General features: G+C 69.9%; 108 protein-coding genes and 1 pseudogene (1 of these 109 running past the window's edge). 59 read left to right on the forward strand and 50 right to left on the reverse strand.

Going from position 1 to position 110,982, the window contains the following annotated elements:
• Positions 1-92: 92 nt before the first annotated feature.
• The gene (locus ABGB01_RS03685) at positions 93-869 is read right to left on the reverse strand and encodes a MerR family transcriptional regulator (RefSeq protein WP_347770274.1); all 777 of its coding nucleotides are present in this window, start codon (positions 867-869) and stop codon (positions 93-95) included.
• 381 nt (positions 870-1,250) lie between these two features.
• Between ABGB01_RS03685 and ABGB01_RS03690 the strand changes: the two genes are divergently transcribed.
• Positions 1,251-2,474 (forward strand): serine hydrolase domain-containing protein, encoded by a 1,224-nt coding sequence (locus tag ABGB01_RS03690; RefSeq protein WP_347770276.1) that lies wholly within the window; start codon positions 1,251-1,253, stop codon positions 2,472-2,474.
• A gap of 153 nt (positions 2,475-2,627) precedes the next feature.
• Here the strand turns inward: ABGB01_RS03690 and lexA are convergent, their stop codons facing one another.
• Positions 2,628-3,296 carry a transcriptional repressor LexA gene (lexA, locus tag ABGB01_RS03695; protein WP_347770278.1) on the reverse strand — a complete coding sequence of 223 codons (669 nt, stop codon included), beginning with the start codon at positions 3,294-3,296 and terminating at the stop codon, positions 2,628-2,630.
• Between the two features lie 291 nt (positions 3,297-3,587).
• On the opposite strand from lexA, the gene rph reads away from it, so the two are divergent.
• The 4 genes from rph to ABGB01_RS03715 all read left to right on the forward strand — a co-directional run bounded on the left by rph (position 3,588) and on the right by ABGB01_RS03715 (position 9,114).
• A complete protein-coding gene (rph, locus tag ABGB01_RS03700; RefSeq protein ID WP_347770280.1) occupies positions 3,588-6,182 on the forward strand; it encodes a rifamycin-inactivating phosphotransferase in 2,595 nt (864 codons plus the stop codon).
• A gap of 581 nt (positions 6,183-6,763) precedes the next feature.
• Positions 6,764-7,708 carry an LLM class flavin-dependent oxidoreductase gene (locus tag ABGB01_RS03705; RefSeq protein ID WP_347770282.1) on the forward strand — a complete coding sequence of 315 codons (945 nt, stop codon included), beginning with the start codon at positions 6,764-6,766 and terminating at the stop codon, positions 7,706-7,708.
• The gene (locus ABGB01_RS03710) at positions 7,705-8,415 is read left to right on the forward strand and encodes an alpha/beta hydrolase (protein ID WP_347770284.1); all 711 of its coding nucleotides are present in this window, start codon (positions 7,705-7,707) and stop codon (positions 8,413-8,415) included. The genes ABGB01_RS03705 and ABGB01_RS03710 overlap by 4 nt, the downstream gene beginning before the upstream one ends.
• A gap of 9 nt (positions 8,416-8,424) precedes the next feature.
• Positions 8,425-9,114 carry a winged helix-turn-helix transcriptional regulator gene (locus ABGB01_RS03715; protein WP_347770286.1) on the forward strand — a complete coding sequence of 230 codons (690 nt, stop codon included), beginning with the start codon at positions 8,425-8,427 and terminating at the stop codon, positions 9,112-9,114.
• Here ABGB01_RS03715 and ABGB01_RS03720 read toward each other — a convergent pair.
• Complete coding sequence (locus tag ABGB01_RS03720; protein WP_347770288.1) at positions 9,030-9,539, reverse strand: TetR family transcriptional regulator; 510 nt, start codon at positions 9,537-9,539, stop codon at positions 9,030-9,032. The two genes, ABGB01_RS03715 and ABGB01_RS03720, sit on opposite strands and share 85 nt — an antisense overlap.
• Here ABGB01_RS03720 and ABGB01_RS03725 point away from each other — a divergent pair.
• Together ABGB01_RS03725 and ABGB01_RS03730 are read left to right on the forward strand one after the other, a co-directional pair.
• Positions 9,526-9,891 carry an SgcJ/EcaC family oxidoreductase gene (locus tag ABGB01_RS03725; protein WP_347770290.1) on the forward strand — a complete coding sequence of 122 codons (366 nt, stop codon included), beginning with the start codon at positions 9,526-9,528 and terminating at the stop codon, positions 9,889-9,891. The two genes, ABGB01_RS03720 and ABGB01_RS03725, sit on opposite strands and share 14 nt — an antisense overlap.
• A complete protein-coding gene (locus ABGB01_RS03730) occupies positions 9,888-10,019 on the forward strand; it encodes an NmrA family NAD(P)-binding protein (RefSeq protein WP_347770292.1) in 132 nt (43 codons plus the stop codon). The genes ABGB01_RS03725 and ABGB01_RS03730 overlap by 4 nt, the downstream gene beginning before the upstream one ends.
• Before the next feature lie 11 nt (positions 10,020-10,030).
• Here ABGB01_RS03730 and ABGB01_RS03735 read toward each other — a convergent pair whose 3' ends face one another.
• From ABGB01_RS03735 to ABGB01_RS03760, 6 genes are all read right to left on the reverse strand, one after another.
• Positions 10,031-10,420 (reverse strand): hypothetical protein, encoded by a 390-nt coding sequence (locus ABGB01_RS03735; RefSeq protein ID WP_347770294.1) that lies wholly within the window; start codon positions 10,418-10,420, stop codon positions 10,031-10,033.
• Positions 10,420-11,703, reverse strand: coding sequence for a hypothetical protein (locus ABGB01_RS03740; RefSeq protein WP_347770296.1), 1,284 nt, complete (start codon positions 11,701-11,703; stop codon positions 10,420-10,422). Before ABGB01_RS03740 ends, ABGB01_RS03735 begins: the two co-directional genes overlap by 1 nt.
• On the reverse strand, positions 11,700-12,839 hold the full coding sequence (locus tag ABGB01_RS03745; RefSeq protein WP_347770298.1) for a hypothetical protein: 1,140 nt from the start codon (positions 12,837-12,839) through the stop codon (positions 11,700-11,702). Before ABGB01_RS03745 ends, ABGB01_RS03740 begins: the two co-directional genes overlap by 4 nt.
• A gap of 67 nt (positions 12,840-12,906) precedes the next feature.
• Complete coding sequence (locus tag ABGB01_RS03750) at positions 12,907-14,697, reverse strand: FtsX-like permease family protein (RefSeq protein ID WP_347770300.1); 1,791 nt, start codon at positions 14,695-14,697, stop codon at positions 12,907-12,909.
• Between the two features lie 5 nt (positions 14,698-14,702).
• Positions 14,703-15,443, reverse strand: coding sequence for an ABC transporter ATP-binding protein (locus ABGB01_RS03755; RefSeq protein ID WP_347770302.1), 741 nt, complete (start codon positions 15,441-15,443; stop codon positions 14,703-14,705).
• Positions 15,440-15,973, reverse strand: coding sequence for a PadR family transcriptional regulator (locus ABGB01_RS03760; protein ID WP_347770304.1), 534 nt, complete (start codon positions 15,971-15,973; stop codon positions 15,440-15,442). Before ABGB01_RS03760 ends, ABGB01_RS03755 begins: the two co-directional genes overlap by 4 nt.
• An 89-nt stretch (positions 15,974-16,062) precedes the next feature.
• Between ABGB01_RS03760 and ABGB01_RS03765 the strand changes: the two genes are divergently transcribed.
• Together ABGB01_RS03765 and ABGB01_RS03770 are read left to right on the forward strand one after the other, a co-directional pair.
• On the forward strand, positions 16,063-16,797 hold the full coding sequence (locus tag ABGB01_RS03765) for a VOC family protein (protein ID WP_347770306.1): 735 nt from the start codon (positions 16,063-16,065) through the stop codon (positions 16,795-16,797).
• 104 nt (positions 16,798-16,901) lie between these two features.
• Positions 16,902-17,774, forward strand: coding sequence for a GNAT family N-acetyltransferase (locus ABGB01_RS03770; RefSeq protein WP_347770308.1), 873 nt, complete (start codon positions 16,902-16,904; stop codon positions 17,772-17,774).
• Here ABGB01_RS03770 and ABGB01_RS03775 read toward each other — a convergent pair.
• Positions 17,766-18,842, reverse strand: coding sequence for a protein kinase family protein (locus ABGB01_RS03775; protein ID WP_347770310.1), 1,077 nt, complete (start codon positions 18,840-18,842; stop codon positions 17,766-17,768). The genes ABGB01_RS03770 and ABGB01_RS03775 overlap by 9 nt on opposite strands.
• Before the next feature lie 456 nt (positions 18,843-19,298).
• Between ABGB01_RS03775 and ABGB01_RS03780 the strand changes: the two genes are divergently transcribed.
• The 4 genes from ABGB01_RS03780 (at position 19,299) to ABGB01_RS03795 (ending at position 23,844) form a co-directional block, all read left to right on the forward strand.
• Positions 19,299-20,438 carry a hypothetical protein gene (locus ABGB01_RS03780; protein WP_347770312.1) on the forward strand — a complete coding sequence of 380 codons (1,140 nt, stop codon included), beginning with the start codon at positions 19,299-19,301 and terminating at the stop codon, positions 20,436-20,438.
• A 203-nt stretch (positions 20,439-20,641) separates the two neighbouring features.
• A complete protein-coding gene (locus ABGB01_RS03785) occupies positions 20,642-21,598 on the forward strand; it encodes a D-alanine--D-alanine ligase family protein (RefSeq protein ID WP_347770314.1) in 957 nt (318 codons plus the stop codon).
• Between the two features lie 5 nt (positions 21,599-21,603).
• Positions 21,604-22,974 (forward strand): UDP-N-acetylmuramoyl-tripeptide--D-alanyl-D-alanine ligase, encoded by a 1,371-nt coding sequence (gene murF, locus ABGB01_RS03790; RefSeq protein WP_347771230.1) that lies wholly within the window; start codon positions 21,604-21,606, stop codon positions 22,972-22,974.
• A gap of 177 nt (positions 22,975-23,151) precedes the next feature.
• A complete protein-coding gene (locus ABGB01_RS03795; RefSeq protein WP_347770316.1) occupies positions 23,152-23,844 on the forward strand; it encodes an aspartate/glutamate racemase family protein in 693 nt (230 codons plus the stop codon).
• A gap of 30 nt (positions 23,845-23,874) precedes the next feature.
• Here the strand turns inward: ABGB01_RS03795 and ABGB01_RS03800 are convergent, their stop codons facing one another.
• Positions 23,875-25,908, reverse strand: a complete 2,034-nt coding sequence (locus tag ABGB01_RS03800; protein ID WP_347770318.1) for an ATP-binding protein — start codon at positions 25,906-25,908, stop codon at positions 23,875-23,877.
• Between the two features lie 73 nt (positions 25,909-25,981).
• On the reverse strand, positions 25,982-26,527 hold the full coding sequence (gene vanY-N / locus ABGB01_RS03805) for a D,D-peptidase/D,D-carboxypeptidase VanY-N (RefSeq protein ID WP_347770320.1): 546 nt from the start codon (positions 26,525-26,527) through the stop codon (positions 25,982-25,984).
• Between the two features lie 190 nt (positions 26,528-26,717).
• Here vanY-N and ABGB01_RS03810 point away from each other — a divergent pair, with 190 nt between their 5' ends.
• The 3 genes from ABGB01_RS03810 to ABGB01_RS03820 are packed head-to-tail and all read left to right on the forward strand — an operon-like array spanning position 26,718 to position 29,374.
• Positions 26,718-27,392 carry a response regulator transcription factor gene (locus ABGB01_RS03810; protein WP_347770322.1) on the forward strand — a complete coding sequence of 225 codons (675 nt, stop codon included), beginning with the start codon at positions 26,718-26,720 and terminating at the stop codon, positions 27,390-27,392.
• Between the two features lie 9 nt (positions 27,393-27,401).
• Positions 27,402-28,898 carry a HAMP domain-containing sensor histidine kinase gene (locus ABGB01_RS03815; protein WP_347770324.1) on the forward strand — a complete coding sequence of 499 codons (1,497 nt, stop codon included), beginning with the start codon at positions 27,402-27,404 and terminating at the stop codon, positions 28,896-28,898.
• Positions 28,895-29,374: a hypothetical protein gene (locus ABGB01_RS03820; protein WP_347770326.1), complete on the forward strand. Its 480-nt coding sequence runs from the start codon at positions 28,895-28,897 to the stop codon at positions 29,372-29,374. Before ABGB01_RS03815 ends, ABGB01_RS03820 begins: the two co-directional genes overlap by 4 nt.
• Before the next feature lie 55 nt (positions 29,375-29,429).
• Here the strand turns inward: ABGB01_RS03820 and ABGB01_RS03825 are convergent, their stop codons facing one another.
• The gene (locus ABGB01_RS03825; protein WP_347770328.1) at positions 29,430-30,128 is read right to left on the reverse strand and encodes a response regulator transcription factor; all 699 of its coding nucleotides are present in this window, start codon (positions 30,126-30,128) and stop codon (positions 29,430-29,432) included.
• Positions 30,125-31,375 (reverse strand): sensor histidine kinase, encoded by a 1,251-nt coding sequence (locus ABGB01_RS03830; RefSeq protein ID WP_347770330.1) that lies wholly within the window; start codon positions 31,373-31,375, stop codon positions 30,125-30,127. The genes ABGB01_RS03825 and ABGB01_RS03830 overlap by 4 nt, the downstream gene beginning before the upstream one ends.
• Before the next feature lie 275 nt (positions 31,376-31,650).
• Between ABGB01_RS03830 and ABGB01_RS03835 the strand changes: the two genes are divergently transcribed.
• Positions 31,651-32,049: a DUF6223 family protein gene (locus tag ABGB01_RS03835; RefSeq protein WP_347770332.1), complete on the forward strand. Its 399-nt coding sequence runs from the start codon at positions 31,651-31,653 to the stop codon at positions 32,047-32,049.
• A 156-nt stretch (positions 32,050-32,205) separates the two neighbouring features.
• On the forward strand, positions 32,206-32,580 hold the full coding sequence (locus tag ABGB01_RS03840) for a DUF6223 family protein (RefSeq protein ID WP_347770334.1): 375 nt from the start codon (positions 32,206-32,208) through the stop codon (positions 32,578-32,580).
• A gap of 47 nt (positions 32,581-32,627) precedes the next feature.
• Here ABGB01_RS03840 and ABGB01_RS03845 read toward each other — a convergent pair whose 3' ends face one another.
• Both ABGB01_RS03845 and ABGB01_RS03850 read right to left on the reverse strand, forming a co-directional pair.
• Complete coding sequence (locus tag ABGB01_RS03845; protein WP_347770336.1) at positions 32,628-33,131, reverse strand: universal stress protein; 504 nt, start codon at positions 33,129-33,131, stop codon at positions 32,628-32,630.
• Positions 33,132-33,651: 520 nt separating this feature from the next.
• Positions 33,652-34,047, reverse strand: coding sequence for a recombinase family protein (locus ABGB01_RS03850; RefSeq protein WP_347770338.1), 396 nt, complete (start codon positions 34,045-34,047; stop codon positions 33,652-33,654).
• A gap of 92 nt (positions 34,048-34,139) precedes the next feature.
• Here ABGB01_RS03850 and ABGB01_RS03855 point away from each other — a divergent pair, with 92 nt between their 5' ends.
• Positions 34,140-35,711 (forward strand): DUF4158 domain-containing protein, encoded by a 1,572-nt coding sequence (locus tag ABGB01_RS03855; protein ID WP_347770340.1) that lies wholly within the window; start codon positions 34,140-34,142, stop codon positions 35,709-35,711.
• 279 nt (positions 35,712-35,990) lie between these two features.
• On the opposite strand, the gene ABGB01_RS03860 is transcribed toward ABGB01_RS03855, so the two are convergent.
• The gene (locus ABGB01_RS03860; RefSeq protein WP_347770342.1) at positions 35,991-36,593 is read right to left on the reverse strand and encodes a hypothetical protein; all 603 of its coding nucleotides are present in this window, start codon (positions 36,591-36,593) and stop codon (positions 35,991-35,993) included.
• A 245-nt stretch (positions 36,594-36,838) separates the two neighbouring features.
• Here ABGB01_RS03860 and ABGB01_RS03865 point away from each other — a divergent pair, with 245 nt between their 5' ends.
• From ABGB01_RS03865 to ABGB01_RS03880, 4 genes and pseudogenes are all read left to right on the forward strand, one after another.
• Positions 36,839-37,372, forward strand: a complete 534-nt coding sequence (locus ABGB01_RS03865) for a hypothetical protein (RefSeq protein WP_327581613.1) — start codon at positions 36,839-36,841, stop codon at positions 37,370-37,372.
• A 27-nt stretch (positions 37,373-37,399) separates the two neighbouring features.
• A complete protein-coding gene (locus ABGB01_RS03870) occupies positions 37,400-38,419 on the forward strand; it encodes a hypothetical protein (protein ID WP_347770344.1) in 1,020 nt (339 codons plus the stop codon).
• A 22-nt stretch (positions 38,420-38,441) separates the two neighbouring features.
• Positions 38,442-39,773 carry a Dyp-type peroxidase gene (locus ABGB01_RS03875; protein ID WP_347770346.1) on the forward strand — a complete coding sequence of 444 codons (1,332 nt, stop codon included), beginning with the start codon at positions 38,442-38,444 and terminating at the stop codon, positions 39,771-39,773.
• A 40-nt stretch (positions 39,774-39,813) separates the two neighbouring features.
• Positions 39,814-40,275, forward strand: a pseudogene (locus tag ABGB01_RS03880) (bile acid:sodium symporter); the annotation flags it as partial.
• Between the two features lie 22 nt (positions 40,276-40,297).
• On the opposite strand, the gene rox reads toward ABGB01_RS03880, so the two are convergent.
• Together rox and ABGB01_RS03890 are read right to left on the reverse strand one after the other, a co-directional pair.
• Positions 40,298-41,722: a rifampin monooxygenase gene (gene rox, locus ABGB01_RS03885; RefSeq protein ID WP_347770348.1), complete on the reverse strand. Its 1,425-nt coding sequence runs from the start codon at positions 41,720-41,722 to the stop codon at positions 40,298-40,300.
• A 190-nt stretch (positions 41,723-41,912) separates the two neighbouring features.
• The gene (locus tag ABGB01_RS03890) at positions 41,913-42,953 is read right to left on the reverse strand and encodes a LacI family DNA-binding transcriptional regulator (protein ID WP_347770350.1); all 1,041 of its coding nucleotides are present in this window, start codon (positions 42,951-42,953) and stop codon (positions 41,913-41,915) included.
• Positions 42,954-43,185: 232 nt separating this feature from the next.
• Here ABGB01_RS03890 and ABGB01_RS03895 point away from each other — a divergent pair, with 232 nt between their 5' ends.
• Genes ABGB01_RS03895 through ABGB01_RS03910 form a run of 4 tightly spaced genes read left to right on the forward strand, consistent with a single transcriptional unit; the run spans position 43,186 to position 48,836 of the window.
• Positions 43,186-44,493, forward strand: a complete 1,308-nt coding sequence (locus ABGB01_RS03895) for an extracellular solute-binding protein (RefSeq protein WP_347770352.1) — start codon at positions 43,186-43,188, stop codon at positions 44,491-44,493.
• The gene (locus ABGB01_RS03900; RefSeq protein WP_347770354.1) at positions 44,487-45,425 is read left to right on the forward strand and encodes a sugar ABC transporter permease; all 939 of its coding nucleotides are present in this window, start codon (positions 44,487-44,489) and stop codon (positions 45,423-45,425) included. Before ABGB01_RS03895 ends, ABGB01_RS03900 begins: the two co-directional genes overlap by 7 nt.
• Positions 45,422-46,249, forward strand: coding sequence for a carbohydrate ABC transporter permease (locus ABGB01_RS03905; RefSeq protein WP_347770356.1), 828 nt, complete (start codon positions 45,422-45,424; stop codon positions 46,247-46,249). Before ABGB01_RS03900 ends, ABGB01_RS03905 begins: the two co-directional genes overlap by 4 nt.
• A 1-nt stretch (position 46,250) precedes the next feature.
• Positions 46,251-48,836, forward strand: a complete 2,586-nt coding sequence (locus ABGB01_RS03910; protein WP_347770358.1) for a glycoside hydrolase family 78 protein — start codon at positions 46,251-46,253, stop codon at positions 48,834-48,836.
• An 85-nt stretch (positions 48,837-48,921) separates the two neighbouring features.
• Here ABGB01_RS03910 and ABGB01_RS03915 read toward each other — a convergent pair whose 3' ends face one another.
• Positions 48,922-49,656, reverse strand: coding sequence for an NIPSNAP family protein (locus tag ABGB01_RS03915; RefSeq protein WP_347770360.1), 735 nt, complete (start codon positions 49,654-49,656; stop codon positions 48,922-48,924).
• 81 nt (positions 49,657-49,737) lie between these two features.
• Complete coding sequence (locus ABGB01_RS03920; RefSeq protein ID WP_347770362.1) at positions 49,738-50,166, reverse strand: Rrf2 family transcriptional regulator; 429 nt, start codon at positions 50,164-50,166, stop codon at positions 49,738-49,740.
• Positions 50,167-50,434: 268 nt separating this feature from the next.
• On the opposite strand from ABGB01_RS03920, the gene ABGB01_RS03925 reads away from it, so the two are divergent.
• Positions 50,435-51,028, forward strand: a complete 594-nt coding sequence (locus tag ABGB01_RS03925; RefSeq protein WP_347770364.1) for a DUF1707 domain-containing protein — start codon at positions 50,435-50,437, stop codon at positions 51,026-51,028.
• 117 nt (positions 51,029-51,145) lie between these two features.
• Complete coding sequence (locus tag ABGB01_RS03930; RefSeq protein ID WP_347770366.1) at positions 51,146-52,381, forward strand: epoxide hydrolase; 1,236 nt, start codon at positions 51,146-51,148, stop codon at positions 52,379-52,381.
• 114 nt (positions 52,382-52,495) lie between these two features.
• Here the strand turns inward: ABGB01_RS03930 and ABGB01_RS03935 are convergent, their stop codons facing one another.
• The 3 genes from ABGB01_RS03935 to ABGB01_RS03945 all read right to left on the reverse strand — a co-directional run bounded on the left by ABGB01_RS03935 (position 52,496) and on the right by ABGB01_RS03945 (position 54,109).
• Positions 52,496-52,681 (reverse strand): hypothetical protein, encoded by a 186-nt coding sequence (locus tag ABGB01_RS03935; RefSeq protein WP_347770368.1) that lies wholly within the window; start codon positions 52,679-52,681, stop codon positions 52,496-52,498.
• Position 52,682: 1 nt separating this feature from the next.
• Entirely contained in the window at positions 52,683-53,309 is a 627-nt protein-coding gene (locus ABGB01_RS03940; RefSeq protein WP_347770370.1) for a hypothetical protein, read from the reverse strand.
• Between the two features lie 176 nt (positions 53,310-53,485).
• Entirely contained in the window at positions 53,486-54,109 is a 624-nt protein-coding gene (locus ABGB01_RS03945; protein WP_347770372.1) for a TetR/AcrR family transcriptional regulator, read from the reverse strand.
• A gap of 244 nt (positions 54,110-54,353) precedes the next feature.
• On the opposite strand from ABGB01_RS03945, the gene ABGB01_RS03950 reads away from it, so the two are divergent.
• From ABGB01_RS03950 to ABGB01_RS03960, 3 genes are read left to right on the forward strand one after another with little or no spacing between them, the layout of a single operon-like run.
• Positions 54,354-55,448 carry a cytochrome P450 gene (locus ABGB01_RS03950; protein WP_347770374.1) on the forward strand — a complete coding sequence of 365 codons (1,095 nt, stop codon included), beginning with the start codon at positions 54,354-54,356 and terminating at the stop codon, positions 55,446-55,448.
• Between the two features lie 17 nt (positions 55,449-55,465).
• Positions 55,466-55,666, forward strand: a complete 201-nt coding sequence (locus ABGB01_RS03955) for a ferredoxin (protein ID WP_347771232.1) — start codon at positions 55,466-55,468, stop codon at positions 55,664-55,666.
• Positions 55,666-56,859, forward strand: coding sequence for an FAD-dependent oxidoreductase (locus tag ABGB01_RS03960; protein WP_347770376.1), 1,194 nt, complete (start codon positions 55,666-55,668; stop codon positions 56,857-56,859). Before ABGB01_RS03955 ends, ABGB01_RS03960 begins: the two co-directional genes overlap by 1 nt.
• Before the next feature lie 11 nt (positions 56,860-56,870).
• On the opposite strand, the gene ABGB01_RS03965 is transcribed toward ABGB01_RS03960, so the two are convergent.
• Together ABGB01_RS03965 and ABGB01_RS03970 are read right to left on the reverse strand one after the other, a co-directional pair.
• The gene (locus ABGB01_RS03965) at positions 56,871-57,218 is read right to left on the reverse strand and encodes a hypothetical protein (RefSeq protein WP_347770378.1); all 348 of its coding nucleotides are present in this window, start codon (positions 57,216-57,218) and stop codon (positions 56,871-56,873) included.
• A gap of 130 nt (positions 57,219-57,348) precedes the next feature.
• Complete coding sequence (locus ABGB01_RS03970; protein ID WP_347770380.1) at positions 57,349-58,290, reverse strand: RNA polymerase sigma-70 factor; 942 nt, start codon at positions 58,288-58,290, stop codon at positions 57,349-57,351.
• Between the two features lie 577 nt (positions 58,291-58,867).
• Between ABGB01_RS03970 and ABGB01_RS03975 the strand changes: the two genes are divergently transcribed.
• Genes ABGB01_RS03975 through ABGB01_RS04000 form a run of 6 tightly spaced genes read left to right on the forward strand, consistent with a single transcriptional unit; the run spans position 58,868 to position 65,428 of the window.
• Positions 58,868-60,208 (forward strand): extracellular solute-binding protein, encoded by a 1,341-nt coding sequence (locus ABGB01_RS03975; RefSeq protein WP_347770382.1) that lies wholly within the window; start codon positions 58,868-58,870, stop codon positions 60,206-60,208.
• Positions 60,209-60,265: 57 nt separating this feature from the next.
• Positions 60,266-61,222 (forward strand): sugar ABC transporter permease, encoded by a 957-nt coding sequence (locus tag ABGB01_RS03980; protein ID WP_347770384.1) that lies wholly within the window; start codon positions 60,266-60,268, stop codon positions 61,220-61,222.
• Complete coding sequence (locus tag ABGB01_RS03985) at positions 61,219-62,049, forward strand: carbohydrate ABC transporter permease (protein WP_347770386.1); 831 nt, start codon at positions 61,219-61,221, stop codon at positions 62,047-62,049. Before ABGB01_RS03980 ends, ABGB01_RS03985 begins: the two co-directional genes overlap by 4 nt.
• A complete protein-coding gene (locus ABGB01_RS03990) occupies positions 62,046-63,455 on the forward strand; it encodes a GH1 family beta-glucosidase (protein ID WP_347770388.1) in 1,410 nt (469 codons plus the stop codon). The genes ABGB01_RS03985 and ABGB01_RS03990 overlap by 4 nt, the downstream gene beginning before the upstream one ends.
• Complete coding sequence (locus ABGB01_RS03995; protein ID WP_347770390.1) at positions 63,436-64,434, forward strand: LacI family DNA-binding transcriptional regulator; 999 nt, start codon at positions 63,436-63,438, stop codon at positions 64,432-64,434. The genes ABGB01_RS03990 and ABGB01_RS03995 overlap by 20 nt, the downstream gene beginning before the upstream one ends.
• Positions 64,435-64,450: 16 nt before the next feature.
• Entirely contained in the window at positions 64,451-65,428 is a 978-nt protein-coding gene (locus tag ABGB01_RS04000; RefSeq protein ID WP_347770392.1) for an aminoglycoside phosphotransferase family protein, read from the forward strand.
• 150 nt (positions 65,429-65,578) lie between these two features.
• Here ABGB01_RS04000 and ABGB01_RS04005 read toward each other — a convergent pair whose 3' ends face one another.
• The gene (locus ABGB01_RS04005; RefSeq protein ID WP_347770394.1) at positions 65,579-66,373 is read right to left on the reverse strand and encodes an anti-sigma factor; all 795 of its coding nucleotides are present in this window, start codon (positions 66,371-66,373) and stop codon (positions 65,579-65,581) included.
• 171 nt (positions 66,374-66,544) lie between these two features.
• On the opposite strand from ABGB01_RS04005, the gene ABGB01_RS04010 reads away from it, so the two are divergent.
• From ABGB01_RS04010 to ABGB01_RS04020, 3 genes are all read left to right on the forward strand, one after another.
• A complete protein-coding gene (locus tag ABGB01_RS04010) occupies positions 66,545-67,750 on the forward strand; it encodes an FAD-dependent oxidoreductase (RefSeq protein ID WP_347770396.1) in 1,206 nt (401 codons plus the stop codon).
• A gap of 81 nt (positions 67,751-67,831) precedes the next feature.
• Positions 67,832-69,169: a 3-deoxy-7-phosphoheptulonate synthase class II gene (locus ABGB01_RS04015; protein WP_347770398.1), complete on the forward strand. Its 1,338-nt coding sequence runs from the start codon at positions 67,832-67,834 to the stop codon at positions 69,167-69,169.
• Between the two features lie 186 nt (positions 69,170-69,355).
• Positions 69,356-70,162: an SAM-dependent methyltransferase gene (locus ABGB01_RS04020; protein WP_347770400.1), complete on the forward strand. Its 807-nt coding sequence runs from the start codon at positions 69,356-69,358 to the stop codon at positions 70,160-70,162.
• Positions 70,163-70,210: 48 nt separating this feature from the next.
• Here ABGB01_RS04020 and ABGB01_RS04025 read toward each other — a convergent pair whose 3' ends face one another.
• Together ABGB01_RS04025 and ABGB01_RS04030 are read right to left on the reverse strand one after the other, a co-directional pair.
• Complete coding sequence (locus ABGB01_RS04025; protein WP_347618937.1) at positions 70,211-70,585, reverse strand: thioredoxin family protein; 375 nt, start codon at positions 70,583-70,585, stop codon at positions 70,211-70,213.
• A gap of 69 nt (positions 70,586-70,654) precedes the next feature.
• Positions 70,655-70,945 (reverse strand): hypothetical protein, encoded by a 291-nt coding sequence (locus ABGB01_RS04030; protein WP_347770402.1) that lies wholly within the window; start codon positions 70,943-70,945, stop codon positions 70,655-70,657.
• A 51-nt stretch (positions 70,946-70,996) separates the two neighbouring features.
• Between ABGB01_RS04030 and ABGB01_RS04035 the strand changes: the two genes are divergently transcribed.
• The 4 genes from ABGB01_RS04035 (at position 70,997) to ABGB01_RS04050 (ending at position 74,895) form a co-directional block, all read left to right on the forward strand.
• The gene (locus ABGB01_RS04035; protein WP_347770404.1) at positions 70,997-71,467 is read left to right on the forward strand and encodes a hypothetical protein; all 471 of its coding nucleotides are present in this window, start codon (positions 70,997-70,999) and stop codon (positions 71,465-71,467) included.
• 32 nt (positions 71,468-71,499) lie between these two features.
• Entirely contained in the window at positions 71,500-73,155 is a 1,656-nt protein-coding gene (locus ABGB01_RS04040) for a CocE/NonD family hydrolase (RefSeq protein ID WP_347770406.1), read from the forward strand.
• Positions 73,156-73,322: 167 nt separating this feature from the next.
• Complete coding sequence (locus tag ABGB01_RS04045; protein WP_347770408.1) at positions 73,323-73,511, forward strand: hypothetical protein; 189 nt, start codon at positions 73,323-73,325, stop codon at positions 73,509-73,511.
• A gap of 181 nt (positions 73,512-73,692) precedes the next feature.
• Positions 73,693-74,895: a pentapeptide repeat-containing protein gene (locus ABGB01_RS04050; RefSeq protein WP_347770410.1), complete on the forward strand. Its 1,203-nt coding sequence runs from the start codon at positions 73,693-73,695 to the stop codon at positions 74,893-74,895.
• An 11-nt stretch (positions 74,896-74,906) separates the two neighbouring features.
• Here the strand turns inward: ABGB01_RS04050 and ABGB01_RS04055 are convergent, their stop codons facing one another.
• Positions 74,907-75,356: an SRPBCC domain-containing protein gene (locus ABGB01_RS04055; RefSeq protein WP_347770412.1), complete on the reverse strand. Its 450-nt coding sequence runs from the start codon at positions 75,354-75,356 to the stop codon at positions 74,907-74,909.
• A complete protein-coding gene (locus tag ABGB01_RS04060) occupies positions 75,334-75,675 on the reverse strand; it encodes a metalloregulator ArsR/SmtB family transcription factor (RefSeq protein WP_347770414.1) in 342 nt (113 codons plus the stop codon). Before ABGB01_RS04060 ends, ABGB01_RS04055 begins: the two co-directional genes overlap by 23 nt.
• 182 nt (positions 75,676-75,857) lie before the next feature.
• On the opposite strand from ABGB01_RS04060, the gene ABGB01_RS04065 reads away from it, so the two are divergent.
• Positions 75,858-76,526, forward strand: coding sequence for a permease prefix domain 1-containing protein (locus ABGB01_RS04065; RefSeq protein ID WP_347770416.1), 669 nt, complete (start codon positions 75,858-75,860; stop codon positions 76,524-76,526).
• 13 nt (positions 76,527-76,539) lie between these two features.
• On the opposite strand, the gene ABGB01_RS04070 is transcribed toward ABGB01_RS04065, so the two are convergent.
• Entirely contained in the window at positions 76,540-76,875 is a 336-nt protein-coding gene (locus tag ABGB01_RS04070) for a helix-turn-helix transcriptional regulator (RefSeq protein ID WP_347770418.1), read from the reverse strand.
• A 100-nt stretch (positions 76,876-76,975) separates the two neighbouring features.
• Here ABGB01_RS04070 and ABGB01_RS04075 point away from each other — a divergent pair, with 100 nt between their 5' ends.
• From ABGB01_RS04075 to ABGB01_RS04090, 4 genes are read left to right on the forward strand one after another with little or no spacing between them, the layout of a single operon-like run.
• Positions 76,976-78,145: a cytochrome ubiquinol oxidase subunit I gene (locus ABGB01_RS04075; RefSeq protein ID WP_347770420.1), complete on the forward strand. Its 1,170-nt coding sequence runs from the start codon at positions 76,976-76,978 to the stop codon at positions 78,143-78,145.
• Between the two features lie 14 nt (positions 78,146-78,159).
• Entirely contained in the window at positions 78,160-78,924 is a 765-nt protein-coding gene (locus tag ABGB01_RS04080; RefSeq protein WP_347770422.1) for a cytochrome d ubiquinol oxidase subunit II, read from the forward strand.
• A gap of 6 nt (positions 78,925-78,930) precedes the next feature.
• A complete protein-coding gene (cydD, locus tag ABGB01_RS04085; RefSeq protein WP_347770424.1) occupies positions 78,931-80,733 on the forward strand; it encodes a thiol reductant ABC exporter subunit CydD in 1,803 nt (600 codons plus the stop codon).
• Positions 80,730-82,523, forward strand: a complete 1,794-nt coding sequence (locus ABGB01_RS04090; protein ID WP_347770426.1) for an ATP-binding cassette domain-containing protein — start codon at positions 80,730-80,732, stop codon at positions 82,521-82,523. The genes cydD and ABGB01_RS04090 overlap by 4 nt, the downstream gene beginning before the upstream one ends.
• Here ABGB01_RS04090 and ABGB01_RS04095 read toward each other — a convergent pair.
• The 7 genes from ABGB01_RS04095 to ABGB01_RS04125 all read right to left on the reverse strand — a co-directional run bounded on the left by ABGB01_RS04095 (position 82,520) and on the right by ABGB01_RS04125 (position 89,076).
• Positions 82,520-82,654 (reverse strand): hypothetical protein, encoded by a 135-nt coding sequence (locus tag ABGB01_RS04095; RefSeq protein ID WP_347770428.1) that lies wholly within the window; start codon positions 82,652-82,654, stop codon positions 82,520-82,522. The two genes, ABGB01_RS04090 and ABGB01_RS04095, sit on opposite strands and share 4 nt — an antisense overlap.
• Positions 82,655-82,801: 147 nt before the next feature.
• Positions 82,802-84,022 carry a trypsin-like peptidase domain-containing protein gene (locus ABGB01_RS04100; protein WP_347770430.1) on the reverse strand — a complete coding sequence of 407 codons (1,221 nt, stop codon included), beginning with the start codon at positions 84,020-84,022 and terminating at the stop codon, positions 82,802-82,804.
• Between the two features lie 222 nt (positions 84,023-84,244).
• Positions 84,245-85,780 carry an AMP-binding protein gene (locus ABGB01_RS04105; protein WP_347770432.1) on the reverse strand — a complete coding sequence of 512 codons (1,536 nt, stop codon included), beginning with the start codon at positions 85,778-85,780 and terminating at the stop codon, positions 84,245-84,247.
• Between the two features lie 123 nt (positions 85,781-85,903).
• A complete protein-coding gene (locus ABGB01_RS04110) occupies positions 85,904-86,488 on the reverse strand; it encodes a hypothetical protein (protein WP_347770434.1) in 585 nt (194 codons plus the stop codon).
• 125 nt (positions 86,489-86,613) lie between these two features.
• Positions 86,614-87,435 (reverse strand): MetQ/NlpA family ABC transporter substrate-binding protein, encoded by an 822-nt coding sequence (locus tag ABGB01_RS04115; protein ID WP_347770436.1) that lies wholly within the window; start codon positions 87,433-87,435, stop codon positions 86,614-86,616.
• A 10-nt stretch (positions 87,436-87,445) separates the two neighbouring features.
• Positions 87,446-88,102 carry a methionine ABC transporter permease gene (locus tag ABGB01_RS04120; protein ID WP_347770438.1) on the reverse strand — a complete coding sequence of 219 codons (657 nt, stop codon included), beginning with the start codon at positions 88,100-88,102 and terminating at the stop codon, positions 87,446-87,448.
• A complete protein-coding gene (locus ABGB01_RS04125; RefSeq protein ID WP_347770440.1) occupies positions 88,099-89,076 on the reverse strand; it encodes an ATP-binding cassette domain-containing protein in 978 nt (325 codons plus the stop codon). The genes ABGB01_RS04120 and ABGB01_RS04125 overlap by 4 nt, the downstream gene beginning before the upstream one ends.
• Before the next feature lie 376 nt (positions 89,077-89,452).
• On the opposite strand from ABGB01_RS04125, the gene ABGB01_RS04130 reads away from it, so the two are divergent.
• Positions 89,453-89,890, forward strand: coding sequence for a helix-turn-helix domain-containing protein (locus ABGB01_RS04130; RefSeq protein ID WP_347770442.1), 438 nt, complete (start codon positions 89,453-89,455; stop codon positions 89,888-89,890).
• Positions 89,891-89,973: 83 nt separating this feature from the next.
• On the opposite strand, the gene lon is transcribed toward ABGB01_RS04130, so the two are convergent.
• Positions 89,974-92,331, reverse strand: a complete 2,358-nt coding sequence (gene lon, locus ABGB01_RS04135; RefSeq protein WP_347770444.1) for an endopeptidase La — start codon at positions 92,329-92,331, stop codon at positions 89,974-89,976.
• Positions 92,332-92,746: 415 nt separating this feature from the next.
• Between lon and ABGB01_RS04140 the strand changes: the two genes are divergently transcribed.
• Complete coding sequence (locus ABGB01_RS04140; RefSeq protein ID WP_347770446.1) at positions 92,747-94,324, forward strand: histidine kinase; 1,578 nt, start codon at positions 92,747-92,749, stop codon at positions 94,322-94,324.
• Complete coding sequence (locus ABGB01_RS04145; protein WP_347770448.1) at positions 94,321-94,980, forward strand: response regulator transcription factor; 660 nt, start codon at positions 94,321-94,323, stop codon at positions 94,978-94,980. The genes ABGB01_RS04140 and ABGB01_RS04145 overlap by 4 nt, the downstream gene beginning before the upstream one ends.
• A 327-nt stretch (positions 94,981-95,307) precedes the next feature.
• Here the strand turns inward: ABGB01_RS04145 and ABGB01_RS04150 are convergent, their stop codons facing one another.
• The gene (locus ABGB01_RS04150; protein WP_347770450.1) at positions 95,308-95,874 is read right to left on the reverse strand and encodes an NUDIX domain-containing protein; all 567 of its coding nucleotides are present in this window, start codon (positions 95,872-95,874) and stop codon (positions 95,308-95,310) included.
• Positions 95,871-97,001 (reverse strand): adenosylhomocysteinase, encoded by a 1,131-nt coding sequence (locus ABGB01_RS04155; protein WP_347618908.1) that lies wholly within the window; start codon positions 96,999-97,001, stop codon positions 95,871-95,873. Before ABGB01_RS04155 ends, ABGB01_RS04150 begins: the two co-directional genes overlap by 4 nt.
• Before the next feature lie 208 nt (positions 97,002-97,209).
• On the opposite strand from ABGB01_RS04155, the gene ABGB01_RS04160 reads away from it, so the two are divergent.
• Entirely contained in the window at positions 97,210-97,968 is a 759-nt protein-coding gene (locus tag ABGB01_RS04160) for a GntR family transcriptional regulator (protein ID WP_347770452.1), read from the forward strand.
• Positions 97,969-98,221: 253 nt separating this feature from the next.
• Here the strand turns inward: ABGB01_RS04160 and ABGB01_RS04165 are convergent, their stop codons facing one another.
• Complete coding sequence (locus ABGB01_RS04165) at positions 98,222-99,082, reverse strand: alpha/beta fold hydrolase (RefSeq protein ID WP_347618906.1); 861 nt, start codon at positions 99,080-99,082, stop codon at positions 98,222-98,224.
• Between the two features lie 134 nt (positions 99,083-99,216).
• Here ABGB01_RS04165 and ABGB01_RS04170 point away from each other — a divergent pair, with 134 nt between their 5' ends.
• The 4 genes from ABGB01_RS04170 (at position 99,217) to ABGB01_RS04185 (ending at position 102,273) form a co-directional block, all read left to right on the forward strand.
• Positions 99,217-99,744 carry a winged helix-turn-helix domain-containing protein gene (locus ABGB01_RS04170; RefSeq protein WP_347618905.1) on the forward strand — a complete coding sequence of 176 codons (528 nt, stop codon included), beginning with the start codon at positions 99,217-99,219 and terminating at the stop codon, positions 99,742-99,744.
• A 163-nt stretch (positions 99,745-99,907) separates the two neighbouring features.
• Entirely contained in the window at positions 99,908-101,341 is a 1,434-nt protein-coding gene (locus ABGB01_RS04175) for a phenylacetate--CoA ligase family protein (protein ID WP_347770455.1), read from the forward strand.
• Positions 101,342-101,389: 48 nt separating this feature from the next.
• Entirely contained in the window at positions 101,390-101,755 is a 366-nt protein-coding gene (locus ABGB01_RS04180; protein WP_347770457.1) for a hypothetical protein, read from the forward strand.
• Complete coding sequence (locus tag ABGB01_RS04185) at positions 101,752-102,273, forward strand: DUF6036 family nucleotidyltransferase (RefSeq protein WP_347770459.1); 522 nt, start codon at positions 101,752-101,754, stop codon at positions 102,271-102,273. Before ABGB01_RS04180 ends, ABGB01_RS04185 begins: the two co-directional genes overlap by 4 nt.
• Positions 102,274-102,286: 13 nt before the next feature.
• Here the strand turns inward: ABGB01_RS04185 and ABGB01_RS04190 are convergent, their stop codons facing one another.
• The 7 genes from ABGB01_RS04190 to ABGB01_RS04220 are packed head-to-tail and all read right to left on the reverse strand — an operon-like array spanning position 102,287 to position 109,909.
• Positions 102,287-103,279, reverse strand: coding sequence for an Lrp/AsnC family transcriptional regulator (locus ABGB01_RS04190; RefSeq protein WP_347770461.1), 993 nt, complete (start codon positions 103,277-103,279; stop codon positions 102,287-102,289).
• Positions 103,280-103,298: 19 nt separating this feature from the next.
• The gene (locus ABGB01_RS04195; RefSeq protein ID WP_347770463.1) at positions 103,299-104,138 is read right to left on the reverse strand and encodes an alpha/beta hydrolase; all 840 of its coding nucleotides are present in this window, start codon (positions 104,136-104,138) and stop codon (positions 103,299-103,301) included.
• A gap of 10 nt (positions 104,139-104,148) precedes the next feature.
• Entirely contained in the window at positions 104,149-105,318 is a 1,170-nt protein-coding gene (locus tag ABGB01_RS04200; RefSeq protein WP_347770465.1) for a Xaa-Pro peptidase family protein, read from the reverse strand.
• Positions 105,315-106,163 carry an ABC transporter permease gene (locus ABGB01_RS04205; protein ID WP_347770467.1) on the reverse strand — a complete coding sequence of 283 codons (849 nt, stop codon included), beginning with the start codon at positions 106,161-106,163 and terminating at the stop codon, positions 105,315-105,317. Before ABGB01_RS04205 ends, ABGB01_RS04200 begins: the two co-directional genes overlap by 4 nt.
• The gene (locus ABGB01_RS04210; RefSeq protein WP_347770469.1) at positions 106,160-107,113 is read right to left on the reverse strand and encodes an ABC transporter permease; all 954 of its coding nucleotides are present in this window, start codon (positions 107,111-107,113) and stop codon (positions 106,160-106,162) included. The genes ABGB01_RS04205 and ABGB01_RS04210 overlap by 4 nt, the downstream gene beginning before the upstream one ends.
• A gap of 4 nt (positions 107,114-107,117) precedes the next feature.
• A complete protein-coding gene (locus ABGB01_RS04215) occupies positions 107,118-108,701 on the reverse strand; it encodes an ABC transporter substrate-binding protein (RefSeq protein ID WP_347770471.1) in 1,584 nt (527 codons plus the stop codon).
• Positions 108,701-109,909, reverse strand: a complete 1,209-nt coding sequence (locus tag ABGB01_RS04220; RefSeq protein ID WP_347770473.1) for a membrane dipeptidase — start codon at positions 109,907-109,909, stop codon at positions 108,701-108,703. Before ABGB01_RS04220 ends, ABGB01_RS04215 begins: the two co-directional genes overlap by 1 nt.
• A gap of 128 nt (positions 109,910-110,037) precedes the next feature.
• On the opposite strand from ABGB01_RS04220, the gene ABGB01_RS04225 reads away from it, so the two are divergent.
• Positions 110,038-110,982 carry the 5' portion of an ABC transporter ATP-binding protein gene (locus tag ABGB01_RS04225; protein WP_347770475.1) on the forward strand. 57 nt of this gene lie beyond the right edge of the window, so only the first 945 of its 1,002 coding nucleotides appear in the window; its start codon is at positions 110,038-110,040; the stop codon falls past the right edge of the window.

Genomic DNA, 110,982 nt, shown 5'->3' on the forward strand with positions numbered 1-110,982 from the left:
CACGTGGCCGAGCGTTCGTTCACGAGCGGTTCGTCGGACGCTTGGACCGCGCCTTGGGGCTGGCCGCAGTGGCGATCGTGGCCGGGTGTCGGTCATTGACGCGGGATGTCGATCCCAGCCGCGCGCAGCTTCGCCTCGACCAGCGCGTTCAACCGGGCGATGGCCGGCGCTTGGTCTTCCCGGTGGTGGTCGATCAACCCGTACCGGGCGGCGGCGTCGGCCCGGCTCTGAGACCCGGTCGGCGGTGCCGGCAGCGCGCGGTCGGCCAGTAGCTTGTCGGCCAGCGCGGACGCCAGTTCCTCGATCCGCGGGTCGTCGGGATCCCAGGACATCGCATCGGCGCCGCGCTTGGTCAGCTCGACGAGTTCGGGATCGTCGAGCGAGTTTTCGAGCCGGGTCAGGAAGCTGTCGAAGATCTCCGGAACCAGTGCCTGGGCCAGCACCAGAGCCTCCCGTTGGGCGGCCACGTAGTCGGGGCTGAAGCCACGTTCGGCGAGTCGGTCCAAGACCGCGCGGGCCCGGTCGGGTAGCAGGGTCCGGTCACCGTGGGCGAGCCGGTGCAGCGTGTCGCGGCGCGCGATCAGGTCCTCGATCCGTTCGGTGAGCCGCCGCTCGACGTCGTCCAGGGAGGCGGCGAATTCCTCGGGGTCGGAGTCGAACAGGTCACCGATCTCGGCCAGCGGCACGCCGGCCTCGGCCAGCGTCCGGACCTGGACCAGCCGCAGCAGGTCGGCCGACCGGTAACGCCGGTAGCCCGACCCGTCCCGTTCCGGCTCGGCGACCAGGCCGAGCCGGTGATAGTGCCGCACGGTCTTGATCGTGACGCCGACGAACGCCGCCGCCTGACCGATCGTGAGCCCGTCTGCCATCGGCTTGGCGCACCTCCAGGTCGCGGGTGGCTGCGGTCTCGCACACCGCGTCGGCGACGGCCCAAAAGTCCGTGCACGGGATCGAGCCGTGGTCGCCGGCGACCGTCGCATTCACCTTGGGGTACGGGTGGCGGGCGATCATAGGGCGAGGGTAGCGCGTAGCTGTTCCAGTCCATCACCGCGCCGGACCGCGCGGACCGCGGCCCAACCGCTGGCCCAGGCCCCGGGGACACCTGAGATCGGCGCAGATCAGCTCGTGATCGCGACAGTGTTGACCTTGACCTTAGGACAGGGTGCACGCTCATCGCATGGCCGCCTGGATGGGGCCGGTAACAACCAAGGCCGCCGTGAGATCGAACGCTGGAGACAAGAAGATTCATGATGAGGCAGAGCAACAGCGGCTTCTCCGATGCGGGGCTGCGCAGACTGCGCGAGGTGATGGCACGCCATGTCCAGTCCGGAAAGATTCCCGGGCTGGTCGCCCTGGTCAGCCGGGGAGGCCAGACGCACGTCGAAGCGCTCGGGACGATGCGGCATGACGGTGGCGCGCCGATGCGCCGATGCACGATCTTTCGGATGGCCTCGGTGTCCAAGCCGGTCACGATGGCCGCGGCGATGGTCCTGCTCGACGAATGCCGGATACGGCCGGACGACCCGGTCGATGAGTGGCTGCCCGAACTGGCCAACCGGAAGGTGCTGAAACGGCCCGGCGGCCCGCTGGAGGACACCGTGCCGGCCCACCGGCCGATCACCGTACGAGACCTGCTCACCTCAACGTTCGGGCTCGGAATGGATTTCGACCTACTGGACTCTCCGATCAGCGCCGCGACGTTTGAGGCGACCGACTACGGCGTGGCGTCCGGACCGGCGCCTGAGCCGGACGAATGGATGCGTCGCCTCGGCGAGCTCCCGCTGTCGTACCAGCCCGGACAGCGGTGGCAGTACGACCTCAGCCACGAAGTGCTCTGCGTGCTCGTTGCCAGGGTCACCGGTCAGCCGTTCGGGACGTTCCTGCGCGAACGCATCCTCGATCCGCTGGGCATGACCGACACCGGTTACCATGTGCCCGCCGACAAGATCGACCGGCTACCACCCCTGTACGGGCCCGACCCGCAGACCGGAGAGTTCCTGGTGTGGGACGAGGCCGCAGACGGACGGGTCAGCCGGCCTCCGGTGTTCCAGGGGTGCGCACTGGTCTCCACTGCCGACGACTACCACGCCTTCTTCCGGATGCTGCTGAACAGGGGCATGCACCAGGATCAGCGGATCCTGTCCCGGCCCGCCGTCGAGTTGATGACCATCAACTGCCTCACGCCCGCGCAACAGGCCGCCCGCGACACGATGTACAGGAACATCGCCCATCTGTCGTCCGGGCTGGGGTTGCACGGCGGCTGGGGCTTCGGAATGGCGGTGCGCACCTACTGCCGCGACTACGCGCCCATCGGCCAGTTCGGCTGGGACGGCGGAACCGGCACCACCGTCTACGCCGACCCGACCAACCAGCTCACCGGAATCCTGCTCACCCAGGTCGGGATGTCCACCCCGGATCCGGCGCGGCTGTTCCACGACTTCTGGACCACCCTCTACCAGGCCATCGACGACTGACACCGAGCGCGGACGCCAGCAGGGTGGGGAATCCATCCGCACCATCGCCGTCGGGCGTCAAGGTCTCCATCGGCGTCGTCCACAGTCCGCTGACCGGGGGACCCGGCCGTGCGGGCTACGGGCGCGGCGGCCGTGGGGATCGTGTACGGATGCTCAGACGCTGCGGACGACCGAGACGACGATGCCCAGTACCACGGCATCGTCGCCGTCGATGATGTCGTAGGCGGGATTGCGTGGTTCGAGATGGACGTGGCCGTTGCGCCGGCGAAACACCTTGACGGTGGCCTCACCGTCGATCATCGCGGCGACGATCTGGCCCGAGTGCGCCTCGGGCTGTTGCCGTACGACGACGATGTCGCCGTCGCAGATCGCCGCGTCGATCATCGAGTCGCCCCGCACCCGGAGGGCGAACACGTCACCGCGTCCGGTGAGGTCGCGGGAGAGCAGCAGCGTGCCGTCCACGTGCTCGTCGGCCGGGATGGGAACGCCCGCGGCGATGTCTCCGACCACGGGCACGGTCACCGCGTCGCCGGCCGGTTCCGGCGACGCGGCTCGCAGGAACGGACGCACATCGATCGGCCGGGTCATCGACGTGCCCCTGCGGAGGAAACCCTTCTCCTCCAGGCTCCTGAGGTGTTTCGCCACCGACGAGGGCGACCGGAGCCCGACCGCACGGCCGATCTCGCGTGTGCTCGGTGGATAACCGTACCTGACCACCCAGTCCCGGATCGTGGCCAGGACGCGCTGCTGGCGCTGCGGCAGAACGGAGAAGTCGAGATATTCGAACGCGTCGGTATCGGCGTAGGTGGTCACCTGCGACATGTTAAAGGTGAGCCGCTGCTCCGGGTTGTACGGATCGAAGCGCCATGACCTTGACGGATGCTCTGGATGCGCGATTCCCCCTGACCGATTCCGCTGTCCGTGCGGGACATCGTGTCCTGAGGGGAAGGGCCGAGCCTGAGTGTCAAGGCTTTGGCGGGGGCTGCGATCCTCCTCCCGCCACTTTCACTTTATAGCAGATCCTGGCGCCTCATGAGACCTCAGAAAGTGCTCCATACTTGCCCACTGCGAACCACCCGACGAACGATGGAGCACGGAAAATTGGGCTACGTGATGGGCTTCGAGCATATCGATGCGACGAATATCGCAGAGGTCGGCGGGAAGGGGGCGCACCTCGGCGAGCTCTCGCGCATCGAGGGCGTCCGCGTGCCGGACGGCTTCTGCGTCACGACAGACGCCTTCGAGCGGGTCGTTGCCGAGGCCTCCTCGATTGACGCTCAGCTCGACCTGCTGGCGCGAGTGAACCCCGACGATCGCGAGGCGATCCGCACCCTGAGCGCCGACATCCGGCGCGTCGTCGAAGGCGTCGCGGTCCCGGATGATCTCGTGGCGGCGATCAGTGAGGCGCTTGCCCGGCTCGGGGAGCAGAGCGCCTACGCGGTGCGTTCCAGCGCGACGGCCGAGGACCTGCCCACCGCGTCCTTCGCGGGCCAGCAGGATTCCTACCTGAACGTCGTGGGTCTGGAGGCCGTCCTGCGGCACGTCCGAAGGTGCTGGGCCTCGCTGTTCACCGAGCGGGCGGTGACCTACCGGTGCCGTAACGGCTTCGACCACCGGAAGGTACGGATGGCGGTGGTCGTCCAGCGGATGGTGTTCCCTGACGCGGCCGGGATCCTCTTCACAGCGGATCCCGTGACCTCCAACCGGAAGGTCGCCACCGTGGAAGCCGGTTGGGGCCTCGGCGAGGCGCTGGTGTCCGGTCTGGTCGCCGGCGACGTCTACACGGTGCGCGAGGACCAGGTCGTCACCACAGAGGTCGCCACCAAGACGCGCTTCGTCCAGGCGTCGCCGGGAGGCGGCACGCGGGAGGCGCCGACCGATCCGCGGCGGCAGACGCAGCCGGCTCTGACGGAGGCACAGGTCGTGCGCCTGGTGCGGTTGGGCCGGCGCGTCGAAGAGCACTTCGGCCGGCCCCAGGACATCGAGTGGTGCCTGGCCGGCGACGACTTGCACATCGTCCAGAGCCGGCCGATCACCACCCTGTTCCCCCTTCCCCCGGCCGATGACCGGGAAAACCACCTCTATGTCTCCGTCGGTCACCAGCAGATGATGACCGACGCGATGAAGCCGCTCGGGCTCTCCCTGTGGCAGCTGACCACCCCACGGTCGATGCACGAGGCGGGCGGACGGTTGTTCGTCGACGTGGCCCCCCTCCTGGCGAGGCCCGCGGGTCGCACGAGCCTCATCGAGGCGCTGGGGAGGTCCGACCCGCTCATCCGGGACGCGTTGCAGAGCGTCGTCGACCGTGGCGACTTCCTGCGCTCGCTTCCGGACGATGATTCTGGCGCCGCGCCCGCCGTGGAGTCACCCGCACCGATCGAGGCCGATCCGGCCATCGTCACCCAGCTGATCCGCAACAATCAGGAATCCGTCGCCACCCTGCAGGGCAAGATCCAGGGTTTGTCCGGGCCGGCGCTGCTCGACTTCATCCTGGCCGACCTCGCGGAGCTGAAGCGGGTCCTGTTCGACCCGCGGAGCCACCAGGTGATCATGACGGGGTTCGAGGCGGCCTGGTGGCTCAACGACCGCCTGGAGGCGTGGCTGGGCGAGAAGAACGCGGCCGACACGCTCACGCAATCCGTCCCCCACAACGTCACGTCGGAGATGGGGCTGGCGCTCCTCGACGTCGCTGACACGATCCGGCCGCACGCGGACGTCGTGACGTTCCTGCACCGCGTCGTGGACGAAGGCCGCGAGGGTGACGGCTTCCTGCACGAGCTGCGCAGGCTGGCCGGCGGGCAGGAAGCACATGACGCCATCCGGGACTACCTCGACGAGTACGGCATGCGCTGCGCGGGCGAGATCGACATCACGAGGACGCGCTGGAGCGAGAATCCCGCCATGCTCGTGCGCACCATTCTCGGCAACATCAAGAACTTCGAGCCGGGCGCCGGCAAACGACGCTTCGAACAGGGACGCCAGGAGGCGCAGCGGAAAGAGCAGGAACTGCTGACAAGATTGCGCGCCCTGCCCCACGGGGAGCAGAAGGCGGAGGAGACCAAGCGGATGATCGACCGCGTCCGCACCTTCGCCGGCTACCGGGAATACCCCAAGTACGGCATGATCCGCCGCTATTTCGTCTACAAGCAGGCGTTGCTGCAAGAAGCCGATCGCCTCGTCGCGTCCGGCGTTCTGCGCGAGAAAGAGGACATCTTCTTCCTCAGGTTCCAGGAGTTGCAGGAAGTCGTGCGCACCAACGAGGTGGACGCCGAGCTCGTTCTGGAAAGGCGTGCGGCGTTCCGCTCGTACGAGCCGCTCACCCCGCCCCGGGTCTTCACGTCGGACGGCGAGGTCATCACGGGCCGGTACCGGAGCGAGGACGCCCCGCCTGGCGCGCTGGCCGGCCTTCCGGTCTCGGCCGGGACCGTCGAGGGCCGTGCCCGTGTCGTCATGGACATGGCGCGGGCCGACCTGGAGGAGGGTGACATCCTGGTCACCGCCTACACCGACCCGAGCTGGACCCCGCTGTTCGTCACCGTCGCCGGACTGGTGACGGAGGTGGGCGGCCTCATGACGCACGGGGCGGTGATCGCGCGGGAGTACGGCCTGCCGGCCGTGGTGGGTGTGGAGCAGGCCACCCGGCTGATCCGGGACGGGCAGCGGATCCGCGTTCACGGGACCGCGGGCTACGTCGAGATCCTCGACTGATCTACAATGTAAAGGCGCTCGCCGGTTCATCGTCCACCGCTCTCCAACAAGGCACGGGCTTCGCCCGTGCTCCAGCAAAGACCCACAACACCGACAGCCCGGCTTGACCTCGAACCCGCGGGCTGGTCCCGCTCTGGCCGCGGGAAATCGAGCGCAAGAGTGCCCGGCACGGCACCCGAGGCGTCAATGGCCAACGCCCAGCCTGAGCCGACTGCGGCGACCACCAGGCCACCCGCCGGGGCACCAACGATCATCGCGCTGTACGTGCCCGTCCTGGCCAGAACGTTGGCCTGGCGGAGCAGATCACTGAACCGGTCTGCGGCATGATCGCCGACGCCGCTTGGCGTACCGCGCAGCCGGCCGCTTGCCGAGTTACGTCAAGGGTGGCGAGAGTTCACCAGCCGCAGCTGGGTGATCGGGATCGGCCTGCAGTTCTTGATTCTCAACGCGGTGCTGTCGGGCGCCATCCAGGTGCTCGGGGAGGTCCCGCTTGGTGGTTCCTGAAAATAAATCGTAGACTTTCAAATCAGGAAGTTAGCTTCTAGGATCGGGAACCTGATGACCTCACGAGGCGGCCACACATGACTCCACTGAAAATCGGCTACCTGCTGCCGACCCGCGATCACGCCGTCCGCGGCGACCACGATCCGGACCAGCTGATCGACCAGGCACGTCGCGCCGAGGCGCTGGGTTTCGACTCCATCTGGGCGGGCGACAGCCCCGTGACCAGGCCACGCGCCGACCCGCTCCTGCTAATGGCGGCCGTGGCCGTCGCCACTCGACGCATCACGCTCGGCACCGCGGTGTTGCTGCCCGCGCTGCGCCATCCGATCCTGCTGGCGCACCAGCTCGCCACCTTGGACCGGCTCGCCGACGGGCGGCTGATCGTCGGCATGGGCGGCGGATTCCCCAACGCCGGTACCGAGGCCCAGTTCGCCGCGGTCGATGTCGCCTTCGCTCGCCGCATCAGCCGCCTGGAGGAGTCGATCGAGGCGATGCGGCGGCTGTGGACCGGGCAAGAGGTCTCCTTCGCCGGTCGGCACTTCGACTTCCACGACGTGAGGCTGGCTCCTGCGCCGACACGGCCGGCAGGCCCGCCGATCTGGCTGGCCGGAGGCGGCGAACCGGTGTTGCGGCGGGTGGCGCGCCTGGCCGACGGCTGGCTGCCGTATCCGCCCGCCGTGCAGAACTATGCACGCGATCTGGCCGTCATCCAGCAGTCGGCGGCCCGCACGCTCACCCCCGCGCTGTATGCGACGTTGTGCCTGGACGAGGACCCCGAGCGTGCGCGCAGGCGCCTGCGGACCAGCATCGAGCGCTACTACAACGCCCCGCTGGAGGTTGTCGAGACGATCCAGGCCATGTTCGCCGGTCCGGCGCATGAGGCCGCCGGCTGGCTCGACGCCTACACCGGCGCCGGCGCACAGCATGTGGTGATCCGCCTGGCCGCCGACGACCACCACGCTGGCCTGGAAGAGTTCGCCGGCCTCGTGATGCCCCTGATTCGCACGGAAGGACACCTGTGACCACCTTCGTTCTCGTCCACGGCGCCTGGCACGGCCCCTGGGCCTGGGACCGCCTGACCCCGTTCCTCCACCAGGCCGGAGCGCGAACCATCACCCCCGCCCTCACCTTGAACAGCGACATCGGCTTGCACGGGCACGTCCAGGAGCTCCTCGCCGCTCTCGACGGCGCAGCCGAAGAAGGCCTGGCAGATGATCTGGTGCTGGTCGGGCATAGTTATGCGGGCCTGGTCGTCCGGCAGGCGGCCGATCTGCGACCCTGGCTGGTGGATGACGTCATCCTGGTGGACGGCTGGGCCGGCGGCGATGGCGCCAGCATGTTCGGCCTGGCGCCCGAGGCCTTCGTCCATGCGATCCTGGCCGCCGCCCGCACCAGCGCAGGCAACCAGGTTCCCGCTCCAGCTCCGGCGATGTTCGGCGTCACCGACCCCGACGACGTGGCCTGGCTTGTCCCGCGTCTGCGACCCCAGTCGCTGCGTACCTTCACCGAGACGACCCGGCTGAGCGGAGCCGTCGACCGGATACCGGGCACCGGCATCTACTGCCGGCCGCAGACTTATGCCTTCGACCAGTTCGCCGCGGAGGTCGGCTACCGGGCCATCGCCTTGGACGGCCCACACGACGTGATGCTCACCCACCCGCAGGTTCTGGCCCGCCTCCTCTTGGAAGCCCACGCATGCCAGTTCAATAACGAGAAGCTTCGGAATTAGAATGCTGAAGTGGAACAGCGAACCTACAACCAGTACTGCGCGACCGCGCGCACCCTCGACCTCGTCGGTGAACGCTGGACCCTGCTACTCGTCCGTGAGCTGCTGACGGGCCCCAAGCGCTTCGGCGACCTGCAGCACAGCCTGCGCGGCCTGGGCACCGGGCTGCTGGCCGCACGGATGAAGCATCTGGAACGCGAAGGACTCATCCACAAGATCACCCTCCCGCCGCCGGCCCGCACGCCTGCCTATGCCCTCACGCAGGCCGGCGAGGAGCTCGGCCCCGCGGTGCTGGCTTTGGCTCGGTGGGGCCTGAAGTGGGCCATGGGCGAACCTCGTGAACGGGAGACCTTCCATCCCGGTTGGGCCGTGCTCGGCCTGAGAGCGTGCTTCGACGCCGAGGCGGCCATCGGCCTTCACGCACTGTACGAGTTCCGTGTCGAGGAGGAGGTCTTCCATGCCCGCGTCGAGGACGGCAGCATCGAAACGGTGCACGGGCCGGCCCAGCACCCTGATGTGACCCTCACGATCGGCGGAGAGGTCTTCCGTGACCTCGCCGCGGGCCGGTCATCCCTCGCCGAAGCGATCAACACCGGCGCCGCCTCCGCCTCCGGCGATCACCAGGCCCTGCGCCGGCTGCACCGGCTGTTCCGTCTCCCACGCCCACAAGCCCGGTCAGCAGCACAAGCCCCCGCGTCATGAACTAACGTCCTGCTCGCCCACGCCGACCGCAGCCGGGTTATGGCTCGGCCCGAACCAACGGCGATGTCCTGCCGGCCCTCCTGGTGGCGGCCGGCCGGGGGTGGGATCTCGGCTCGGTCGATCGCGCCCATGGCGGGGTCACGCGGCGGCCGTGCCCCGGCCGGCGGCGTCTGGTAGCGGCGGTAGAGGCTGCCGGCGCCGACGCCCGCGCGGGCAGCGATGGCGGCGACGGGCGTGTGCGCGCCGTCTTCTGCCAGAACGTCGCGGGCGGGCTGGAGCAATGCGCGGTCGTTGCGTTCTGCACGGTCTTTGCGCGTGGTCATCGTCACAGACTCTATCAGTTGCGGAGCGGATCGCTCCGCAGTAGCTTTACTAGCGGAGCGAATCGCTCCGCTAGTGGAGGAGAAGCACATGAACCCAGACATCGAGGCGATTGGGCAGGTCGTCCGCGACGCCGAGAGGCTGCAGAGCGACGTGGCCGGTTTCACCGGGCTGCTGACCGAGGAGGTGTCGCTGGTCAACTTCACCGGGATCCGGCTGCGCGGTCGCGACCAGGTCAAGGAGGCGATGGCCCGGGCGCTGAGCACACCGCTGAAGGACGTGTCGACCACGAACGAGCTGCTCGACGTCACGTTTCTGCGGCCGGATGTGGCGCTGGCCGGCCTGATCAAGCATGTCAACGACGGGCGGACGGGAGCGCTGACGTTCGTGCTGGTCAAGGAGAGCGGCAGCTGGCGGATCGCGCTGGCACAGACCACCCCGGTGGTGACGTCATGAGCAACCTGGCTCTGGTCATCGGTGGCACCGGCCGGCAGGGTGGCGCCACCGCACGCCACCTCCTGAAGCGCGGCCGGCAGGTCCGCGCGCTGGTGCGCGACATTCGAAGCCCAAGGCGAACCGCCTGACCGGCACCCCGTCACGTGATCAACGTTCTGACGGCGAGTTGCTCCTCGCCGGCGGGGCCGTCGAGGCGGATCGACAGTTCCCAGACGCCGCTCATCGAGAACAGCTCGCCCACGGCGACGAAGCGGCCGGGTTCTCGCTCGGTGGCGGGGATCTCGGGTGTGGAGTGTCCCATTTCGGTCATGACCGCCGACAGGGTCACGGTGTCGGCGTCGCCCTCGCTCACCTGGATCTCCACGGTGATCCGGCCGGGGGCCGGGTCCGCGATGAGGATGGTGGCGGCGTAGCGGGTGCCCGTGGTGGTCAGGTCGACCGGTCGGGCGGCCGTGCTCCTGCCCGCGACGAACAACGCCACCGCCGCTGCCGCGAGCGTGGCCGCGGCCCCGGCGTGCCACCTCTTCATCACGGGGTCTCCGATGCGGTCACGTTCACGGTGAAAGGTACGGTCACGATGCGGTCGGCGGTGGCGTACTGGATCCAGGCGAGGTAGCGGCCGGGTTCGGGGAAGCTGAAGGTGAAGCGCACCCGGGATCCGGGGGCGCCCATCTCGTGCACGTGGCCGAAGAAGTCGCCGTCCTGGTCGCGTATGAGCAGGTGGCCGGACATGCCGAGCCAGGGCCGTACGCCGGTGGGCGTGTGCAGTTCGACGGTCGCGGGACGGCCCGTGACGGGCGCGGCGGGGCGCAGCCGCGGCGTGGCGGAGGCGCCGGTCTCCCGGCTCGCGCCTGTCTTCTCCGAGGTGTCGGCGCTCGCTCCGACGGTGAAGCCGGCGGTGAGGAGTTGCCCGCCCGACTCCTCCCGTTCGAGCTCGGCGTGCGCCAGGTAGCGGCCGGGGCGGTCGGCGCTCAGCCTGACCTCCAGGCGCCCGGGCCTCGTGCGCAGGGGGTGCAGATGGCGGAAATACCGTCCGTCCTCGCTGGTGACGACCACATGGGCGAGCGCCTCGTGGTGCGCGGTGAGGTCGTCGACCGGCCGCCCGGTCGAGCCGTCGGTGAGGTCCATTCGCAGCGTGAACTCCTTCCCTGCCTCCGGCCGGGCGGGCACGGTCGTCACCCGGGCCTGCGCGTACGGCCGCCCCCGCGCGGTCGATGCCGGGGGAGCGGGGAGGGCCCCGTCGGGCGTCGGTGCGGGCAGCCGGGGTTCGAACACGATGACCATGGCGGCGACCGTCATCCCGGCCGCCGCGCCCGCGGCGAGGGCCATCGCCCTGCCCGGCCGGGCCGTCGCCCCGGTGAGCAGGCCGCCCACCAGGAGCACGGCGGCCACCAGCAGGCCGCCGTAGATGAGGAGTTCGCCTGCCGGTTCGCGTTCGACGAGGACGCGGAACGGGATCACGGAGCTCTCGTCCCCGGCGCTCAGCTTCAGCTCGTGCGGCCCGGTCCGCTCCACCTGGAGCTGGACGTAGCGCGGGTTCGCCGTCGCCTGGGTGGCGCCGGTCACCGTACGGCCGTCCTCGGCCGAGCGGATCTCGAGCGCTACGGGCAGGCCGGAGACCGGTTGGTAGGCGATGACGGCCATCCGCAGCGGTCCCGGCACCCGGGTCGTTCCTTTGATCACCACGGTGAGCTCGGCGCCGGCGATCGTCTGGGCGATCCGCAGGTCCGCCCCTGCCGTGACGGTGTGCGCCGCGGCGGGGGCGGCCGAGGCCAGTACGAGGACGGCGGCCAGGCACAGGGCTCGGATCATGCCCGGCCGGTGACGGCCTGGCCGGGCGGAAGCGGCCGGGCGGTGACCGCGTCGGGCAGGAACAGCGCCCCGAGCGCCAGCCCGATCAGCCCGGCGACGATGGGCGCGCCGGTCCACAGTTCGGGCACGCCGGGCAGGCCGCCCCCGGTGGCCGAGGCGATCCCGAGGTACAGCGACCAGGTAATGAAGGCGGACAGCCCGGCGAAGGCCCAGTAGGCGGCGCGCCGCTCACCTGACGGCCGCAGCCGGCGGATCAGCAGGTCGCCGGCGAACCCGGCGGCCACGAACGACAGCAGGATCGGCAGGTTGCGGAACGCCGTCTGGGCACCCGGCATGAGCGCCATGATCGTGTACATGACGGTCACCGAACCGAACGGCAGCAGCCAGCGGCGCGCCAGGAGCAGCACCGGGCTGAGCATGATGACGTTGGTGACGACCATCGAGGCGGCCACCCGATCGGCGCTCACGGCGACAGGTCGGGGGCCGGTGCCCGGTGGCGTGGCGGCCGGGTCCCCGGCCAGGGAGAACGCCTGGACGATCGCCTGGGGCCGGAACTGCAGGGCGTCGCCGTACGACAGGAACAGCGACACCAGCGTGGTGGCGAACGCGAGCCCCACGAGCGCGGGCAGCAGGCGCCCGAGCGGTGGCCGGGCGCCGACGTCGGGGGCTCTCCACGCCGAGCGCAGCGGTGTCGTGATGATGAGCGTCATCGTGACGACGAGGCCGAGGTGTGACGGGCTGAAGAAGATGTCGATGGTCGTCTCGATGCCGAGGAGGGTATGCCACAGCATGTCGGCGAGCCCGAAGGCGGCGAACGCGGGAATCGCCACCAGCCCGGCGAGGTAGCCGGTGGGGACTGCGGCGAGCCCTTGCCGGCCGGCGCGCACGTTGCGCCACACCTGCCAGATGATCCAGCCCGAGACCACGGTGAAGCCGGAGTAGAACACCGCGTGCCACGGGGTGAAGAACGTCTCCAGCTCGGTCAGGTTGCTGTGCGCCCAGGCGTCGATCATCAGCCCGATGCCGAACCAGATGCCGAGCAGCGCCGTCACCAGGTCCGTCCTGGGGGTCACCCATCCGCGGGGCTCCCTGGTGTCCGCCACGAATCGCCGGATGCCGGCGGCGTCAGATGCCACTTCGTGATTCCTTTCCGGGTTGCGCGGGCCTCGGCCCGTTGAGGACCGCTCTGACGAGCGGGTCGGATCACCCTGTTTCGGCGCTGAGGGCCTGCGCCACGGGCCGGCGCGCCGCCAGGCGTGCGGGCAGGGCGGTGAACGCCGCCGTCGCCAGGAGGGTCGCGAGTACGGCGCCGAACAGCCAGGACGAGGGAGGGTCCACCGCGTTCCTGGCGGCGAAGAGCGAGAGCAGGCCGGTGCCCAGCGGGACGCCGATGATGGCGCCGGGCAGGCCGGGCAGGAGCTGGGCGGCCGACAGCCCCGCGGAGATCTGCCCCGGGGTGGCGCCGAGCGTGCGGGCGACGGCCATGGTCGCCCGGGCTTCCATGGCGGTGGTCCAGGTGAACGTGATGGTGTTCACGACGGCCAGGGCGATCAGCAGGATGGTGACGGCGAGCATCAGCAGGCGGTCGTGCTCGCCCCGCAGGTTGGGCAGGACGGTGGAGCCGTCCAGGCCGTAGCCTCTCTCGGGCTGGGCGTGGAGGGTCAGCAGGGCGACGATCCCGATCACCGTGGTCGCGGTGGAGCACGCCTGCAGCACGGCGCGGCCCGGCCGGCGGGCGGTCAGCCGCAGCCCGAGCAGGAGCGGCGTGGGCAGCAGCGCCGACAGCGCGGTGAGCCGGGGCCGGTGACGGGGCTGGTGGGCGGTGGCGGTCAGCGCCGTGACGGTCGCCGTACGCAGGGCACGCAGTGTGGGGCGCAGCGTGGACAGGACGGCCACCGCCACGGCGAGGACGGTCGCCGTGGCCACGGTGGCGCCGCTCGGCCCGGCCGCCTCGCCGATCCGGCTGGCGGTGGGGCTGGCGATGACGGGCGCGGCCAGGCGGGCGATCAGCAGCCCCAGCGCGTCGCCGGCCAGCGCCAGCGCCAGGTATTCGGTGAGCAGGACGGCGGCGATCAGGCCCGGTGCGGCGCCGACGGCCTTGAGCAGCCCGGCCCGGCGCGTCTGCTCGACGGCGCGTCCCGCGGCGAGCGCGGCCACTCCGGTGATGGCCAGGAAGCTGAGCAGCCAGCTCCCGACGATGAGGATCGGCTGGCTGTTCTTGAGCAGGCCCATGTCCGCTGCGGCGGTGAACTGCCAGGAGTGGAAGTTGACGGGCATGGCGGGGTCGCGGTGGGCGTCGCGGAAGGCTTCGGTGGCGGCGGGGTCGCGCAGCCTGAGGTCTATGGCCGTGGTCACCGGGAGATCGCGGGACGACGCCAGCGTGCGGGCGTCGTCCCGGGTCATCCAGGCCAGGCCGCTGTAGTCGCTCCCGCCGCCGCCCGGGCCGATCTGCGCCGCCCCGGGGTAGATGGAGGTGGCCGCGGTCACGGCGATGCCGACGACGGGGTAGGACCGGCCGGCGATGGTGACGCGGTCGCCGACGCCGGCGCCCAGCGCGGTGGCGAAGCCGCGCTCGAGGACCGTGCCGCCGGAGCGTACCCAGTGACCCGAGGTCACCAGCGGCCGGTTGACCGGGCCGGGCTTGTCGGCGAAGCCGTGCACCACGACGCGGGACGGCGTGGCGTCGCGCGTGGTGAGGTCGGCGTAGACGATGCGGTAGGGGCCGTGGTGGGCGATCACGCCGGGAGCGCTCGCCAGCGAGGCCAGGGCCGAGGTCACGGCGGGGCCCGTGGCGCCGGAAAGTGCCACCACGTCCGGCCCGGCGGTGGCCGCGCGGGTCTGCTCGTACAGCGCGTCGCTCACGCCCCGCAGGGACAGGCCGAGGGCCATCGTGGCGGTGGCCACGGTCACCGCGAGCAGGAGCATCGCGGCCTGGGCCCGGTGCCTGCGCAGGTCGGCCAGCACCAGACGCAGGACGAGCACGAGGGAGCCCATGACGTTCAGCCCTCCAGCCCGATCAGCCCGCCGAGCCCGCGCGGGTGGGAGCCGGCCAGCCGGGTGTCGTCGACGAACATCCCGTCGCGCATCGAGACCAGCCGGTCCGCCGTGGCCGCCACCCGCTCGTCATGCGTGACGATCAGGAAGGTCTGCCCGGCGGAACGCAGCTCCTGGAAGATCCTCAGCACGTCGAGGGTCGCGGCGGTGTCGAGGTTGCCGGTCGGCTCGTCGGCCAGGACGACCAGCGGGTCGTTGACCAGGGCGCGGGCGACGGCGATCCGCTGGCGTTGCCCGCCCGACAGCTGCGAGGGCAGGTGCCGGGAGCGCGCGGCGAGCCCGACCCGTTCGAGCAGCAGGCCGGCGCGCCGCCTGGCCTGGCGGCGCGAGCGTCCGGCCAGCAGCGCGGGCAGTTCCACGTTCTCGGCCGCCGACAGCTCCTCCACCAGGTGGAAGGCCTGGAAGATGAAGCCCACCGACCGGCGGCGCATGCGCGCCAGTGCTCGTTCGCTCAGCGTGTCGATGCGCCGCCCGGCCACCCACACCTCCCCGTCGGTCGGCCGTTCCAGGCCGCCCAGCAGGTGCAGCAGCGTGGATTTCCCGCAGCCGCTGGGCCCCATCACCGCCAGAGTCTGTCCCTGAGGCACCTCCAGGTCGACCTCGTCCACCGCGCGGACCCGGCTCTGCCCCTGACCATGCGTCTTCACCAGGCCGCAGGCCCGGACCGCGGCACTCGACACGTTCATCCACCCTCGACTTCGTCATCGACCTTGGACCAGGCCCGCTCACAGGCGTCCAGCCAGCGCAGGTCGGCCTGCAGCCGCAGCACGACCCCTTCCAGCAGCAGGCCGGCGCCCGACCCCGCCGGCTCGGCCAGCGCCGCCTGCTGCGCCTCACGCAGCCGGCGCAGCAACTCGCGGCGCTGCGCCGCCACCAGCTCCACCGGGTCGGCCAGCCGGGCCGTTGCGGCGGCGGCGAGCTTGAGATGGAACTCCGCCAGGTCCGGTTTCGGCCAGCCCACCTCGGCCAGCCAGGCGGCCACCCGCTGCTGCCCGGCCGGCGTCAGCGCGTAGACCTTGCGTTCCGGCCGCTCGGGCAGGCCGTCCGCCCGCTCGCAGACCACGAGCCCCGCTCGCTCCAGCCGGTTCAGCGTCACGTAGATCTGGCCGCGGTTCATCGACTCGCCCAGCGGGCCAAGACTGCGCCGCAGCCGAGCGTGCAGGTGGTATCCGTGCGACGGCTCCTTGGCGAGCATCGCCAGCACTGCGTCCTGCATGTCACCTCCCTAACGGTTGGCTAATAGATAGCGGTTATCCATAGGAGGTGTCAAAACGCTGCGTCCGGCTGGGCATAGGGTTGGGCGGCATGGCACTGCGACCGGTTCAGGTGAACATCAAGGCTCGGGACGACTCGGCGCTCGGCCGGTTCTGGGCGCAGGCGCTCGGCTGGCGCGTTTCCAGCGAGGGACCCGGCGTGACCAACCTCGAACCCGAGGGCTTCGACTGGCCGGACCCCGGCGCCTTCTACGTCGACCTCGTCAGGGTCCCGGACCCCGAAACGGTGAAGTACCGCGTGCACTTCGACCTCGCCACCACCTCTGCGGCCCATCAGGCGGAGCTGGTCGCGCGCCTGAAGGAGCTCGGCGCGACGCCCGCCGACGTGGGCCAGGGCGAGGTCCCGTGGACGGTCCTGGCCGACCCGGAGGGCAACGTGTTCTGCGTGCTGGAACCCCGGGAGGGCCTCCGGGACACCGGGCCGATCGCCGCGGTGGTGGTCGACTGCACGGACCCGCGGGCCATGGCCCGGTTCTGGGACGAGGCGACGGACTGGACCCTGCTCGAGGTCAGCGACGATCACGCGCTGCTGCGCTCCGCCAAGGGTGTCGGCCCGTATCTGACGTTCCATCGCACGCCCCGCGTGACCGTGTGGAACCGTGTCCATCTCGACCTCCTGCCGTACCACGGCGGCGACAAGGCGGCGGAGGTGGCCCGGCTGCAGGTCCTCGGTGCGACGCCCGCCGACGTGGGCCAGGGCGACGTCCCGTGGACGGTCCTGGCCGACCCGGAGGGCAACGAGTTCTGCGTCCTCGGCCCGGCCTGACGCGGAGCGGCCGGGCGCGGGCGTCATCACGGCGACCGCGATCGGCCGGCCGCGGGCCGGAAATCCGGATGCGGAGGGCCGGCGGGATGGTGTGTGATCGGGGGATGACGATCGAGATGGGCGGGCCGGAGATCGACGGGCTCGGTGACGTGGTGCGGGTGCTGGGGGAGTGGCAGCACGACGGACAGCCTGTGCAGGTGCATCCGGGGGATGTGGGGTGGTTCTGGCGGTTCGGCGCGGAGCGGACGGCGCAGGCCACGCGGACCTGGAGCCGGGCTGGGGACATTCTGGCGGTCGGGCTGCTCGACGGCGCGGACTTGCTGCGGCTGGCCTTCGCGCCGCAGGCGTGGCAGGACGAGGAACTGGCGCGGCGGGTGGCCGAGGACGTGTCGGCGCCTGAACGCGGTGTGCTGCCCGAGGGCAAGGTGTACGTCGAGGCGCCGGTGGGCGCGCTGGTCCGTGACCTGCTGTCCGGGGACGGCTGGGAAATCGGCGAGCCGTGGACGCCGCTCCGGCGTGACCTAGGCGCGCCCGTGCCGGATCCCGGTGTCCGCGTCGAGGTGATCGGGCCGGAACAGGCGCACGAGTGGGCCGCGGTCCTGCGGGCGTCGTTCGACGGGTCGACGTTCTCCGGCGAGCGCTGGCACGCGATGGCGGCAGGCGCGCCGTATGCCGGCGCGCGGTGCCTGGCCGTACGCGATGAGCAGGGCGAGGCGGTGGCGGCCGTGACGGTGTGGTCGGCGGGTGAGGGCAGGCCAGGGCTGATCGAGCCGCTGGGGGTGCACCGCGCGCACCGCGGTCACGGTTACGGCCGGGCGATCACGGTCGCCGCGGCGCGCGCACTCCAGGAGGCGGGCGCGTCCAGCGTGGACGTGTGCACCCCGAGCTCCAACGTCGGCGCCGTCGCCACCTACCAGTCGGCCGGCCTCGAGCCGTTGCCCGAGAGACGTGACCTGTACCGCGACGGGTCAGCCTGACGATGAGCTCCGCATCCCGCCGAGCCGGCGGATCGCCTCCAGCGGGTACGGGGTCTGCCTGCTCCGGCGCTGGAACGCGCGGTTGAAGTCGGACATCACCTTGGCGACCGGCGCGTGCCGGGCGAGGATCGCCGCGGCCTCCTCGGGGATTCCTGTGGGGCGCTCGCCCTCCGCGTAGGCGCGCACCAGCTTGTAGCGCCCCTCGCCGTCCTCTCTCCGGAGCCCGTACAGAGCGGTGACCAGCCAGTTCACCAGATAGGTGGCGCTGTAACAGCGGTCGTAGGTCTGGTGCCGGTCGAAGAAGCCGGCCTCGTCCGGCGACAGCTCGAACCCGGAGGCGATGGACAGGCCGTAGTCGGCGAAGTAGAGGCGCCGGCCGTCGGTCAGGATGTTCTCGAAGTGCGCGTCGAAGTGCAGGAGCCCGCGGCTGTTCATGAACGAGACGCCGGCCGCCAGTTCCCTGTCCACCATGGCGCAGGCCTGGCCGGCGGCTCGGCCTCCTGCCTCGACCTGGGCGCCCAGCCACTGGTGCAGGTTCTGCGGGATGTACTCCAGGAACAGCGCGACGCTCGCCGAGGACTCCCGCAGGGCCTGGATCCGGCGGCGTACCTGCGATCCGCCGCCCCAGTAGGCGACCACCCGGTCGATGTCGGCCAGCTCGTCGGGCAGGGGCGCCGAGTCCGGCAGCACCCGCCAGTGGTACATCAGGGGGAAGCCCTCGTGTTCCGCCGCCAGCACCCAGTTCGTCGTCATGGTGTGCACGGCGAGTTCCCGCCACGCCCCCCAGGCCGGCGCGCCGATGATGCCGACGCCGTAGTGGCTGAAGAGGGGCAGGTCGAACAGATTCGCTGTGGACCGGACGTGTTCGGGTTGCCTCTCCAGATCGGTCAGGGGCACCCGCTTCACGAAGACCGTGGTTCCGGCGACCTCCAGCAGGGCCGACGTCCCGCCGATGCCGGATCCGATCGGCACGGCCGTGTCCACGAGCTCGCGCAGGGCGTGATCGCTGCGTAAGGCCAGGGCCGTGGAGACGGAACTGTGGGCGGTCAGACGCGCATCGCGCGACATGTCAGGACACTTCGCTGCGGATTCCACCTGGGTACCGACCTCGATTCTCGCCATGGCCGCGCAGTCGCGCCGAGCGCGAGTGCGCACGGCTCTGCGGATCGGCCTCCGGAGCGGGCAAGGGGCGGACAGGACCCGTAGGAGACGACGGGCCTGAGCGCCCACCTGACTGCACCCTAGTGAAGATCGACGACCCGGGAGGCGGCGGGACGGAAAGCACGACGCGCACCCTCGTCGATCTTCCCCACGAGAGGCGGGGAGTTCAGTGGTGCCGGCGGTGGCGTGCCCGGTGCTCGGCGGCGTCGCGGTACGTCGCCGAGGGCGGCGTGCCGACCGCGCGCCACTCACCGACCTTTCGGAGGGGGAGGTTTCGCTGGTGGCCACGAGACACATGATGAAGGCGTGCCCGCTGTGTGACGGACCGCCCAGCCCCAGGGCGTGATCGAGAGGAACGTCCCCATGTCCGGTTCCCTGTCCCGTCGAGCCTTACTGGCCGGCGTGCCCGCCGTCGGCCTGGCGGTCGCGCTGCCCGGCGCCGCGTCGGCGGCGCAGACCGCCTACGCGGCCTTCCGCGTCGTACGTCGCCGGCCCGGCGAACCCGGCCGGCCCGAGGTCGTGCTGCCCGCCGGTTACGAGATCCTGCCCGGTGAGAAATACTCCGTGGCTTCTCGCGCCGAGTACTACACGTTCGTCCAGGGCCCGCAGAACGCCGCGGGGATAGAGGTCACGGTCCGCTGGCCGGATGAGCGCGTCGAGGCCGTGGTCCACCAGGACACGCGGCTGGAGCTGCGCCGCGTTCCCGGCGACAGGCACAGCGTGTCGTTCACGCTGCCGATGACGCAGCCCTCGCCCGACGCCAACCAGCCGACGCTGCAGGTGTGGAGCCATCCCGACGTCTCGCCGGGCATGAACTGGCGGATCGAGCACAACGACCCTGACCGCGCCGCGGGTCCGTGGACGACGGTGCCGTGGCCGGCGGGCCCGGTCAGGTCGGTGATTCACCAGCTCGTCGCGGCTCACACCATCCTGCGGGACTCCGGCATGGTGGACGTCGCCGCGGCGAAGGGACACCGGTTCGTGCTGATGGGCGTCGAGACCAACAACACGCTGCACGCCGACAATCCTCCGCACTGGCACATCTCGTACAACTCCGGCCCGGACTTCGACGCGCCCACCCACAACCCGCACTTCTGGCTCGACCCGTCCGGCCGCAACTTCTACAACGGCATGGACGTCACCGGCCTGGGCCGGCTGAAGTACTACGTGGGCGATCCGGCGCCGCTGTACGACTTCGTGGGTGAGGCGAACGGCGGCCGCGGCAACCTCGTCGTCACCTTCACCCTCCGGCAGGACGGCGGCATCGACATCGCTTCGCCGCAAGGCCGTACGTACGCCATCGCGGCCGGGCGCAGGGGCGATCTCGTGGAGGACGTCACCGCGCTGCGTGACGGTGAGCCCTGGCTCCGCATCAGCACCGACGACCGCGTCCGCCAGGGCGTGCTGGTCGTGCGGGCCGAAGGGCTGCGGGACCGCGCCGATTCCAGCGTGCGGGTCTACCGCTATGACCGGCTGACGGGAGTGCTGCACAACAGCCCGTGACCAGCGGGAGTCCGCCACGAGGGAGCGCACTGTGCCTTCCGGCCCGCCTGTTCGCGCACGCGCCCGGCGCTCGTCCTGACGGCCGGGCGCGTCCTGAACAGGCCCGGTCGGTCGGGAAGCGGACAGCGAATGGCCTGGTAACCGGTCAGGCGAGAAGCCGACACTCGGCGGGCTGGTCCTGCCGCCGGAAAGGCTGATCGATCGTGAGTGAACGCGTGCGCGTGGCCGTGCTGGCGGGCGGGCCGTCGGCCGAGCATGAGGTGTCGCTGCAGTCGGCGCAGGCCGTGCTCGACGCCCTGCCGAAAGATCTGTACGAGCCCGTCGCCGTCATCATCGACCGGCAGGGCAGATGGCCGGTGGAGCCGCGGCCCGATCTGGCGGACGTGGTCTTCCCCGTGCTGCACGGGCCGTTCGGCGAGGACGGCGTCGTCCAGGGCCTCCTGGAGACGCTGGGCATCCCGTACGTGGGCTGCGGCGTGCTGGCCTCGGCCGTGGGCATGAACAAGGTCGCGATGCGGCGCGCGTTCCTGGCGGAGGACATCCCGGTCACTCCGCACGTGTGGTTCACCGAGTACGAGTGGCGCACCACCACCGACCCCTGGGGTCTGGTGAAGTCGCTCGACTGGCCGATGTACGTCAAACCTGCCGGCATGGGCTCCTCCATCGGCATCTCGCGCGTCACCTCCATGGAGGAGCTGCGCGCGGGCGTGGACCTGGCGCTCGCCTACGACGGGATGGTCGTCGTCGAGCAGGGCGTGACGGCACGCGAGATCATCTGCGGCGTGCTCGGCGGCCAGGACACGCCGGACGTCTCGGTGGCCGGCGAGCTCATCGTGCCCGGCGCCTGGCTCGACTACGAGGCGAAATACCTCAGCGGGGCCGAGATCGCCACCATCCCCGCCGCGCTGCCGGAGCGCGTGGCCGAGGACGTGCGCGAGCTGGCCCTGCGCGCGTTCCGGGCGATCGGCGGCTACGGCCTGGCCCGTGTCGACTACCTCTACGACGAGGACACAGGACGCCTGTACGTGCTGGAGATCAACACCATGCCCGGTTTCACCTCCCGTTCCGTCTACGCCAGGGCCTGGGCCGCCAGCGGTGTCCCGTACCCGGACCTGCTGCGCCGCCTCATCGACCTGGCGTTCACCAGGAGCCGCTCGTGATCCCCATGACGCTGAACGAGATCGCGCGGGTCGTCGGCGCGATCCTCCACGACGTGCGCGACCCGCAGGCGACGGTGACGGCGCCCTCGGCGGTCGACTCCCGCGAGGTGCTGCCCGGCGGCCTGTTCGCCGCGACGGCCGGGGCCAACGTCGACGGTCACGACCACGCGGCCGGCGCCATCGCGGGCGGCGCCGTCGCCGTGCTGGCCTCGAGGCCCGTCGGCGTGCCCGCCCTCGTGGTCGAGGACGTCCAGGTCGCGCTCGGCCTGCTGGCCAGGCACGTTCTCGACCACATCAGCCCGACCGTGATCGGCCTGACCGGCTCCGTGGGCAAGACCACGACCAAGGACCTGCTGGCCCAGGTGCTCGAACGGCACGCCGCGACGGTCGCCACCGACAGGTCGTTCAACAACGAGCTCGGGTTGCCGCTCACCGTGCTGCGTGCCGATGCCACCACCCGCTACCTGGTGCTGGAGATGGGCGCGGGCCGGAAGGGCGATCTGACGTATCTGACCGGGCTCGCACCGCCGCAGGTCGGGCTGGTGCTCAACGTCGGCACCGCACACGTGGAGCGCATGGGAGCCGGGCAGGCCGACGTGGCCGAGGCCAAGGGCGAGCTGGTCGAGGCGCTTGCGGCGGACGGGTTCGCGCTGCTCAACGCCGACGACCCTTACGTCAGGGGCATGGCCGGCCGTACCAAGGCGCGGATCCTGTGGTACGGCAGGTCGGCGCAGGCGCAGGTGCGAGCCGGGAACGTACGGATGACCGGCGGGGCACGGACCGCGTTCGAGCTGGTGACGCCCTCCGGCCGCGCCCCGGTCGAGCTCGACCTCATAGGTGAGCACCAGGTGAGCAACGCCGTGGCCGCCGCCGCCGTCGCCACCGTGCTGGGCCTGGGTGCCGCCGAGATCGCCGGCGGGCTGAGCGCCGCACGGCGGCGCTCGGCGGGCCGGCTGGAAATCGCCGAACGACCTGACGGCATCACCATCGTCAACGACGCCTACAACGCCAGCCCCGAATCCATGCGGGCCGGGCTGCGGGCGGTGAAGGCCCTGGCCGGCGCCCGTCGTACCGTCGCCGTGCTCGGCGCGATGGGGCAGCAGGCGGACGCCTCGCGCGCCCGGCACGCGGAGCTGGGCCGGCTCGTCGCCGGCCTCCGCTTCGACGTGCTGATCGCGGTCGGAGCGGGGGATCCGCTCGCGATGGCGCGGGCGGCGCGGTCGTCGAACCCGGAGATGGCCGTCCACAGCGTCGAGGACGTGGCCGGGGCCCTCAGCCTGGCCACCGCGCTGCTCGAACCGGGGGACGTGGTGCTCGTCAAGGCCTCCAGCGAGATCGGGCTCGGCGCGTGCGCCCGCGCGCTGGCCGGCGCCTGACCGGCGCCTGACCGGGGGGCAGCGCGGACGCGGACACCGTCCGGCGCGTCCGCACGTCACGACGCGTGCTCGCCTGGTGGCATCGACGCGGGGCCGGACGGCTGGACAACTTCTGGCCTACAGAATGAGCAGGAGCCCCGTCTAGCCTGCCGGCACAAGCTGGCGAAACGGGGTTACATGCGCACTATCGGTCTCATCGGCGGGTTGAGCTGGGAATCGACGGTGATCTACTACCAGATCATCAACCAGCGGGTACGCGAGCGACTCGGCGGCAGCCATTCCGCCAACAGCCTCATCTGGTCGGTCGACTACACGACCGTCGAGGACCTCATCTTCGCCGGCCGCTGGGACGAGGTGAGCACGTTGCTGACCGGCGCCGGCGGGAAACTGGCGGATCTCGGCGCCGACCTCCTGCTCATCTGCAGCAACACCTTCAGCCGGGTGAGCGACGACGTGGAGCGGGCCGTGAGCGTGCCCGTGCTGCACATCGCCGACGCGCTGGGCGCCGAGATCCGCGCCAGGGGCATGCGCAAGGTCGGCCTGCTGGGCACCCGGTTCACCATGGAGCAGCCCTTCTACCGGGACCGGCTGGCCGCCCACGGCTTCGACGTCGTCGTCCCGCGGCGTGAGCAGCGCGAACTGGTCCACCGCGTGATCTTCGACGAACTGGTGCGGGGGGCGCTCCGGGAATCGTCCAGGGACGCGTACGCCCAGATCATCGAAGGTCTCGCGGACGACGGCGCCGAAGGCGTCATCCTCGGCTGCACGGAGATCGAGCTGCTGGTCGGCGAGAAGGACAGCGCCATCCCGGTGCTGCCGAGCGCTCGGCTGCACGCGGAGGCGGCGGCCGCCTTCGCGCTCGCCGACTGATCGTGTACGCCGTGGGCACGATGCGGCGGGTCAGGTGGACCGGTACACCGGCGCGCCGGCGCCGTACAGTTCCCGGTGCCACAGGCCGGCGCAGACGCGTTCGATGCCGGCCGCCAGGTGGCGGCGGTAGGTGGTGAAAGGCAGGCCGAGCCGTTCCGCGGCCAGCTCCTGGGTGGGAGTCCCGCGAAGGAACGTGACGGACAGCGCCCGGTGGAACTTGACCGCACGCGGATCCTCACGCAACTCGTCGATCGCCTGCCGGAGCACGTCGCCCAGCGCCGCGGCAGGATCCTGCCCGGCCCGCTCGGCGATCAGCCTGGTGCGCGTCAGCGGGGAAGCGGCCAGCGCGTCCGGCCGCGCCAGCCGGCGCAACGCCTTGCGCACCGCCTCGGCGAACTGCGCCTGCGACAACACCGCCAGTTCCGCCGTGGCGGCGCTCGGGCCCGCGACGGGCGGGTGGTTCAGGCGCTCCAGCCATGCCCGCGCCGGCACCGCGCGCCAGTCATGGACGAACAGGGTGTAGGCGTCATCGCCCAGCCGCGGCTCCTCGGAGACGGTACGCATCCCGTAATGCCGTAAACGCTCCACCCACTCCTGGTCCGGATGCCGTAACGCGATGCAGGACCAGGCCATGCGCTCGGCCCGCAGGCAATGGGCGATCATCCGCCACCGGATCGCCTCCGACAGCGGCGCATGCTCGCGATACGACGGCAGCGCCCACAGCCGGCCGACCGCCACGTGCTCGCCGGCGCGCAACGGAGTGGTGGCACGCGCATGCGCCCACGCCGCGGCCACGAGGGGATCGGCCGCCGGCTCCCGCTCATCGAGCTCAGCCAGGCTCAGCCAGGCGGAGAACGCCACGGGCTCGCCGGTTCCGGTCCGCCGGTACAGCCGGAACGCCTGCGGCTGCCGTTCGGCCCAGAAGGCGGCGCAGCCCGCGGACGCCGCGCCCTCGGCGGCCGTGGCCACCCGGACCAGCGTGCCGACGTCCTCCGGCCGCACCAGCTCCTCCTGGAACTCGTCCTCGCCGCGGCAGCGGCGCGAACCGGCCGGCGCCCCGTTGCCGCGACGCAGGAAGAGCAGCGCCGCCACCGCGCCGGGCACGTCCACGTCGCTCGCCGTGCGCACCCTCTCCGCCAGATGCGCGTGCAGCCGGTCGTGCATCGCCGCGTACCCCTCGGGGTCGCGCCACCGCAGGTCCGCCTCCACCACCTCGCGCACCACGTCATGCGGAAACAGCCCGAGACCGCACGACTCCACGAACGGCGACCGCCGCAACCAGCCGAACAACGTCCCGGTGTCCTGCGGCAGGGCGGCCCGCAGCAGGTCTTCCGTCGTCACCCGCGCATGCGCGCAGACCTCCAGAGCGTGCCGGTGCGCCGCCGAGGGCAACTCGCCCACCAGCTGATCCAGCAACGTGCCCACCACGCCCTGATCCGGCGTCCACCGCCTGCCGGCCCCGCCGTCCTTCACCGCCGCGGCCGCCCCCAGCAGCAGCGCCAGCGGATGTCCACCGGCGAAGGCCAGCAGCGGCTCGCGCGACTCGGCCGGCACCCCGCGGGAGTCCAGCAGGGCCTGCGCGTCCCCGGCCCGCAGGCCGCGCAGCGGCAGCACCTCCAGCGCCCCCGCCCATCCCGGATCGGCCTGCCACCGCATGTCCGGCGGATACCGCCCCGCGATCACCACCAGCGCCCCCACGGGCACGCCCGGCAGGAACCGCTCCCGCAGCCACTCCTCCCAGCCCTGCACGCGTTCGACGTGGTCGACCAGCAACACCGCGTCCGCATCACGAAGCACCGGCTCGGCCCCGGAGTCGGCCCCGGAGCCCGCCGGCTCCAGCATGAGCCCGTCCACCATGGACACCGGCCGCCCCGCCGCCGCGGCCTCGCCGGCGAAGCGCCGCAGCAAGGCCGACTTCCCGACGCCGCCGGGACCGTGCACGTACAGAACACTGCAGCCGCCGCCGTACAACGCCGCGTTGAAGACCGCGAGCTCCTCCTCCCGCCCCACGAACGCCGTCTCCCGCGCCGCTTGCAGGCGCCATCCCAGCAATCCCGATGACATATCTTCTGACCCTTCTCCGAACGCCCGCCGGTTCCGGGCGCGAACCCGTCAACGTCCCCGCGGCTGGTCCCCGTCAGCCCAGGCCTGGGTGGGGCCGGCGGGGTGGTGGCGTGCCGCCGTGGTCCGGGCGGTACTCGAAGTGCCACCACTCGTTGTCGTAGATGCGGTAGAGGTCGTAGCGGGCGCCGTGTTCCTCCAGCCAGCGCGCCCCTTCGTGGGGGCGCACGTCCAGCGCGATGCCCTTGACGTGGCTGGATTCCGCGGCCGGCAGCACGAGCATGCGTGCCGAGGCGGGGGAGCCGGAGCGGCGCACCTCCTCGTCGAACATCCGCTGCTGGACGAGGGGATCGCGGTAGCCCGAGGTGAGGCCGAGCAGCTGGCCGTGACGCCAGAGCGCCTCGGTACGGGCCGCGGTGAACGCCGCCAGGGCGCCGTCGGTGAGCCCGGTGAGGTCCTCGGCCGGGAAGCGCATCCGTAACGCCCAGGTGCACGCCAGTTCGCGAGCGCGGCCGGGACGGCGGACGAACGCCGCGGGCAGCAGCAGAACGGCGAGCACCAGCGTGACCACGGCGAACAGCCGGTCGCGGGGCCGAGGTGGGATGGTGCGTGGTTCGTTCATGGCGACTACGATTGGCGCCGAATATGCGTGCGTTGTCCGCCGCATGTCATCGTTTCTCGACGGCGGCCACCGCCGTCGAGACCGTGACACGACCATGACACGGCGCTGACGAGGCGGGGACACGACCGGCCGACAGTGGATGGGGTTGACCGGCGGGCGAGATACGGAGCGTGCGGTGAAACTCGGCGGCGTGTCGCGAGTGTTGTTGATCGAGGATGACCCGGCCGTGCGGGAGGGCCTCGAGCTGGCCCTGACCCGGCACGGGCACCGCGTGCGCGCGGTGGAGTCCGGCGAGCAGGGGCTGGACCGGCTGCGCATGGACCTGCCCGACGTCGTCGTGCTCGATCTGATGTTGCCCGGCATCGACGGGTTCGAGGTCTGCCGCCGCATCCGGGCCGCCGGGGACGTGCCGATCATCATGCTGACCGCGCGCGGCGACGACATGGACGTGGTGGCCGGGCTGGAGGCGGGCGCCGACGACTACGTGGTCAAGCCGGTGCAGCCCAGAGTGCTCGAGGCCCGCATCCGCGCGGTGCTGCGGCGGATCGGCCGGGACCAGGAGGAGCTGGAGCGGCACGGGGACCTGACCATCGATCGGGCCGGGCTCGTGGTCACCCACCGCGGCGTGCCGGTCGGCCTCGCCCCGACCGAGCTGCGCCTGCTGCTCGAGCTCTCCGGCACGCCGGGCCGGGTGCACAGCCGCCAGCACCTGCTGGAGTCGGTGTGGGAGCACGGGTATTTCGGCGACTCGCGTCTGGTGGACGCGTGCGTGCAGCGGCTGCGCGCGAAGATCGAGGACGACTCGGCGGCGCCCGTCTACGTGCAGACGGTGCGCGGGTTCGGTTACCGGTTCGGGCCGGTGTAACCGCCGGTGGTGCCACGGCCGAGCCTGGGGCTGCGTGCCCGGCTGCTGTCCGCGTTCGCGCTGCTGTGTGTGGTCACCGCGGCGGCGGTGGCCGGCGGCATGTACGTCGAGGCTCGCAACGCCATCCTCCAGCGAGCCCAGGACGCCGCGGTGCAGGCGACGAAGAGCCGGCTGAAGGAGCTCTTCCCGTTGCGGAGTGCGGAGCCCGGCCCGGACGAGCTCCGCGGTATCGCCAACAAGATGATCGAAGGAAACGTCCGTGCGATGGCCACCTACCGCGGGGCGTACTCCACAGGCGACCCGGCGCCGGCCGACCCGCCGGAGGGCTCGCCGGGGCTCCACAGGCAGGGTGGTGACCCGCCGGTCGTGGATCCCGGGATGCTTCCACTGTCCCTGCGGCGCGAGGTGGCCGGCGGCAATGTCGCGTGGCAACGCGTGATGCTGTGGCAGGGCGCGCCCTACCTTCTCATCGGCGCGCCGCTGCTGATCGCCGAGCCGGACGGGACGGCGCGGATGTCCGGCATGGAGGTCTACGTCCTGCACAGCCTGCTTCCCGAACAGCGCAGCATCAACGAGCTCGCCGCACGCGCCTGGCTCAACGGCGGGGCGGCCCTGGCGTTCGCGGTCGTCCTGGCGTTGCTGGCCACCCGTGGCGTGCTGCGCCCGGTGCGCGAGCTGGGCCGGGCGGCACGCCTGCTGGGCGAGGGCGACCTGCGGGCCAGGGTCGAGGCCCGCGGCGCCGACGAGCTGGCCGACGTGGCACGCACGTTCAACACCACCGCGGCGGAGCTGGAACGGCACGTCGAGCAGCTGCGCGAGATGGAGGCCGACGCCCGCCGGTTCGTGGCCGACGTGTCGCACGAGCTGCGCACCCCGCTGGCCGCGCTCGCCGCGGTCGCCGACGTCCTCGACGACGAGGCGGACGGGCTGCCCGAGCCCGCCGGCAGGGCCGCCAGGCTGGTCAGCCAGGAGACGCTCAACCTCACCGGGCTGGTGAACGACCTCATCGAGATCAGCAGGTTCGACTCCGGCGTCGCGGCCCTCGCACTGAACGAGGTCGACGTGGCCGAGCTGGTACGCGCGACCCTGCGTACCCGAGGCTGGCCGGAGCGGGTGCACACCGAACTCGCCCCCGCGGTGACGGCACGGCTGGACCCGCGCCGGGTGGACGTCATCCTCGCGAACCTGGTCGGCAACGCCCTGCGGCACGGCGAGCCACCGGTGTCGGTACGGCTCCGCGCCGACCAGGACTGGATCGTCGTCGAGGTCCGCGACCACGGACCGGGGCTGGACGAAGCGGTGCTGCCGCACGTGTTCGACCGCTTCTACAAGGCCAGCGCGGCCAGGGCCAGGTCCGAGGGCAGCGGCCTCGGCCTGGCCATCGCGTGGGAGAACGCGCGCCTGCACCGAGGCGACCTCACCGTCACCAACGCCCCGGACGGCGGCGCCGTCTTCGCGCTCCGCCTGCCACGCCGGGCACCCGATCCGGATGGAGGCCCCGAGTGAAGGCCTGGCTCGCCCGCCTGGTGCTCGCCGTGGGCCTCGTGCCGTTCGTCGCCGTGGCCGGCTGCGGCGTGCAACCCAGCGACGCCATCCCCGTCGGCGCCCCGCCGAGCGGACCCGTCGCACCTACCTGGAAGATCACCCTCTACCTGGTGAAGGACGGCCGGCTCAGCACGGTGACGCGGCGATCCGCTCGTGGACCAGCCCGAACGAACGCGCTCATGCTGCTGGCGGAGGGACCCACGCCGAGCGAACAGGCACGCGGGATCACCACCGACATCCCACGCGACGCCGGCCCGTTCTCGGTGGCCGTCAAGCCGGGCCACCTGGTGGTGACCCTGTCCACTCCGGCCGGCGAACTGTCCGCACTGGCCGTCGACCAGATCGTGTGCACGGCCGCCCTGGTGCCGGAGAACCCTGCCCAGGTCACCGTCCTCGGTGCGGGGCAGAGCATCGGCCCCCGGGAGTGCCCGCGGTGACGGTGACCGGACGCGGCAGATGCCGGTCGCTGCCCGAGCCCGGCCTGGCGGCGCCCTACGTCGCCGGGCTGACCAGCCCTGTCTGGTAAGCGATGACGACCAGTTGCGCACGGTCGCGCGCACCCAGTTTCGTCATCGCGCGGCTGACATGGGTGCGCGCGGTGGCCGGGCTGAGAAACAACTGGGCACCGATCTCGTGGTTGCTCAGGCCCTGCCCCACCAGGGCCAGCACTTCGCGCTCGCGCTCGGTCAGCTCCGCGAGCCGGTCCTCCGCCGCCCTGGCGGCCGTTCGCCTTGCGGTGAACTGGCCGATGAGGCGTCGAGTGATCCGCGGCGCGAGCAGCGCGTCCCCGGCGGCGATCACCCGGACGGCATGCAGGAGCTCGGCCGGCCCGGCGTCTTTGAGCAGGAAGCCGCTGGCGCCTGCCTGCAGGGCGTCGAAGACGTACTCGTCGGTGTCGTAGGTGGTGAGGATGAGGACCCGCACCTGCTCCAACCCGCGCGTCCGGACGATCTGGGCGGTTGCCTGGATCCCGTCCAGTTGTGGCATGCGGATGTCCATGAGGACGACGTCGGGGCGGCCGGCTCGGGCCCGTTCGACGGCTTCGGCGCCGTTGGTGGCCTCTCCCACCACCGTGATGTCGTCCTCGAGGTCGAGCAGGACCTTGAACCCGGACCGCACGAGGGCCTCGTCGTCGGCGAGCAGCACCCTGATCGGGGCGCCGGCCGAGGGTGAAGCGGTCGCCGCGTTCACAGGCGCGACCCGGTCGGCGCGAAGGGCAGCCGTGCCCTGACTTCGAACCCGCCGCCGGCAAGCGGCCCGGCGTCGAGCTCTCCGCCCAGGAGCCGGCAGCGCTCGCGCATGCCGGCGATCCCGCGGCCGGGCTTGGCCGAGCGGCCCGTGCTGCTCGGATGCCGGGCCGGCAGGCGCGGACCCGCCGAGTCATGATCTCGGGCGGCACGGCGGCCCTCATCGGTCACGCGGATCTCCAGCGCCTCGATCCCGGCCTTCAGCTCCACCGTCACGCGGGTCGGGCCGACGTGGCGGATCACGTTGGTGATCGATTCCTGAACGATCCGGTAGGCGGCACTTCCCACCGCGCTCGGCAACGGCGTCGCGGGCGAGGCATCCTCGAGCTTGATGTCGAGCCCCGCCTGGCGTGCCTTGGCGGCCAGTTCGTCGATCTGCCCCAGCCGGGGATACGGCTCCCGCCCGTCGTCATCGTCGTCGTCACGGAGCACCCCGAGGATGGCCCGCATCTCCCGCAGCGCCCGGGAACTGGTCTGCTCGATGGCCCGCAGCGCCTCGCGCGCCACTTCCGGCCGCTTGTCGAGCACGTGCGCGGTGACACCGGACTGCACGTTGATGATCGCTATGGCGTGAGCGACGGTGTCGTGGACCTCGCGCGCGATCCGGAGCCGTTCGGCGTCCACACGCGCCCGCGCCTCCTCATCACGAGTCCGCTCAGCCAGCTCGGCGCGCCGCTGAGCTTCGGCCGCGATGACCTGCCGGGACCGGACGGACTCGCCGAGGGCCGCGCTCATGACCGACGCGCCGATCCGGAAGTACACCCAGCCGATGGCGGCGCGTGGCTCGATGTCGGCCGCGGCGACCAGCCAGCCGATGGCCAGCACCGAGGTGCCCACGCCAGCGATCACCAGCGACCGGCGCCCGTCACCGTAGGCGGCCACGGTGTACAGGGCGACGAAGAGCCCGAGCCAGCCGGGCCCGTCCGGGAAGTCGAGAGCGAAGTACACCAAGCTGGCCGACGCGGCGACGACGAACACCGGCACCGGCCACCGGCGGCGGACGGCGACGACCACACCACTGGCGACCAGCAGGGCATATCCGAGGTTTCCGAGGTCGGTAAGGGGACGCTGCACCACCTCGCCGGCATTGCGGACTATCGTGCCCTGCACCTGCATCACGGTGATGAACAGCGCGAGCAACACATCCTGTGCCGGCACCGGCAGGCGCAACGACACGGCGCGGCCTTTCATGCCTCGATCCTACGGTTGCCGCCCGCGAGAACACTCCGCCCAGCGGCGCGGCCGCCTACGACGACGGGCGTACCGGGGCACGAGTCCTCTACGCGGAACTGCGTAGAGGCAGCCATCCGCCGGCGGAGGCCGTGCCTGCCTCGACGGCGCGACGATCGAGTCAGTGAAACCCCCGCCGGGCGCTCACGCTCGTCACCAGAACCTCGGCCGGCATAGGCCGAGCCACCGTGACCCACGTGCTGCGGGCGCCCGTCATCCGACCGAGAGGATGCTCCATGTCCGTCCTGGTTGTGCTGGCCACGCAGGTGGCCTCGCCAGTCTGTACGACGGCCGCAGAATGCGCGGGCCAGGGTGTCGACACGTTCATCGGGACCCCCGAGCGGATCTGGGCCAGTGTGGCCGCACTGGTGGCGCTGGCCGGCGTGATCATCGGCTGGCCGGCGCTCCGCTCCGTCCGTCGTGGCAACGGCGGGAGAGGGGCGGCCACCGTGGCCCTGGGGACGGGGCTGATCGGCGGGCTCAACGGCGCGGTGAAACTGGCCGTCGCCGACGGCGGTCTCGGCACCGGCAACGGAGTGTTCGGGGCGGCCGTGGCCCTGGTACTGGGGCTGGCCGGTGCGGTCCTCGGCGGCCTGGCTCTGGCCCGCTCCCGCCAGAGCGAGCTGAGCGGCTGACCGCAGCCAGGACAAGCCCACGATCGAGACCCGAACAACCGCACACAACCGATCACCACACGGCGCCTCCCAGACGCGCGGGCTCGTCACCGGCATCTCGACCGGCACAGGCGAGCCAGCGCGCTGCGGGCCCGTCATCCGACCGAAAGGATCTTCATGTCCCTCCACCACTTGACCACCACCGCCGCCGCGCACGTTCTGGTCCAGCCCGTCGATGCTTACACCTTCACCTCTGGGCGTCTCTGGTCCGTGGTGGGCGCGCTGCTGGGGCTGGCCGGCGCCGTCATCGGCGGGCTGGCTCTGGCCCGCTCCGCCCGCCGTATCGGCGCCGGAAACGGGAGAAGGGGGGCCATCGTGGCCCTGGGGGCGGGGCTGGCCTGCACGGTCATCGGCGGGCTGGTCGTGGCCGCCGCCGAAGGCGGTCCCGGCACCGGTTACGGGATAGTCGGGGGCTGGGTGGACCTGGTGGTCGGGCTGATCGCCATGATCCTCGGTGGGCTCGCTCTGGCCCGCTCCCGCCGCACCGCCTGACCCGGCCCCGGGCCGGTGCCCGAGCCGCGGCCGCCGCAGCGCACCCATCACTCGATCGGAGGGCTCCAGCCGGAGGGCTGCTCGGGGACCAGCAGCACCGGCTGGTCGGCGTGGCGGACGAGGTGCTTGGCGACCGAGCCGGTCAGAAGGTGGGTGCCCCACTCATGCCGGGCCGCGCCGATGACGATCATCAGGGCCTGGTGGCGGGCGGCCAGATCCACCAGCTTCTGCGCCGGATCCCCATGGTCGACCTGCCAGCTCCACGGGAGCGGGTGACCGGCGAGCAGGGCCTCGGCCTGGGCGCGTTCGCGGGCCACCGCTTGTTCGGCGTAGGCGTCCCAGTCACAGGCGTCGGGATCGATGGGGTAGTCGTCCAGATCGACGACATGCGCCACCAGCAGCCGCGCCCCCAGCCGGACGGCCAGGTCGGCGGCGGTCGCCAGCGCGCGCTGCGCGGCCGGATGCCGGTCGTATCCCACCACCAGCCACAGCGCCTGACGTTCCGCTCCCCGCCCGGGTGCCGGCGTCGGTTGCTCACCACGGTGGTTCATCACACTGCTCTCCCTCACCCTTCGGACATGAGCTCGTCTGGCCGGGGCAGGAAGGCGCGGATGGTTCTCGCACAGCAAGATCGTCAAGCGCATTGCGGGGCCGTGGAGTTTCATGGCCGCTCCCTACCAGTACCTGAGCGGAACACCACTGGTAGGGACCGTTGACGAAGACGCACTCCGTGGTTGTCCCCGCTCGTAGGCGGAGGCGGCGGGCCCCACCGCCGCGCCCGGAAAACCGGGTCTCACCTGTGATTATACCGCGTCGGCTCTCGGCGGCCGTGGCCGACCGAGCGGGCGGACTGTTCGGCCCGTGAGCAGCAACCGAAACGGCCAACGGCGATAGCGAGCCGGTTCGGGCGGAGTTACCGCCGTCTACCGTTCGGATGCGGGTGGCCCATCTGTCGATCAGGACTGAGGGGGCGGGGTCCTTGAGTCGGGCAGCAGGTCGGCCAGTGCGGTGCGCACGGCGACTCGGCTCACCCCGTGCTCACGCGCGAGACCCGCGATCGAGGCGCCCTGGTCACGGAACGCCGCCCGCACTTCCTCGATCTGGTCTCCAGAGTGCGGGTGGCCGGCCGCGGTAGCGGCCTTCGGCTTCGGCCGCGGCGATCCCTTCGGCGGTCAGTTCGTTTTGCAGGTCGCGCTGGAACTGCCCGACGGCGGTGATCACGTTGATGATCAGGGCGGTGGTGGCGTCTTCGGCGGCCAGGTCGTGGAAGTTAGACAGCGGCCCGGAAAGGACTCGTAGCACGACGCCGCGGGCCTGGCACCAGTCCCGGACGGCGTGGATGTCCATCAGGTCGCGGCAGAGGCGGAACAGCTCTGAGACGGTGAGGGTGTCGCCGGGGTGCGCGGCGGAGGCGGGGGTCCCGGTAGCAATGAAGAAATTTCCAACGAAGTAGCCTCTTACCTGCATAAACGGAGACGCTTGACCGCCTGTGGCAGGTGAAGATCACTGCCGCTACGTTCGTTCCGGTTTCATCCGGTACGGCAGGTAGAGGTGGTGCGTTGTCCGAGAAGATGTTCTCCGAGGAGCAGTTGGAGCAGCTGCGCTCGTACCCGGAGATCACCAGCGATGAGCTGATCAGGTATTTCACACCGACGGCGGCTGACGTGGCGTTCGTGAGTCCCGGTGGGCGGGGCCCAGTTGATCGGCTGGGCATGCTGGTCCAGCTGTGCAGCCTGCCCTGGCTCGGGTTCGTGCCCGACGATGTGGCCTCGGTGCCGCCGGCGGCCGTGGCCCGGGTCGCGGAGCGGCTGGGCGTGGCGTCGGCGGCGCTGCGGCTGTACGGCAAGCGCGATCAAACCCGCTCGGATCACCTGGGCCTGATCGCCAAGTATCTGGAGTGGCAGACCGCTTCGGCGGGCAGCCAAGCGATGAAGGAGCTGGAGCAGTTCCTGCTGGACCGGGCGATGGAGCACGACTCGCCGACGCTGCTGTTCAACCTGGCGCGCGAGTATCTGATGGCGGCCAAGGTGATCCGGCCCGGCGCGCTCATTCTGGCCAAGATGGTCGGCACGGCCCGCAAGGCGGCCGCCGATCTGACCTCGCAGCTGGTGGGGCACCTGCTCACCGCTGAAGTGCGCGCCGACCTGGAACGGATGCTGGCCGTCGATGCGGGGCTGGGGATGACCCGACTGGAGTGGCTGGTCACCCCGGTCCGGGACGCCTCGGCGACCTCGGTGAAAACCGCGATCGACAAGCTGACCTGGCTGCGCGCGATCGACGCCCACCAGATGGATGTGTCGGTGCTGCCGAACGAGCGGCGCCGGTTCCTGGCCCAGGTCGCCCGCCGCTCGACCAACCAGGGGCTGGAGCGGCGCAAGGAGCGCAAGTTCCCGATCCTGCTGGCGTTCGTCGCCCAGGCCGCGGTCGACCAGCTCGATGAGGTGGTGGCCCTGTTCGACCAGGCCGTCAGCGCGCGGGAGTCGCGGGCCAAATCCAAGACCGACGAGGCGCTGGTCGAGCGGGCCAAGAAGGGCGAGGCCCGGCAACTGCTGATGGACATGATCCTGCCAGTGCTGGCTGACCCGTCGATCCCCGACGATGAGGTGGGCGGGATGCTGCGCGAGCGGATCGGCATGCAGCGGCTGCGGGAGATCACCTCTGATGCGTGGAAGCCGCTGCCCCGGGACCATGGCCGGCTGTCGGAGCTGGAGTCCTCCTACACCTACCTGCGCCAGTTGACCCCGAACGTGCGGGCCGCGATCGACTTCCAGGGCGGGCCGGGCACGGCCGAGCTGATGGAGGCGGTGGCGGTGTTGAAGGAGATGAACCGGCTCGGCGGGCGGAAGGTGCCCGCGGGCGCGCCGACCGGGTTCGTGCCCGCCAGCCGGAAAAGACGAGCTGGCCGCGATGCTGCCGTTCGCGCCGATCGCCTCGCTGCTGATCGAACCCAGGGCGGTGCTGGAGCTGCGCTCGCAGGGCCGGGAGGTGAGCGACGAGATCCTGTCGCACATCTCGCCTGGGCACAGCGACAACATCAATTTCTTCGGGGTGATCAATGTCGACGTCGAGGCGGAGTTGGCCAAGCTCGATACCAGCGGCTGGCGGCCGCTGCGGCCCGCTCAACTGCGTGAGCTGGGGCTGACACCCTGAGTGACACCTGCCCCGTGGCCCTGCAGCAGGCGGTGGAGTAGGCCGTGGTGGCCCGCGCCGCGCGCGGGCTACCACAGCCACATCCACGCCAGGAGCCGACCTGCCGCCACATCGTCGTACCCGACGATGTGGCGGCCTCGGCGCCGCCGGCTTACCAGCCCAACCACTTGGCCGCCACCAGCCTTGGCAAGCGTCGGCGCTAAGAAGACGATGCGCCGCCGACCCATCTGCTGGCCCTCACACGCGGATTGTGAGCGGGCTCAGTTCCGATGCGTGGGCAGATCTGGGCGTTCGTTGGTCCAGCCGATCTCCTGGAACGAGCGGGAGACACGGAGCTCCACCTGCCGCCCGTCCGCGAGCTTGGTGGTGTTCGTCCTCACCTCGGCAAGAAGCAGGCCGGCGCTGGGATCGACCACGAGCCGAACCTTGGAGAACAGGCCCGGCTCTATTTCCTCCTGATAGCTGAGTGTCTGCCCGCGCCGGCCCAGCGGGTCAGTCATCTCCCCCTCGGCCCGGATTGCGGGCAGAGACGCAAGGATTCGGTACGCGGATGCACGAGTCTCGGGCGAGGCGGGCAGGGTACTGATGATGTCTACACAGTCTCGGAGAAGGATGTGCGCCCTCGCCTCCTCCACGTCCATCCCGGATCCGGTCAGATCCAGCCGGCCGATGCGCTCTTCCAGGTAGCTCCGGAGCGTCTCGGGCTCGCCCGGGATCGCGCGCACCTCCTTCCAGGTCAACGATTTCCCTGCTAGGTGACCGGCCTGGCCCTTCCAATTGCCGCGAAGCCGTTCGGCGGTTCGCTCACCTGCCGCCGCCTCCAGCGGCTTGAACGGAACGGCGAACAGGTTCTCCGTCTTCATGTTCTTGGGGTATCGCCAACTGGTAGGCGCCCCGGCGGCCCGCCAGGCCGCCTCGTTCAGCACGAGGCGTCCTGAAGCTTGAGGTGCCGACGGCGGTACGGATGCTGAGTTCTGTGGTCGTGGTGGCGGGTGCGTGTGGATGTAGGCCCAGCATTGGTGGCCACATCGCACCGCATCATGAGATAATTGTCGTAGTCGAGTCACTTCAGCCTCCCCCTATGCCAGGACGAAAGAGGGGGATCGGCATGGAGATCAGACCGCAGGCGGTCGCCATCCCGAAGGAGACCGACCATCTGGAGCAGGGGAAATACGGCCCCATTTTTCCGAAGACGCCGGCCTGCTACGGGTTCACCATCATCGCGAAGGTCAAGCCCGGCCGGGCCGACGCCATCCGCAACCATGGGAACGCGCTCGCCAAGGCGGTGGAAGCCGATCCGCAGTTCCTCGCTCCGCTCAAGCTGCACTACCTGCGCTGGGTGCTCTTCGACGACGACACACGATTCCTGTATCAGGGAATCTTCGACACCGACTTCGACAAGTACACCGAAGACGCCGTCGCGCTGTTCGGCAAGGCGGGGCTCAACACGACCTTCGAAAACCTTGAGGGCTTCCCCGAGGACTGGAAGACCAACCCGGAGGCGTTCATCAGATTCGTTCGTGAGCATCATTGCCCGAGCTTCATCGAGTACGGCGAGTACCCGTACTTCACCGCCGATGAGATCAAGCAAGCTCTGCGGATCAAGAGCGCTCTGTCGGAGATGCTCGATCAGCTGCAGTGACATCCGCCGGCGCTGCCTGGAGGCGAGATGAGCGAGTCCGGAACCGCGCGTACCTACAACCAGAACCATGTGCCGCGCCCCTACAGCCCGGGTCGGCGCCGGTTGAGCATCTACGTCGCGTGGAGCTATCCCGCCGAGGCGGGCAGGAATGTGGCCGAGCTGGACAACCGGTTCTCCACGATGACCGAGGTGCGCCGCGTGACGTGGCCGGCCTACGAGGACCCGAAATGGTCGGATCCGCTGCGGTTCCAGCAGGGCATCGCGGGCGGGCTGGAGCTGTTCTTCTGGGGCTGGCTGCCCTTCCAGCAGTTCGTCGAGGAAACCACCGGCTACCCCGTGCCCGTGTACCAACGCGTCGATCAGGCGGGATTCCACACGCCGCTGGACGAGCGGGTGCTGGCGGACACCGACACCCTGTTCGTGTGGGGGCTGGATCACATGATCACCGGGCAGGACGCCACCTTTGCGGAGATCGACGCGGTGCGTGATTGGCTCACCCGCGAAGGAACCTGCCTTGCTCTGGGACCGCATCACGACGTCGGCGCATCGGACGACATGGCGGTGCGCGACATGGAGTATCACCATCACGGCGACGCGCTGGTGCCCCGCCAGCAACGCTTCGGAAGGTACACCCGATCGCTGATGGCCGGTCTGGGGGTGCCCGTCGAGAACCGCTATGGGCTGCGTCCCGCGGTGGCGGAGGGGAACAGGAGCGCTCCCCTGTCCATCGCCAGGGACCTGGACACCAAGGGGTGGCTGGAAGGCGTGTCCAGCTTCAACTTCCACATGCACCTGCCGCACTACGCCGTCACCACCGACGATCCGAACGTCATCCACGTGCTGGGCAGGCAGCCGATCGACATGTCCAGGCCGCCGCACCCCTTCACCGAGGCCGGCAACACCGAGTTCAACATGTTCCTGTGGATGCCACCGAGCGGTGACCTGGCCGGTGACGTGATCTTCGCCGACACCACGATCTTCAGCTCGCTGTTCGGCGTCGACGAGAGCCTGCGCACCTTCTGGAACAACATCCTCTCGGCGAAGTAGCACTACAGGGAGGCGGGTTCCCGTGAGCGAGCAAACCCACGTCAAGCTCGAACTCGACGACATCCAGCGTGGGGTGCTCAGCCCCCGGCCGACGCCGTACGCGGCGACCTACATCGTGTTCCGCATCGATGACCGCGAGCACGGGCGGGAGCTGATGCGGCGCGTGAGAGCCGTGGCGACCTCGGCCGCCGACACGGTGAGCCCGCTGGGTGAGACGTGGATCAGCATCGCCCTCACCTACCACGGTCTCAAGGCGCTCGGTGTTGCTCAGGAATCGCTGGACACGTTCGCCTGGGAGTTCCGGCAGGGGATGGCCGCACGGGCGAAGGCGCTGGGCGACATCGGCGAGAGCAGTCCCGAGAACTGGGAGCCCCCGCTTGGCACGTCCGACGTCCACGTGGTGCTGGTGGCGCTCGCGCCTGACAGCGCGCAGTTGGAGGCCGTCATCGATCGCGCCCGCCCCGCCTATGACGCCCTGACCGGCGTAACGGCGATCTGGCGACAGAACTGCCACGCGCTGCCCACCGAGACCGAACCCTTCGGCTACCGCGACGGCATCAGCCACCCGGCCGTCGAGGGCAGCGGCATCCCCGGATCCAACACGCTGGAGGAACCGCTCAAGGCCGGCGAGTTCGTGCTCGGCTACCGCGACGAACTCGGCGGCATCCAGACCCCGCAACCCGATGTCCTCGGACGCAACGGCACCTATGTGGTCTTCCGCAAACTCCACCAGCGCGTCGCCCTGTTCCGGCGCTACTTGAAGGACAACTCCACCAGCCCCGAAGACGAGGAACTGCTCGCTGCGAAGCTCATGGGACGCTGGCGCAGCGGCGCGCCGCTGGCGCTCAGCCCGGACTGCGACGATCCCACCCTCGACGCCGACCCGCACCGCAACAGCTTCCTCTACCAGAAAGATGACCCGGCGGGGTTCATCACCCCCGGCGGCTGTCACATCCGCCGGGGCAACCCCCGCGACGCGGCGGTGGCGGGCGTGGTGAGGCTGCACCGGATGATCAGACGCGGCACCGTCTATGGCCCGCCGCTGCCCGAAGGCGTCCTGGAGGACGATGGGGTTGATCGGGGGCTGATGTTCGCCTTTATCGGCGCGCATCTGGGGCGGCAGTTCGAGTTCGTCCAGTCGGAATGGATGAACGACGGCGTCTTCTTCGGCTCCGGCGACTCGAAGGACCCTGTCGTCGGCTCCACCGACGGCTCCGGCGACTTCACCATTCCCCGGCGCCCCGTACGGCGCCGCCTGCTCTCCTTGCCGAGATTCGTGGTTACGCGCGGCGGCGAATACTGCTTCATGCCCGGACTGAGCGCACTGCGCTGGCTGGGCGACCTCACAGACTGAGCATGACGACGCCGCTCTTGCCCGGAGACCGGGGATCCACATGGACACGCTGCAGCTGCTGTTCAACGCTGTCACCGTCATCTTCATCGCGGCCACCATGTTCGCCGCCGGCCTCGGAGCGACGCTGTCGGCCTTGCGCGTCGTCTTCGCGAACGTCTCGCTGCTCATGCTGGTGCTTGTGGCCAACCTGGTCGCCATCCCGCTCCTCGGCTGGGGCCTCGCCGCGGTGTTCGGCTTGCCCACGGCGGCGTTCATCGCGCTGCTCCTGATCGCGTCCTCACCCGGCGGGCCGTTTGGAGCGGAACTCGGCATGGTGCAAAAGGGCGACGTGGCCGCAGGTGCGGCGATGCAGGTACTGCTGGCTGCCATCGGCGGCATCACCTTCGGTCCCACGGCGAACGTCATGCTCAACGCGGCCAACGTGGGTGGCGGGGTTTCACTCAATGTCGCGACACTTATGCTGACCGTCGCGGTCCTCCAGCTCGTGCCGTTTGCCGTCGGCTGCCCATGCCGTCTTCCGACGGTCAGCCGGCGGGCTTGCCGAACCAGCGGGAGAGGTGGTCGTCCAGGTCCTGCTGATCGTCGCCGATCCAGGCGACGTGGCCGTCGGGGCGTAGCAGGACGCACGGAACATCCAGTGCCGCCGTGGGATCCGCGAGGTGATCGACCTGGTCTGACCAGCCGCCGGCGGCCAGGCGTCCGGTGCGGTCCAGCAGCAGGCCGCGGCCGCGACGCAGCAGACCGTAGAGGTGGCCCTGTTTCACGTCGATGTCGCGCAGGCGGCGGCCGAGCAGGTCGGGGCCTTCGCCGAAGTCGTAGCGGATGCCGATCGCGGTGATCTTCTCGATCAGATGGCGGTTCACCTCGTCGAAGTCCATCAGTTCGGTGAGCAGCCTGCGCACGGCCTGCGCGCCCGGTTCGGTGGACAGCAGCTCCATCTGGGCGCGGGTGTTGTCCAGCACGTCCTCGGCGACCGGACGGCGTTCGGCCTGGTAGGTGTCCAGCAGTGTTTCCGGTGCCCAGCCACGGATCTGTGCGGCCAGCTTCCAGCCGAGGTTGACTGCGTCCTGAACCCCCAGGTTGAGGCCCTGTCCGCCGGTGGGCGGATGGATGTGTGCCGCATCGCCGGCCAGCAGCACCCGGCCGACCCGGTAACGTTCGGCCAGCCGGGTGGCATCCCCGAAGCGGGACAACCAGCGCGGGGAGTGCACGCCGAAATCGGTGCCGGCGATGGCGCGCAGCTGTTGCCGGAAATCCTCGAGGGTGGGCGGTTCCGCGCGGTCGCCGACTCCCGCGGCGGGGACGACGACGCTGTAGATCCCTCCGCCGAAGGGCCGGAGCCAGAAGGGCTGACGGCTCTCGCGGATTTCGCTCACCCTGGCGGCGATCTCCTCCTGCGGCACGCCCACTTCCATCTCGCCCATGAGCGTTTCGGTCCGCGAGGGCTCGCCGGGGAAGCCGACGCCGAGCAGTTTGCGCACCGTGCTGCGCCCGCCGTCACAGCCGACGAGATAGCGCGAACGCAGGTGTTCCCCGTCGGCCAGTTCGACGGTCACACCCTCGTCGTCCTGCTCGAAACCGGCCACCGCGCAACCGCGCCGGACCTGCGCGCCCCGTTCGATCGCATGTTCTTCGAGCAGGCGCTCGATGACCGGCTGCGGGATGCCCAGCAGATAGGCGTGCGCGGAATCCAGACCCCTGGGCGCGGGTTTGGCGATGCCGGCGAAGAATCCGCCGGCCGGACGCCGCCTTCCGTGCTGGAGCATGCGATCGAGCAGGCCGCGCATCGCCATCAGCTCGAGACTGCGAACATGCAGACCGACGATGCGGACGAAAGACTTGGGCTGGGTTTCCTTCTCCAGAACGAGTACCCGCACGTCGTGCAGCCGCAGTTCGGCAGCCAGCATCGCGCCGGTCGGCCCGCAGCCGGCAATGATCACGTCGAACATAGGTGTTGCCTTTCGGGAGTGCCTTGTTGGCGAGGCGCTCCCGGCGACACCTACCTCGATCGCCCGGCCGTGACGGGAAGGGGGAGCACCCACATCGATACAGCGTTCATGGGTCTCACCTCCTGGGGCGGTGTCACGGTCGACGGCAAGCTACACGCCCGAGCACCACTCCGTCCAACCCTTTTCCCGGCTACCGTTCGCCCGGGGATGCGGTGGAACGGCGAGCCACGAGGGCCGGGGTGACGGAGAAGCGGACCGCGGCGGTACGGCCGGCGATGCGTTCGAGCAGCAGCCGGCCGGCGGTCTGGCCCATGATGGCGCCGTCCTGGTCGACGCTGGTCAGCGCGACGTGCGCGAGGCCGGTCAGGCGTGCGTTGTCGTAGCCCGCCACCGAGATGTCGCCGGGCACGCTCAGGCCCGCCTCGTGGACGGCCGCGAGGGCGCCGAAGGCGGCCTGGTCGGCGCCGGCGAAGATGGCGGTGGGGCGGGGGTCGCGGGCCAGCAGCTCGCGCGCGCCGTCGTAGCCGCCTTCCTCGGTGTAGGCGGTGGCGGCGACGGCGACGTGGTCGGCCAGGCCGTGCTCGGTCATCACCCGCTCGTAGGTCGCGGCCCTGATCGTGTGCAGCAGGGCGATGGCGCGGCCCCCGACGGTGTCCTTCTGCGTGATGTGCGCGATGCGGCGATGGCCGAGCGTGATGAGGTGCTTGACCACGAGCTCGGCGCCGACCTCGTCGTCGTCGAGCACGCAGTCGTACAGCGCCGAGCGGTCGTGGCGGCCGAGCACCACGAGGGGGATGTCCTTCGCGAGTTTCTCCAGTTGTCCTCTGGTGCAGACCGGGGCGACCCAGAGGACGCCGTCCACCTGCCGGTCGACCAGCGCGTCGCTGGCCCGGCGCTCTGCCGCGGGGTCGTGACCGCCGCTCTGGACCATGATCGCTTGGTAGCCGCTTGGGGAGATCTCATCTGTCAGGCCGTCAAGGATGTCGGCGAAGAAGGGGTTGCGGATGTGGGGCAGGAGCACGCCGATGGTGAAGGTGCGCCCGCGCATGGCCCGGGCCGCGTTGTGGGGGCGATAGCCCAGCTCGTCGATGGCGGCCTGCACCTTGGTCCGCATGGCCTCGCTGACGCCGTAGGCGTTGCGCAGCACTTTCGACACCGCTGTGGTGGAGACCTGGGCGTGCTCGGCCACATCGGTGATGGTCACCCTGCGCTGCCGGTCTCGTGTGCCCATGAGCCACCTTTCCGCCTACTCGACGTCGCCCGATTGTAAGGGTGGCGGACCCGTCGGACAGGATGGATAACGTTACCCAACTTATCGATCGGAAGTGTTATCGATCCCATTCCAACAACGGTCACGATAGGGGACCGTTCCCCAAGGACACTCTTGACGGCCTGCCAGGTAGCGCCTACGTTAACTCGCATCGGGGGCGCTTAAATCGTTTCAACGAACCCGGAGGGGCGTTGTGAAGACCTCGCACCGCGTGTCGGGAGCGGCCCTGGCCGTTCTCGCGATGGCGGCTCTGACCTCGTGCGGCTCCGGCTCCGATTCCGGAAGCGCCGCCACCGGCCCGGTCACCTTAGAGTTCCTCATCGACAACAGCCCGGCCACCGTGGACACCGCCAAAGCGCTCGCGGACACGTTCATGCAGGCCAATCCCACCATCAAGATCGAGACCGAGACCCGGCCGGGAGGCAGCGAGGGCGACAACATCGTCAAGACCCGGCTCTCGACGGGCGACATGGCGGATGTGTTCTGGTACAACTCCGGGTCGCTGCTGCAGGCGCTCAACCCCGCACAGACCATGGTCGACCTCACCGGCGACCCGGTGCTGGCCAACGTGGCCAAGGACTTCCTGCCCGTGGTGAGCCAGGACGGCAAGGTCTACGGCGTCCCCGGCGGCACCGCCATGGGCGGCGGCATCCTCTACAACCGCAAGGTCTACGAGCAGCTCAAGCTGGAGGTGCCCAAGACCTGGGCCGACTTCACGGCCAACAGCGACAAGATCAAAGCAGCCGGCATCGCACCGGTGATCGGCACGTACAAGGACACCTGGACCTCGCAGCTGTTCGTGCTGGGCGACTACTACAACGTGCAGGCGGCGGCGCCGACCTTCGCCCAGGACTACACGGCCAACCAGGCCAAGTTCGCCACCACCCCCGCCGCCAGGGCCGGGTTCGACCACCTGGCCGAAGTGCACGCCAAGGGGTACCTGCAGGAGGGCTACGGCTCGGCCACCGCCGACCAGGGAATGAAGCTGCTGGCCGAGGGCAAGGGCGCGCACTACCCGATGCTGAGCGCCCAGCTCCCGCCCTTCGTCGCCACCATGCCGCAGGCGGCGGCCGACATCGGCTTCTTCGGCATCCCCGGCACCGACGCCGCCAAGAACGGCGCCACGATCTGGGAGCCGGCCGGCATCTACATCGCCAAGACCACCGACAAACTGGAGGCGGCCAAGAAGTTCCTGGCCTTCGTCGCCTCGCCGGCCGCCGCCGACGCGGTCACCAAGGCCGTGCCGCCGGCCGGGCCGTACCGGATCACCGGCGCCGAACTGCCCGACGACGCCATCCAGGCGGCCAAGGACCTGCAGGCCTACGTGGACGAGGGCGCCACGGCACCGGCACTGGAGTTCGTCTCGCCGGTGAAGGGCCCGTCGCTGGAGCAGATCACGGTCGCCGTCGGCTCCGGCCTGACCCCGGCCGCCGAAGGGGCCGCCCAGTACGACAAGGACGTCGAGAAGCAGGCCAAGCAACTGGGGTTGGCAGGGTGGTGACCAAGCAGGACACCGGGCCCCGCACAGGGCCCGGCCCGGCACCCGGGCACGCGCACACCCGCGCCTCCCGCCGCCGGCGCGACGCGGCCTACCCGTACGCGCTCTACCTGCCCGCCGCCGCCGTGTTCCTGCTCATCTTCCTGGTGCCGACGGCGATGGCCTTTTATTTCGCGCTCACCCGCTGGACGTTGTTCGACAGCGAGTTCGTCGGCCTGCAGAACTTCCGCGACTTCCTGGCCGAGCAGAACCTGCGCATCGGCTTCCAGAACACGATCATCTACGCCGTCGTCACCAGCGGCCTCAAGGTCGTGTTCGGGCTGCTGCTCGGCGTCCTGCTCACCGGCAGGCTGCGGGTGCGCGGATTCCTGCGCTCGGTGGTGTTCTTCCCGACGCTGGTCTCGACCGTCGCGGTCGGCATCACCTTCGCCATGCTGCTCAAACCGCAGACCGGCCTGGTCAACCAGGCCCTCGCGCTGGTCGGGATCGACGGCCGCGACTGGCTCGGCGAGGCCACCACCGCGCTGCTGTCGGTCGCGCTGGTGGACGTGTGGAAGGGCGTCGGCCTGGCCACCGTCATCTACATCGCCGGCATCATGTCCATCCCGCGCGAGTACTACCAGGCGGTCGCGGTGGATGGCGGCGGCGTCTGGCACCGCTTCCGGCACGTCACGCTGCCGCTGTCCTGGCCGGCCACCTACTCGGTGATCATCCTGTCGTTCATCGGCGGGCTGCGCTCGTTCGATCTCATCTGGACGATGACCCGCGGCGGTCCCGGCTTCACCAGCGACACCATCGCCTCGATCATCTACAAGCAGTACCAGGCCGGTTTCTTCGGCCTGTCGACCGCCGGCAACGTGATCCTCTTCCTCGTCGTCGCGGCCATCGCCGTGCCGCTCAACTACGTCCTCGGCAAGAGGCAGGTCACCGCATGACAACACTGAGAAGGCTCAGCGGCGAGGCCGTCGCGCTGGTCCTGGCCACCGTGATCTTCCTGGTCCCGTTCGCGCTTATGCTGCTGACCGCCGTCAAGGCCCCGGAACAGGCCATCGACCTGGACTTCTCCTGGCCCACCAGCTGGCCGGTCGTCGAGAACCTCATGGCCGTGATCGAGGCGCGCGACTACGTGCTGCTGCGCGCCTACGTCAACAGCACCGTCATCACCGTCGCCTCGGTCGCCCTGCTCGTCGTCTTCGCCGCCATGGCCTCGTTCGTCCTGCAGCGCCGCCCGGGCAAGGTCGCCAAGCTGGCCGACTTCCTCGTACTGACGGGTCTGATCATCCCGCCCGCGGTGGTGCCGACGATCTGGCTGCTGCAGGCGCTCGGCCTGTTCAAAACCCTGCCCGGGATGATCCTCGCGGAAGTGGCCTTCAACCTGTCGTTCGCGATGTTGTTGTTCCGCGCGTTCATCGCGGCCATCCCGCGCGAGCTGGACGAGGCCGCCCAGATCGACGGCTGCAGCGGATTCCGGCTGTTCTTCCGGGTGATCTTCCCGCTGCTGCGGCCGGTGACCGTCACGGTCATCCTGGTCAGCTCGGTCACCATCTTCAACGACTTCGTCAACCCGCTCTACCTGCTCCCCGGCGACGAGAACGCCACCGTGCAGGTCACCCTCTACAACTTCCAGAGCCAGTACAACACCCAGTGGAACCTGCTGTTCATGGACATCGTGCTCATCACGATCCCCCCGCTGGTGTTGTTCGTCTTCTTCAACCGCAGAATCGTCGCCGGCATGACCGCCGGCGCCATCAAGGGATGACATGACCTCTCTGTCCGTTTCCGCAGTTGCCTTCGAACACCACCGCGACCCCCTCGGCATCGGCGAACCCGAACCGCGCCTGTCCTGGACCGTCACCACGGACCTCCCGGGATGGATCCAGCAGGCGTACGAGATCGAACTCGGCGACGGCCTGTCCACCGGCCGGATCGAGTCGGACGAGTCCGCACTCGTGCCGTGGCCCGGCGCGCCGCTGGGCTCACGGGAGCGGCGCGCCGCACGGGTGCGGGTGCACGGCGCCGACGGCTCGGCCAGCGACTGGAGCGCATGGTCGTACGTGGAAACCGGCCTGCTGGACCCCGCTGACTGGCGGGCCACGGCCGCCGCGCCACCGCTGGAACTGCTGAGCGCACCCGACGGCCCCGCGCTGCTGCTGCGCCGCGGCTTCGCCCTGCGCGCGCCGATCGAGCGGGCCCGCCTCTACATCACGGCCCACGGCATCTACGAGGCCGAGATCAACGGCCGGGTGGTCGGCGACGACGTGCTCGCCCCCGGCTGGACCAGCTACCGCCACCGCCTGCGCTACCGCACCCACGACGTCACCGGCCTGCTGCGCGAGGGCGCCAACGCCGTCGGCGCCACCCTCGCCGACGGCTGGTACCGGGGCCGCATCGGCTTCGGCGGCGGCAAGAGCGACCTGTACGGCGAGCGCACCGCCCTCATCGCGCAGCTCGAGATCGCCTACATCGATGGCACCACCGACGTGATCGTCACCGACGACGCCTGGCGCTGCGCCCGTGGCCCGGTCACTGAGGCCGGCCTGTACGACGGCGAGAAGCACGACGCGCGCCTGCACCCCGCAGGCTGGTCCGAGCCCGGCTTCGACGACTCCTCCTGGCTGCCCGCCGACGCCCTCTCCCACGATCCGGCGCTGCTGGTCGCCCCCACGGGCCCGCCCGTGCGCCGTACCCAGACGTTGTCCCCCACCGAGGTGCTGACCGGGCCGAACGGCGAGACCCTCCTGGACTTCGGCCAGAACCTCGTCGGCCGCCTGCGCATCCGCGTGCAGGGCCCGGCGGGGCACACCGTCACCCTGCGCCACGCCGAGGTCCTGGAGAACGGCGCCCTCGCCGTGCGCCCGCTGCGCGCGGCCGCCGCCGAGGACCGCTACACGCTGCGCGGCGACGCCGAGCCGGAGCCCTTCGAGCCCCGCTTCACCACGCACGGCTTCCGCTACGCGCAGATCGACGGCTGGCCCCGGGCGTTCGACCCGGCTGACGTGGTGGCCGTGGTCTGCCACACCGACATGCGGCCCGCCGGCGCGTTCGAGTGTTCCGACCCGCTGCTGAACCGGCTGCACGACAACGTGGTCTGGAGCATGCGCGGCAACTACGTCGACCTGCCCACCGACTGCCCGCAGCGCGACGAGCGGCTCGGCTGGACCGGCGACATCCAGGTCTTCGCCCCCGCCGCGGCCTTCCTGTACGACTGTGCGGGGCCGCTGTCATCGTGGCTGGCCGACCTGGCAGCCGAGCAGGCCGAGGTGGGCACGGTGCCGCACTACGTGCCGTGGGTGCCGCTGATGTCCGGCCTCTCCCCGGCGGCCGCCTGGGGCGACGCCGCCGTGCTCGTCCCGTGGACGCTCTATGAGCGCACCGGTGACCTCGGCCTGCTGCGGCGCCAGTACCCGAGCATGACCGCGTGGGTGGACCAGGTCGTCTCCCTCACCAGGGACCACCTGTGGGATGAGGGCTTCCAGTTCGGCGACTGGCTCGACCCGGCAGCGCCCTCGGACGATCCCGGCAAGGCCCGTACCGACCAGGCGCTCGTCGCCACCGCCTACCACGCCTGGTCGGCTCGGGTTGTGGCGGACACGGCGGCGCTGCTCGGCCATGACGCCGACGCCGCCCGCTACGCCGGGCTGGCCGGGCAGGTGCGGACGGCCTTCCGCCACGAGTTCGTCACCCCGTCCGGCCGGCTGGCCTGCGACACCCAGACCGCCTACGCGCTCGCCCTGACCGTGGACCTGTTCGATGGGCCCGAACAGCGCGAACGCGCCGGACGCCGCCTCGTCGAGCTCGTCGCCGGCGACGACCACCGCATCGGCACCGGCTTCGTCGGCACCCCGCTCATCTGCGACGCCCTGTGCTCGGTCGGCGCCTACGACACCGCCTACCGGCTCCTGACCCAGCGCAACCGCCCGTCCTGGTTGTATCCGGTGACGATGGGCGCCACCACGATCTGGGAGCGGTGGGACAGCATGCTGCCCGACGGCTCCGTCAACCCGGGCGAGATGACCTCCTTCAACCACTACGCGCTCGGCGCGGTGGCGGACTGGATGCACCGCACCGTGGCCGGTCTCGCCCCGGCCGAGCCCGGCTACCGCCGCATCTCCGTCCGCCCGCGTCCCGGTGGCGGCCTCACCCATGCCCGCGCCGCCCATCACACCCCCTATGGCGAGGCGGAGGTGAGCTGGCGGCGCGACGGGGAGCGGCTGACCGTCGCCGTGCGCGTCCCGCAGAACACGGCCGCCATCGTCGACCTGCCCGGAGAGCCCGTTGCCGAGGCCGGCCCCGGACGACACGTCTTCCACTGCACCTGGCAGGACCCCTCTGAGGGGACGCCCTGACACCCGTACGACATGCACGTCACACCCGTCAAGCGGCGCGGGGATGGCGATGGCCCGATGGCGGGGACGGACGACCTCGCGTAGTTCAACGCAGCAGTGACCGTTCGGTGGGTGCCAGCCGCAGCCGTTGTGATGGCCTGGCCGACCGTTGCGCGAGGGGAGGCAGCACGTCCTCGTGCCAGCGCACTGAACGCTGCAAGCGATCAAGGTGATCGTGGAAGTGGTTCTGGCCGGTGAACCGCGCGAACCACACGAAGACCTCCTCATTCGTCCGCACCGGCAGGGCGGGGAAGGTGTTCGGGGAGTGTTCGGACCGCAGGTACGCCAGCGGCTCGCCGCCGGTTTCGGCCAGTACGGGTCGCACGCGCCGCTCGAAGAACTCGACGAACGCGGCGTCGAACGGGGCGTTGCCGTACCAGATCGTGGCGACGACGAGTGAGGACGGCGCCGCAGCCTGCTCGCCAGGGGCCGGCCTGCTCCCCATCGGCGCCGGGAGGCCGCCCGCCGGCGAGGCCGGCCGCAGTAACAGGACGTCGTCGGAGTCGATCATCGTTGCGTTCGCCTCGTCCCTGTGTGCCCGCCAGATCGGCCCGGAGTAGAAGCTCTCCAAGGCCTCGGCACGACGTGGCATGTCCTCGAAGCCGCGGAGCCAGACGAACCGGTCAGGGTCGTCCAGGTCGCGGAACTGCCCCAGGACGGTCATGCCTGCCGCCTCTTGGGTCTCGACGAACTCCCGGTCGAACAGATCGATCAGTACGTCCCGCTGGCCGGGGCGCAGCGTGTACTGGCGCAGCTCGACAATGGGACACCGTGGGGGCATCGGCTTTCTCCTTCTGAATGACTGGAACAACGTTTGTTACAACTAGGAGTGTGGTGACCACCTGGCTATCGGACCGATCGGCTAGCCCACCAGCGTCTCGCGCAGCACGTCGGCGATCGACGTGTCGGCCAGCTCCTGGCGCATGGCCTGCTCGGCCCTGCCGTAGACCTTGCTCAGGGCGGGCCGGATGCCACGGCCGACCGGGCACTCCAGATTGGGCTCGGTGCGGTGCAGGCCGAACGGCTGCTCCACATCGACGGCATCAAGCACCTCGAGCAGGGTGATCTCCTCCGGCGCGCGGGCGAGACGCCAGCCCGCGCCGGCACCATGGCGCACCTCCACCAGGCCGGCCCGCCGCAGGTCACCCAGGCTGCGCCGGATGATCACGGGGTTGGTGTTGACGCTGGCGGCGATCTGGTCCGAGGTGAGAACCTCCTGGCCACGGCGATGCGCCAACGCCAGCCACGTCAGTGCGTGCGTCGCGACGGTCAATCGGCTGTTGGCCCCCATCACCACCTCCTTGCTGTAACAGCTTTCATTACATCCATGCCCGCCGTCAAACCCCGGGGGCGATCGCATGCCCGGTCACCACCGGCAGACGGCCTGGACTCCGGTCAGCTCCGCCGGTGCGCAAGGTGCCCACCGCGAACCTTCACGGCCGGGCCCGCAGGCTGGATCATGATCATTAAGCCCCCTCATGACCAGCGTTATGCAGGGTGTATGGTGGTGACCTCCTCAGGGATCCCGGGAAATCACCCCTACCCGAAAGCGAACACCCATGGGCGAGAACCAGCAGCCGGCTCCCTTCCGCCCTCATCAGCTGCGCGTCTCACATGACGAGCGCGAAGCGGTGGTGGAACGGTTGAACACGGCTGCCGCTGAAGGGCGAATCGACTTCAGCGAGCTGGAAGCCCGGCTGGATCGGGCACTCAACGCCAAGACGTACGCCGACCTCGCGCCTCTCACCGCGGATCTGCCGCAAGAGGTTCCGGCGGAGCCGCTCGTCCTCAAGGGAGGCATGAACGGCGCGACGCGGACGGGACGCTGGCGGGTGCCTGCGCAGATCACCGTGTACGGCGGCATGGGCAGCGTCAAGCTCGACTTCACCCAGACCGAATGCCGGCTGCCGGAGATCGCGATAGAAGCGCACGGGCAGATGGGCGGGGTCACGATCATCATCCCCGACGGATGGGTGGCGGACACCTCGGAGATGGACCAGGGCCTCGGCGGCTTCAAGGACAAGACCACATCCGAGCGCCTGCCCAGAACGCCGCGGATCCGGCTCGCCGGCGACGGCGGCGCCGCCGGCGTGGTCATCCGCCACCCGAACAGCTGGGAACGCCGCGTACAGCGGCGCAATCATGAGCGTTGAGCAAGGCGAGCGCGGGAGAGCGGAGTTTCCGGGTGAGACCGACTACGTCGCGAAGCAGACCATGACATCGGCCGGTGCCAAGCAGGCCGACGGCACACCCCAGTAAGGAACCACGCGATGAGCACCTCGCACGCCTTCCCCCTGAAGCCCGTTCCGATCCACGTGTCCGACGAGGTCCTCGATGACCTGCGTGCCCGCCTCACATCGACCCGTCCGCCGCTGGACGAGGGGAACGAGGACTGGTCCTACGGCGTGCCCGACGGCTATCTCCGTGAGCTGGTCGCCTACTGGCGGGACGGCTACGACTGGCGCGAGGCCGAGGCCGCCATCAACGTCCACGAGCACTACCAGGTGAGCGTCGACGGTGTCCCTGTGCACTTCATGCGCAAGCCCGGCCGCGGCCCCCGTCCGATCCCGTTGATCCTCACCCACGGCTGGCCGTGGACGTTCTGGCACTGGTCGAAGGTGATCGACCCGCTCGCCGACCCGGCCGCGTACGGCGGTGACCCCGCCGACGCCTTCGACGTCATCGTGCCGTCCCTGCCCGGCTTCGGTTTCCCCGGCCCGCTCACCGGCTTTCCGGACGTCAACTTCTGGAAGGTCTCCGACCTCTGGCACACCCTGATGACCGAGACCCTCGGGTACGAGAAGTACGCCGCCGGGGGCTGCGACATCGGCGGAATCGTCTCCAGCCAGCTCGGCCACAAGTACGCCGACGAGCTGTACGGCATCCACATCGGCTCCGGGCTGCCGCTCGACTTCTTCACCGGCCCCCGTGCCTGGGACTTCGCCCGGAATCGGCCACTCACCGACGACCAGCCCGCCGACATCCGCGCCCGGATCATCGAGATGGACCACCGCTCGGCGTGCCATCTCGCCGTGCACATGCTCGACGGCGCCACGCTGGCCCACGGGCTGAGCGACTCACCCGCCGGACTGCTCGCCTGGCTGCTGGAGCGCTGGAACGCCTGGAGCGACAACGGCGGCGACGTCGAATCCGTCTTCACCAAGGACGACCTGCTCACCCACGCCACGATCTACTGGGTGAACAACTCCATCGCCACGTCGATGCGCTACTACGCCAACGCCAACCGCTACCCCTGGGCCCCCGCCCACGACCGCACCCCGGTCGTGCAGGCCCCGGTCGGCCTCACCTTCGTCACCTACGAGAACCCGCCCGGCATCCACACCGCCGCCGAGCGCGTCCAGGCGTTCAAGACCGGCCCGCAGGGCGACTGGTTCAACCACGTCAACGTCAACGCCCACGACCACGGCGGCCACTTCATTCCCTGGGAGAACCCCGACGCATGGGTGAACGACCTGCGCCGCACTTTCCACGACCGCAGGCCCTGAACGACCGCCGCCGCCAACGTCTCCGCGGGCCGGCGTGGCGGCTCCCGTGGCGGCCAGGACGAAGATGCCGACTCTGCGCCTACAGTCCAGCGGGCTGGTGTGCCGAGGCGGTCCTCACTGCGGCCGAACGGCGACCGATTCGGCGGAGAGCGTGACTTCGACGGTGATGTGCGGATTGTCCAGCTGCGGGAGCTGAAGCCCACGCTTGAACTCCTCGGCATCGTCCGGCATCACCTTCGGCTGAATTGTGATCTTGACCTGGCCGGTTTCGTCATCTGGGTGCGCCATCATCGTGGCCACCTCAGGACGGGATCGCAGCCAGGAGACGACCGTGTCCTGGGCCCGCCGGAGCTCCGAGGCTGAGAAGCCCTTGCCGCCGATCAGGGCGACCTCCATGGGGAGGGTCCTGGCCAACTCGATCGCGCGAGTCGGGATGGGACCCTTGAAGCCGATGCGCAGCCCCCCGCTGGTCGTCGACGTACCTGACGCCGGAGATCTCGTCGGGGAACTCCGCTCTCAGTTTGTCGATCACCCGGCTGTTGGACGACTGTGAGCCGAAGCGGTCGATGGCCTCCTCGTAGGAGATGCCCTCCGACCTGGCGATGGCCCCGAGGTCGACCAGCTCGGCGTAGGGAATGCCGTCGATCGCCACGTCCGGGTCGGTCACCGCAGGGTCGTAACCGTCAAAGTCCGTCGGCTTGGGCGACGAGGTAGCAGCCACCCGGGTCGCGTACCGCTTGACGACCTCCTCCAAGGGTCGGCCTGACGCCGCCGCCTCTCGTTTGAGCCGCTCCAGGGTGGGCCGATGCGCTGTGGGCTGATCGGCCCGCGGCAACACGATCGTCTCGGTCCCGGCTCCGGCGGGTACCGGATCAGCACCAGACTGGCCGCAGGCGCACAACGACACGAGCACCGCGATGGCGGTCAAACGCGATCTCTTCATACATCAGTGACGCGCCACCGGTTTGGAGGGTTCATCACGGCATCCCATCCAGTACGGCGAAGCCCGCTCATCAGAGTGCGCCTCCGTTGCTACCCACCATAAGCCGGCCCTCCGCTCCCAAAGGTCCTGGTGTCGCACCATCAAGGTCGATCAGTGACGTGTCACTCTCGATGCTCGCTCGACGGACGATCGCGATTCCGAACCATGCCGGCAGGTGACGCGTAACCCAGCAGCGGAAGGAAGACCTCGTCGGTGACAGCGGCCAGGTCGGCATCGGATGGCCATATTCCGAAGACCACGAAGTCGTCCCGCAGCAGGCTGATCGGCAGGGTTATCACTCGTCGCGGCCAGGGGCCGGGCGGGATCTGACCGCGCTCGGCCGCGAGCTCCAGCACCGTGGACATTGCGTCCGACAGGGCCGAGTCAGCGATGAGGTCCCGCAGTCGCTGTGCCAGTCGCGGGTCGTGAACCGTGTCCGCGATCAGTCCGGAGACCGTGTCGCGGCGGGTGTAGCCGAGGCTCGTTTGCGCATGACGCAACAGCTCCAACACATCGTCGCGCAGATCGCCGGTGTCGGGGACCGGCACGTTGGTGAACCGGCTAGCCAGCGTGTCCAGGAACAACTCGGGCAGGCTGCTCCAGCGACGGTACAACACGGCCTTGCTGGTACCGGCCCGCTTTGCGATACCTCTCATGGTGGACTTCGCGTAACCCAGTTCGGCCAGTTCCTCGCGAGCCGCGTCCAGAATGGCGTCTTCGAGCTCGGCTCCCCGGCGGCGCGACATGGCCTCACCTGTAGATGGGCCCGTCCTCGGCGTGTTCGGCATCACAACTCCCTAAGAAACCTTGCGTTTCCTCATCGCCGAGCCTAGCCTGGGATTAAGGAACCAAGGGTTTCTTATTTCGAGAGGTGACATCATGACCAGTTCCGCCACTCAGACTCCTCCGGCATTCCCGATGCCCCGCTCCTGCCCGTTCGGTCCGCCGCCGCAGTACGCGCAAGTCAGACAGGAGGCAGCGATTTCGCGGGTGACCCTGCAGGACGGCAAGCAAGCGTGGCTGATCACCGGGCACGCCTTCGCGCGGGAGTTCCTGTCCAGTGACAAGATCAGCTCCAACCGCGCGAACCCCGGTTTTCCGCAGCTGGTTCCCGGGGTGGCCTCGGTGCCACTGAAGGGCACGATCGTCGCCATGGACCCCCCGGAGCACTCCCAGCACCGGCGCATGATCACCAATGAGTTCACCGTCAAGCGGGTCAGGCAGATGCGGCCGGAGATCCAGCGGATCACCGACCGATCCATCGACGAGATGCTGGCCGGACCGCGGCCGGCCGACCTGGTGGAGGCCTTGTCGCTGCCGGTGCCGTCCCTGGTGATCTGCGAGCTGCTGGGAGTGCCCTACAGTGACCGCGGCCAGTTCCAGAGCAGAACCAAGATCATTCTCAGTCGCAACTCGACAGGCGAGCAGCGACGTGACGCCGCACTGTGGTTGCGCCGGTACATCAACGACCTGGTCGCGGGCAAGGAGGCCGAGCCGGGCGATGACCTGCTGAGTCGGCTGATCGACAAATACCGCGACATCGACGCCTATGACCGCGAGACCATGACCGGAATCGGGCTGCTGCTGCTGGTCGGCGGTCACGAGACCACCGCCAACATGATCTCGCTGAGCGTGGCCTCGCTTCTGGACGATCCGGAACTGCTGGCCGGGTTGCGGGAGCGGCCCGAGCAGACCCCGCAGCTGGTCGAAGAGCTGCTGCGGTTCCACTCCATCGTCGACAACGCCACGTCCCGGGTGGTCGTCGAGGATTTCGAACTCGGCGGCATCACCTTCCGCGCCGGCGACGGCGTCATCGTGGCGGCCGCGGCCGCCAGCCACGACCCGGACGTGTTCGCGCGGCCGGATCAGATCGACGTCGATCGCGGTGCACGGCACCACCTGGCCTTCGGTTTCGGGATCCACCAGTGCCTCGGACAGAACCTGGCCCGGCTGGAGCTGGAGATCGTGCTGAACACGTTGTTCGCACGGATCCCGGACCTGGCGCTGGCGGACCCCGTCGAGCGCCTGCCGTTCAAGAGCGACGCGCTCGTCTACGGCATCCACCGGCTGCCGGTGACCTGGTAACCGAAAGACAGGCCATGATGAAGATCACATTGGACGAGGAAAAATGCTGCGGCGCCGGCCAATGCGTGCTTGCCGCCCCTGAGCTCTTCGATCAGCGAGAGGAGGACGGGATCGCGGTTCTGTTGCATCCGTACGCTGATGCGGAGCACCACGAATCCGTCCGGGAGGCAACCCTGGTGTGCCCAGGACGGGCGATCTCGATCGAGGGATCACCCTAGTGGACAAGATCGTCATCGTGGGCGCGTCCGCGGCGGGCATCAGTGCCGCGGACGCCCTGCGACAACGCGGCTTCACCGGCCGGATCACCCTGTTGGGCAGCGAACCCCATCTGCCCTATGACCGGCCGCCACTGTCCAAGCAACTGCTCTCGGGCCAGTGGGAGCCGGAACGGCTGCGGCTGCGCAGCGCCGAACAGCTGACAGAGCTGGACCTGAACCTGCGGTTGGGCGCCACCGCGACCGGGCTGGATCCGCACCGGCGGGAGGTCGCGCTGGCTGAAGGCGAGCCGGTCGATTACGACGGCTTGATCATCGCCACCGGTGCGGCCCCACGGCGGCTGCACGGCGGCGACCTGGCCGGCGTCCACTATCTGCGCACTCTGGACGACGCGCTGGCACTGCGACCGCGGATGCGACCGGAATCGCGAATGGTGGTCATCGGTGCCGGGTTCATCGGCGCCGAGGCCGCCGCGGTGGCTCGCGACATCGGCCTGTCGGTCACCATGGTCGATCCGGCCGCCGCGCCGATGGTGCGGGCGCTCGGCAAGTCCGTTTCGGAGCTGCTGGCCGCACTGCATGTCGACAGGGGGGTGGACCTGCGTTGCGGCACCGGCGTTTCCTCGTTGCTCTCCGAGCAGGGCGCGGTGGCCGGCGTGGTGCTGGACACCGGTGAGCGGTTACCCGCCGATGTGGTGGTCGTCGGCATCGGCGCGATCCCCAACACCGGCTGGCTGGCCGGCAGCGGGTTGCTGAGCGACGGGCGCCTCGACTCCGACGAGTACTGCGCGGTGGGGCCCGATGTGTACGCGGCCGGGGACGTGGCGAGCTGGTTCAACCCGCTGTTCGGCACCCGGATGCGGGTGGAACACCGCACCAGCGCCGCCGAGCACGCGCGTGCCGCCGCGACCAATCTGCTGGCGGCGCCGGCGGACCGACGTCCCTTCGCAAGCGTCCCGTACTTCTGGACCGACCAGTACGACCTGAAATTGCAGGTCTGGGGCCATTTCGACGAATCCTGCGACCTCGTGGTGCGGCACGGCGATCTTTCCGAGCGCAAATTCGTGGCGCTGTACGGCCGCGACGGCCGGGTGGTCGGCGCCGTCGGGGCCGGCATGCCGAAGCAACTGCGGGAAGCCCGCCGCCTGATCGTCGAGAAGGCCGAGTTCCCCGGCCAGGGCTCGCATGTAGCTTGACTCCGTCTCCGTCAGCCGCTGGCGGCTTGCCAGGACTTGCACCCGGGGACCCCCTGGGGAGGTCCAGGAGGTCCAGGAGGTCCTGGAAGGCTGCTGGCGGCGGGCCGGGAATGCGCCACGGGCCGATGGCAGACGGGCCGGCGGGCTCCGCTCTCGATATCCAGTTCGGCCGGGTCTTTGAACGCCGCCGGGTCCCCGCGGGGGTCGGCGAGGACGGCACGGGCCTCCTCCTGCCGGGACACCCACCATGCCTCGCCGCCGCTGGTCAGGTGGACCTTGCTGATCGGCGCATGCTCGCGCAGCCGTTCGTAGGCGGTCGGCGGGTTGAACGGGCAGTCCCGCTCGACCGGCAGTTCCACGCCGGTGGGTTCGCCGGTAAGCCCGTTCGTCCTGAAGGACCTCCGGGTGGAAGATCTGGCTGATGTGGTTCGGGGCTGCTGCGGGATGAAGCCGCACACGGTGTCTGGTCAGCCGGCTCGTCGTTGGTGTTCATCGCAGGGTGAGCGGGGTCTCGGATGCGATGCGGGTCAGCTTCTGCGGGTTGCGGACGTAGTAGAGGCCGGTGATGCGGGCGTCCTCGACCCGGACCGCGATGACGCCGTCGATCTCGTCGTCCACGCGGAGCAGGAGTGCCGGGTTGCCGTTGACCAGGGTGGGCTCGCTGGTGAGCGCGATCCGGGCTTTGCCGAGGCCGTTGACGATCATGCGGGCCACCTTGTCCGCGCCGGTGATCGGCTGCGGCGCGGCCTGCTTGACGCCGCCGCCGTCACTCACCAGAACGACCTGCGGGGCGAGCACGTCGAGCAGGCCCTGCAGGTCCCTGGTTTCCAACGCGCGCTGGAACGACTCCAGAGCCGCCCGGGTCTGGCTCGGGGAGACCACCTCGCGAGGCCGCCGGGCATCGACGTGCCGGCGGGCCCGGTGCGCGATCTGCCGGACGGTCACCGGCGTCTTGCCGACGGCGGCCGCGATCTCCTCGTGACTGACACCGAAGACCTCGCGCAGCACGAAGACGGCGCGTTCGGTCGGCGACAGCGTTTCCATAACAAGCATCAGCGCCATCGACACGCTCTCGGCGAGTTCGACGTCCTCGGCCACGTCCGGCGCGGTGAGCAGCGGCTCAGGCAACCAGGAGCCGACGTAGTCCTCCTTGCGGCGCCTCATGGTGCGCAGCCGGTCCAGCGAGCGCCGGGTGACGACCCGCACCAGGTAGGCACGCTGGTCGGACACCTGCCCCAGGTCGACCTTGACCCACCGCAGCCAGGTCTCCTGCAGCGCGTCCTCGGCGTCGGCCGCCGAGCCGAGCATCTCGTAGGCGACGGTGAACAGCAGATTGCGATGGGCCAGGAACACCTCGGTCGCCGGACCCATCCGACCACCACCGGCCACCGGCTCGGCCGCGCCCGTCACCGCATCCCTGCGCTCGTCCATACCTGACTCCTCGCCCGCTCACCCGCGATTCCTGCTCTATGCACAAGGCGCCGGAGCCCACCACTGTGTGACACCCGAGACCGGTGACACACGTCACGTGCCCGCACTGTCACAAAGTCCGGGCGCCGACGCCGCGGTCAGGACGCCGTGCGGACGATGCGCGCGGCACACCACTGCCCGAGTTGGTCGCCTCGGCCCCCGTTGCGGGGTGACCGCCGCGCCACCGCCACCGCCGCCGAAAAGGGAGCAAGCTCTGGTTCGTCCCGAGGCCTCGGCCGTAACTTCGTCGAGGCCGCACTAGATCGTCCTGATGACGCGCTGGAGACATGCCCTTGATGCGACACAAAAGATGTCTCTTGTGGTGGGAGCGCTCCCAATCAGCTCTTTGCGAGGTTTAACGCCATAAATCCGGTTACACAGTGATAAACCGCACCATTGGTAACGGTTGCGTTTCGCGGGATTGACGCACAGAGCGGGCAAGTGCACCCTTTGTGGGAGCGCTCCCAAAGACTCCCACCGCGGTGGAACGCGAGGCCGCGGTGCTCTCCCCACACATTCACCCGAGAAGGGGTCCACCATGATGATCAGCAAGCGTCGCGGCGGTCTCGCCGCGGCCTCGGCCCTGGCCGCGGTCGCGCTGGCCGTGGCGTCGTGCGGCTCCGGCGGCACTTCCGAGTCGAGCGGCTCGCCGGCCTCGTCCGCCCCGGCGGGACCGGTCACCATCCGCGTGCAGACGTTCGGCGGCGGCACCAACTTCGGCTACAAGAACGCCGTCGAGAAGTGGAACGCCGAGCACAAGGACATCCAGATCCAGCACGAGAACCTGACCGACCAGTTCGAGCAGCAGTACTGGCCTCAGATGATCCAGTGGCTGCAGGCCGGCAGCGGCGCGGGCGACGTGGTCGGCATCGACGAGGGCGGCATGGGCCTGGCCAAGGCGCGCACCGAGTGGTGGGCCGACCTGAAGGAGCACGGCCTCGAGTCGCGCAAGGCCGACTTCCCCGCGTGGAAGTGGGAGAACGGCGTCACCGCCGACGGCAAGCTGTTCGCCCTGGGCACCGACATCGGCGGCATGAGCCTGTGCTACCGCAAGGACCTGTTCGAGAAGGCCGGGCTGCCGACCGACCGTGACGAGGTCAGCGCGCTGTGGCCCACGTGGGACGAATATCTTGAGGTCGGCAAGCGGTTCCAGTCGAAGGTCAAGGACACCAAGTGGGCCGACGGCACCAACACGCTGTACCAGGTGGTGCTCTACCAGGAGGCGGCCAAGAACGGCAACGTCTCCTACTTCGACAAGGACAACAACCTGATCGTCGACAAGAACCCGGCGGTCAGGACGGCCTTCGACTTCGTGCAGAAGCTGAGCCAGCAGGGCCTGACCGCCAAGCTGCGCAACTTCACCGACGAGTGGGCGACGGGCACCCAGAAGGGCGCGTTCGCCACGCTGGGCTGCCCGTCCTGGATGCTCGGCGCGGTCAGCGGCAACGCCGGCGACGACGGCAAGGGCAAGTGGGACGTGGCCGCGGTGCCCGGTGGCGGCGGCAACTGGGGCGGCTCCTGGCTGGCCGTGCCCAAGCAGTCGAAGCACCCGAAGGAAGCGGCCATGGTCGCCGACTACCTGACGCAGGCGCAGACCCAGGCGAGCGTCTTCACCGACTTCGGCAACATGCCGAGCAACACCAAGGCCCAGCAGGACCCGGCGGTGCAGGGCGCGAAGAACGAGTACTTCAACGACGCCCCCATCGGTGAGATCTTCGCCAAGTCCGCCGCCAGCCTCCAGCCGGTCTTCCTCGGCGTGAAGCACGCCCAGGTCAAGAACGCCACCGAGGCGGTCATCCAGGGCATGGACGACGGCTCCGTCCCGTACGGCAAGGCCTGGCAGCAACTGGTCGACGACGCGGTCAAGGCCGCGGGCTGATCTCCCCGCCCGGCCCGCCCCCCGGCGGGCCGGGCACGTTGCCGTGAAAGGTCTGTTATGAGCATCGACACCCTTCCACGGGCGAGGCGGAGCAACCCTCGCCGCGCCCGTCCGCCCGGCCGCCGCTGGCGTTCCCGCCTGGACGTCAAGGCGATGCCGTACGCGCTGGTGTCCCCGTACTTTCTCCTGTTCGCCGCCTTCGGGCTCTTCCCGCTGGCGTTCACGCTCTACTACTCGCTGTACGACTACGACCTGACCGGCACCACCGAGTGGGCCGGGCTGGGCAACTACACCGCGCTGCTGGGCGACGACGACTTCTGGCGCGCCACGGCGAACACGGTGGCCATGTTCGTCATCGCCACCGTCCCCCAGATGTTGCTGGCCCTGTTCCTCGCCAACGCGCTGAACAAGCGCATGCGCTTCCGGCTGGCGATCCGCATGAGCGTGCTGCTGCCGCTCGTCACGTCGGTCGTCGCGGTCGCGGTGGTGTTCACGCAGTTGTTCGCCCGCGACTGGGGCCTGGTCAACTGGCTGCTCGGCATGTTCGGGGTGGACAACACGAACTGGCGGGCCGAGCGGGTTCCGTCGTGGATCGCCATCGCCACCATGGTCGACTGGCGCTGGACCGGCTACAACGCGATCATCTTCCTGGCCGGCATGCAGACGATCCCGCGCGACCTGTACGAGGCCGCCTCCATCGACGGCGCCTCGCAGCGCAGGCAGTTCTGGCAGATCACGCTGCCGATGTTGCGCCCCACCATGATCTTCGTGGTGCTCAACTCCACGATCGGCGGCCTGACGTTGTTCTCGGAGCCGATGACGTTCTACAACGGCAACCCCGACGGCGGTTCGCAGGGCCAGTTCCAGACGGTGGCCATGTTCGTCTACAAGGAGGCCTTCCGCGAGTTCGACTACGGCTACGCCTCCGCGGCCGCCTGGCTGCTGTTCCTGCTGATCCTCATCGGAGCGGCGATCAACTTCCTGTTCGTGCGCAGGATCGGGGGCACGCGATGACCATCTGGAAACCGTCCGTTCTCACGAGGGTCCTGCTCGGGCTGGCCATCTTCCTGTCGGCCTTCCCGCTGTACTGGATGCTGGTCATCGCCTCGCGGACGAACTCCGACGCGGTGGCCTCGCCGCCGAAGTTCCTGCCGGGCGGGAACCTGGGGCAGAACATCATCGCGGTGCTCAACCACCCCGAGGCCAAGTTCGTGGCCGGCCTGACGAACTCGTTCATCGTGGCGAGCGTCGTCACCATCTCGGTCATCATCATCTCGACGCTGGCCGGCTTCGCGTTCGCCAACCTGAACTTCAAGGGGCGCAACGCGCTGCTGCTGCTCGTACTGCTGACGATGGCGGTGCCGCTGCAGCAGATGGGCGTGGTCCCGCTCTACCGGCTCATGGTGAGCCTGGAGTGGACGGGCACGCTCAAGGCGGTCATCCTGCCGTACCTGCTCAACGGGTTCGGCGTCTTCCTGATGACGCAGTACACGCGGCAGTCCGTGCCCATGGAGCTGGTCGAGGCGGCCCGCGTGGACGGCGCCGCCACGCTGCGCATCTGGTGGAACGTCGTGCTGCCCGCGGTCCGGCCCGGCATGGCCGTGCTCGGCATCAACACGTTCATGCTCATGTGGAACGACTACATGTGGCCACTGATCGTGCTCAACCAGGACAACCCGACCGTGCAGATCGCGATCAACTCGCTCAACGCGAGGTTCTCCACGGAGTACTCGTTGATCTTCGCGGGGACGGCGCTGTCCATCATCCCGCTCATCGCGGTATTCGTCGCATTCGGCCGCCAAATCGTCGGCGGACTCATGGAAGGTGCGGTCAAGGCGTGACGACACAAGAGGAACAGACGCGTACCGGGCTGCGCTTCCCCGCGGGCTTCGCGTGGGGCGCGGCGACCTCGGCGTACCAGATCGAGGGGGCCGTCGCGGAGGACGGGCGGGGGCGGTCCATCTGGGACACCTTCACCAGGAAGCCGGGACGGGTGCTCAACGGGCACAACGCGGACGTGGCCATCGACCACTACCACCGGTACAAGGAAGACGTCGCCGTCATGGCGGAGCTGGGCCTGTCGGCCTACCGCTTCTCCGTCTCCTGGCCCCGCATCCAGCCGACCGGCACCGGCAGGGTCAACCAGAAGGGCCTCGACTTCTACAAGCGGCTCACCGACGAGCTGCGCGAGCACGGCATCGACCCCTGGCTGACCCTCTACCACTGGGACCTTCCCCAGGAGCTGGAGGACAAGGGCGGCTGGCCCAACCGCGACGTCGCCTACTGCTTCGCCGACTACGCGGCGACGGTGCACGAGGCGCTGAAGGACCACGTGCACACGTTCAGCACCGTCAACGAGCCGTGGTGCGCCGCGTTCCTCGGTTACGCCTCCGGCGAGCACGCTCCGGGCAGGCGCGAGCCGGAGAACGCGATCAGGGGCGCGCACCACCTCAACCTGGCGCACGGCCTGGCCGTGCAGGCGATGGGCGCCCGGCGCGTCGGCGGCAGCGTGAACCTGTACGCGGTCACGCCCGCCACCGGCAGCGCCGAGGACCACGACGCGGTCCGGCGCATCGACGGCCTGCAGAACCGGTTCTTCCTGGACGCCATGCTGCTGGGCAGCTATCCGGAGGACGTGCTGGCCGACCTGCCCGTCGAGATGGACTGCGTCCAGGACGGCGACATGAAGATCATCAACGCGCCCATCGACGTGCTGCTCATCAACTACTACAGCCGCTTCACGGTCTCGGGAGCGCCCGGCGGCGCCCAGTCGGCGGCCGCGGCCCCCACGGACACGGGGTCGCCGTGGGTCGGCAGCGAGCACGTGTCGTTCGTCAACGGCGGCCGTCCGGTGACGGCGATGGGCTGGGAGATCGACGAGTCGGGCCTGGTCGAGGTGCTCACCAGGGTGGCACGCGACTACCCCGCCATCCCGATGGTGATCGCTGAGAACGGCGCCGCCTTCGACGACGTGCTCGACAACGGCCGCGTGCACGACCATGAGCGGCGGGCGTACGTCGAGGCGCACCTCGGCGCCTGCAAGCAGGCCATCGACGCCGGCGTGCCCCTGGAGGGCTATTTCGCCTGGTCGCTCATGGACAACTTCGAGTGGGCCTGGGGGTACGGCAAGCGGTTCGGCCTGGTTCGGGTGGACTACGAGACCATGGAACGGCTGCCCAAGGACAGCGCGCTCTGGTACTCGGAGATCATCCGGCACAATAGGCGACATGAACCGACCGACTCTTGAGGCAGTCGCTGCTCGGGCCGGGGTTGGCCGGGGCACGGTGTCGAGAGTCATCAACGGCTCGCCGAACGTCAGCGCCAAAGCCCGCGAGGCCGTTGAGCTGGCCATCCGCGAGCTGGGCTACGTGCCCAACCGCGCGGCGCGGGCGCTGGTGACGCGCCGTACGGACACCGTGGCCCTGGTGGTGTCCGAGTCGCAGTTGCGCGTCTTCGACGAGCCGTATTTCGCGGGCACCATCCGCGGCATCGGCTCGGCGCTGGCCGAGACCGGCCTGCAGCTGATCCTGGCCATGGCCAGGTCGCCGGAGGAACACGAGCGGCTCGAAAACTACCTGACGGGGCAGCACGTCGACGGCGTGCTGCTCCTGTCGCTGCACGGCGCCGATCCGCTGCCGGGCCGGCTGGAGGCGATGGGCGTGCCCACCGTGCTCGGTGGCCGGCCCGTCGGCCTCGACCCCTACAGCTACGTCGACATGGACAACAGGGCCGGGGCCCGGCAGGCGGTCAAACACCTGCTGAGCCTCGGCCGTCGCGCGATCGCCACGATCGCCGGCCCGCAGGACATGGGCGTGGGCGTCGACCGGCTCTCCGGCTACCGCGACGCGCTGCTGCCCTCGGGCCTGCCGGAGCTGGTGTCCTATGGCGACTTCTCCGAGCAGAGCGGGGCCGTCGCGATGGCCGAGCTGCTGCGGACGCATCCCGAGCTCGACGCGGTCTTCGCCGCGTCCGACCCGATGGCGCTGGGCGCGATGCGCGTGCTCAAGGCCGCGGGCAAGGCGATCCCCGGCGACGTGGCCGTGATCGGGTTCGACGACTCCAAGGCCGCGCTCAGCGCCGACCCGCCGCTGACCACCGTCCACCAGCCGACCGAGGCCATGGGCCGGCAGATGGCCCGGCTGCTCGTCGCCCGCATCAACGGCGAGGAACTGCGCCAGCCCGTCGTGATCCTCGACACGCACCTGGTACGCAGGGAGTCCGCCTGAGGGGAAGGGGGTTCCCGTGGACAGCAGGACGAAGCGCCGGTTATCCGCGGCCGAGCTCGACGCGCTGGCCCGGCGCGCGCTGGGCGCGGGCGTCGCGTCCGCGACCGAGCTGACCGACGGCTTCGCCAACGCGGTCTGGCGGCTCGCGCTCGACGACGGCCGCGAGGTGGTGCTCAAGCTGTCGCCGCCGCCCGAGCTCGACCAGCTCAGCTACGAACGCAACCTGCTGCGCATGGAGGCCGCCGCCTACGAGCACGCCCTCAAGGCGGGCGTCCCGGTGCCGTCGCTGCTGCGGGCCGGCTTCGACGACCCGGTGCTCGGCGGCGACTACCTGATGCTGAGCGCCCTCGACGGCGTGTCGTGGAACGACGTCAAGCCCGACGGCGAAGACGCCCTGCGCAGGGAGCTGGGCCGCCACCTGGCCAGGTTCAACACGGTGACGGGCGAGGTGTTCGGCTACCCGCACGCCGGCATCGTGGGGGCCACGTGGCGCGAGGCGTTCCTGGCGATGGTGGCCGCGCTGCTCGGCGACACCGAACGTTATCCCACCCCGCTGCCGCGCCCGGCGGCCGAGCTCATGGGCGTGTTCGAGGCCGCCTCGCCGGTGCTCGGCGAGGTGACGACACCCCGGCTGGTGCACTTCGACGTGTGGGCGGGCAACGTCTTCCTCGACCTGAGCGGCCCGCCCAGGATCCAGGCCATCATCGACCACGAGCGAGCCTTCTGGGGCGACCCGATCGCCGAGTTCGTCACCCCGACGATCTTCGGGGAGCTGCGCGAGGACGATCCGCTGCTGGCCGGATACCGCGAGGTGACGCCGCTGGAGCTCACCCCCTCGGCGCTGACCCGGCTCGACCTCTACCGCGCCTACCTCTACCTGATCCTGCTGGTCGAGAACGGGCCCCGGCAATATCCGGAGGAGGAGTACGCCAGGGTCCGCGACCGCTCGCTGTCCGCCCTGGACGTCGTCCTGCACCGCCTCTCCCGCGGCTGACGCCAACGCCCGGCCCGCCCGCGCGTCCGGTGGCGCGCCACCGGACGCGCGGGCGGCATGAGATGCCGTTGGGCGCGCGGCTCGGCGTGGGACGCCATCGGGCGCGCGGGCGGGCCGGGGGCGTGGGCAGCGGGTCTGCGGCGGGCACGTTCAGGCGTTGGGCAGGCGGGCCACCATGATGGGGCGCGTGGTGGGCTTCTCGGAGCCGCCCGCGGGCTCGACGGTGAGCGCCACCCGCCGCCCGCCCTCCAGCAGGGCCACCACGGGCACGGTCACCCCGCCGGCCGCCCGGTCGAGCAGCCCGGCGGGGCGTGCGCCTTCCGGTCCCGTCAGCCACAGCTCGTAGTCGTGGGAGTCGGGCAGGTCCCGCAGCCCCGACGAGGTGAACACCATCCGTCCCGCGGAGCGGGAGACCACCACCGTGCCGGTGCCGCCGGTGGAGACCGGCAGGCGCACCGTCCGGACGTCGGGCGCGGCCAGCACGGCGGCGACCTCCCCTGTCCTGGCGGTCAGGTCGCCGAGGTCGCGGCGGGCGTCGACGGCCACCGCCCCGAGCGCCGCCGCGGCCGCAGCGGACACCGCCGCCAGTCCCGTCACCACCTTCGAGCGCCGCGACCCGCCCGGCGGACCGGTATGAGGACCCTCCCGCGAACCGGTACGGCGGCGCTCACGCGGCCCGGTGCGACGATCCTCCAGCGGCGCGGCACGACGGCCCTCCGGCAGGCCGGTGCGGCGGCGGGCGGCGGTCAGCAGGCGGGTGCGCAGGGTGGCGGGTGGGGGTTCGGCCGCCGCCTCCGCCAGCCAGGCGGCCGTTTCACGCAGCTGCCGCACCTCGGCCGCGCATCCGGGGCACGCGCGCAGGTGGTCCTCGAACAGAACCTCCTCGGCGTACGGCAGCGCGTGCACGGCGTAGGCGCCGGACAGGGCGTGGAGGTCGTCGTCCATCGGTTCCTCCTTCGCTGGAGATCCCGGGCCGGGAATGTCCCGCCTGCAGGCGTGGGAAGGAAGTCAATGTCCACTCCCCTGTGAGAGAGGCGGCTCACGCATGTACTTCGGCTGCTGGGGCATGTCGGATGCCCACGGCCCCGGCTCTTTCGCTTCACCGGGTGATGACTCATGGGATGCGTGATAGCGGGCGGCGGGCCGGCGGGCGCGGTCCTCGCGCTGGTGCTGGCCAGGGCGGGCGTCGAGGTGACGCTGCTGGAGAAGCACGGCGACTTCCTGCGCGACTTCAGGGGCGACACCATCCACCCGTCGACCCTGCAGGTGCTCGACGAGCTGGGGCTGGCGCGGGAGTTCCTGCGGCTCCCGCACAGGAAGGCGTACGAGGTCGGCATCGTCACCGACACCGGCGAGATCAGGCTGGCGAGCCTGCGCGGTCTGCCGGGCAAGTACGGGTACATCGCGTTCGTCCCGCAGTGGGAGTTCCTCAACCTCGTCACGTCGGCGGCCGGCAGATATCCGAACTTCCGGCTGCTGATGAACGCCGAGGCGTACGACCTGGTCCGCGAGGGCGACGCCGTGCGCGGGCTCCGCTATCGGGACGCGTCCGGTGAGCACGAGATCAGGGCCGCCCTGACCGTGGCCGCCGACGGGCGTTCCTCGACGCTGCGCGAGCGGGCCGGGCTCGTGCCCGGGGATCTCAAGGCGCCCATGGACGTGGTGTGGTTCGCGCTGCCCAGGAACGACGGGGATCGTGACGACACGTTCCTGCGGATCTCGAGCGGCAACATGATGGTCGCGATCAACCGGGAGACCTACTGGCAGCTGGCGTACCTGATTCCCAAGGGCGGATACTCCGCGCTCGTGAGCGGTGGCATCGACGCGCTGCGCGAGCCGGTGGCCAGGCTGCTGCCGTGGCTGGCCGACCGGACCGGCGGGATCGGCGGCTACGACGACGTGAGCGTGCTCACGGTCAAGCTCAACCGGCTGCGCCGCTGGCACCGGCCCGGGCTGCTGTGCATCGGGGACGCCGCGCACGCCATGTCGCCGGTGTTCGGGGTGGGCATCAACCTGGCCGTCCAGGACGCGGTCGCCGCCGCCAACCTGCTGGCCGGCTCGCTCAGGTCCGGCGCGCCCATCCCCGAGCCGACGCTGCACCTGGTGCAGAGGAGGCGGATGGCGCCGACCAGGGTCACGCAGGCGGCCCAGAGGCTGGTCCAGAACCTGGTGATCCGCCCGGCCCTGTCGCGCCGGTTCGACCCGTCGGGGCTGCCCACGGACCTGACGAAGGTCCCGCTGGTCAACCGGATGATCCCGCGTTTCATCGGGCTCGGGGTGCGTCCCGAGCACGTGTACGTCAGGGAAAGCCCGCCGCTGTGAGCCCATATCCGGATAACTGCCTTCTCACAACGTGGACAATGGGGTCGGTGGGGCCGACGCAGTGGAATACCCTCGTATCTCGTGAGCAGCAATCTCGTGGATCTCGATTCCTGGCGAGCCCTCCCCGCGGCGCAGCAGCCCGACTGGCCCGACCCCGGTGAGCTCGACAAGGTCGTCGCCGAGCTCGGCGGCCTGCCCCCACTCGTCTTCGCGGGCGAGTGCGACCAGCTGAAGGACCAGCTGGCCGCCGTGGCCCGTGGCGAGGCCTTCGTCCTGCAGGGCGGCGACTGCGCCGAGACCTTCGCCGGCGCCACCGCCGACAACGTGCGCAACAAACTCAAGACGCTGCTGCAGATGGCGATCGTGCTGACCTACGCGGGCAAGGTGCCGGTCGTGAAGATCGGCCGGGTCGCCGGGCAGTTCGCCAAGCCCCGCTCCAAGGGCACCGAGGTCCGCGACGGCGTGGAGCTGCCCGCCTACCGTGGCGACATGGTCAACGGCGTCGAGTTCACCCCCGAGGCCCGCAGGCCCGACCCGTGGCGGCTGCTCAAGGCCTACCACTCCTCGGCCGTGACGCTCAATCTCGCGCGCGCGTTCACCAAGGGCGGCTACGCCGACCTGCGCCAGGTGCACGCCTGGAACCAGGACTTCGTCGCCGAGTCACCGGCCGGGCGCCGCTATGAGAAGCTGGCCAGGGAGATCGACCAGGCGCTGGCGTTCATGCGGGCCTGCGGGGCCGATCCCGAGGAGTTCCACACGGTGGAGTTCTACTCCTCGCACGAGGCGCTCATCCTCGACTACGACCGGGCGCTCACCCGCATCGACTCCCGCACCGGGCTGCCCTACGACGTGTCGGCGCACATGGTCTGGATCGGCGAGCGCACCCGCCAGCTCGACGGCGCGCACGTCGACTTCTTCTCGCGCATCCGCAACCCGATCGGCGTCAAGCTCGGCCCCACGACCACGCCCGAGGAGGCCGTCTCGCTCGTCGAGAAGCTCAATCCCGGCAACGAGGCGGGACGGCTCACGTTCATCACCCGGATGGGCGCCTCCAAGATCCGCGAGTCCCTTCCCGCGCTGGTCAAGGAGGTCAGCGCGACGGGAGCCCGGGTGGCCTGGATCTGCGACCCGATGCACGGCAACACCTTCGAGGCGCCGAGCGGCCACAAGACGCGGCGGGTCGACGACGTGCTCGACGAGGTGGCCGGCTTCTTCGAGGTGCACAGGTCGCTCGGCACGCATCCCGGCGGCATCCACATCGAGTTCACGGGCGACGACGTGACCGAATGCGTGGGCGGGGGCCACGAGATCGGCGAGACCGACCTCGCCACGCGCTACGAAACGGCCTGCGACCCGCGGCTCAACCGCAGCCAGTCGCTCGACCTCGCCTTCGAGGTGGCCGAGCTCTACCGCGGCTGACCCCTGACCACGCGTCCGGCGGCCCTCTTTCCGCACCGGACACGAACGGCCCGGCCGTCCCCTCGTGGGGGCGGCCGGGCTTTCGCCTGCCACCGTGCCGGGCATGCCAGTCACAGAACGTGACTTACGTCTCAATAACGCTCTCTGTCATCCCGTTTTCCGGAGATTTCGGGCGTTTACCCCGCTATGATCGCCGCAAACAGGGCGAAATTTCGGGAGAAAAACGTGGATGATGCCCCCGAGGGGGTCGACCCCAACGTCCCTAACGTCGCGCGAATGTATGACTACTTTCTCGACGGCAAGGACAATTTCGCGGCCGACCGTGCAGCGGCGGAGCAGATCCTCAAGAACTTCCCCCATACCAAGGAGGCCGCCCGCTCGAACCGGGCGTTCCTGCGCCGCGCCGTACGCCATCTCGTGGACGAGGGGGCGCGGCAGATCGTGGACCTCGGAGCCGGCCTGCCGACCCAGGGCAACACGCACGAGATCGCCCCGGAGGCGCGCGTCGTGTACGTCGACTACGACGCCGTGGTGTGCGTGCACGGCAGGGCGCTGCTGGCCCGCCGCGACGACGTGGACTTCCTCCAGGCCGACGTACGCCAGCCGGAGGCGCTGCTGGACAGCCTGGACGGCCTGGTCGACTTCGACCGGCCGGTGGCGTTCCTGATGCTGACCGTGCTGCACTTCGTCCCCGACGAGCTCGCCCACGAGGTGGTGGCGAAACTGCGGGACGCGAGCGCGCCCGGCAGTCACCTGGTCATCAGCCACGCCGTGGACCCCACGCCCGACGTCACCCCGCAGGCCCTGGAGGTCTACCGCAGGGCCACGGCCGCGCTCAACCTGCGCACCCGCGAGGACATCCTGCGCTTCTTCGACGGTTATGAGCTGGCCGAGCCCGGGCTGGTGCACCCGTACGACTGGCGCACGGACGACCCGGGCGACCCGGGCAAGGGCATCACCTTCGGGTACGTCGGAGTCGGCCGCAAGCCCTAGGCGGCCGGCGCGCGAGAGCCCCGCCGATATCGGCGGGGCTCGCCAGGGTCAGTTCTTCTGGGCGTTCTTCAGTTCTTCGTTGAGCTCCGCCCTGATGGCGTCCATGTCGAGCGCCCGAACCTGCCTGATCAGGTCTTCCAGCGCGGGAGCCGGGATGGCGCCCGCCTGGGCGAAGACCACGATGCCGTCGCGGATGGCCATCAGCGTGGGGATCGAGGTGATGTCGAACCCCTGCGCGAGCCCCTGCTCCGCGTCAGTGTCGATCTTCCCGAACGTGATGTCGTCGTGCTTCTCCGACGCCTGTTCGAAGATCGGTCCGAACTTCTTGCACGGAGGGCACCACTCGGCCCAGAAATCGAGCAGGACGATCCCCTTGTCGGCGATGTCGTTGAAGGTCTTCTCGGTCACTTCGATGGTCGCCACAAAAGGCTCCTCGTTCGTCGGTACGTCTGTGACGGTTAGAACTCATTACCCTGCCCGGTGATTCCGGCTCTACGCCAGAGCGAACTCCACCACCAGGGCGGGGTGGTCGGAGACGGTCTCGACGGTCTTCAGCGTCACCGCACGCGCCCCTTCACTGTGCAGCACGGCGTCGCGCCCCGTCGAGTGAACCGGCTCGAGAGGCAGGCCGAGCAGGTCCCGCCTATGGGTGTTGAAGTCGCCGCCCACGAACGTGAGGGGCAGCATGACCCGCTCGATCTCCTTGCCCGCCCGGTCCCAGATGTGGCTGAAGGCCGGGTCCTCAGCCCGGTGCCCGAACCGGCCGAGGGGCACCATGCGCAATATGCGATCATCCTAATTGTTCGGAACATTCCGAACAATTAGGATGACGTTATGGCGAGTACCGAAGAGTTCATCGAGAACGCGGGCCCGTACTTCGGGCGGCTGGGGCTCAGCCGTACGTCCGGCAGGATCATCGGATGCCTGCCGGCCGACACGGGCCAAGCCGCCGACGCTCCGAGCCTGTGCGAACGACTGGGGGTGGCCAAGAGCAGTATGAGCGTGGCCCTGCGCCAACTCGAGCAGAGCGGGTTCGCCGAGCGCTACCGGCCCGTGCGGGGGCGCCGGGATCACCATCGGCTGGCCGACGACGTCTTCGGGCGCGCGTTCCGCGCGAAGATGGCGGAGTTCACGGCCTTCACCGAGATGGCCGGGCAAGGCATCAGCGCGGTCGGCCACCACCTCGTTGCCCGGGCCCGGCTGGAGCTGATGCGGGACAGGTACGCGTTCATGGCGCGGGAGTTTCCCAGGCTGCTCGACCAGTGGGACAAGGAGAAGAACTCCCGGCCCTCGGCCGATCACTGACAGCTTCCGCGGACACTCCTAAGGATACGCAGATGAGCCTTGCTACCCGGCTGCTGGCCCTGATCATGGGCCTACCGCCGGCCACGTCCACGGACATCGCGGTCGACAAAGGCCTGCGCGTGGCGATGCGCGACGGTGTGGAGCTGGCGGCGGACCGCTACTACCCTCGAGGTGCCCCCCGGGCGATGCTCGTACTCATCCGCACGCCGTACGGCCGAAGCCGCGCCGTCCAGGGCTGGGGCACGATCGCACGCGCGATCGCCGAGCGCGGCTACCAGGTGGTGGTGCAGAGCACGCGGGGAACGTTCGACTCGGGAGGAGATTTCGAGCCGGGCGCCGCCGAGGCGGCCGACGGGCTGGCCACCATCGAATGGCTGCGGCAGCAGCCATGGTTCCCCGGCGCCTTCGCCACCTACGGCCAGAGCTACGTCGGTTACGTGCAGTGGGCGCTGGCCCGCTCCCGCATCCCAGAGTGGAAAGCCGCCGTCATCGGCGTCGCCCCATCGGACTGGGCGAGCGGCTGGACACATCCCAACGGGGCCTTCTCCATCGGCAACGCCCTGTACTGGATCTATGCCATCGCTCCGGTCACCAGGGCGGGCACGTCGGCGTCCGAGTCGCTGCGGGCCCTCATCCGCCCCCGGCCACTGCGTACGGCCGAAGACCACCTGCCGATGGGCACGTCCGACCGGATCGCCCTGGGAAAGCAGGTGCACTACTACCAGCGCTGGGTGTCCAGCGACGGGCACGACGGCTACACCAAGGAGGTCGATTTCCGCGACTGTGCGGACAACCTGCCCCCAACTCATCTGTCCACGGGCTGGTACGACTTCTTCGTCAGCACGACCCTCACCGACTACGTGGCGCTCCGTCGCGCCGGCCGGCCGGTCCGCCTGCTGGTCGGCCCAGGCGGCCACTCCTCAGGACAGAACGGGGCTGCGTCACGGGAGCAGTTCCCCTGGCTCGCGGCCCACGGGCGGGGATCCGGCGTCCCGCTCCCCGACACGCCGGTGCGGGTGTACATCATGGGTGCCAACCACTGGGCCGATCTGACTGACTGGCCACCGCCGGACTCCCTGCCCACCCCCTGGTACCTCCGCCAGGGCGGCTACCTCACCCCCGACCCGGATGACTCCGTCGCTTCCAGCCCCTCCCACTACCGATACGATCCCGCCGACCCCACGCCCAATGTGGGCGGCGCTTTCCCCAATCTCCCTTGGCGCTGCGGGCCGAAGGACAACCGCACGCTCGAAGCCCGCCCCGACGTTCTCACCTTCACCACCGAGGTCCTAGAGCACGACCTGAAGATCATCGGGTGGGTCGAGGCTGATCTCTTCGTCCGCTCCAGCCTGGAGCACACCGACTTCTTCGCCCGCTTGTGCGACGTCGCCCCCAACGGCCGCTCGACCAACATCTGCGACGGGCTCCTTCGCCTGCACCCCGGCTCTCCCGCGCTCGCTGCCGACGGCGTCCGCCGTCTGAGGATCAGCCTGATGGGCACCGCTTACAGCTTCGCCCGCGGCCACCGGATCAGGCTGCAGGTATCCAGCGGCGCACACCCCCGTTTCACCCGGAACCTGGGCACCGGTGAGCCGGTCGCCACCGCGACCATCACGCGAGCGGCGGATCAGGAGATCCTCCACGACCGCGACCACCCGTCGGCGATCGTGCTACCACTGATCGACTGATGTCCGGCTGTGACTTTGATGGCGTGAGTTACCCGGCGGACTTGGCGTTCGCGGGCCGAGCGAAGTTGTGCCGGAAAGTTCGTTGATAACGCCGTTGGGCGGCCCACTCTGCCCGGAGGCCGCCCAACGCGGTGTTGTAGCTGGTGGATCTCGGCTGTTGAAGGTTGGTGGCCTCACATGATTCCGACGACGACTTTGGTGACGGTGCTCAGCTGGTTGATTTCCAGGACTCGTTCGATCTGGTCGACCAGGCGGGTGGTGAGGCGAAGTTGCCGTTGGTGATGCGGGTGATGGCGGCGATGGCTTCGGTGGCGAAGTCGTCGGAGTTTCCGAGGCCGACGTGGAGCCAGTGGTGACCGGCGCGGCGAGGAGGGTCGCGCGCATGGCCGCCACGATCAGGACGGTCAGGGATGCACGGGATAATGCGCGCGTGCCCGGCATAATAGAGGTAAATTGGTCCGCATTTTTCCACATAAAAGTGGATAGAATGTTAAATCATCGAACCTTGACATGCGCCGTCGCGGGTATGACGACGTCATGGACTGGGTCACCTGCGCGCATTCCGTCAGCTGCACCGGGGTCGCCGTCCCTCCGGCCGGCCACTGCCTCGCCCACCTCTCCCCTGAGCGCCTGTCCGAAGCACTGGGCGAGCTGCGCCCCGGCCGCCTGCTCGACCTGCGCGGCACGACCGTCAGCGGCGACCTGCTGGCCCAGGTCATGGAGGCCGCCGGCGGCAGGCCGGGCCGGGCACGCTTCGACCGCGCCCGGTTCACCGGCGACGTCCGGCTGCCGGGCGTGACGTTCGCGGGCGACGTGTCGCTCGACGAGGCCAGGTTCGACCGGCTGGCCTCGTTCTTCGGCGCCCGGTTCGAGGGCAACGTGTCGCTGGCCGGCGCCAGGTTCACCCGCGAGCTCTCCTTCCACGGCGTCACCGTGCGCGGGCACGTCTCGCTCGACCGGTCGCTGATGTCCCGCGACGCGCTGTTCAGCCAGGCCGTGTTCGGTCACGGGCTGTCGTGCGAGCGGGCCAGGTTCGACGGGTACGCCGCCTTCGACGGCGCCCGGCTCGGCGGCGGGGCCGCCTTCAGGGGGACGCGCTTCGGCCGCACGCTCTCGTTCCGCAAGGTCATGGGGAACGCCGGGTTCGACGCCGCCCACTTCGCGGCGGACGCGTACCTGTCGGCCACCGGCCGGCTCTCGGCGGCCAGGGCCCGCGCGGACGGCCTGCTCGACGTGGTCGTCGCCCGCTGCGGCGTGGACCTGCGCGGAGTGTCGGTGTCGGGCCCGACGACGCTGCGGCTGACCGACTCGCAGGCCGACCTGGAGGGCGCGGTGCTGCGCGGCCCCGCTGTCGTGACGGGCAAGGGCAGGTCCACGCTGACCTCGCTGCGCCGTGTGGACGCCGGCGACCTGGCGCTGTCGGGGCTGGACCTGTCGGCGTGCCGGTTCGCCGGTCTGGCCCATCCCTCGGGGGTGCGGGTCAAGGACTGCGTGTTCGCGCTCACCTCGCGCGGCGTGCGGGTGAGCCTGCGCCGGCCGATGGTGCGCTGGTTCTCCCGCCGCCACGCGCTGGCCGACGAACACACCATGCGCGCGGAGCCGGAGGATCCCGCCGCGACGCCGGCCCACCTGGCCGCCCTCTACGCCGGGCTGTCCCAGGGCGACCACGTCACCTCCGCCGACTTCGCCTCCGCCGCCGTGGAGATGCGCCGCCTGGCCGGCCACCGCTGGTGGTCGTAGGGCGCGGCCCCTCAGAGCCCGTCCACGACGGCGGCGATGGCCCGGAAGACGGCGTTGCGCCAGCCGCCGCCCATGATCCGGCGCGACAGCTGCTGCAGCTCGTCGTCCGGCTCGAAGCCCTCATGGTCGAGGAACAGCCGCGTGCCCCTGCCCTCGGGCACGAGCCGCCAGGTGACCGTCCAGTCGGCGAGCTTGCCGTCGCTCCAGCTGATCTTCAGCAGCCGCTCCCGCTGGATCTCCAGCACCTCGCAGTGGACGACGCCGTCGAAGCCCACCTGCTTCTTGGGTTCCGTGGTGAACGTGAACCGATGCCCGACCTGCGGCTTGAAGTCGTTGGGCATGAGCCAGCGGGCGACCAGCTCGGGCTCGGTCAGCGCCCGCCACACCTTCGCGGGCGGGTGCGCGATGAACTGGTCGACCCTGATCGCGCGCAGGTCGTCAGCCGTCGTGTCGTGGGGCATCGTCGTCCTCCATCTCGTTGAGCACGGTCGTGAGGGTGGCGAGCCTCTCCCGCCAGAACCGTTCGTACGGGCTGAGCCAGTCGCGGATCTCCATGAGCGGCGCCGCCTCCAGCCGGTAGTGCCGCTCGCGCCCCTTGCGCGTCTCCGACACCAGCCCCGCGTCCCTGAGCACCCGCAGGTGCTCCGACACGCTGGGCCTGCTCATGTCGAACCGCTCGGCCAGCCGGCCCGCGGGCTGCGCACCCTCGTCGCGCAGCAGGCGGAGCAGCTCGCGCCTGGCCGGGCTGGCCAGCGCGGTGAACACGTGGTCGGGCGTCATGCCTGGACGGCCACGAAGCCGTTGCCGTCCGGGTCGGCGACGGGCACGGTGACCGTGTGGACGAGAGAGATCATCATGTCGGACACTATACGTAGGATTTTTCCTACATATCAAGCCCACCCGCGCAACATCGGGGAAATCCCGGATGGGCCTCCGGGTTCACACTCCCTAGACTTGACCTCATGCGTATCGACGACTACGTGGCCGATCTCGACCGCGCCCTGGCCGGCCCGCACGGCCCGAAGCGGGACCTGGTCGTCGAAGCGCGCGACAGCCTGACCGACACGGCCGACGCGCTGGAGTCGGAGGGCCTGGACCGGGCCGAGGCGGAGCGGATCGCGGTGGCCGAGTTCGGGGAGATCGCCAGGATCGCTCCCGGCTACCAGGCCGAGCTGACCGCCTCCGCCGGCCGGCGGCTCGGCGTCCTGCTGTTCACCGGCCTGCCGATCACGGTGCTCATGTGGTCTCTGCTGTGGCGCGTCTACCCACCCAGCGACGACACCTGGGCGTACCAGCCGGAGTGGTACCACACGGCCTCGCAGCTGCTCGACGGCGTCCAGCTGGCCACGGGCGCGTACGGCGGGATCGCGCTCCTCGCGCTGAGCAGGGGCGCCCGGTGGATCCACCGGCCCCGGCTCGTGACGCGGTCACTGGGGTGGATCGTGTGGGCGTCGCTGCCGATCACCGGCGGCCTGGGGCTGGTGCTCTCCTACGGCACGAAAGACCCCAACAGCCTCGACGCCCTGCCCGCCATGCTCGCCAACCTGGTGACCTGGGCCGTGTGGGGGATGCAGATCTATTGTGCCGCCCGGTGCATGCGCATCACCCGCGCCTCGCGGGCGCCCGCCTGACGGGCGCCCTCTCTCACCCTGGCGCGACGGCGTTCGCGCGCAGGACGCTGCCGATCACGTTCGTGAACTCCCGCCAGGCCGAGCGCTCGCCCTCGAGCTGCTTCCTGCCCGCGCCGGTGAGCCGGTAGGTGCGGCGTTTGCGGCCGCCGACGGTCGCCCACTCGCTGGCGAGGTAGCCGATGCGCTCCAGCCTGCGCAGCGCGGGATAGACGGTGCCGGTCGGCACGTTGAGCGCGCCTCCGCTGCGTTCCTGCAGCGCCTCGATGATGGCGTAGCCGTGCAGCGGCTCCCGCTCCAGCACGGAGAGCAGCAGCGCGTCCATGTGTCCGCGTAGCGCGTCCGGGTTCATGGTTCCGATCCTAGACATCCGTCTCGCATATAGACAGCCTACCTGTAGGCTGTCTATATGTAGGCTGTCTAGAGTAGACAGGCACAACAACGGAGTCGTGATGGATGTACTCGACCTGGCCCGCACGCAGTTCGCGGTGACGGGCAGCCTGCACTTCCTGTTCGTCGTGCTCACGCTGGGACTGGCGCCACTTGTGGCGATCATGCACACGCGATGGGCGATCTCCGGCAGGCCGGTGCACGAGGGAATGACGCGCTTCTGGGGGCAGATCTATGTCGTCAACTACGCGCTGGGCATTGTGACCGGGCTGGTGATGGAGTTCCAGTTCGGGCTCGCGTGGAGCGGGCTGGCCCACTACGCGGGCGACGTGTTCGGCGCGCCGCTGGCCATGGAGACCCTCGTGGCGTTCTTCCTGGAATCCACGTTCCTGGGGCTGTGGATCTTCGGGTGGGGCCGGCTGCCCACATGGGCGCACGTGGCGTGCATCTGGCTCGTCACGCTGACGGCGTACGCGAGCGCTTTCTTCATCATGGTGGCCAACTCCTTCCTGCAGAACCCGGCGGGCTCCGTGGTGAGCGGCGGCCGGATGGTGCTGACCGACTTCGGCGCCCTGCTCACCAACAAGGCGCTGATCTTCGCCTTCCCGCACGTGCTCGGCGCCGGGCTGTTCACCGGGGGCATGGTGCTGGTGGGCGCGAGCGCGTACCAGCTGCGGCGCCGTACCAGGGAGCTGGAGTTCTTCACCCGGTCGATGCGCATGGGCGTGTACACCGCGGCCATCGGGATCCTCGTGACGCTGGGCTTCGGCTACGCGCAGTTCGGCGGGGTCGCTGAGGGCAAGTTCGACGGCAACGTGGGCGCCGCGCTGCCGCTCGCTCTCATGATGGAGGGCGGGCATCTGCTCGCGCTGGTCGTGCTCCTCGGGATGTTGCCGATGGCCGGCGTGCTGCACAAGTGGCGCTGGACCCACCCGATCCTGATGCTGATGACGCCGCTGCCGTTCATCGTGTCGATCCTGGGCTGGGCGGCCAGGGAGGTCGGGCGTCAGCCCTGGATGATCTGGGAGCGGCTCACCGTGGCCGACGCCATGTCGCCCGGCCTGACCTCGGGCATGGTCACGGCCTCGCTCATCGCCTTCACCGCCGTGCTGGGGCTGCTGGCCGTCGTCGACTACGTCCTCATCGCCCGAATCGTCAGGCGGGGACCGCGCGAACCCGCCCTGGGCGCCGCCGCGGCGGACGAGCCGCGATCCCCCGCGCTGAGCTACTGAGGAGTGCGTGACCCATGGAAGTGATCTGGTTCGTCTTCTTCACGGTGCTGCTGGCCGGCTATTTCGCCCTCGAAGGGTTCGACCTGGGCGTGGGGCTGCTGCTGCCGGTCCTCGGCAGGACGCGGGAGACCCGGGACCGCATGGTGGCCGCCGTGGCCCCGTACGTGCTGGCCAACGAGGTGTGGCTGGTCGCCGTCGCCGGGACCCTGTTCGGGGTCTACCCACTTCTGGAAGGCGAGGTGCTGTTCGGGCTGTACCCGCTGGTCGTGGCCATGCTGCTGAGCTGGATCGTGCGTGACGCCGGGCTGTGGTTCCGGCGCAGGCTCGACGGCTCCGCGTGGCGGGGCTTCTGGGACGCGGCGATCGCGTTCGGGTCCTTGGGGCTCTCGTTCGGCTGGGGAATGGCGCTGTACGCGGCGGCCACCGGGTTCGCCTCGCCGCCCGTCCACCCCCTCGGTGTGCTGCTGGGCGTGGTGATGACGCTGCTGTTCGCCCTGCACGGATGGACGTTCCTCGCCTGGCGCACGCCGGGCGAGTTCGGCGGCACGCGGTCGGGACGGGCCCTGCTGGGAACGGGACTGGTCGCCGCGATCCCCGCGCTGGGGGTGCTGGCGGGCGCGATGCCGTACCTGCTGGGGCACAGCGCGCCCCCCGCCACCCTGAATGTGCTCAGTCTCATGGTGCTGCCGTTCGCACCCATCATGCTCGGCGCGCAAATATGGGTATGGCGGACTTTCCGTCCGGGTAAGGACGCCTTCCGGTTCCCATCGTTCTTCTGAGGGCACGTGCACAAGGATCTCCTGCGGCTCATGCGGGCCGAGCACTCGGTCCGCCGCCATCTCGCCGTCACCATGGCCGCGGCCGTGCTGGCGGGGCTGCTCGTGCTGGTGCAGGCCGAACTGCTCGCCGGGGTGCTGTCCGGCAGGTTCACGGCCGCCGCGCTGGCCGTCCTGGCGGCGGTGGTGTGCGTACGCGCGCTGCTGGCCTGGTCGCAGGGCGTCTTCGCCGGGCGCACCGCGACCGGCGTGAAGTCGGCGCTGCGCCACCGGCTGCTCGCGCGCCTGCGCGACCTGGGGCCGGGCAGGCTCGCCGCGCACCGCTCCGGCGAGCTGGTCACGCTCGCCGGGCGCGGCCTCGACGGGCTCGACGCCTACCTGACCGGCTACCTGCCCGCCATCGCGGTCGCCGCGGTGGTGCCCGTGGCCGTGCTCGTCCGGCTGTTCGCCGCCGACCTCGCCAGCGCGGTCATCGTGCTGGTCACGCTGCCGCTGATCCCCATCTTCGGGGCGCTGGTGGGCATGACGACCAAGGCGGTCACCGAGCGCCAGTACCTCGCGTTGTCGCGGCTCGGCGGCCACTTCCTCGACGTGGTGCGCGGGCTGCCCACCCTGCGGGCGTTCGGCCGGGCCCGCTACCAGGCGGGCGTCATCCGGCAGGTCGCCGACACCCACCGGAGCGCCACCATGCGGACGTTGCGGGTGGCGTTCCTGTCGTCGCTGGTCCTGGAGCTGTGCGCGTCGCTGTCGCTGGCGCTGGTCGCGGTGCCGATCGGGCTGCGGCTGCTGGGCGGGTCGCTGGACCTGACGACGGCGCTGCTGGTGCTGCTGCTGGCGCCGGAGGCGTACCTGCCGCTGCGGGCGATGGGGACGCGCTTCCACGCGTCCATGGAAGGTGTGGCCGCCGCCGACGCGGCCTTCGCCGTGCTCGACCGTTCCGCCTCCGGCGACCCCGTCCACCGCCCGGCAGCGTCCCCGGAGACGGGCACGCCCGAGTCCGGGTCTCTTCCAGCGGCGGCGGGCGCGCCGGAGATCCGGCTGGAGAACGTGACCGTCCGCTACCCGGGCCGGGACGGCGCCGCGCTCGACGACGTCTCCCTCACCATCGGCCCGTGCGAGCGGGTCGCCCTGGTCGGCGAGAGCGGCGGGGGCAAGAGCACGCTGCTCCACCTCATCCTCGGCTTCGTCCATCCGTCCGAGGGGCGGGTGCTCGTCGACGGCACGGACCTGCGCGAGCTCGACCTGGCGAGCTGGCGGGCGCGGCTGGCGTTCGTGGCGCAGCGGCCGCACCTGTTCGCCACCACCGTGGCCGGCAACATCCGGCTCGGCGCGCCGTCGGCCTCCCTCGAAGAGGTACGCAGGGCCGCGGCGGCCGCGCACGCCGGCTTCGTGGCCGACCTGCCGCAGGGGTTCGACACCGTGGTCGGCGAGCGCGGGGCCGACTTCTCGGCGGGCCAGCGGCAGCGGATCGCGCTGGCGCGGGCCTTCTGCCGTCCTGACGCCTCGGTGCTGCTGCTCGACGAGCCCACGGCCCGCCTGGACGGGCGGAGCGAGGCCGCCGTGGTGGCGGCGACCGCTGACCTCGCCCGGGACCGTACGGCCGTCATCGTGGCGCACCGCCCCGCGATGATCGACCTCGCCGACCGTGTCGTGCGCGTCCACGAGGGCCGCATCGTCTCCGACACCACCCGCCCCGCCGGGACGGCTCCTCCGGCCTCGGACGGGACGCCACACCCACCCGGCACCCCGTCCGAGGCGGCTCGGGGTGGCCGGCGGGTGGCGGACGTGCGGCGCGAGGGGAGCGGGCGATGAACCGGCGTATGGGGACGCGGCTCGTCTGGGCCGTACTTGCCGGGTCGGCGGCCGACCTGGCGGGGCTCGGGCTGATCGCCGCCGCCGCGTGGCTGATCACCAGGGCGGCCGAGCAGCCGCCGCTGGCCGCGTTGAGCGTGGCGATCGTGGCGACCAGGGCGTTCGCCACCGGAAAGGGCGTCTTCCGCTACGCCGAACGGCTCACAGGTCACGACGTCGCGCTCCGCGCCCAGGCGGGCACCCGTGAGCGGCTCTACCAGGCCCTGATCCCGCCGCAGCGCCCCCGGCACGGCGGCGCCGACCTGCTCAGCCGCATGGTCGACGACACCGAGGCCGTGCAGGACCTGCTGGTCCGCTGCCTGCTCCCGGCCGCCGCGGCGGCGATGGCCGGGCTGGCCGCCGTCGTCATCGGGCTGACCATCCTGCCGGCGGCGGCGCTGGTGCTGGTGGCCGGCCTCGTGCTGGCCGGCGTGGTCCTGCCCGCGGGCACGGCCGCCGCCGCCCGCCGCTGGTCGGCCAGGATCGCCCCGGCGAGGGCGGCGCTGGCGGGACGGGTGGCGGACCTCGTCCACGGCGCCGCCGACCTGGCCGCGTACGGCGCCGACGACGCGGCGCTGGCCAGGGCCCTGGCCGCGGACGAGTCCCTGGCCGCACTCGAACGCCGCCAGGCCCGCGTCCATGCCGCCGCCCTGGCCGGGGGCACCCTGGTGCAGGGGCTGACGGTGGCGGCCGTCGTCCTGCTCGCGCAGGGCGCGGGAGCCGGCTCCGTCGGGACGGCCGTGCTGGCGCTGACGTCCCTGGTGGCCTTCGAGCCGGTGCTGCCCCTGGCGGCCGCGGGCGAGCGCATGGCGGGCATCACGGCCGCGCTGCGGCGGCTGCGCGAGGTCCGCTCCGCCGAACCGGCGGTCGGCGAGCCCGCCGCACCCGCGCCGGTGCCCGGCGGCCCCCTGACCGTGGAGATCGACGGCCTGGTGGTACGCCACGCCGTCAGGGAGGCGTCCCCGGCCGGCGTCCCGTCGTCGGCGCTCGGCGAGGGCGGCGCCGCGCCGGCATCCGGTGAACGCGCCCGTCAGACGGCCGGTCCCGGGGGGACGGGCGGCGATGGCGGCCGGCCGGCGCTGGACGGGGTGTCGTTGCGGCTCACGCCCGGCAAGCGGGTCGCGGTCGTCGGGCCGAGCGGGGCGGGGAAGAGCACGTTGCTGGCCGCCCTGATGCGCCTGGTGGAGCCGGTGTCCGGCACGATCACGGTGAACGGCACCGACCTGCGCGAATTCACCGGCGACGACGTGCGGACGCTGATGACGGGGCTCACCCAGGACCCCTACATCTTCCGTGCCGGCCTGCGCGACAACCTGCGTCTGGCGGGCCCCGAGGCGGGCGACGAGGACCTGCGGCGCGCCGTACGCGATGCCAGGCTCGAGGCGTGGGTCGAGCGCACCGGCTGGGACACGGAGCTGGGCGAGGACGGCAGGACCGTGTCCGGCGGGCAGTTGCAGCGGCTGGCCCTGGCCAGGGCGTTGTTGTACGACCCTCCCGTGCTGCTGCTCGACGAGCCCGCTGAGGCGCTCGACGAGGAGACGGCCGACCGGCTCATGGCCGACCTGCTCGACGCGACCAGGGACCGCACCACGCTGCTCGTGACGCATCGGCTCAAGGGCCTGGAGACGGTCGACGAGGTCGTCGTGCTCGACGAGGGCCGCGTCGTCCAGCGAGGCCGCCATGAGGAGCTGCTCTCCGTGCCCGGCTACTACCGGGATCTGTGGGAGTCCGAGGTCCTGACCAGGCGTTAGGCCGGCATCACTGCGAAAGCGTCGCTGATGTTCTTCGGCGCGATGTCCGGCGCGCTGATCGGGTTGAGCATCGCCGTCGCCATGGACCGCGAGCAGCCGGGCACCAGCCCCGACCTGCTCTCGGTGGTCATGCTGGCCGTCTGGACCCGAGGTCGCGGCGGTGGCCGCCGGATGGGCCTACCGCCGCGACGAGGGCCGCCGATTCTCCTGATCATGGGGGGTGTGCCGCCGAGTCCGCAGCGATCTCAACGGCACACCCGTCCATGAGGGGGTCCTTGTTATTTCTTCTCTTCGAGGGTGACGGTGACCTCGCCGGCCTTGCCGTCCCTCATATATGTGATCTTGACCTGTTGGCCGGGTTTGAAACCTCTGACCTGTCCCACCACAGTATCTCCGCCGTCAACCGCCTTGCCGGCGATCTTGGTGATCAGGTCGCCCTCCTCGATCCCGGCCTTCTCCGCCGGGCTCCCCGCGGTGACCTGCCTGACCAGGGCGCCCGGCACGTCGCCGGTGGCGTCGGTGACGCTCACGCCGAGGAAGGCGTGGGTGACCTTGCCGCTGCTGATGAGCTGTTCGGACACCTGCTTGGCGGTGTTGACCGGGATGGCGAAGCCGACGCCGCCGCCGGCCGCCTCAGAGGCGATCGCGGTGTTGATGCCGACCAGCTCACCGGCGGCGTTCACGAGCGCGCCCCCGGAGTTGCCGGGGTTGATCGAGGCGTCGGTCTGGATCGCCCCGCCGATCGTGGTGCCGCTGCTCTCCTGACCCTGCTGGGGCCAGCCCGGCGGGAGCTGCTGGCGCGGCTCGTCGCCGGTGGTCAGCGTACGGTCCAGCGCGCTGACGATGCCCGCCGTGACCGACCCGGCCAGGCCGAGAGGGCTGCCGATGGCGAGCACGGCGTCGCCCACCTTGAGCTTGTCGCTGTCGCCGAGCGTGGCCTTGGGCAGCCCCGAGACCCCTTCCGCGCGGATGACCGCGAGGTCGGTGGCGGGGTCGGTGCCGACCGCGGTGGCCTTGGCCGTCTTGCCGTCGCTGAACTTGACGGTCATCTGCCCGCCGCCTGGCTCCACCACATGGTTGTTGGTGAGGATGAGGCCGTCCTCCGACAGCACGACTCCCGAGCCCTCACGCGTCTGCCCCTTGATCATCACCACGGTCGGCTGCACCTTCGCCGCGACGTCGGCGACGGTCATCTGGTCGGCGGCGGGCTTGAAGACAGGGCTCGGCGTGCCGGTTTCGGCGACCGGCTGAGGCTGGAACGAGGTGGCCACGGCGGCGCCCACGACGCCGCCGCCGACGGCCACCGCGGCCAGGGCCAGCCCGGCGATCGCCTTCCTCCCGGCGGAGAAACCCGGCTTCTTCGGCGGCGCGGGCGGCGGAGGCGGCGGCTGCTCCATCCTGATCGTGTCACGCCGGGGAAAGCCCCCGGCGGACGGCGGGGTGGCCCCGAACTGACTCCACCCGCCGGTGCTCTGCTCGCGAGGCTCGTTCGCGTCCATTCGTCCATCTCCCTCAAGTCCCGATGACTCAAGAGTGCCAAGCCTCGCGTAAGAGCCGTTTAAGGTCGTGATCGGCCGCGTCGGGGCGCTTTGACATGCCGTTTATCACCGCTGGTCAAGGGCCGGTCGCAGGGAGCGAGATCGTGGCGAGAAATTTCTCGCCGACGGCGGCCCCGCCCTGCTGGAGGCCGTCACCGGCGCTTTCCGACCGTGGCCGAGATTTTACGTTCGCGCCGGCCAGTACTCGTCCCGCAGCAGGCGCTTGTAGAGCTTGCCCGTCGGGTGGCGGGGCAACTCCTCGCGGAAGTCGACCGACTTGGGGCACTTGTAGTGCGCGAGGCGCTCGCGGCAGTACGCGATCAGCTCCGCCTCCAGCCCGGGGCCCGCCTCGGCCATGGACGCCGGCTCGACCACCGCCTTGACCTGCTCCCCCATCTCCTCGTCCGGCACGCCGAACACCGCCACGTCGGCGACCTTCGGATGCACCGACAGCACGTTCTCGGCCTCCTGGGGGTAGATGTTCACCCCGCCTGAGATGATCATGTACGAGCGGCGGTCGGTGAGGTACAGGAAGCCGTCGGCGTCCAGGTAGCCGATGTCCCCCAGGGTCGTCCAGCCCCTCCCCCGCGGGTCCTGGGCCGCGCGGGTCTTGCCGGGGTCGCCGTGATATTCGAAGCGGCCGCCGTTCTCGAAGTAGATCGAGCCGTGCTCGCCCGGCGGCAGGTCGTTGCCGTCCTCGTCGCAGATGTGCACGATGCCGAGCAGGGAGCGGCCGACGGTGCCCCTGCGCCGGAGCCAGTCCTCGGAGTCGACGTAGAGGAAGCCGTTGCCCTCGGTGCCCGCGTAGTACTCGTGGATGATCGGGCCCCACCAGTCGATCATCTGCTCCTTGACGGGGATGGGGCAGGGGGCGGCGGCGTGGATCGCATACTTGAGCGAGGAAATATCGTATTTTGCGCGTGTTTCTGGTGGGAGCTTGAGCATCTTGATGAACATCGCCGGCACGAGCTGCGAGTGCGTCACCCCGTACCTCTCCACCAGCGCCAGGTACTGCTCGGGGTCGAAGCGCTCCATGACCACCACCGTCGCGCCGAGCCGCTGGAACGTCAGGGAGTAGCGCAGCGGCGCGGCGTGGTAGAGCGGCGCCGGCGAGAGGTAGACGCTGCCGGACGACGGCGCGAACAGGGCCTCGATGAGCTTGAACAACATCCCGGGCTCGGTGAGCGGGCCGTGCGTGGAGGCCGTCTTGACGCCCTTCGGCCGCCCCGTGGTGCCGGAGGAGTAGAGCATGTCCGCCCCGAGGCACTCGTCGGCGATCGGGGTGACCGGCTGCTTCGCGACCGCCTCCTCGTACGATGCGAAGCCGTCGGCCACGCCGTCGAGCATGAGCCGCAGCTCGACGCCCGGCGTGGCGCCGGCGATCGAGGTGGCGACGCCGGCCAGGTCGGCGCTCGTGATGAACACGCGGGCGCCGCAGTTGCCGACGATGTAGGCCAGCTCGTCGGCCTGCAGCCGCGAGCTGACGGGCGTGTAGGACAGGCCCGAGCGGTGCGCGGCCCAGGCGATGGCCAGGAAGAGCGGATGGTTGGCGAGCATGAAGGCGACGTGGTCGCCCGGCCGCAGTCCCGCCGCGCGGAACAGGTGGGCCAGCCGGTTCGACTCCTCGTCCAGCTCTCGGTAGGTGACGACCTTCCCGGAGCCCGCCATGATCACAGCGGGCTTGTCTGGGGTGGCTGCTGCGATGGCTCCCGGATACATGAACAGAACAGTATTCGGTCGCTTGCCCTCCACGCCATAACCCCTTTCGCGGGCCTTCCTCCTCAGGCATGGCGAAGCCGTGGCCTCGTCTCCGAGGCCGCGGCCCGTAGGTACGGCGGCGCGTCAGGCGGCCGCGTGGAAGACGCCCTGCCAGCCGCTGTGGTGGCCGGTCGGGTGGTGACGGCCGCCCCTGCTCACGTCCACGTAGATGTGGTCGACATCCTTGGCGTGGAAGGAGAAGCGCCTCGGGTGCCTGTCGCAGTTGCGGAACCGCTCGACATACGAGGAACCGTCCTCACGCACGACCTTGAACGTTTCCCACGCGCACTTGTTCCGGCCCCACCATTTGTGGTTGGAGAGGGTGCTGCGCACGGTGTAGAAGTGTTCGTACCGCCACTGCCACACGTGCTTCTTGATTTTCTTCACGACCCACTTGCAGTGCTTGTGGCCCTTACGGTCCTCCCAGCACACCCGCTTCTTCACCGGCACCCACTTCACGTACCAGTGCTTGACGCGCTTCTTGTCGACCGACACGTGGCCGGACGCCTCGGCCTTGTGGTCGGTGGAGTCATAAGGTCCCCAGCTCAGGTAGTACGAGCGGGTTTCGGATGCCGTGCCGCCTGCCGTCGCGTTCGCGGCGGCAGGAGCGATGAGCGCCACCAGAAGGGCGGCGACGACGCCGAGCATGATTCGCGAGACGAATCGCACTTGGGCCTCCTCGGGAGAGGTTTTGCTGACCCTGTTTTAATACGCCCGCTGGATTGCGCGCCGCTTACAAATGACTTGCCGCCGCAATGGCATTGATCCACCGTTAGTCACACGCGTTTTCAATATCATTCGGCGGGAATCACCGAGCCGGCGTACTTCTGCTGGATGAAATCCTTGACCCGCTGGTCGCGCAGCAGCTTGCCGAGGGTCACGATGTTCGCGTCCTTCTCGTGGCCCGCCTGCACGACCAGGCCGTTGACGTACGGGTTGCCCTCGCCCTTCTCCAGCACCAGCGCCTGCGACGCGGGCTTGAGCCCGGCCTCGATCGCGTAGTTGCCGTTGATCACCGCGGCGTCGACGTCCTCCAGCGAGCGCGGGAGCTGCGCCGCCTCCAGCGGCTGGAAGCGCAGGTTCTTCGGGTTCTCCGTCACGTCGCGCTCGGTGGCCGCGGTGCCCGCGCCGTCCCTCAGCTTGACCATGCCGTTGTCGGCCAGCAGCTTGAGCGCCCGGCCCAGGTTGGTGGCGTCGTTCGGGACGGCGACCGTGGCGCCCGCGGGCAGCGCCCGCGGCTCGGTGATCTTCTTCGAGTACAGGCCGAGCGGCTCCAGGTGGACCGGCGCGGCGAAGGCCAGCTCGGTGCCCTTGGAGGAGTTGAAGTCGTCGAGGTACGGCTTGTGCTGGAAGAAGTTCGCGGTCAGCAGGCCCTCGTCGAGCTGCGTGTTCGGCTGCACGTAGTCGGTGAACTCCACGACCTCCAGCTTGAGGCCGGCGGCCGGGGCCAGGTTCTCCTTGACGAAGCCGAGGATCTCGGCGTGCGGCACCGGACTGGCGCCGATCTTGAGCACGTCGTCGGCCGACTCGGCCTTCGTCGTGGCGGACTGCGACGTACCGCATGCGGCGAGCGACAACGCCAGCGCAACCGCGCCCACAATGCGACCAAATTTCATGATTTTTCCCTTACTTGTGCGATAGGCGCCTGGCGACCCAGTCGCCCAGGCTCTGCAGGAGTTGCACGATGACGATGAGCACCACGACGGTGACGATCATCACCAGCGTCTCGAACCGCTGGTAGCCGTACCGGATGGCCAGGTCGCCCAGCCCGCCGCCGCCGATCGTGCCGGCCATGGCGGAATAGCCGATGAGCGCGACCACGGTCACGGTCAGGCCCGCGACGAGTCCGGGCAGCGCCTCGGGCAGCAGCACCTTGCGCACGATCGCCGCGCGCCCGGCGCCCATGGCCTGGGCGGCCTGGACGACGTCCGTACCGACCTCCCTGAGGGCCGTCTCGACCAGCCGCGCGAAGAACGGCACCGCGCCGACCGTGAGCGGCACCACCACGGCGGCGGTCCCGATCGTGGTGCCGACGACGAGGCGGGTGAACGGGATGATCGCGATCATCAGCACGATGAACGGCAGTGAGCGCCCGATGTTGACCACGAACCCGAGCGCCTGCTTCAGCGCCGGCATCGGCCGGAGCCCACCGCGGTCGAACACCACGAGCGCCACGCCGAGCGGCAGCCCGAACAGCAGGGTGAACACCGTCGACCAGCCGACCATCTGCGCCGTCTCCACCGTCGCCGGCCACAGCAGGGGCAGCATCTCCTCCCAGGTCATGCGGCCCTGCCTTCCCGGGTCTCCCCCGCGACTTCGACGATCAGCCCGCAGTCACGCAGGTACGCCAGCGCCGCGCCGGTCTCGGCCCCGTCGAGCGCGACGCGCAGCCGCCCGGCCGATCCGCTCGCCAGTTCCTCGATCGAGCCGCCCAGGATGCTGACGTCCACGTCGAACTTCCGCACGACCTCGGACACGACCGGCCGGCCCGGGTCACCGGTGAACGTCAGCGTGACCACGCCGGGCTGGGCGGGCTCGGGCAGCGGGAAGATCTCCCTGGTCAGGCGGGAACCGGGCGTCCTGATGAGGTCGGCGACGGCCCCCGACTCCTCGATGCGACCCTCCGACATGATGGCGACGGAGTCGCAGACGGTCTTGACGACGTCCATCTCGTGGGTGATGAGCAGGATCGTCAGGCCCAGTTCGGTGTTGAGCCGTTTGAGCAGGGCGAGGATCGACTGGGTGGTGGCCGGGTCGAGGGCGGAGGTGGCCTCGTCCGACAGCAGCACCGACGGGTTGCCCGCCAGCGCCCTCGCGATGCCGACCCGCTGCTTCTGTCCCCCGGAGAGCTGGTGGGGGCGGTCCTTGCCGCGCCCGTCCAGCCCCACGAGAGCCAGCAGCTCGGCGACCCTGCGCCGACGCTCGGCCCTCGGCACGCCCATGACCTCCAGCGGGAAGGCGACATTGCCGGCGACCGTGCGCGAGGCGAGCAGCGCGAAGTGCTGGTGGATCATGCCGATGCGCTGCCTGGCCCGGTTCAGCTCGCCGTCGCCGAGCGCGGTCAGGTCCTGGCCCGCGACCGTGACGGTGCCCGCGGTGGGGCGTTCGAGCAGGTTGACGCAGCGCAGCAGTGTGCTCTTGCCGGCGCCGCTCTGGCCGAGCACGCCGTGGATCTCGCCTTCGCGCACGTGCAGGTCGACACCGTCCAGGGCGACGGTCTCGCCATAGTGTTTGCGCAGGCCTGAAGCCTGGATCACGGATCATCCCCACCACTGAGGGCGGCCGTCGTCGGGGCCGCGGAAACGTACAGGATCGAACAGCAGGTGGCCGGCGTTCAGCGCATGCCTGGGTAGAAGGGCAGGTGGCTCAGCCTGCGCAGCACGAAACCTGGTGTGATCATCATGACCTTCGAGGAGAACGGGCGGACGGGGTGCTCTAACGGGCCGGCATTCGCCCCATACGCATGCGACAACACGAGACGCCCCGGCGGGCGCCCTGGTCGTTCGCGTATGCCTCGTTCACGCCGTTGCTAACGACGCGTCGACATGCCCCATTCCCCGGTCGGCGCGTGATTCGTGTCACTTCGCAAGCTATATCGCTGGAGATGCATCGGTAGCGATGTAATGTCCTGTCATGGTCATGAACACCGCGAGATTGCGCAGGCTGGGGCGGCGGCTGGTCGAGCTGTCGATGTCCACGGGCGACGAGGGGAAGCCGATGTTCACACCCGGGGAGGAGGCGGTCTTCGAGGACGTGCTGCGCCATCCGGGGAGCACGGTCGGGGAGATTCAGGCCCGCACGGGGTTCGCCCAGAGCCACGTGTCGGCCTCGGTCGCCCGGATGCGCGAGCGCGGCCTGCTGGCCACCGAGCCGGACCCGGACGACGGCCGGCGCACCCGCGTGAGCGTTCCCGACACCACCGTGCAGGCGTTGTTCCGCCGGGCGACCACACCCGTGGCGGAGGTGGTACGCCGGGCCGTACCGGACGAAGGGGACGCCGAACGCGCGGTCTCGCTCCTGACGGAGCTGGAGGCCCTGCTGGTCACGGACGGCTCCCACGGCCGGGGCTGACCCTCCCGGCCAGGGCCGGGCGCATCCGGGCGTGCGGACGCCCGCCGTACCCGGACATGTTTGGATACGGCGGGCGCGGTGGGTCAGGCCGCCACCGAGGAGGCGACCTGAGCCGGGGTGAGCGCGAGGTCCAGGACCTCGCGCACGTCGCTGACCGCGTGGATGGTCAGCTCGGCGCGCACCTCCTCGGGCACGTCGTCCAGGTCCGGCTCGTTGCGGGCCGGGATGAGGACGGTGGTGATGCCCGCGCGGTGCGCGGCCAGCAGCTTCTGCTTGACGCCGCCGATGGGCAGCACCCGCCCGGTCAGCGAGATCTCGCCGGTCATGGCCACGTCACCGCGGACGAGCCGCCCCGACAGGAGCGAGGCCAGCGCGGTCGTCAGCGTCACACCGGCCGAGGGGCCGTCCTTGGGTACGGCGCCCGCGGGGAAGTGCACGTGGACCGAGCGGTCCTTCAGCGCGGTGACCGGCAGCTCCAGCTCCGCGCCGTGCGAGCGCAGGTAGGACAGCGCGATCCTGGCCGACTCCTTCATCACCTCGCCCAGCTGGCCGGTCAGCGTGAGGCCGGTCTCGCCGGTCTCCGGGTCGGCCATCGACGCCTCCACGTAGAGCACGTCGCCGCCGGCGCCGGTGACCGCCAGGCCGGTGGCCACGCCCGGCACCGAGGTGCGCTGGCGCGACTCGGGCAGTGACGACTCCGGCACGAACCTCGGCCGCCCGATGTAGCCGACCAGGTCGTCCTCGCCGACCGTGACGGGCAGCTCGTCCTTGGCGGTCACCTTGCGCAGGATCCTCGCGACCGACCGCTCCAAGGAGCGTACGCCGGCCTCGCGGGTGTATTCGGCGGCCAGCCTGCGCAGCGCCGCGTCCTCGACCGTGACCTCCTCGGCGGTCAGCCCGGCCAGCTCCAGCTGCCTGGGCAGCAGGTGGTCGCGGGCGATCGCGACCTTCTCGTCCTCGGTGTAGCCGTCGAGCGTGACGACCTCCATCCGGTCGAGCAGCGGCCCGGGGATGGCCTCCAGCACGTTGGCCGTGGCCAGGAACAGCACGTCGGACAGGTCGAGCTCGACTTCGAGGTAGTGGTCGCGGAACGTGTGGTTCTGGGCCGGGTCGAGCACCTCGAGCAGGGCGGCCGTGGGGTCGCCGCGGTAGTCGGCGCCGACCTTGTCGACCTCGTCGAGCAGGACGACGGGGTTCATCGAGCCGGCCTCGCGGATGGCGCGGACGATGCGGCCGGGCAGCGCGCCGACGTAGGTGCGCCGGTGGCCGCGGATCTCCGCCTCGTCACGCACGCCGCCGAGCGCGACGCGTACGAATTTGCGCCCCATCGCCCGGGCCACGGACTCGCCCAGCGAGGTCTTGCCGACTCCGGGAGGACCGGCCAGCGCCAGCACGGCGCCGCTGCGGCGGCCGCCCACCACGCCGAGACCCTTGTCCTGGCGGCGCTTGCGCACGGCCAGGTGCTCGATGATGCGGTCCTTCACGTCGGACAGGCCCGTGTGGTCGGCGTCGAGCACGGCCCGCGCGCCCGCGATGTCGTAGTTGTCCTCGGTGCGGTCGTTCCACGGGATGTCGAGGATCGTGTCGAGCCATGTGCGGATCCAGCCGGTCTCCGGGGACTGGTCGGGCGTCCGCTCCAGCTTGTCGACCTCCTTGACCGCGGCCTCGCGCACCTTCTCCGGCAGGTCGGCCGCCTCGACGCGGGCGCGGTAGTCCTCCTCCTCGGTCTCGGAGTCGCCGTTGAGCTCCTTCAGCTCCTTCCGCACCGCGTCGAGCTGCTGGCGCAGCAGGAACTCGCGCTGCTGCTTCTCCATGCCCTCCTGGACGTCCTTGCGGATCGTCTCGGCGACGTCGAGCTCGGCGAGGTGCTCGCGCGACCACTCGACCAGCTTGGCCAGCCGGTCGGCGGGATCGGCGGCCTCGAGCAGCTCGACCTTCTGCGCCCTGCTCAGCCAGGGGGTGTAGCCGGAGCTGTCGGCCAGCACCGAGGGGTCGTCGATCTGGTTGACCTGGTCGACCACCTGCCAGGCGCCGCGCTTCTGCAGGATCGTCGTGGCCAGCGCTTTGTACTCCCTGGCCAGTTCCTGGGCGCGCTCGCCGGCGGCGACGGTGTCGATCGTGTCGGCCTCGACCCACAGCGCGGCGCCCGGGCCGGTCGTGCCGGTGCCCACGCGGACGCGGTCGACGCCGCGCACCACGGCTGCGGGCTCACCGCCCGGCAACCTCCCGACCTGCTCGACCACCGCGCGCACGCCGATGGCGCCGTAACGGCCGTCGATGCGGGGAACGAGGAGGACCCGCGGCTTGTTGCCACCAGATGCACGGGCCGCGTCTATGGCAGCGCGCACGTCGGAGTCGGACAGGTCCAGCGGAACCACCATGCCCGGCAGGACGACCTCGTCGTCGAGCGGCAGGACCGGAAGGATCAAGCTCTCACTCATGCGAACTCCAAAGGGTTGAGTACATCCGACTCAATTCATCAGAGCCTCGGATTGTTCCCTTGCTTGCCGATGTTCGCTCACGGCGATCGTAAGCATGTAATCGAATACCTGAGGGCGACAGCGGAATCAACCCCTGGTGTGACGCGGCCGACGCGGGCCCGACCGTAAGGTTGACCAGGTGATCTCCGTCCAGCGCGCCCGCGACCTCGCCCGCCGGCGCCCCGGCCGTTCCCGTGCGGCCTCCGGCGAGGCAGCCGACCGCACGACCGGCGCGAAGCCCGTGACGGAGTCCCCGACAGCACCCGCGAGCGAGCCCCGGAGCGAGCCCACAGCAGAGCCTCCGGCGGAGTCCACCACGAAGCCCCCGACGATTTCCGCGCCAGGGCTTCCGACGGGGCTTTCGACGGGGCTTTCGATGGGAGCCGACGGAGCCTTTGGCGCCGCGCCCGCGGCGGGTCCCGGCGGCGCGCCCGGCGACGAGCACGCCGGGAGTGGCTCGCCGGGGTGGGGCGACGGGCGAGCGGGCGGTGTGGCGCTGAGACTGGTGCGGCCGTTCGCGCGGGCCCTGTGGCGGGGCGACGCCGACCCGCCACCGTCCCCCCGCCGCCTGGCCTTCAACGTGCCGAGCTGGCTGGCGGTGCTCGTGCCGCTGAGGACGGTCAACCTCCTCCAGCTGGCCGAGCTGGTGCTGGCCTTCGCCCTGTTCGGAGTGACCCAGTCCATGGTGAACGACTGGAACCTCCAGACTCGGTTGCCGGTCGGCGAGCAGTTCACCTACCTCACCGCTCTGGCGGTCGCGTTGCCCGTGGCGCTGCGCGACCGTTGGCCGCTGGCCGCGTGGCGGGTCGCCTTCGTGTCGATGCCCCTCGTCCTCTGGGTGGCCAAGACGGCCGGGCCGCCCGGAGCCCTGCCCTACGCGCCTCCCGTGACCGTGGCCTACCTGCTGGTCCTCTACTCCGTGGCCGTGCGCTGCGACCGGCAGATCACCTGGGTCGTCTGGATTCTCACGGTCCTCACCGCCTGGATCGCCGACCCCAACTCGATGCCGCTCGTGTCGGTCGTCACTGCCGTCGCGGTGCTGTTCGGCTACAACGTACGAGTCAGGCGCTCGGCCACGGCCAAGCTCGTGGTCGAGGAGCGACGCTCCCAGATGGCCGAGAGCGCCAAGGCCGTGCTGGCCGAGCGCACCCGCATCGCCCGTGAGCTGCACGACGTGGTCGCGCACCACATGTCGGTGATCGCGATCCAGGCGGAGGCGGTGCCGCTCAAGGCGGCCGGCGACCCGGTGCGGTTGGAGGCGGGCCTGGCCGAGATCCGCGGGTTGTCGCTGGAGGCGATCGCGGAGCTGCGCCAGGTCCTCGGCGTGCTGCGCGACCAGGACGGCCGCACCGACACCGCACCCCAGCCGGGGCTCGACCGGGTCGACGAGCTGTTCGCCAACGCCCGCGCCGCCGGGCTGGCCGTGCTCGTCAAACGGTCGGGCTCGCTCGACGGGCTGCCACCCGCCGTTGAGCTGTCGGCGTACCGGATCGTGCAGGAGTCACTGAGCAACGTGATGCGGCACGCGCCGGGAGCGCCCGTCGCGGTGGACATCACCCGCGAGGGGAACGAGTTGCGGTTGTGCGTAGCCAACGGTCCGGGCAGCGGCTCCGGCGGCGCCGCGGGCACCGGCGGCTCCGGCGCCCCTGCCGATGGCCCTGCCGATGGCCCTGCCGATGTTTCTGCCGATGTTTCTGCCGATGTTTCTGCCGACGTCCCGCACGAGGCTTCCCGCAGCGGGGCACGTCAGGCGGGCAGGGAGACCGCTCACGGGTCAGGCCCGGACACGGCACGTGAGGCGGGACAGGATCCGGCACGTGGGGCGGGGCAAGGGCTGGTGGGGATGCGGGAACGGGCGGCGTTGCTCGAGGGCTCACTCGACGCCGGGCCCGTCTCCGGTGGAGGCTTCGAGGTACGCGCAGTGCTGCCGATCGTGAAGAGGGAGAACGCTTGATCCGGGTTCTGATCGCCGACGACCAGGGGATGGTGCGCACGGGGTTCACCGTGTTCCTGAGCGGCCAGCCGGACATCGAGGTCGTCGGTGAGGCGGCCGACGGGCGGGACGCCGTGGACCGGGCCGCCGAGCTCGATCCCGACGTGGTGCTCATGGACGTCCGCATGCCGGTCATGAACGGTCTCGAGGCCACCAGGGAGATCCTCGCCCGCCAGGAGTCGACGAAGGTGCTCATCCTGACGACGTTCGACCTCGACGACTATGTCTACGAAGCGTTGCGGGCGGGAGCCAGCGGGTTCCTGCTCAAGGACGCCTCGGCCGCGCAGCTCGCGGAGGCGGTGCGGGTGGTGGCGGGTGGGGAGGCGCTCATCGCCCCGTCGATCACGAAGCGGCTCATCCACGAGTTCGCCCGGCTCGGCGGTCCACGACCGGTGCCGGGCGGGCGGCGGCTCGACGAGCTGACCGAGCGGGAGACGGAGGTGCTCGCCCTGGTCGCTCAGGCACTGTCCAACCAGGAGATCGCCGACAAGCTGTTCGTGGCCGAGCAGACGGTCAAGACGCATGTGGGGCGGGTACTGATGAAGCTCGGCCTGCGCGACCGGGCCCAGGCGATCGTCTTCGCCTACGAGACGGGTCTCGTCCGCCCCGGTTCATGAGGCTCATACGACCGTACGGACTGATCCAGCGGTTGCCGCAACGACCCCACCGGACGTCCTGCCGTGCTGCCCGTCGCCAGACGATCCGGTCCCGTCTGTTCCTCGCGGCCACACTCTGAAGGACCTGTACTTGTTCAAGGTCGACGCCAATTCGGCCAACAACCGTGAACGCCTTCAAGAAGGCCAAGGGTCGCCCGCAAAACTCGATCTGGGGCTATCTGTGCCGGCAGTACGCCCTTGGCCTGTCCTGACCCTTTCCCGACTCCGAGAACAACTAAAGCCCCCGCTTGACTGTCGCCATGACGGTCGAGCGGGGCTTGTTTGCATTCAAACGGCGAACGGCTGGTCAGCCAGCTCCGTGATTTTCTGCACGAGACGAAGTGTGTGAAGGTCTCTGGGCCTACGCCATGCGTACGCGCCGATTTCTTCGTCCTGTACTTCGACCCTCTGGTATAGCGTCCTGAACACGTACCTGAAGTCCGCGTGCATGTGCTCGGGCTCGCTCTTCTTCGGGTTGGCCGGAATCTCGTGGATGTCGATGTCGATGGGCGTGGTGTCCAGACCTGATGGAGATACAGCGAGCTGGCTGTTGATGCTCGACTCCTCCCGAAGCTCCCGGAGGCAGGCCGCGACGAGGTTGAAGTCGCTGGGCTCGATGTGCCCTCCGGGCAGGAGCCACCGGTCGAGCGCGAGGTTGTGAATCACGAGGACCTGACCGAGGTCGTCCACGACGGCGGCGCTGCACGTGATGTGCATCGGGTACGTCTTCCTGGACCACAAATTCGGCCGATTTTCGACCGACCGGATTAGTACCTGGAGATTGCCTGATTCTTCCGGGTAGATGTCGAGATACCTACGGATGGTTGCCCGAATTTCGGCTTGAGAAATGCTCATGACGCTCCATTGAAGTAGTCCAACCAGGTCGAGGCAATAGCCTGGCGAGTTTCGTCCGGTACTTCGTGTATACCTGGTTCGTGCTCATGTGCTGCTAGCTGCGTCAGTGCGGCCAGAATTTCGGCCTGTACGAGGAATATGAACGGCCCGACAGAGGCTCCGTGGGTGAAGTTGACGGCGTTCCCGTCGGCCAGTACGTAAAAGTAATGTCCAGTGCGGCTGTACTTGGTGATGCTGCCGCCTACCTCCTCGCGGCTGTAGAGGCCCGGGAGGGCGTCAAGCTCCAGCTCGTCATCTGAGCTCGTGACGGAGGCTACGTAGGCACCGTTGCCGATCCGGCCGAAATCTTCGGCTCGGAGGGAGAGGTTGCCTGTAGCGCAGATGACGACTCCAGCTCCGCAGAGAGCCTCAGCGAGCGTCTCGGTAGTCCGGTGTCCCTGCGACAGTGCTTGGGCCCTACGGACCGAGCTGGAGTCGTAGACGGTGACTTCGACGTGCTTGGCGTGGAGCATGGAGGCGATCGACCGGCCGAGCTTCCCGTAGCCGATTACGGCGGCTTGTCGGCCTTGGAGGATGTCTCCTCTGGTGCGGATCAGAGCCTCGGTCGAGAACGTCACCGACTGGCCGACGAGGAAGTCTTCCGGCTCCTTCAGCGGAGATCGGGCCACCGAGTAGACAGGGCACGTCAGCTTGCCTAACGCCTGGTAGCGCTGGTGGCCGTTCTCGGTGTCCTCCACAACGCCGACGAGCTGTCCGGAGTACCTGGAGCAGAGGTAGTCCAGACTGCCGGCAAAGTAACCACCGACATCCAGGAGCACGATGCGCTGGGAAGGAGCTCGATGCTCCAGGTACTCCAGAGCTCGGGCCGGATCCGAAAATCGGGACCGGTCGAGCTTGTCCACGTGGAACGTCTCTGCGACTTCCCGTAGAGCATGCCCGTGGATGGATTTCGGCTTGGGGAGGACGGCCAGGACCCGTGCTGCCCTCGCCACGGCACGGATGAACGCTGGCCTTTCCGGTAGTAGGTGGGTGATGACTAGGGTCGAGACGTTGCCCGCCGTTTCCGAGCGCTCGACGACCCGCCTGAAGAACGCATCTACTCGGGATCTCTCGAAGTCCTCCAGCATGGGGATCTCCTTCTGGTGATCAGGTGTGAGCTATCGATGCGTCCCGCTTCGCCAGAGCGACCATTGGGGGTGCTTGCTGGCAAGATCGGATAGGTCTGACATACTGACCTCCGCTTGATTTGCGTATGCCGAATCCGAATTCCGTATATGAAAATGGCCCGACGTAGGGTTGCTGTCAACCCTCCGAGGAGTACGAGAAGGAGAACGTGTGCAGGGGCGGCCTGCTTACCTCCGGATAGCTGATGAGATCCGGGAGAAGATCCACTCTGGGGCGATAAAGGCCGGTACGCGGCTTCCGTCCAATGACGAGCTGGCCGATTTTTACGCGGTTTCCCTCATGACCGTCCGTAAGGCCATGGAGCAGCTCAAGTCCGAGGGTCTGGTCGAGTCCAGGACTCGGGGCGGGACGATCGTCAAGCAGCGACGTCCCATCCGGCGGATTTCCTCGGAGCGCTACCTGGCCGATATCGGCCCTCAGGACGTCCCGAAGTCCTCGTACACGTCGGATCAGGGGATCACCTGGTCGGAGTACCGGCTGGACGTCTCCTATGAGTGGGCTGCGGCCGATGCCGAGTTGGCCGAGCTGTTCGGCGTTGATCCGGGTACAAGGCTGCTCGACCGGAGATTCGTCTTCTATTCGCGTGGTGTGCCAACCCAGATGTCGAGGCCGTACCTCCTCGCGTCGGATGTCGAGGGTACTCCAGTCGCAGATCCGAATAACGAGCCCTGGCCTGGCGGCACGTTCAACCAGCTACGTTCCATCGGGATCGTTGTCGACGACATCACCGAATCCGTGAGGACTCGGATGCCGACGCCGGCGGAGGCGGAGACGCTGAAGATTTCCACTGGAGTTCCTGTGTTCGCGATCACCAGGAGGCTGCTCGCTCAGGGCCGTGTCGTCGAGGTCGCACACCCGATAGTGGTCCCAGGAGACAGCGCGGTGCTGGACTACCGGATCCAGATTTAGGTCTCCAGCCGGCTCTCACTGCATAAAGAGGGCCCCTCCGCTACCACGAAGGGGCCTGCTCGGGTTAGGGCACCCGATCCGGTATCTCTAAGGGCTCCTACTCCTGCTACCTGACCGATGACTACGTCTTCGTCGGCGGCGGCGAGGTTGCTCCACCACTCAGGGATCCCACGCGGCCGAACGGACCGATCCAGCGGTTGCCGCAACGACCCCAACCGGACATCTTCCTATGCCGCTCGTCGCCCGCGCCTGGTCAGCCAGCGTGTTCATCCGGTTCCTGGCGGGTCGGTCCGTACGCGGATGCGACGGGGTCGAGCCGATTTCCGGTTCGCACGCTGTGCACGACGTCCTGGATCGCGGCGACGACGATCCCGGGATCGTCGTGGTGAATGTAGTGACCGGCCCGATGGGCGATCACATGGCGGCTGTTGGCCGACAGGAGGGCCAGGTCGGCGTTGAGGTCGTGCCAGCAACGCCAGTCCTCGGAAACCGTGCCGCCACGACCCGGGCCGCGGGTCAGGACTACGAGAGGCCTGTCGCCCAGCGCCCCAGGGGGCAGAGGCTGGTCGGCCACCGTCAGCCGCTTCAAGGCTCGGTGCTCGCGCATCATCGACCGCCGATCGGCGCCGCTGCGGATGCCCCGGGAAACCGTCATAAGGAAAGGCAGGGTCACCGCTTCGAAGAACCTGTCCCGCCAGGGAAGGCAGTCGCGAAGGATCTGCGCCTGGCCTTCGGTGCTGGAGTCGACCAGCACCATGCCCGCCACTTCCGTGTCATAGAGCCCAGTGAAGGCCCTGGCATGCACACCGCCGGCCGAGTGACCGACGAGTACGACAGGGCGCGGGATGTCCGCTGCGTCCAGAACCTCATGAAGATCGCGAGCGATATCGCCTGGTGTCCTGTTGTCGAGTGCTCGGCTGCTGGAGCCGTAGGCGGCTCGGTCGTAAGTCACCACTGCGGTCTCATCGGCCAGGGTCTCGGCCACGTCTCGCCACGATGCGGCATTTCCACCGAATGCCGGCTCAACGACCACGGCAGGTTCTCCGCTACCGAAGGTAGTAACGCTAATGCGATGTGACCCTGTCCGGACCACAGCGGCCCGGCTACTCGTCATTCCCGCGACAGAACCGCCGATGCGTCATGTGCATGATCGTAAGCCGTGCCCCGCAAAGTGTCAAAGGATGCTTTGACACTTTGCGTTACCGCCGAAGCTATCGTTGACGGATGCGGACAAGCGATCCAAGAGCCATGCGCGCTCTCGCGCACCCGCTGCGCCTGGAACTCCTCGACCTGCTCGGACGGATCGGCTCCGCGACGGCCACGACCTGCGCCAAGCACCTGGCCACCTCCCAGGCGTCGTGCTCCTTCCACCTACGTCAACTGGCCAAGTACGGTTACGTCACCGAGGCCCAGCCCTCAGAAGACAAGCGCGAGCGGCTGTGGCGGCTGACCGACCACGAACAGAAGTGGTCCGCGGTGGAAGGTGGCCCGGCGGCCGCGGAGCTGGAACGGGTGCTCATCGAACGGGAGGCCGCCCGCATGACCACATGGACCCAGACCCGTCACTCCACCCCTCAAGCCTGGCAGAACGCGGCCTTCGTCTCGGGAATCAGCGTGCCCCTCACTCCCGAGGAACTCGACGCGATCGGCAAGAGTCTCACGGGGCTGCTCGAACCGTACATCGCCCGGCTGACAGATCCGTCACTCACTCCAGCAGACGCCGAGTCCGTGCGGATCTTCCTCCATGGAGCCCCCCATCCAGCCCTTGACGCATAGCGCGTTCCGGAGGTCACGCACACCAGAACGCACTACTCGCGTCTTGCCGGGTCGTCTGCTGGGAACGCTCACAGCCGGCCACTGATCACTGTGTTGCGATGACCCCCGGAAGACGTCGAGCGTGGGCGTTTTACTGAGGGCGGGTTCGCCGTAGAGTCGGCTGATGGACCCGGTTGCGCTCTTCCAGCAGGTGGCGGCGAGCGTTCCCGCCTATCGCGCCTTTCTGGCGGAGAACTCCATCGATCCCGAGAAAATCCGCACATTTCAGGACTTTGTGCGGCTGCCGATGACGACCAAGGAGACCTACACGCGTCGCCATCCCCTCCCCGACCTGTGCAGGGACGGCGTGATCGGGGACATCGTGGCGGTGTCGTCCGGCTCCACCGGCGAGCCGTCGTTCTGGCCGCGGTCGGCGGCCGACGAGCAGGTGATCGCCGCCCGCTTCGAGGAGGTCTTCAGAGACTCCTTCGCCGCTCATGAACGCCGCACGCTGGCCGTCGTCTGCTTCGCCCTCGGCACCTGGGTGGGCGGCCTGTTCACGGTCGACTGCTGCCGTCACCTGGCCGCGCGCGGCTACCCGATCACCGTGGTCGCGCCCGGGACCGACCGGAGGGAGATCCTGCGCGTCCTGCCGGAACTCGCCCCGCACTTCGACCAGGTCGTGCTGCTCGGCTACCCGCCGTTCCTCAAGAACGTCATCGACACCGAGGACCTTCCGTGGCACCGCTGGAACATCAGGCTGGTCACGGCGGGCGAGGTGTTCAGCGAGGAGTGGCGCACGCTGGTCGCCGGTCGGGCGGGGATCGAGGACCCGGTACGCGGAATCGCCTCCCTGTACGGCACCGCCGACGCGGGCGTGCTGGGCAACGAGACCCCGCTGTCGGTCGAGATCCGCCGGTTCCTGTCCGACCGCCCCGACGCCGCCAGGGAGCTCTTCCGCGAGTCGCGGCTGCCGACCCTCGTCCAGTACGACCCCGCGGTGCGGTTCTTCGAGGAGCACCAGGGAACCCTGCTGTTCTCGGGCGACAACGGGGTCCCGCTGATCCGCTACCACATCGCCGACGAGGGCGGGCTGGTCGCGTACGACGAGATGCTGGCCTTCGTCCGCCGGCACGGCTTCGAGCCGGCCGCGCGAGGCCCCGAGCGCCCGTTCGTGTACGTGTTCGGCCGCAGCCACTTCACCGTCTCCTACTACGGCGCCAACGTCTTCCCGGAGAACATCGCGATCGGACTGGAGCAGCCCGCGATCAGCGGGAGGGTGACGGGCAAGTTCGTGCTGGAGGTGAGCGAGGACGCCGACCGCGACCGGCATCTCACGGTGACGGTGGAGCTGATGCCGGGCGAGAAGCCGGCCGAGGAGATCGCCCAGGCGGCGGGCGAGTCGATCCTGACGCAGCTGCTCCGGCTGAACAGCGAGTTCGCCCACTACGTGCCCCCCGCGCGGCAGGCGCCGTTCATCCGCCTGCGCGAGTCGGGCGACCCGGAGTATTTCCCTCCGGGCGCCAAACACCGCTACACCCGCGCTGCCGACGCAGGTACTGGTCCTCGACCGGGCGATCATGTTCACCGACTGAGCGCCCGTAGCCAAAGGCGATAGCATCGAACCGAGCGCAAGCAGGGAAGGGAATCAATGGCTTATCGTCCGATGACACTTTCCGACCTCGCCGCGCGTTTGACTGCGAACATCGATGACAAGGTTCGGTGGAAACTCGTCTGGGAGTTTCTGGAAGAATATCGCTGGGAGCCGCCCGAGCTTCAGCCGCCGCTGCTTCAGGCCGAACCGGAGCCCGTCGGTGATGAGCGGTGGGACGCGCTCCTGGCTGCCCTCGCCGAGCATCTCGCTGCCAAGCACGACCTCGCCCCCCCGCCGTGGGCGGCTCTTCGCGTGCTTCGCCGGCCCTGGTTCCCCGCTGAGTTGGCCAGCCAGCGGACCGACGCACTCGTCTGGGCACCGTCGGCGTTCCGAAAACACGGCGTCTATCTCTCCATCAATGATCTTGAGGCGGCGTGAGCGACGACGGGCTACTCGGCCGAGCCGAACTCGAGCGAGCGTTCACCGCACTGGGAGAACGTTTGGTGCGGCGTGGTGTCGTAGCTGATCTCTTCGTCGTTGGCGGGGCCGCCATGGCGCTGGCCTATGATGCGGTGCGGGTCACCCGGGATGTCGACGCGCTTTTCGTGCCGCACGGAGTCGTTCTGGAAGAGGCACGCGAGGTCGCCAAGGACCTCGACCTGCCGCCGTGGTGGTTGAACGAGCAAGCCAGCGTCTACATCTCTGGCAAGGCCGACCCTGGCAAGCGTAGAGTCTTCGATCATCCCGGCTTGCGTGTGATGGCGGCATCACCTGAACACATCTTCGCGATGAAAGCGATCGCCGCGCGAACGCGGGACATAGATGATCTTCGTCACTTGGCGAGTCTTGCTGATATCGCAACCGCGGAGGACGCGTTTCTGCTTTGTGAGCAGTTCTTCCCTGGCGAGGAGGTCTCGCCGCGGGCGCGAGCGGTGCTGGCCGAGCTCTTCGGCTGAGGCGGAGCGCCGGCTATGTCGCCAGGGCGGCCGCGATCCGGTCTTCGGCCCACGGCACCATGAGGAAGCCGCGCTTGACGGTCAGCACCTGCACGCCGGCCGTCCAGGAGTGGATGCCGGGGATCGAGGCCAGCGTGCGTGAGGTGAAGCGGTGGATGTCGGCGGTGGTCGGCACGATCACCTCGCACATGAGCGAGGCCTGCCCCAGCAGAGAGGCGATCATCCGCACGCCGCGCTCGCCGGACAGCCGTTCGGCCACGCTGTCCTGCAGGCTGGGCTCGACCGACAGCCAGAAGAGGATCTCGGCCTCGTAGCCGAGCGCGGCGGCGGGGATGAACGTGGTCACCATGGCGCAGCCGCATTCCAGCAGGCCCTCCAGCCGCCGCCTGGCGGTGCTCTCGCTGATGCCGAGGCGCCGCCCGACCGACTGGAAGCTGGCCCGCCCGTCCTCCCGCATCGCGGCCAGCACCTCGCGGTCGACGTCGTCGAGATGGCTGCGCCCGCACGTCCGGGCGCGCGGCGGCACCGCGAACGACGCCGCCTGCTCCCCCAGCACAGGAACGCTCCAGTCGTAGCTGACCTTGTACGTGTTCAGCACCAGGTCGGCGCTGCTCTGCTGGGCGCCGGGGATGGCGTGCACGAACTCGACCAGCATCGAGTAGAGGTCGCGGTCCTTGGGCGCGACCAGCTCGAAGACGATGTCGTAACCGCCGGTGACGATGGTGACGTAGCGGACGTCGGGGTTGGCCGCGAGCAGCCCGGCGACCCGCAGCTGGCTGCCGGGCGCGCAGGTGAGCCGGATGATGAAGGTGTTGACGGGTCCGTCGCACTCCAGGTGCGGCAGCACCGCCACGCGGGCCAGCCCGGCCGCGAACAGCTGCTGGGCCCGCCGCGCCACCGTGGTGGTGGAGATGCCGAGCAGCTGGGCGATGTCGGTCCAGCTGGCCCTGCCGTTCACGTGCAGCGCGGCGAGGATCTTGCGGTCGAGGTCGTCGAGATCATCCATCGGGGGCATCATCGCGCGTTCAGGCCCGTTCGCGCACCTTGCGGAGGAAGTCGCGGACGGTCGCCTCCCACAGTTCGGCCTCCTCGACCTGCGGCGAGTGCCCCGATCGTTCGAAGACGCGCAGCTCGGCGCCGGGGATGAGGGCGGCGATGGTCTCGCTGCACTCGACCGGGGTGATCCAGTCGTGCCTGCCGACGGTGATCAGGGCAGGGGCGGTGATGCCGGGCAGGAGATGCTTGATGTCGTAGGCGGGCTGGTTCACGGCGAACGCGTAGTTGTGCGTCTGGTAGTGGTACGGCGTGGCGGCCACCCGCTGCTCCACCTTGGCCGGGTCGTAATCGTGGTCGTAGAGCGGCAGGATCTCGCGCCAGCAGTCGCGCAGGTCGTCGTCGTCGCGCACGGTGCCGGACATGATCCGGTCGAGCTTGGCCGGGTCGATGCTCACCCGGGACGAGGCGGCGGCGTTGCGGGTGGCGAGCTCCTGGTTGGCGTTGTCGGCCGAGGTGTCGCGGAGCACGACGGCGCTCACGCGGCCGGGGTGGCGGGCGGCGTACTCCATGGCGATGAAGCCGCCGTACGAACCGCCGGCGACGATCACCTGCTCGGCTCCGAGCCAGCGGCGCAGGCCCTCGACGTCGGCGACCCACTGCTCGTGGGTGAACGGGCCCGTCTGGCCGCTCTTGCCCGAGCCTCTGGCGTCGAACACGACGACGCGGTATTCGTCGGCGAGCCGCCCGAAGCTGGCCCGGGGTTCGGCGAGCGAGCCGAGGCCCGGGGCGCCGTGGTGGGCGATGATCGTCTGCTCGCCGTCGCCGAGGATCTCGACGTTGAGCGGGTTGTCGTTGATGTCGACGAACACGGGGTGCCTTTCAGATGATGACGTCGGTGAGCTCGCGCGGGTACGCCGTGAGCCGGCGCGGGCCCGCCTCGGTGACCAGGACGGTGTCCGAGATGCGGTAGCCGGCGTGGCCCGGCACGTAGACGCCGGGCTCGCTGGACAGGATCATGCCGGGGGCCAGTTCGGTGGCGTCGCCGTCGGAGAGCCACGGCGGCTCGTGGAAGCCGAGCCCGATGCCGTGCCCCTGCCGGTGGCGGATGTGCTCGGCCAGCCCGGCCTCCTCGATGACCCGCAGGCAGCGGCGGTTGGCCTCCTCGCAGGTGACGCCCGCGACGAGCGCCTCGGTGCCGGTCTCCTGGGCCTCGCGGACGGTCTCGTAGTAGCGGGCCTGCTTCGTCGTCGGCTCGCCGATCACGAACGTGCGCTCGCTCTCCACGAACCGGCCGCCGACGGCGCAGCCGAGCGAGAGCATGAACGTCTCCCCCTGGCGCAGCCGGTCGCCGCCGGGCAGCCGGTGCGGCTGGGCCGAGTTGGGCCCGCCGTAGACGAGGCCGCCGGTGAGCATGGGCACGACGACGACGTCCGTGTGCCTGGCGTACATGAGGGCGCTGCCGTGGGCGATGACGTGGGAGGCCAGCTCCGTCTCCGCGGGCAGGTCGCCGCCGGCCTCGACGGCGGCCCTGACCAGCTCGACGCCGGCCTCGATCATCGCGTCGGCGATGCGGGCGGCCTCCTCGTGCAGGGCGATCTCCTCGGGCAGCTTGCGCAGCCGTACGCGGCCGACCGCGTTCGAGGCCCTCCACCGGGTGGCGGGGAACGCCTCGGCCAGCGCCTGGGCCCTCGCGACGCTGGTCGAAGGCGCGTACGCGGCCTGATCATGCGCCTTCACGTGACCGGCCAGCACCGCGAACGGCGACCTGACGCCGGGGAACTCCGGGTAGGCGACGATCTCGGCCCGCGCCCCCTGGTCCTGGGCGTACTCCCGTTCCAGGTCGGGGACGAGCAGCACGGGGTCGCCGTCGAGCGGCAGCCAGCAGGCGACCGGCCGCTCGTTCGGGAAGTGGTGGAAGCCGGTCAGGTAGGCGACGTCGAGCGGGTCGTCGAGCACCATCGCCGCCAGGCCCTCGGCGGACATCTCGGCTCGGACCCGGCCGAGCGCGCCGGCGTAGAAGGCGTCGGGCAACGTCTGGGAGAAGGTCATGTATCGCTCCTGTGGTTGCGAGCGTCGTTGTAGGCCACGGAGAGCAGGGTCGTGGACAGCACCAGCAGCAGGATCGCCACCGACGGGAACAGGGTGGTCCACCAGGCGGAGGCCAGGGATCCCGACTGCTGCGCCTTGTGCAGGATCGTGCCCCACGACCAGCTGTTCGGGTCGCCCAGGCCGAGGAAGGAGAGCCCCGCCTCGGCGAGCACGGCGCGGGAGGTGGTCAGCACGACCGACACGCCGACGACGGGGATCACGCCGGGCAGCAGGTGCTTGCGGACGATCCACCACGACGAGCCGCCGACGACTTTCGCCGCCGACACGAACGGCATGGGCACGATCGCCAGCGCCTGTGAGCGCACCACGCGGGCCACCTCAGGCCAGCTGAACAGCGCGATGACCACGACCAGCGTGCGCACGCTCGGCCCGGCCAGCGCCGCCACCAGGATCATCAGCGGCAGCATGGGCAGCGACAGGGAAAGGTCCACCAGCACGCCGAGCGGCGTGTCGAGCCGCCTGAAGTAGGCGGCGCTGACGCCGATCAGCAGCCCGATGACGATGGCCAGCACGGACGCGCTGAGGCCGACCGCCATGCTGACCCGGGTGCCCCACACCACCTGGGCGAACACGTCCTGCCCGATGTCGTCGGTGCCGAACCAGTGCGCGGCCGACGGCGGCTGCGAGGTGTCGGTGCCGTACCCCTCGGGGAAGGGCGCGAGCAGCGGCGCGAAGACCGCGACCAGCGCCAGCAGGATGAGCAGGGCCCCGCTGCCCATGCCGAGCGGGTTGCGGCGGAAGGCGGACCAGGTCCGCTGACGGGGGGTGAGCTCGACCGTCGTCATGAGGTACGCACCCTGGGGTCGAGGATTCCGTAGGCCACGTCCGTGATCAGGTTGGCCACCACGACGGCGGCGGCGAGCAGCACGAACGCGCCCTGCAGGACGGGGAAGTCGAGCTGGCCGACCGCCTCGTAGACGGCCCGGCCGATGCCCGGGTAGGCGTAGATCGTCTCGGTCAGCACCGCGCCGCCGACCAGGGTGCCGAGCTGGAGTCCGGCGATCGTGGTGGTCGGCAGCAGCGCGTTGCGCAGGGCGTGCTTCCACACGACCTTGCCCGGCTTGACCCCCTTCGCCTTGGCCAGCGACACGTAGTCCTCGCCGAGCGCGTCGATGAGCGTGGTGCGCATCGTCAGCACGTAGCCGCCGAGCTGGATGAGCACCAGCGACAGGCACGGCAGCACCAGGTGGTGCAGCATGCTGAGGGTGGCGGCGAAGCCGGTGGCGTCGAGGTCGACCGCCCCGCCGATGGGGAACCAGCCGAGCCAGACGCCCAGCACGTACATGAGGAGGATGCCGACGCTCGGCACGAACAGCGACTGCGCGGTGACGCCGGTCAGCTGGATCACGCGGTCCATCCAGCCCTTGGCCCGGGTGGCGGCGAGCACGCCGAGCGGGATGCCCAGCACGATCGTCACCGCCATGGCCGAGATCGTCAGGATCAGCGTCCACGGCAGCCGTTCCATGAGCACGCTGGTCACCGGGACCGACTGCCGGAACGACATCCCCAGGTTGCCCTGAAGGAGCTGCCCCAGATAGTTGAGGTACTGCACGCCGAGCGGCTGGTCCAGGCCGAAGTCGGCGAGCAGCTTCTGGCGCAGTTCCTCGGTCATGTTCGGGTCGGCCACGGCGAGCACCGGGTCGCCGGGCAGCAGGCGCACCAGGAAGAACGTCACCGTGACCGCGAACCAGAGGGTGAGCAGGCCGCGGGCCAGCCGGATGCCGATGAACCGCATGGGATCAGCCCGCCGGCTTCGCCGCGGCGAGAGAGAGCGGGTTCAGGATGGACAGCAGCTCGCTCGGCATCGGCTTGAACCCGGTCCACTTCGTGGAGTGGGCGATGTTGAACGTCTCCACGTACAGGACGTTGTCGTAGACCTGGTCGTGGATGATCCTGGCGGCCTCCTGGATGGGCTTCTTGGCCTCCTCCTGGGTGAGCGCCCGCTGCGCCTGGTCGATCAGGTCGTCCAGCTTGGGGTCACTGACCTGGGCGTAGTTGATGAACCCGCCGGTCTTGAAGGCCAGGCCCAGGTTGGCGGGCGGGTTGTCCATGACGGCCCACGAGCCGGCGTAGATGTCGAAGTCCCGCTTGGCGGTCTTGTCCAGGTACGTGTTGCGCTCGAGGCCCTGCAGCTTGATCGTGATCCCGGCCTTCTTCGCCGCGTCGCGGACCATGGGGGCCCAGCGGGCGATGTTCGGGTCGGCCTGGTCGTAGATCATGTTCAGGCTCAGATTGCTCACGCCCGCCTCGGCCAGCAGTTTCTTGGACTGCTCAGGGTCGAAGGCGTACTCCTTCGACGCCGGGTCGGCGTAGTCGGGCAGCGAGGGGGTCAGCACGCTGGAGTTGGAGGACCTGGCGAAGCCCTTCAGCGCGATGTTCCTGATCGCCTCGTAGTCGACGGCGTGCGCGAGCGCCCTGCGGACGCGCACGTCGTCCAGCGGCTTGCGCTTGGTGTTGTACTGCAGGTGCGCCCAGCCCAGCGAGGGGATCTGCTGGAGCTTGACCTTGGGGTCGTTCTTCAGCTCGGCCGCGGTGGCGGGCGGCAGGACGTTGCCGATGAGGTCGATCTCGCCGTTGCGCAGGGCGAGCACCTCGGTGTTCACGTCGGGGAAGACCCGGAAGACGACCTCCTTGATCGCCGGCTTGCCGGGGCCGAAGTCGTCGACGCGCTCCATGACGTAGCGCTGGCCGCGCTCGGCCTTCGTCAGCTTGAACGGGCCCGCGCTCACCCAGTCGGAGTCGTTGGCGAACTTCTGCACGCTGGGCGCCTTCCCGAACACGTGCTTGGGCACGATCGGCAGCCAGAAGCCGACGTTGTCCAGGAACGTCCCGTCGGGACGGCTGAGGGCGAACTCGACCTCGGTGGGCGAGACGGCCTTCGCCTTGTCCAGCGCCGTGATGAGCCCGGCGACCACGCCGAACTTCTCCTTCTGCACCGCCGTCACCGAGAACACCACGTCGTCGGCGGTGACCGGCTGGCCGTCCGACCACGTCATGTCGTCGCGCAGCTTGACCGTGGCGGTCTTGCCGTCCTCGGAGTAGGACCACTCGGCCGCCAGGTACGGGACGCGCTTGCCGGCCTCGTCCATCTGGGTCAGGTGCGGGTACATCAGGCTGGTGACCCAGGAGTCGGTACGGCTGTTGCCGACCAGCGGGTTGTAGTTGACCACGTCGGCGGTGGTGCCGATGGTCAGCCGGCCGGCCTCGGCGGGCGCGCCGGACGAGCCGGTCGACTGCGACGAGCCGGGCACGCTCGGGGCGCAGGCGGCGGTCAGCGCGACGGACAGGGCGGCCAGCGCGCCCAGGACGGTGACACGTCTCATCAGATCCAGACCTCTTCCAGCACGCGCATGACGTTGCCCCCGACCACCTTGGTGATCTCCTCGTCGGAGTAACCGTGGGTGACCAGCCAGGCGATGATGTTCCAGAAGCACTCGGCGGGGTTCTCCAGGCCGTCGACGTACGGCACCTTGTCGTAGGCGATGCCGGCGTGCGCCTCGTTGAGCGACAGGTGCTCGGCGAAGGTGTCGTGCAGCCCGACGTGGTCGCCGAACAGCGTGTCGGGGCCGAACGCCACGTGGTCGATGCCGACCAGGTCCACACAGTACGTGAAGTGGTCCATGACCGACTCCAGGCTGTGGCGGGTGTGGTCGGGCGACAGCGTGGTGTGCGGGGCCGCCTCGAGGCCGATCACGCCGCCGCGCTCGGCCGCGGCCTTGATGACGGAGTCGGGCTTCATGCGGTTGGTCGGCCAGACCGCGCGGGCTCCGGCGTGGGTGATGAGGATCGGCCTGGTGGAGTGGCGGATCGTGTCGAGCGAGGTCTGGTCGCCGGAGTGGGAGACGTCGATGGCGATGCCCAGCTTGTTCATGCGGCGCACGGCCTTCTCGCCGAACAGGGTCAGGCCGCCGTCGCCGCGCTCCTTCAGGCCGCTGCCCAGAGTGTTGGCCTCGCTGTAGGCGATGCCCATCTGCCGTACGCCGAAGCCGTACAGCATGTCGATCCTGTCGACCTCGTTCTCGATCATGGTGGCGGCCTCGAGGGCGAGCACGAGGCCGATGCGGCCGCTCGCGTGCGCCTCGTGCACGTCGGCCAGGCGCTCGACCTTGATGACGTAGTCCTGGTGGGCGAGGTCCGACAGGCGCATGCCAATGTCGGCGACCACGTCGTTCCACTTCCAGCCGGCCTGGCTGGTGATGCAGCAGGTGCCGTCCATGAGGTTGTCGAAGACGACGGTCATGCCGGAGCGGGCCAGGCCCGCGTACCCGGTGTGGTGGCGGGCGGTGCGGTTGTAGTCGACCGTCTGGCGGATGTCGTCGGGGAAGACCGAGGGGTGGTCGTGCAGGGAGACGACCAGGTTGTCGGTCAGCAGGCGGCGGACGCGTTCGGACTGCTCGGTGGTGAGCTCGGGCCCCTCGTACGCGGGGACCCGGCCGAGCTCGGGCGCCAGGTCGAACGTGCGGTAGTCGGTGCCCGCCTCCAGGTATTCGTAGGAACGGTAGCCCTTGTAGCTCTTCGCGGCTTCCAGCACTTGATATCCCCTCTTGTCCGATTGCCGGAAGTTTGCCAGGATCAGGCGCATAAGACAACATCGATGGTGAATTTCGGCGTCAGACAAGATTCGGACGCCATCATCCGGCACAGCGAGGAAGGGGTGCGGTGAGCGAGTCACCGGTTCTGGAGATCCGCGACCTCCACGTCACGTTCACCGCGCGCGGGCGTGAGATCCACGCGGTGCGCGGCGTGGACCTGACCATCGAGCGCGGCCAGACGCTGGCCCTGCTCGGCGAGTCGGGCTCGGGAAAGTCCGTCACCGCCAAGGCCGTCATGGGGCTGCTCGACCAGCCCGGCGTCGAGGTGCGCTCGGCGGCCGCCCGCCTCGGCGGCCGTGACCTGCTCGCCATGTCCGCCGAGGAGCGCCGGGCCCTGCGCGGCAGCGCGATGACGCTGGTCTTCCAGGACGCCCTGTCGGCGCTCAACCCGGTGCTCAGCGTCGGCGACCAGATCGGGGAGCTCTTCCGCGTCCACCGGGGCCTGTCGCGCAAGGAGGCGAGGGCGCGCTCGGTCGAGCTGCTCGACCTGGTGGGCATCCCGGCGGCGGCCACGCGGATCGGCGACTACCCCCACCAGTTCTCCGGGGGCATGCGGCAGCGCATCCTCGTGGCCATGGCGGTGGCGCTCGAACCCGACCTGATCATCGCGGACGAGCCGACCACCGCGCTCGACGTGACCGTACAGGCGCAGATCCTGGAGCTCATCGACCGGCTGCGGCGCGAGCTCGGCACCGCCGTCCTGCTGATCACCCACGACTTGGGGGTGGCGGCGGAGGTGAGCGACCGGGTCGCGGTGATGTACGCGGGCCGGCTCGTGGAGAGCGGCCAGGCCGAGGAGCTGTACGACCTGCCCGCCCACCCGTACACGGCCGCCCTGCTCGCGGCCGTGCCCGACCTGGACAGGCCGGCGTCGGAGCTGCGCGCCATCCCCGGCGCGCCGCCCAGCCCCGCGACCACGTCGCCCGGGTGCTCGTTCGCGCCCCGCTGCGACCGGGCGAGCGACGTGTGCGCGAGCACGCGCCCGCCGCTCGTGCCGCTGGAGACCGGCGCC

The organism is Nonomuraea sp. B5E05, from assembly GCF_039880665.1.
Classification (GTDB): Bacteria; Actinomycetota; Actinomycetes; order Streptosporangiales; family Streptosporangiaceae; genus Nonomuraea.

Bases quoted from the DNA above. Each gene is read 5' to 3' on its own strand.
- ABGB01_RS03685 (WP_347770274.1), bottom strand. From the start codon at position 869: ATGGCAGACGGGCTCACGATCGGTCAGGCGGCGGCGTTCGTCGGCGTC.
- ABGB01_RS03690 (WP_347770276.1), top strand. From the start codon at position 1,251: ATGAGGCAGAGCAACAGCGGCTTCTCCGATGCGGGGCTGCGCAGACTG.
- lexA (WP_347770278.1), bottom strand. From the start codon at position 3,296: ATGTCGCAGGTGACCACCTACGCCGATACCGACGCGTTCGAATATCTC.
- rph (WP_347770280.1), top strand. From the start codon at position 3,588: ATGGGCTTCGAGCATATCGATGCGACGAATATCGCAGAGGTCGGCGGG.
- ABGB01_RS03705 (WP_347770282.1), top strand. From the start codon at position 6,764: ATGACTCCACTGAAAATCGGCTACCTGCTGCCGACCCGCGATCACGCC.
- ABGB01_RS03725 (WP_347770290.1), top strand. From the start codon at position 9,526: ATGAACCCAGACATCGAGGCGATTGGGCAGGTCGTCCGCGACGCCGAG.
- ABGB01_RS03720 (WP_347770288.1), bottom strand. From the start codon at position 9,539: ATGTCTGGGTTCATGTGCTTCTCCTCCACTAGCGGAGCGATTCGCTCC.
- ABGB01_RS03730 (WP_347770292.1), top strand. From the start codon at position 9,888: ATGAGCAACCTGGCTCTGGTCATCGGTGGCACCGGCCGGCAGGGTGGC.
- ABGB01_RS03735 (WP_347770294.1), bottom strand. From the start codon at position 10,420: ATGAAGAGGTGGCACGCCGGGGCCGCGGCCACGCTCGCGGCAGCGGCG.
- ABGB01_RS03740 (WP_347770296.1), bottom strand. From the start codon at position 11,703: ATGATCCGAGCCCTGTGCCTGGCCGCCGTCCTCGTACTGGCCTCGGCC.
- ABGB01_RS03750 (WP_347770300.1), bottom strand. From the start codon at position 14,697: ATGGGCTCCCTCGTGCTCGTCCTGCGTCTGGTGCTGGCCGACCTGCGC.
- ABGB01_RS03755 (WP_347770302.1), bottom strand. From the start codon at position 15,443: ATGAACGTGTCGAGTGCCGCGGTCCGGGCCTGCGGCCTGGTGAAGACG.
- ABGB01_RS03760 (WP_347770304.1), bottom strand. From the start codon at position 15,973: ATGCAGGACGCAGTGCTGGCGATGCTCGCCAAGGAGCCGTCGCACGGA.
- ABGB01_RS03765 (WP_347770306.1), top strand. From the start codon at position 16,063: ATGGCACTGCGACCGGTTCAGGTGAACATCAAGGCTCGGGACGACTCG.
- ABGB01_RS03770 (WP_347770308.1), top strand. From the start codon at position 16,902: ATGACGATCGAGATGGGCGGGCCGGAGATCGACGGGCTCGGTGACGTG.
- ABGB01_RS03775 (WP_347770310.1), bottom strand. From the start codon at position 18,842: ATGTCGCGCGATGCGCGTCTGACCGCCCACAGTTCCGTCTCCACGGCC.
- ABGB01_RS03780 (WP_347770312.1), top strand. From the start codon at position 19,299: ATGTCCGGTTCCCTGTCCCGTCGAGCCTTACTGGCCGGCGTGCCCGCC.
- murF (WP_347771230.1), top strand. From the start codon at position 21,604: ATGACGCTGAACGAGATCGCGCGGGTCGTCGGCGCGATCCTCCACGAC.
- ABGB01_RS03795 (WP_347770316.1), top strand. From the start codon at position 23,152: ATGCGCACTATCGGTCTCATCGGCGGGTTGAGCTGGGAATCGACGGTG.
- ABGB01_RS03800 (WP_347770318.1), bottom strand. From the start codon at position 25,908: ATGTCATCGGGATTGCTGGGATGGCGCCTGCAAGCGGCGCGGGAGACG.
- vanY-N (WP_347770320.1), bottom strand. From the start codon at position 26,527: ATGAACGAACCACGCACCATCCCACCTCGGCCCCGCGACCGGCTGTTC.
- ABGB01_RS03830 (WP_347770330.1), bottom strand. From the start codon at position 31,375: ATGAAAGGCCGCGCCGTGTCGTTGCGCCTGCCGGTGCCGGCACAGGAT.
- ABGB01_RS03835 (WP_347770332.1), top strand. From the start codon at position 31,651: ATGTCCGTCCTGGTTGTGCTGGCCACGCAGGTGGCCTCGCCAGTCTGT.
- ABGB01_RS03840 (WP_347770334.1), top strand. From the start codon at position 32,206: ATGTCCCTCCACCACTTGACCACCACCGCCGCCGCGCACGTTCTGGTC.
- ABGB01_RS03845 (WP_347770336.1), bottom strand. From the start codon at position 33,131: ATGAACCACCGTGGTGAGCAACCGACGCCGGCACCCGGGCGGGGAGCG.
- ABGB01_RS03850 (WP_347770338.1), bottom strand. From the start codon at position 34,047: ATGCAGGTAAGAGGCTACTTCGTTGGAAATTTCTTCATTGCTACCGGG.
- ABGB01_RS03860 (WP_347770342.1), bottom strand. From the start codon at position 36,593: ATGAAGACGGAGAACCTGTTCGCCGTTCCGTTCAAGCCGCTGGAGGCG.
- ABGB01_RS03865 (WP_327581613.1), top strand. From the start codon at position 36,839: ATGGAGATCAGACCGCAGGCGGTCGCCATCCCGAAGGAGACCGACCAT.
- ABGB01_RS03870 (WP_347770344.1), top strand. From the start codon at position 37,400: ATGAGCGAGTCCGGAACCGCGCGTACCTACAACCAGAACCATGTGCCG.
- rox (WP_347770348.1), bottom strand. From the start codon at position 41,722: ATGTTCGACGTGATCATTGCCGGCTGCGGGCCGACCGGCGCGATGCTG.
- ABGB01_RS03890 (WP_347770350.1), bottom strand. From the start codon at position 42,953: ATGGGCACACGAGACCGGCAGCGCAGGGTGACCATCACCGATGTGGCC.
- ABGB01_RS03905 (WP_347770356.1), top strand. From the start codon at position 45,422: ATGACAACACTGAGAAGGCTCAGCGGCGAGGCCGTCGCGCTGGTCCTG.
- ABGB01_RS03910 (WP_347770358.1), top strand. From the start codon at position 46,251: ATGACCTCTCTGTCCGTTTCCGCAGTTGCCTTCGAACACCACCGCGAC.
- ABGB01_RS03915 (WP_347770360.1), bottom strand. From the start codon at position 49,656: ATGCCCCCACGGTGTCCCATTGTCGAGCTGCGCCAGTACACGCTGCGC.
- ABGB01_RS03920 (WP_347770362.1), bottom strand. From the start codon at position 50,166: ATGGGGGCCAACAGCCGATTGACCGTCGCGACGCACGCACTGACGTGG.
- ABGB01_RS03925 (WP_347770364.1), top strand. From the start codon at position 50,435: ATGGGCGAGAACCAGCAGCCGGCTCCCTTCCGCCCTCATCAGCTGCGC.
- ABGB01_RS03930 (WP_347770366.1), top strand. From the start codon at position 51,146: ATGAGCACCTCGCACGCCTTCCCCCTGAAGCCCGTTCCGATCCACGTG.
- ABGB01_RS03945 (WP_347770372.1), bottom strand. From the start codon at position 54,109: ATGTCGCGCCGCCGGGGAGCCGAGCTCGAAGACGCCATTCTGGACGCG.
- ABGB01_RS03955 (WP_347771232.1), top strand. From the start codon at position 55,466: ATGAAGATCACATTGGACGAGGAAAAATGCTGCGGCGCCGGCCAATGC.
- ABGB01_RS03970 (WP_347770380.1), bottom strand. From the start codon at position 58,290: ATGGACGAGCGCAGGGATGCGGTGACGGGCGCGGCCGAGCCGGTGGCC.
- ABGB01_RS03975 (WP_347770382.1), top strand. From the start codon at position 58,868: ATGATGATCAGCAAGCGTCGCGGCGGTCTCGCCGCGGCCTCGGCCCTG.
- ABGB01_RS03980 (WP_347770384.1), top strand. From the start codon at position 60,266: ATGAGCATCGACACCCTTCCACGGGCGAGGCGGAGCAACCCTCGCCGC.
- ABGB01_RS03985 (WP_347770386.1), top strand. From the start codon at position 61,219: ATGACCATCTGGAAACCGTCCGTTCTCACGAGGGTCCTGCTCGGGCTG.
- ABGB01_RS03995 (WP_347770390.1), top strand. From the start codon at position 63,436: ATGAACCGACCGACTCTTGAGGCAGTCGCTGCTCGGGCCGGGGTTGGC.
- ABGB01_RS04005 (WP_347770394.1), bottom strand. From the start codon at position 66,373: ATGGACGACGACCTCCACGCCCTGTCCGGCGCCTACGCCGTGCACGCG.
- ABGB01_RS04010 (WP_347770396.1), top strand. From the start codon at position 66,545: ATGGGATGCGTGATAGCGGGCGGCGGGCCGGCGGGCGCGGTCCTCGCG.
- ABGB01_RS04020 (WP_347770400.1), top strand. From the start codon at position 69,356: ATGATCGCCGCAAACAGGGCGAAATTTCGGGAGAAAAACGTGGATGAT.
- ABGB01_RS04035 (WP_347770404.1), top strand. From the start codon at position 70,997: ATGGCGAGTACCGAAGAGTTCATCGAGAACGCGGGCCCGTACTTCGGG.
- ABGB01_RS04040 (WP_347770406.1), top strand. From the start codon at position 71,500: ATGAGCCTTGCTACCCGGCTGCTGGCCCTGATCATGGGCCTACCGCCG.
- ABGB01_RS04050 (WP_347770410.1), top strand. From the start codon at position 73,693: ATGGACTGGGTCACCTGCGCGCATTCCGTCAGCTGCACCGGGGTCGCC.
- ABGB01_RS04055 (WP_347770412.1), bottom strand. From the start codon at position 75,356: ATGCCCCACGACACGACGGCTGACGACCTGCGCGCGATCAGGGTCGAC.
- ABGB01_RS04060 (WP_347770414.1), bottom strand. From the start codon at position 75,675: ATGACGCCCGACCACGTGTTCACCGCGCTGGCCAGCCCGGCCAGGCGC.
- ABGB01_RS04065 (WP_347770416.1), top strand. From the start codon at position 75,858: ATGCGTATCGACGACTACGTGGCCGATCTCGACCGCGCCCTGGCCGGC.
- ABGB01_RS04070 (WP_347770418.1), bottom strand. From the start codon at position 76,875: ATGAACCCGGACGCGCTACGCGGACACATGGACGCGCTGCTGCTCTCC.
- ABGB01_RS04075 (WP_347770420.1), top strand. From the start codon at position 76,976: ATGGATGTACTCGACCTGGCCCGCACGCAGTTCGCGGTGACGGGCAGC.
- ABGB01_RS04080 (WP_347770422.1), top strand. From the start codon at position 78,160: ATGGAAGTGATCTGGTTCGTCTTCTTCACGGTGCTGCTGGCCGGCTAT.
- ABGB01_RS04090 (WP_347770426.1), top strand. From the start codon at position 80,730: ATGAACCGGCGTATGGGGACGCGGCTCGTCTGGGCCGTACTTGCCGGG.
- ABGB01_RS04095 (WP_347770428.1), bottom strand. From the start codon at position 82,654: ATGACCACCGAGAGCAGGTCGGGGCTGGTGCCCGGCTGCTCGCGGTCC.
- ABGB01_RS04100 (WP_347770430.1), bottom strand. From the start codon at position 84,022: ATGGACGCGAACGAGCCTCGCGAGCAGAGCACCGGCGGGTGGAGTCAG.
- ABGB01_RS04105 (WP_347770432.1), bottom strand. From the start codon at position 85,780: ATGTATCCGGGAGCCATCGCAGCAGCCACCCCAGACAAGCCCGCTGTG.
- ABGB01_RS04115 (WP_347770436.1), bottom strand. From the start codon at position 87,435: ATGAAATTTGGTCGCATTGTGGGCGCGGTTGCGCTGGCGTTGTCGCTC.
- ABGB01_RS04120 (WP_347770438.1), bottom strand. From the start codon at position 88,102: ATGACCTGGGAGGAGATGCTGCCCCTGCTGTGGCCGGCGACGGTGGAG.
- ABGB01_RS04130 (WP_347770442.1), top strand. From the start codon at position 89,453: ATGGTCATGAACACCGCGAGATTGCGCAGGCTGGGGCGGCGGCTGGTC.
- lon (WP_347770444.1), bottom strand. From the start codon at position 92,331: ATGAGTGAGAGCTTGATCCTTCCGGTCCTGCCGCTCGACGACGAGGTC.
- ABGB01_RS04140 (WP_347770446.1), top strand. From the start codon at position 92,747: ATGGGAGCCGACGGAGCCTTTGGCGCCGCGCCCGCGGCGGGTCCCGGC.
- ABGB01_RS04150 (WP_347770450.1), bottom strand. From the start codon at position 95,874: ATGAGCATTTCTCAAGCCGAAATTCGGGCAACCATCCGTAGGTATCTC.
- ABGB01_RS04155 (WP_347618908.1), bottom strand. From the start codon at position 97,001: ATGCTGGAGGACTTCGAGAGATCCCGAGTAGATGCGTTCTTCAGGCGG.
- ABGB01_RS04165 (WP_347618906.1), bottom strand. From the start codon at position 99,082: ATGACGAGTAGCCGGGCCGCTGTGGTCCGGACAGGGTCACATCGCATT.
- ABGB01_RS04170 (WP_347618905.1), top strand. From the start codon at position 99,217: ATGCGCGCTCTCGCGCACCCGCTGCGCCTGGAACTCCTCGACCTGCTC.
- ABGB01_RS04175 (WP_347770455.1), top strand. From the start codon at position 99,908: ATGGACCCGGTTGCGCTCTTCCAGCAGGTGGCGGCGAGCGTTCCCGCC.
- ABGB01_RS04180 (WP_347770457.1), top strand. From the start codon at position 101,390: ATGACACTTTCCGACCTCGCCGCGCGTTTGACTGCGAACATCGATGAC.
- ABGB01_RS04190 (WP_347770461.1), bottom strand. From the start codon at position 103,279: ATGGATGATCTCGACGACCTCGACCGCAAGATCCTCGCCGCGCTGCAC.
- ABGB01_RS04200 (WP_347770465.1), bottom strand. From the start codon at position 105,318: ATGACCTTCTCCCAGACGTTGCCCGACGCCTTCTACGCCGGCGCGCTC.
- ABGB01_RS04205 (WP_347770467.1), bottom strand. From the start codon at position 106,163: ATGACGACGGTCGAGCTCACCCCCCGTCAGCGGACCTGGTCCGCCTTC.
- ABGB01_RS04210 (WP_347770469.1), bottom strand. From the start codon at position 107,113: ATGCGGTTCATCGGCATCCGGCTGGCCCGCGGCCTGCTCACCCTCTGG.
- ABGB01_RS04215 (WP_347770471.1), bottom strand. From the start codon at position 108,701: ATGAGACGTGTCACCGTCCTGGGCGCGCTGGCCGCCCTGTCCGTCGCG.